The sequence below is a fragment of the Streptomyces chartreusis genome (assembly GCF_008704715.1).
GTDB classification, from domain to species: Bacteria; Actinomycetota; Actinomycetes; order Streptomycetales; family Streptomycetaceae; genus Streptomyces; species Streptomyces chartreusis.
In genome coordinates, this window is record NZ_CP023689.1 from 8,115,358 (window position 1) to 8,230,700 (window position 115,343).

Below are 115,343 nucleotides of genomic sequence, written 5' to 3' on the forward strand. Positions count from 1 at the left end.
GGCCCTCATACCGCTGGGCAAGCTCGTCGACGCCACCAGCATCGGCACGCTGTTCGCCTTCGCGCTGGTCAACATCGCGGTGATCGTGCTGCGCGTGAAGCGGCCGGAGCTCGAGCGCACGTTCAGGGTGCCGTTCGGGCCGGTGCTGCCGGTGCTGGGCTTCCTGTTCTGCGCGTACAACATGTTCAGCCTCGACACCGTCACCTGGGTGGTCTTCGGGTGCTGGATGGCCGCCGGTCTCGTGTTCTACTTCCTGTACGGCTACCGCCGTTCCCGTCTTGCCACGTCAGAAGTGAAGTGAACCACCCGCAGTGCTGAACGATCTCGACGAACGCATCGTGCACGCCCTCGCCGAGGACGCCCGCCGCTCCTACGCGGACATCGGGCAACTCGTCGGCCTGTCCGCGCCCGCCGTGAAACGGCGCGTGGACCGGCTGCGTGCCACCGGAGCCATCACCGGATTCACCGTGCGGGTGGATCCGTCGGCCCTCGGCTGGGAGACCGAAGGGTTCGTCGAGATCTACTGCCGGCACAACACCTCGCCGGAGACGATTCGGCGGGGACTCGAGCGGTATCAGGAGGTCGTGGCCGCGTCCACCGTCACCGGTGAGGCGGATGCGGTGGTGCAGGTCTTCGCCTCTGACATGCGGCATTTCGAGCGGGTGCTCGAGCGGATCGCCGGGGAGCCGTTCGTGGAGCGGACCAAGTCCGTGCTGGTGCTGTCGCCGTTGTTGCGGCGGTTCTCTTCCGGGTCGCCGACCTAGTTTTTCGGGTGCGGCTGGGTGGGGGCTTGTCGCGCAGTTCCCCGCGCCCCTAAAGAAGGGCGTCGTTGCGGAGCTTTCTCAGAATGCGCCGGACGATCAGAGCGTGGGCGCCCGTCCCTATGACGAGGCGTCGGTAGACGGCACCCGCCGGGCCCGGAAAGGTGGCCCTTGTCTCGGCCCGCAGGCGGGTGTGGCCCTGGTCCGTCTCGTCCAAGTGGAAGATCAGGGCGTATCGCGAGAAGGGGTGGTGGCCGACCAGGGCCAGCTCCTGGCCCGGCGTCGACACGGCCACCCGGAATCCTCGGGCGCCCTTCATCCGGGCGGTCAGTTCGTGCCAGACGGCGTCCGCGTTCGTCTCGACGGTCGTCGCGTGCTCGTCGACGAACGGCAGGGCGGGGATCTCGGTGGCGTCCATGGGGGAAGTCTCGCCCGCCCGCCACGCCGCTGCCTCCTCCCGCAGGCGGACCCGCACAGCCGAATGGCGGAGGGCGTCAGTCGGCCGTCTTCCTGGCCAGGGCGTTGTTGTCGATCGAGTTGTGGACGCTGAAGCTCACCGCGTCCGAGCGGTAGCGGTCGTCCGACCACTCCACCGGGCGGCCCTCGCGGGTCGTCGTCACGCGTCGTACCCGCAGCAGCGGACTCGTGCGGCGGATGCCCAGCAACTCGGCGTCCTGGGCGCCCGCCGACACCGCGTCGATGACGTGCTCGCCGTAGGCGAAGACCAACCCCGTGTCCTCGTACAGGCGTTGGGTGACCGACGCGCAGTCGGGCTCTATGGACTCGACGGCCGGCGAGATCCAGTCCGCGTAGACGGTGCGCTCCAGCAGGACCGGTTCGCCGTCCAGGCCGCGCATCCGCAGGACGTGCAACACCGGGGTGCCGGCGGACAGTTGGAGGCGTACCGCGTCCTCCTTCGTCGCCGGGTGGTACTCCTGCGAGACCACATGGCCGGTCGCCTCCCGGCCCATCGCGTTCGCCCACTGGGCGAAGCTGCGCAGCTCCGCGAAGCTCTGGCTGCGGCGGCTGGCCAGGACCACCCGGCGGGCGCCCTGGCGCGAACCGATGAGGCCCTCGGCGGTCAGTGCCGCGACGGCCTGGCGGACCGTGCCGCGCGAGACGCCGTACCGGGCCGCGAGGTCCGTCTCGGCGGGCAGCAGCGAGCCGACCGTGTACTCCTCGCGGTCGATCGCCTGACGCAGTTCGTCGGCGATCTCCTCGTGTCGCGCCGTCATGCTTCCCCTCTGAGTCCGTTGCTGTGCACAGCGTGACCAGCGTAATCGAGATCGTCCAGCACTCCGTTTCTGAGGGGAGTGTGCACAAATTCAGGGCAGAGGCTTTCGCCAGTGTTTACGAACGTGTCACCATCGGCGGGCCTACTGGGGCCAACTTGTTCAGACAAGTTTGAGATCTTTCCTGGGCAAGATCCTCCTGCACCCTCGCGCGTCCCCTGGAGAAACCGTGTCCACGTCCCTGTCGAGTACAGCCCTGCCGAGAAACGCCGCCCTCGGCGGTGCCCTCGCCGTCGTCGCCGCGCTCGCCCTGAGCGCCTGTGGCGCCGCCCCTGACAACGCGTCCACCGCCGCCGACGGCAAGAGCGCCGCCACCGCCACCTCCGCCGCCGACCTCGGCGGGATGGACAAGCTGGTCGCGGCGGCCAAGAAGGAGGGCACGCTGCACGCCATGGCGCTGCCCCGCGACTGGGCCAACTACGGTGCCCTCATCGACGGCTTCCAGAAGAAGTACGGCATCAAGATCGAGGTCGAGAACCCCGACGGGTCAAGCCAGGACGAGATCAACGCCGTGACCTCGCGCAAGGGGCAGGACCGCGCCCCCGACGTGCTCGACCTCGGCAGCTCCTTCGCGATCAGCGCCGCCCAGCAGGGGCTGCTCGCGCCGTACAAGGTCGAGGCCTTCGCCGACATCCCCGAGGGCCAGAAGGACACGCAGGCCCGTTGGTACAACGACTACGGCGGCTACATCTCCATCGGCTGCGACGCGAAGCGGGTCAAGGAGTGCCCGAAGACCTTCGCCGACCTGCTAAAGCCGCAGTACAAGGGCCAGGTCGCCCTCAACGGCAACCCCACCAAGTCCGGCTCCGCCTTCGGCGGCGTGTACGCGGCGGCGCTCGCGAGCGGCGGCTCCTTCGACGACATCCAGCCCGGCCTGGACTTCTTCGGCAAGCTGAAGAAGAACGGCAACTACACGCCCGTCGAGTCGACGCCGGCCACCGTCGAGAAGGGCGAGACGCCCATCAGCATCGACTGGGACTACCTCAACGCCGGCTACGCCGAGGAGTTCAAGTCCAAGGGCGTCGACTGGCAGGTGTCGGTGCCGAGCGACGGCAAGTTCTCGCAGTACTACTCCCAGGCCATCAACAAGGACGCCCCGCATCCCGCGGCCGCCCGCCTGTGGCAGGAGTACCTCTACAGCACCGAGGGCCAGAACCTGTGGCTCGAGGGCTTCGCCCGCCCGGTGCTGATGCCCGCCATGGACAAGGCCGGCACCCTCGACAAGACGGCCGCGGCCAAGCTGCCCGAGGTCTCCGGGACGCCCGCCTTCCCGACCGAGGACCAGCAGAACAAGGCCAAGACGGCTCTCGGTCAGGGCTGGGCGAAGGCCGTCTCCGGATGACGACCACCCCCACCCGGGTCGACACGGCGACCGCCGCTCCGCTGAAGCGGCGGCGCCGTGCCGTCGGCGGCTGGCTCGCCGTCCTCCCGCTCCTCGTCTTCACCGCACTGGCCTTCGGGCTCCCCGCCCTGGCCATGCTGAACGGCGCCTTCACCGTCAAGGACCCGGCCACCGGCGCGACCTCGTACACCGCCGACAACCTGACGAACTCGCTGCAGGGCGCCTACCTCACGGCCCTGCTCGGCAGCGTCAAGCTGTCCGCGGTCTCCGCCGCACTCGGCGCCCTCCTCGGGCTGCCGCTCGCCCAGGCCGTGGTGACCTCCCGCTTCCGCGCGCTGCGCGAGGCCGTGCTCACCGCGTCCGGGGTGCTCGCGAACTTCGGCGGCGTCCCGCTGGCCTTCGCCTTCGTCGCCACGCTCGGCAACGCCGGTGTGCTGACCCGGCACCTGGGCCTGAGCGACAAGGGCTGGGACCTGTACAGCTTCTGGGGCCTGGTCCTGGTCTACCTGTACTTCCTGATCCCGCTGATGGTCCTCACCATCACCCCCGCCCTGGAGGGCCTGCGCTCACAGTGGCGCGAGGCGGCGCAGAACAACGGCGCGACGACCGCGCAGTACTGGCGGCACGTGGCCCTGCCCGTACTGCTGCCCACGCTCCTCGGCGGCTTCGTCCTGCTCTTCGGCAGCGCCTTCGCCGCGTACGCCACGGCCGCCGCCATGGTGGGCAGCTCGATCCCGCTGGTCACCCTCCAGATCGCCGACGCGCTCTCCGGGAACGTCCTGGTCGGGCAGGAGAACGTGGCGCTCGCCCTCAGCCTCGACATGGTCCTGGTCGCCGGCCTGGTGATGGCCGTGTATCTGCCCCTGCAACGACGGAGCGCCCGATGGCTCGCCTGAACCTGTGGCGGTGGGGCGTGCTCGGCCTCGCCGGCCTGTACTTCCTGGTGCCGCTGGCCGCGTCCGTCGTCTTCACCGTCGACGTGCCCGGGCAGGGCATCACCTTCGACGCCTACGGACAGATCTTCTCCACCGAGGGCTTCGTCTCCAGCCTGCTGCTCTCGCTGGAGCTGGCCCTCGCCACCATCGTCGTCGTCCTGCTGCTGATGGTGCCCGCCATGGTCGCCCTGCGGCTCGGCGCGCCCCGGCTGCGGCCGGTCGTCGAGGTGGTGTGCTCGCTGCCGCTGGTCGTGCCGCCGATCGCGTTCGTCGCCGGCATCGGGACGGTGCTGAAGTGGGGGCCCGAGCACCTGTCGCGCACGCCGCTGTTCCAGACGTTCGTCGCGATCCAGAACCCGGACTTCCCCGTGGTGCTGGTGCTGGCCTACGTCGTGATGGCGCTGCCGTTCGTGTACCGGGCCCTGGACGCCGGACTGCGCGCCATCGACGTACGCACCCTCGTGGAGGCCGCCCGCAGCTGCGGTGCCGGCTGGCCGCAGGCGCTGGTCCGGGCCGTGCTGCCCAACCTCCGCGGCGCCCTGCTCAACGCCTCCTTCCTCACCCTCGCCCTCGTGCTCGGCGAGTTCACGGTCGCGCAGCTGCTGGGCTTCCAGCCCTTCGCAGTGTGGATCGTGAACGTCAGCGGCTCGCAGGCCCAGCTGTCGGTCGCCGTGTCCGTGCTGAGCCTGCTCGTGACCTGGGTGCTCCTTCTCGTGATGGCCGGCTTCGGCGGCCGTACCCGTTCCGACTCCCGGGGATGATCATGACCGTGCTCGAAAAGACAGCCGAAGCGACGGCCGTGCAGGCCGCCACCGTCGAATTCCGCGGCCTGCGCCGGGAGTTCGGGTCCACCGTCGCCCTCGACGGACTCGACCTGACCGTCCAGCCGGGCGAACTTCTCGCCCTGCTCGGCCCGTCCGGCTGCGGCAAGACCACCGCCCTGCGCATGCTCGCCGGCTTCGAACACCCCGACTCCGGGCAGGTGCTGGTGGACGGCGAGGACGTCACCGCCATCCCCGCGCACCGCCGGGACGCCGGCATGGTCTTCCAGTCGTACAGCCTCTTCCCGCATCTGAGCGCCCTCGACAACGTGGCCTTCGGGCTGCGCATGCGCAAGGTGCGCACCGCCGAACGGCGGGCCCGCGCGGCCGAGTTGCTGGAGCTGGTCGGCCTCGCCGACAAGGGCGAGCGCTACCCGCACGAGCTCTCCGGCGGCCAGCAGCAGCGCATCGCCCTGGCCCGGGCGCTCGCCCTGCGCCCGCGCGTCCTGCTCCTCGACGAGCCGCTCTCCGCGCTGGACGCCAAGGTGCGCCTGACGCTGCGCGAGGAGATCCGGCGGCTCCAGCGGGAGCTCGGCATCACCACCCTGTTCGTCACCCACGACCAGGAGGAGGCCCTGTCCATGGCCGACCGGGTCGCGGTCATGCGCTCCGGCCGGCTCGAACAGTGCGCCGAGCCCGCCGAGTTGTACGGCCGGCCCGCCACCGCCTTCGTCGCCGAGTTCGTCGGCACCATGAGCCGGATCCCGGGCACGCTCGTCGACGGCGATGTCGAGGTGCTGGGCCGGCGGCTGCCCGTCGACGGCGACGCACCCCAGGTGTCCGAGGTCGACGTGCTGGTGCGGCCGGAGGCCGTGACCGTGCGCGCCGACGACGCCTCCGACGCGCGCGTGGTCGCCACCGCGTTCCTCGGCGCCACCACCCGGCTGACCGTACGGCTCGCCGACGGCACCGAGGTGAAGGCCGACCTGCCCGCCCACGAGACGGCCGCGCTCGGCGCGGGCGCCGCGGTGAGCGTGTCGCTGCCCGAGCGGCCCGTACTGGTGGCCGAACGCAGCCGCTGACCCCGTACGACCCACCTGCCCCCCACGCAAGAAAGAGACAACCGTGACTCGACTCCCCCTCCAGGCCGTCCTGTTCGACATGGACGGCACGCTCGTCGACACCGAGCGACTGTGGTGGGAGGCGGTGGAGCAGGTCGCCGGCCGGGCCCTGACCGAGGCGGACGAGGCGGAGGTGCTCGGCCGGCCCGTCGAGCACACCGCCGACTGGCTGGCCGCGGCCACCGGCGCGCCGGCCGCCGATCTCGCCGACGCGCTGCACCGCGAGTTCGCCGACCGGGTCCGCGCCGGCATCGTCCCGCGCCCCGGCGCCCTCGACCTGCTCGACGCGCTCGCCCGCGACGGCGTCCCCACAGCCCTGGTCACGGCCTCGCCCCGGGCCGTCGCCGACACCGTCCTCGAAGCCCTCGGCGCGAGCCGCTTCGCGGTCTCCGTCACCGCCGACGACACCGACCGCACCAAGCCCGCCCCCGACCCCTACCTCGCCGCCTGCCGCGCCCTCGGCGTCGACCCGGCGGCCTGCGTCGCCGTCGAGGACACCCGCACCGGCGTCAGCTCCGCCGAGGCGGCCGGCTGCACTGTGCTCGCGGTGCCCTCGCTCGCCCCGATCGAGCCGGCCCCCGGCCGCACCGTCCTGCCCAGCCTGGAGGGCGTCACCACGGAGCGGCTGCGCACCCTGCCGACCGCCGCCGCGCCCTCGCACGAGCTGCGCGTGATGAGCTGGAACCTCTGGCACGGCGGCACCAAGGTCCACGACCACCTCGCCAAGCAGCTCAAGGTCATCGCCGAGACCGGCGTCGACGTGGTCGGCCTCCAGGAGACCGACGGCACCGCGGCCGAGGACCTCGCCGACGCCCTCGGCTGGTACCACCACCGGGCCGGCGAGAACCTCGGCGTCATCAGCCGCCACCCGATCACGGCCCGATTCGGCGACCCGGCCGTCGGCTTCTACGGCGCGGCCGGCGTCCGCGTCAGGGCGGGCGAGCGGGAGGTCGACATCTGGACGGCCCACCTCGACTACACGCCCTACGGCCCCTACGAGTCCGCCTTCGACGGGCTCCCGGCCGCCGAGCTCGTCGCCCACGAGCAGGTCCGGCTCGCACAGATGCGGGACGCCCTGCACCGGATCGAGGAGGCCGCCGCTCCCGGCGTGCCCGTCGTCCTCGTCGGCGACTTCAACAGCCCCTCCCACCTGGACAGCCCGGACGTCGAGTGGCCGGTGACGAAGGCGGCCGAGGCGGCGGGCCTGCGCGACTCCTACCGTGAGGCCCACCCGGACCCGGCCGCCCAGCCCGGCCACACCTGGTCGCCGATCCACGCCCTGCACGAGGACGGCAGCGGCCGCCCGGAGCCGCAGGACCGGATCGACTTCGTGCTGCACCGGGGCCTGCGCGTGCTGCACTCCCAGACCTGTGTCAGCGGCACACCGCGCCCCTGGCCGGACGTGGAGCACAACGAGTGGCCCTCCGACCACGCCGCCGTGATCACCACATTCTCCCTGCGCGAGTGAGCCGGACCGGCCTACCATCGGTGCCATGACCTGGCGACATTGATCCACCAGCCGTGCCTCCCGAGGGCCGCCTCGGACGCCGTACCCCCGGTGTCCGAAACGTCCCTGCGGGAAGGCCTCATGACACTCTCACCTGCGCGTGTGCCCGCCACCGGTGTCCGGCGGCTGACGGCCACGCTGTACGGCTACTCGTTCCTCGACGACTTCGTCCTGCTCTACCCGGTGTACGCGCTGCTGTTCGCCGACACCGGCATGTCGCTCTGGCAGATCTCCTCCCTGTTCGCCCTGTGGTCGATCACCGGTGTGCTGCTGGAGGTGCCCTCCGGTGCCTGGGCCGACGCCGTGTCGCGGCGCCGGCTGTTGTGGATCGGCCCGCTGCTCACCGCCGCCGGCTTCGCGCTGTGGGTGGCCGTCCCGTCGTACTGGGCCTTCGCGGCCGGCTTCGTCCTGTGGGGCGCCGGCGGGGCGCTCGGCTCCGGTGCCCTGGAGGCGCTGGTCTACGACGAACTGCACCGGCTGGGCGCGGCCGACCGGTACGCCGGTGTCATGGGCCGGTCCCGGGCCGCACGGCTGCTGGGCACCGTGTCCTCCATCGGCCTCGCCGGGCCCGTCTTCGCCCGCGGAGGCTACGCGGCGGTGGGTGCCGCCAGCTTCGTCGCCTGTGTGCTGACCGCCGCCGTCGCGACCCGCTTCCCCGAGCACCGGGTGCGGGTCGGGACCGACGACGACGGCTGGGCGAAGACCCTGCGGACCGGACTCGCCGAGGTCCGCGGCGATCGTGCGGTGCGCGGCGCCCTGCTGCTGGTCCCCGCCGTCGCCGCGGTGTGGGGCGCCCTCGACGAGTACACCCCGCTGCTGGTCCGCGACATCGGCGTCGCCGAGGCGACCGTGCCCTACCTGATCATGCTGATCTGGGCCGGTGTCACCCTCGGCAGCCTCCTGACCGGACCGGCCGAACGCCTCGGCACGGCCGGGCTCGCGGCGCTCCTCGCGGCCAGTGCCCTCGCCCTGGCCGTCGGCGCCGCGGCCCGGTCCCTGGCCGGTATCGCGCTGGTCGGCCTAGCCTTCGCCGGGTTCCAGCTGGCCGAGGTGCTCGCCGACGTCAGGCTCCAGCACCGCATCGACGAGTCGCGCCGGGCCACGCTCACCTCCGTGGCGAGCCTGGGCACCGAGCTCGCCACGGTCGTCACCTTCGGCGTGTACGCGCTGCTCGGCACGGAGGTGGCGCACAGCACGGTCTTCGCGGTGCTCGCGGTGCCCTACCTGGTGACGGCGGCGGCGCTCGCTAGAAGTCGGGCCGCCACGGCACGACGGTGAAGTCGCCCGTCCCCTTCCTGACCTTCTCGAAGGGGGCGGAGCCCACGCACTTGGGCAGCTCCTTCGTCTCGACGGGGCTGCCCGTGGAGGCCCAGCTGTAGCCGAGCCGGTCGCGGCGGCCGATGTCATGGACGGTGATGCCGACCCGCTTGCCCTCGGCGCCCGGCAGGTCGGAGTCGGTGATCACACCGGATACGACGGCCACCTTCCCGCCGGTGACCAGGCAGTCGACCTTCGCCTTCGCCCGGGCACCCTCCCCGTCGAGGTAGTGGCTGAACTCGAAGGTGCCGGTGGCCTTCGTCGGATCGGCGTCGTCCTTCGCCGCCAGATGGGCGTCGAAGGAGAACGTGATGTCGTCCCCGGCCGAGCGGTACAGCTTTGCGGTGCCGGTGAGCGCGGCTGCCTCCCGCTGCCGCGGTGCCTCTTCGGACGCCGTGGCGGCGGAGGCCGCCGTGGCGCCGAGCAGCAGTGCGGAGCCGAGCACGACGATCTTCGTACGGCGGTTCATCGCGGTCCTTTCCCCAGGTCAAACGGTCGGTCCCCACTCTCCCGGCGTCGCGCTCGAGCCACATCGCACCGGGGGCGGGACCCCGTCTCCGCCGCTCGGCGGGGGCGCCGCCGGGCCCTGCGCCCCGGGGACGAGCGGAACTACGCCCGAGGTCGCGCAACGAATCGCCGCCGACCCCCAGGCGCACGCAACAAACCGCTCACCGGCGCGCAACGGCTCCTTCTTGTCCGGCCTGGTCAGCCGCCCGTACCGTCTACATGGCCCCCACAATCACCCTTTCGCCCCGGTGAGGACACGCATGCGCACCGCCCTGCTCCAGAGCTCCGGTCGTCCCGGCTCGACCGTCGAGAACCTCAAGGTCCTCGACGACGCCGCGGACCGTGCCGCCGCCGCGGGCGCCGGGCTGCTGGTCGCGCCGGAGATGTTCCTCACCGGCTACGCGATCGGCGACGACATCGCCCGTCTCGCCGAGCCCGCCGACGGCGACTGCGCGGACGCGGTCGCCGAGATCGCCGGCCGGCACGGCCTGGCCGTCGTCTACGGCTACCCGGAGCGCGAGGGCGACGTCGTCTTCAACTCCGCCCAGCTGATCTCCGCCGACGGCACCCGACTGGCGAACTACCGCAAGACGCACCTCTTCGGCTGCTTCGAGCGCGACCACTTCACGCCGGGCGAGCAGCAGATCGTCCAGGCCGAACTCCATGGCGTCCGGGTCGGCATCCTGATCTGCTACGACGTCGAGTTCCCGGAGAACGTCCGGGCCCACGCCCTCGCCGGCACCGACCTGCTCGTCGTCCCGACGGCGCAGATGCACCCGTTCCAGTTCGTCGCCGAGTCGATGATCCCGGTGCGGGCCTTCGAGAACCAGATGTACGTCGCCTACGTCAACCGGGTCGGCCAGGAAGGGGAGTTCGAGTTCGTCGGCCTCTCCACGCTCGCCGGCCCCGACGGAGTCGCCCGCACCCGGGCCGGCCACGCCGAGGAACTCGTCCTCGCCGACGTCGACCCCGCCTTCGTCGCCGCTTCCCGCGAGGCGAACCCGTATCTGAAGGACCGCCGCCCCGGCCTCTACGGGTCGCTCGTCTGAATTCCCCCGCTTCCCCAGCTTCCCCCCTGACGCAGTCGCAAGGAGTCCGTACCCCATGACGTCCATGGTGCCCAACGCCGTCGAGCACACCGACGAGCAGCAGCAGCCGCCGATCACCATGTTCGGCCCGGACTTCCCCTACGCCTACGACGACTTCCTCGCCCACCCGGCGGGGCTCGGCCAGATACCTGCGACCGGGCACGGCACCGAGATCGCGGTCATCGGCGGCGGCCTGTCCGGCATCATCGCCGCCTACGAGCTGATGAAGATGGGCCTGAAGCCGGTCGTGTACGAGGCCGACGAGATCGGCGGCCGGCTGCGTACCGTCGGCTTCGACGGCCCCAGCACCGAGGGCCTGACGGCCGAGATGGGCGCGATGCGCTTCCCGCCGTCCTCCACGGCGCTCCAGCACTACATCGACCTGGTCGGCCTGAAGACCAGCCCGTTCCCCAACCCCCTCGCCGAGGCGACGCCGTCGACCGTCGTCGACCTCAAGGGCGAGTCGCACTACGCCGAGACGATCGAGGACCTGCCGCAGGTCTACCGCGACGTCGCCACCGCCTGGAACAAGTGCCTCGAAGAGGGCGCCGACTTCTCCGACATGAACCGGGCCATGCGCGAGCGGGACGTGCCGCGCATCCGCGAGATCTGGGCGAAGCTCGTCGAGAAGCTCGACAACCAGACCTTCTACGGCTTCCTCTGCGACTCCGAGGCCTTCAAGTCCTTCCGGCACCGCGAGATCTTCGGCCAGGTCGGCTTCGGCACCGGCGGCTGGGACACCGACTTCCCGAACTCCATCCTGGAGATCCTGCGCGTCGTCTACACCGAGGCCGACGACCACCACCGCGGCATCGTCGGCGGCTCCCAGCAGCTGCCGGTGCGCCTGTGGGAGCGCGAGCCGGAGAAGATCGTCCACTGGTCCTACGGCACCTCGCTCGCGTCCCTGCACGAGAACGGCGCGCCCCGCCCGGCCGTGACCCGGCTGCACCGCGCCGCCGGCAACCGGATCACCGTGACCGATGCCGACGGCGACATCCGCACCTACCCGGCGGCGATCTTCACCGCCCAGTCCTGGATGCTGCTGTCGAAGATCGCCTGCGACGACTCGCTCTTCCCGATCGACCACTGGACGGCGATCGAGCGCACCCACTACATGGAGTCCTCGAAGCTGTTCGTCCCCGTGGACCGGCCGTTCTGGCTGGACAAGGACGAGGAGACGGGGCGTGACGTCATGTCGATGACGCTCACCGACCGTATGACGCGCGGTACTTACCTCCTGGACGACGGCCCGGACAAGCCCGCCGTCATCTGCCTGTCGTACACCTGGTGCGACGACAGCCTGAAGTGGCTGCCGCTGTCCGCGAACGAGCGGATGGAGGTCATGCTGAAGTCGCTCGGCGAGATCTACCCGAAGGTCGACATCAGGAAGCACATCATCGGCAACCCGGTGACGGTCTCCTGGGAGAACGAGCCCTACTTCATGGGCGCGTTCAAGGCCAACCTGCCCGGCCACTACCGCTACCAGCGCCGTCTGTTCACGCACTTCATGCAGGACCGGCTGCCCGAGGACAAGCGGGGCATCTTCCTCGCAGGCGACGACATCTCCTGGACGGCCGGCTGGGCCGAGGGCGCCGTCCAGACCGCGCTGAACGCGGTCTGGGGCGTCATGCACCACCTCGGCGGGTCGACGGACGCGGTCAACCCGGGTCCGGGCGACGTCTACGACGAGATCGCGCCGGTCGAGCTGCCCGAGGACTGACCCCGGGCGGGGTCGTCAGAGTCCGGCGGCCCGCACCGCCTCGTACACCTCGGCGGCGACGTCCTTGAGTTCCTGGGCGTCGCGCGCGAGGCCCTGGAGCTCGAAGAAGAACTCGTCGAGCCCGTCCGCGGCGTGCGCGGCCAGGTCCTCCACGATCTGGTCGGCACTGCCCTGGAACGCGGCGCGGTCGGAGCCGTCGTACGCCTTCGCGCTGTACTGCGCGTTGATCCGGACCACGGCCTGGATCGGCTCGGTGCGTCCGCGCTCGGCCGCGAGGTCCTGCAACTGCCGCCACTGCGAGGTGAGTTGCTCGGCGCCCATGGCGATCGGCATCCAGCCGTCGAGGCGGTCGACGAGCCGGGTCATCGCCTTCTTGCTGTTGGTGGGCACCAGGATCGGGATCGGCCGGGCGGGCTTGGGCGCCACCACGGCCGAGGCGACCTTGGAGTGCGGGCCGTCGTAGGACACCGGGTCCGGTCCCCACACGGCCCGGCACACCTCGATCATCTCGTCGAGGACCTTGCCGCGCTCCTCGAACGGCGCCACGCCCGCCGCCGCGTACTCGTCGAGCGACCAGCCGGTGCCGAAGCCCGCCACGACCCGGCCGCCGCTCGCCGCATCCAGCGTGGCGAGCGCCTTGGCCAGCTGGAACGGGTTGTGCAGGGGTGCCACCAGGATGCTGGTGCCGAGCCGGGCCCGCTCGGTCGCCGACACCGCCAGGGTCAGCGTGACCAGGGGGTCCGGGACGCCCCGGTACATGTCGGGCCACGCCAGCCCCTCGATGCCGTACAGGCCCTGGGTCTGGGGCTCGGGGAACAGGGCCCGCTCGTAGACCCAGAAGCTCTCGTAGCCGATCCGCTCGGCGGTGCGCGCGACGTCCGGTACGTCACGGCCGATGTCGTACTGCTGTGCTTGAGGGAGGCTGAGCCCCAGCCGAAGGGCCATCCGTACGCTCCTTTGCGTCGGTCCGTCACAGATCGGTTCGGGTCCGTCACTGACGGTTCAATCATCAACTTAACCCGGGTACCCGCGTGGGTCAGGTGTACCGCGCGGTGTGGCCGAGATCAGTCCGCCAGTGGCGTGAGCAGCATGCGTCCCGCGAACCCCACCGCCGCGTCGAGCCGCTCGGTGAACTCCTCGGCGAGCTCCGGGTACCCGCGCAGCGCCCACAGCGCCCGGGCCGACGACCAGGTGGCGTCCCGCGCGCGCTCAAGGCTCCAGGAGCCGAGCAGATGAGTGATCGGGTCGGCGATCTGGAGCAGATCGGGACCCGGCATCAGATCTTCGCGGATGCGCTCCTCCAGCGAGACGAGGAGATCACCCACGCGATCGAACTCGTCCTCCAGCTCGACGGGTTCGCAGCCGAGGCTACGACAGGCGTCCACCACCGCGAGCGCCAGATCGTGGCCGATGTGCGCATTGATGCCCGCGAGCGCGAACTGCAACGGCCGTACGCCCGGATGGTGCCGCATCTGGAACAGGGGCCGCCAGCACGCGGGCGGGCGCCGCTCGTCCTCGGCCTTCTCCACCGCCGCGAGATACCGCTCCGCGAACCGCACGTCCAGCGTGATCGCCGCCCCCCGGTCCGGGAACCGGCCGCCGTCGATGTGCCGGTCGACCTCCTCCGTGACGGCGAGGTAGACGCGGTTGAAGACGGCGACACCGTCGCGTTCGGGGAGCATCGCTGCAAGGGAGCGCATACGGGAGATGACCGCGTCCACGGCCGTGGTGAATTGTTCGCATTGCGCCATGGGGGCAATGTCCCAGCTTTAGGGTGGCCGCAGTGTCGGCGGGCCCGGCGCTTCCCCAGAACGGGGGATGCGCTCGCTGTGGGGGAGGGGGAGCAGGACCGTGCCAGGCTCACGCGCCCAGCGACTGGCCGCACGCCGGGCCGAGCGCCGCAGGGGCGTCAGGCGGAGCGTCATGGCGGTGGCGGCCTCGGTCGTGGTCGCCGTCGGCGCGGTCACCGGAATGGTCTCCGCGCTCGACGACCGCGGGGGCTCCGACGAGGCCGGGCCGCCCCGGGTGACGCGCTCGCCGGGCCTTGATTCCCTGCCGCTCCTGCCGTCCGCCTCGCCGTCGGTCACGAGGTCCCCCTCGCCGACGTCCGCCTCGCCCACCCGGACCCGGGAGAAGGCCACCCCCGCGCCCTCGGCCACACGGGCCGAGAGGAAGCAGAGCACGGCCGTGGTCTCCAGCCGCCTGTACCGCCACCCCGACTCCCAGGTCCTGGAGTGGGTCCGCGACAACCCCGCCGACCCGCGCCACGCCGTCATCGAGTCCCGGATCGCCGCCCAGCCGGCCGCGGTGTGGTTCGCGGACTTCACGCCGGACACCATCACCGCCCGGGTCCGCGCGGTCACCTCGGGCGGTTCGGCGCTCGGGCGCGTCCCGGTGGTCGTGCCGTACGCGATACCGGACCGCGACTGTGGCGGGTACTCCGAGGGCGGGGCGCCCGGCCTCGACGCCTACGACGCCTGGATCGACCGGTTCGCCGCCGGGCTCGGCTCCGGCGACGTCATCGTCGTCCTGGAGCCCGACTCCGTCGCCCAGGCCGACTGCCTCTCCGAGCGCGCCCGCGCCGACCGCTTCGCCTCCCTCGCCCGCGCGGGCCGCGTGATGAAGGCCGCCAACCCCAGGGCCCGCGTCTACTACGACGCCGGGCACTCCGGCTGGAACGCGCCCGCCCGGCAGGCGGACTGGCTGCGGCAGGCCGGCGCCGCCTCGACCGCCTCCTCCGACGGCGTCTTCAGCAACGTCTCCAACTTCCGCACCACGTCCGCCGAGGCCGCCTACGACCGGCAGGTCCTCGACGCCCTCGACGGTCCCGCGAGTCTGGGTGCCGTCGTCGACACCAGCCGCAACGGCGCCGGTGCCCCGGCGGACGGGGAGTGGTGCGACCCCTCGGGCCGCAAGCTGGGCCGGGCGCCGACCCTCGCGACGGGCGAGTCCCGGATCGACGCCTACCTGTGGGTGAAGCTCCCGGGGGAGTCGGACGGGTGCAAGGGCAGGCCGGGCACGTTCACCGCGTCGTACGCCTACGAGCTGGCGCGCTGAGTGCCCTCGCCGGTGCCGTGCTCCTCGTCGTAGGACGACATCCCCTCGTCGAGGAGCGGCTCCTGGGTCTTGAGGTGGGCCGGGGCGAACGCCCGCAGCGTGTGGTAGCCCGTGATGACCACCAGCGTGCCCAGCGCGATGCCGCTCAGCTCGAAGGTGTCGGTGAACTCCAAGGTGACGTTGCCGACGCCGATGATGATGCCCGCGGCGGCCGGCACCAGGTTCAGCGGATTGCGCAGGTCCACCTTGGCGTTGATCCAGATCTGCGCGCCGAGCAGGCCGATCATGCCGTAGAGGATGACGGTGATGCCGCCGAGGACGCCGCCCGGGATCGCGGCCACGATCGCGCCGAACTTGGGGCAGACGCCGAAGAGCAGCGCGAAGCCTGCGGCGGCCCAGTAGGCGGCGGTGGAGTAGACGCGGGTCGCCGCCATCACGCCGATGTTCTCGGAGTACGTGGTGTTGGGCGGGCCGCCCACCGCGGTGGAGAGCACCGAGGCGGCGCCGTCCGCAGAGATCGCGGTGCCCAGCTTGCTGTCGAGGTTGTCGCCGGTCATCTCGCCGACCGCCTTGACGTGTCCGGCGTTCTCGGCGACCAGGGCGATGACGACGGGCAGCGCGACGAGGATCGCCGACCATTGGAAGGACGGGCCGTGCAGATCGGGCAGGCCGATCCAGTCGGCGTTGCCGACGCCGGAGAGGTCCAGGCGCCAGTGGTCGGTGACCTTGCCGCTCGCGTCGGCCGAGTGGATCCGGCCGAAGATCCGGTCGAAGGCCCAGGAGATGCCGTAGCCGAAGAGCAGGCCCAGGAAGATCGCGATCCGGGACCAGAAACCGCGCAGGCAGACCACCGCCAGACCGGTGAACAGCATCACCAGCAGCGCCGTCCACTGGTCCTGCGGCCAGTACGTGGAGGCCGTCACCGGGGCGAGGTTGAAGCCGATCAGCATGACCACCGCGCCGGTGACGATCGGCGGCATCGTGGCGTGGATGATGCGCGCCCCGAACCGCTGCACCGCGAGGCCCACCAGGAACAGCACGGCGCCGACGACCAGGACCGCGCCGGTCACGACCGCGCTGGAGCCGCCGTCGGCCCGGATGACCGCCGCGACGCCGACGAAGGACAGCGAGCAGCCGAGGTAGCTGGGCACCCGGCCGCGCGTGGCCAGCAGGAAGATCACCGTCGCGACGCCCGACATCATGATCGCCAGGTTGGGGTCGAGCCCCATCAGGACCGGCGCCACGAACGACGCGCCGAACATCGCCACCACGTGCTGGGCGCCGAGTCCGACCGTGCGGGGCCAGGTCAGGCGTTCGTCGGGCCGGACGACCGCTCCGGGCGCCGGGGTGCGTCCGTCGCCGCCGTGCAGTTTCCAGCGGACGCCGAGATCCATGGTGCGGTTTCGCTTTCGTCGTGCGGGTGGGTCCGGACCATTGTCAGGGACACCCGAGGCGGCGCCGACCCGGGCCCATCAGGGATGCTGAGCGTCCGCTTAGGATGGTGGGAGTCAACTCGTACGTCCCAGGAGTCCCGCACGTGACCGCCGAAGCCCCGACAGCGCCCGCTCTTTCCTACGGCCGGCTCATCCCCGTGACCGTCCACTTCGACGACCTGGACGCGCTCGGGCTGCTGCACAACGCCCGCTACCCGCTGATGGTCGAGCGGGCCTGGACCGAGCTGTGGCAGGAGCACGGCTTCCGCTTCGAGGGTGACTGGGTCGCCGCCGGCGACGCCTGCAACGCGGTCAAGGAACTGCGCATCGGCTACGAGGCACCGGTCACCAAGCCCGGCGTCTACGCCGTCCACCTCTGGCTGGAGCGGCTCGGCAACACCGGGCTGACGTACGGCTTCCGGTTCTGCTCGGCCGACGGCTCGGTGACGTACGCCCACGGCACCAGGGTCCTGGTCCGGCTGGACGCCGGGACGCTGCGCCCGGCGCCGTGGAGCGAGGGATTCAGGGCCGCGGGTCGGGAACTGCTGCGTCCGGCCGGCTGACCTTCGGGCGCTCACGGTCACCCGCGCGCAGGACGCGCGCGAACACCACGAGCCCGAAGGACAGCACCGTGACCAGGCAGAACGACACCACCAGGCTGGTGGCCTGGGCGATCCCGCCGATCGCGCTCGGGGCGACGAGCCCCGAGGTGTAGGTGATCGTCGCGACACCGGCGATGGCCAGCGAGGGGTTCGGGCCGCTGCGGCCCGCCGCCGCGAAGCACAGCGGCACGACCACCGCGATGCCGAGGCCCAGCAGCGCAAACCCGGCCATCGCCAGGACCGGCTGGTCCGACACGATGATGAGCAGTCCGCCGAGCGTGGCGAGGACGCCGCTGAACCGGACCGTGCGCACGGAGCCGTAGCGGTCCACCACCTTGTCGCCGACGAGCCGGGCGATCGCCATGGTGAGCGTGAACCCGGTCGTGCAGGCCGCCGCGAGACCCGCCGAGGTGTCCAGCTGGTCCCGCAGATAGACCGCCGACCAGTCCAGGCTCGCGCCCTCCGCGAACACCGCGCAGAACCCGACCGCGCCGATGAGCAGCGCCGACTTGGGCGGCAGCGCGAACCGGGGCGGCGGCTCCTCGTCCTCGGCGGGCTGGAGGTCGAGCACCCACTGGCAGGCCGCCACGCCGAGAAGCGTGAGCGTCACCGCCGCGAGCGCGTGGTGCAGCCGGGCGTCCGAGCCGAGGTGCGCCGCGAGCGTGCCGGCCGCCGAGCCGATCAGGGCGCCCGCGCTCCACATGCCGTGCAGGCCCGACATGATCGACCGGCCCAGCCGGGTCTCGACCTCGACGCCGAGCGCGTTCATCGCCACGTCCGCCATGCCCGCCGTGGCGCCGTAGACGAACAGCGCCAGACACAGGGTCAGCAGATTGGGGGCGAGGGAGGGCAGGATGAGCGCCAGCGTCCACAGGGCGATCAGCCCGCGCAGGGCGTTCCGGGCGCCGAAGCGGTGCGAGATGCTCCCCGCCAGCGGCATCGCGACGGAGGCGCCGAGCGCGGGGAAGGCGAGCGCGATGCCCAACTGGCCGGCGCTGACGCCGGCATGGTCCTGGATCCACGGCACGCGCGTCGCGAACGAGCCGGTGACGGCGCCGTGCACGGCGAAGACGGCGGCCACGGCGTACCGGGCGCGCCTCACTTCGCGCAGGTCGTAGACCATCCCACCCATTGTGCGACCCCTCCCGGTCTTCGTTTCGTGCTGAGCCCGGCGTAAACTATCAGGAACCCTGCCTGATAGATAGAGTGCCTTCGCGACCACCCACCAGCCTTTCCCGGCCACTCGCTGCCGTGCCCCGCACGGCCCAGCCGATCTGGAAGGATCCCGGCATGCCCGCATCCCCGAGCACCGCCCGGGCCATCAACGACCGGCTCGCCCTCCGACTGCTCCAGCAGCAGGGCTCGTTGACGGCAGGACAGCTCAAGCAGCTGACCGGACTGTCCCGGCCGACCGTCGCCGACCTCGTCGAGCGCCTCACCGACGCCGGCCTGATAGCGGTCGTCGGCGAGGCCGGCGAGCAGCGCCGCGGCCCGAACGCCAAGCTGTACGGCATCGTCGCCGGCCGCGCCCACCTCGCGGCCCTGGACGTCCGTACCGAAGGCGTCTCGGTGATCGTGTCCGACCTGGTCGGGTCCGTGCTCGCCGAGGCGTCGGCGCCGATCGGCGGTGACGCCGGGACCGGGCCCGCGGTGGAGCAGGCGGTGGCGCTGGTGGAGCGGGTCGTGAAGGAGGCCGGGGCGGACCGGCTCCATACGGTGGGGATAGGCGCCCCGGGCCTGATCGACCCGGCGAGCGGCGAACTGCGCGACTCCACCGGCCTGCCCGAATGGCACCGCAGCCTGGTCGCGGCCCTCCAGGAACGGCTGCCCGAGGCCCGCGTCATCGTGGAGAACGAGACCAACCTCGCCGCCCTCGCCGAGCAGCGCGACGGAGTCGCCGCCGACCGGGACACCTTCGTCCTGCTGTGGCTCGGCCACGGCACCGGCGCGGCCGTGGTCCTCGACGGGGCGCTGCGCCGCGGTGCCTCCGGCGGCACCGGCGAGATCGGCTTCCTGCCGGTGCCCGGGACGACCGGGCTGCCGTCGGCGGTGGACTGCGAGGGCGGGTTCCACTCGCTCGCGGGGTCGGCGGCGATCGTGGAACTGGCGAGGTCGTTCGGCCTGCCGGTCGAGGACATGTCCGCGCCCGAGCCACTGGCCGCGGGGGTGGTGGGGAGGGCCGTCGCGCTGGTGGCCGGCGACACGGAGGCCGCGGACCGCGACGCGCAGGCGGCCTCCGCCGACCGCTTCCTGGACACCCTCGCCGACCACCTGGCCGTGGGCGCCGCCTCGGTCGTCGCCATCCTCGACCCCGGGTGTGTGGTCCTCGGCGGCGAGGTCGGGCAGGCCGGGGGAGAGGCGCTCGCCGCGCGGGTGGAGGATCGGGTCCGGCGGATGTCACCGCTCGCGACCGTCGTCCGGCCCAGCGGCCTGGGCGGCGCCGCCGTCCTGCGCGGCGCACTGCTCACCGCCCGCGACGCGGCACAGGACGAACTCTTCGCACCGCGGGACCGCTGACGAGCCCGAGGGAACCCGGCCGGTCAGCGGCCGAGGGACCTGGGCCGGTCGACGGCCCGAGCCGGTCGATGGCCGAGGGCTCCGGGCCGGTCGGTGGCCGAGGGCTCTGGGCCGGTCGGTGGCCGAGAGGCCGGGCCGGTGAGCGCGGTTGAAGGATCCGGGCCGGTCAGCGGTTCCCGGAGGGTGTCCCTGGCGTCGCTCAGAGCCTCACCTGCCCTCGACCCGTTGCCGCTCAGAGGCCTCGCCCGCCCCCGACCCGTCCCGCTCAGACGCCCCGCCCGCCCCCGACCCGTCGCCCCAGGTACTCCTCGAACGTCCCCTTGCCCACCGCGTGCTTCGGTGCCAGGAGGCCGCCCGCTCGCATGCCCCGGTACGCCTTTCCCCACAGCGGCACCTTCACGACGAGGCGCTTGCGGCCCGTGGCCCGGAGGTATGCCCGGGCCAGCGAGTCGAAGGTCCGCACCTCGGGTCCGCCCATGTCCGCGACCCGCCCGGCGGGAGCAGCCACGGCCAGCTCGGCCAGCCGGTCCGCGACCTCCGCGACCTCGACGGGCTGGTCCTTCACCCTGGCCGGGACCAGCATCACCGGCACCTTGGCCAGGCCCGCGAGCACCCGCAGCACCAGGTCGTGGAACTGGGTCGCGCGCAGCACGGTCCAGCCCAGCCCCGACGCCTCGACCATCCGCTCCACGGCGAGCTTGGACTTGTAGTAGCCGAGCGGCACCAGGTCCACGCCGACGATCGAGATGTACACCAGATGCCGTACCCCGGCCTTCTTCGCGGCCTCGATCAGCCGCGCCGCCGCCTCCTGGTCGCCGCCGCTCTGCGAACTCGCGCAGTGGACGACCGTGTCCACGCCCGCCATCGCGGTGTCCAGGCCTGGCCCGCCCTTGCGCAGGTCGACGGCGTACGGCTGGGTGCTCCGGCTGAGCACCCGCACCTCGTGCCCGTCCGCGCGCAGCCGCTCGGTGACGTGCCGGCCGAGCGTTCCGGTCCCGCCGGTCACCAGGATCGTGGTCATCGTGTTCAGCCCTCTCGGACGGCGGGCGCTCCCGAGCGGAGCACCCCTCGTCAGCTGGGACCGAATGACCCCCGCGAGATGTGACAGTCGCTATGCCCGCGCCAGCTGACGGCGTACGAAATCCAGCTTGTCCGGATTCATCATGGCCCAGGCATGCCCGACCAGCTCGTCGCGCATTTCGAGCACCACCACCGACATGAGTGAACCGTCCGCCCACGCGGCGAGCGCGGGCGAGCCGTTGATCTCGATCGCCGTCAGCTCCACACCGGCCATGAAGGTCCGCGTCGCGCCCGCCAGGAAGCGGAACACCTTGTCGCGGCCCTCGATCGGCCGCAGCGCCGCCCTGACCCTGCCGCCCCCGTCGCTCTCCCAGACGACGTCGGCCGCCAGCAGCTTCTCCAGCCCGCCGAGGTCTCCGTCGCGGGCCGCCGTGAGGAACGACCTGACCAGCTCCTCCCGCCGCTCGGGAGTCGACTCGAACCGCGGCCGCCGCTCGTCCACCCGCTGCACCGCCCGCCGGTACAGCTGCCGGCAATTGGCCTCGGTCAGCTCCAGCGCCTCGGCGATCTCCCGGTGGCCGTACGCGAAGGCCTCCCGCAGCACATAGACCGCCCGCTCGGTCGGCGTGAGCCGCTCCAGGAGCACGAGCATCGCCAGCGACACGGCGTCCCGCTGCTCGGCGGACTCCAGCGGCCCCAGCGTGCCGTCGGAGGTGATCACGGGTTCCGGCAGCCAGGGCCCGACGTACTCCTCACGCCGGGCCCGCGCCGAAGTCAGCCGGGTGAGACAGAGATTGGTGACGACCTTGGCGAGCCAGGCCGCCGGATGCTCGATGGCGCCACGGTCGGCGCCGCTGAAGCGCAGATACGCGTCCTGGACGGTGTCCTCGGCCTCGTGGGCGGAGCCGAGCAGGCGATACGCCAGACCGAACAGCCGGGGACGGTGGGTCTCGAACTCGTCGGCGAGAGCGGTCGTCATGGCCTCACCCTGTCAGAGCCGCCGAGGGGCACATTGGGAGACCCGGCGGCGGGCAAGGGCCGTCGACACCGCCGCCGGGCCGTCTGCGGGGGCTCCACTGGAAGAGGGGTCCGAGGACGGGGAGGTTCCCGCACAGTAAAGAGGACTAGACCACAGCGTCAATAGGTATGGACCAATCGCAAGAGCATTTCCTCGCAAGGGAGTTGAGGCCCTGGCCGGACGCCGTGGAAGTCCAGCGAAGGTGCCTGTGAGCCACCCCACACCCTTCGCCCGTATGGACACCGATCAGGCGTGGCACACTGGCCCTGTACCAGAAGCAGCGCACTCCGGGGTCGGTGAAAGTCCGAACCGGCGGTTACAGTCCGCGACCCGGTCGCCTCCAGCGGCCGGTTGACCAGGTGAAATTCCTGGACCGACGGTTAAAGTCCGGATGGGAGGCAGTGCGCGGCGGGCGGGCATTCGTGCGCGCCGCCGTACCGGTTCGTCCATGAGGCGAGCCCTGTCCGGCGTCGCCCCCGGTGTCCCTGCTCGTACATTCTGTCGTCATCGACAGCCCCGGAGTCCGTGCCCCTATGTGGCAGGAGGACCCGGGAAGTGTTCACCGGAATCGTCGAAGAGCTGGGCGAGATCACCGCCGTCGAGACCCTCGACGACGCCTGTCGCTTCCGACTGCGAGGCCCCGTCGTCACCGACGGCGCGAAGCACGGCGACTCCATCGCCGTCAACGGCGTGTGCCTGACGGTCGTCGACCACGAAGGCGACGAATTCACCGCCGACGTCATGGCCGAGACCCTCGACCGCTCCAGCCTGGGCGTCCTCGCCGTCGGCTCCCGCGTCAACCTGGAGCGCCCCACCGCCGTGGGCGCCCGCCTCGGCGGACACATCGTGCAGGGCCACGTCGACGGCACCGCCGAGGTGCTGGAGCGCAAGCCCTCCGAGAACTGGGAGATCGTCAAGATCTCGCTCCCCGCGGACCTCTCCCGCTACGTGGTCGAGAAGGGCTCCATCACGGTCGACGGCATCAGCCTCACCGTCGTCGACGCCGGAACCGACCACTTCACCGTGAGCCTCATCCCCACCACCCTCGCGCTGACCACGCTCGGCCTCAAGCAGCCCGGCGACCCGGTCAACCTGGAGGTCGACGTCATCGCCAAGTACGTCGAGCGGATGCTGGGCGACCGGGCCTCCTCCGAAGGGGCGACGGCGAAGTGAACTCGCTGAACTCCGAGGCCTTCGTCCTGTTCGGCCAGCACATCCTCTGGTCGGACATGATCGGCAACCTCTTCGGCCTCGCCGCCCTCGCCCTCGGCTGGCGGCGCTCCATATGGACCTGGCCCGTGCAGTTCCTCGCCGGCCTGATCCTGTTCGGGGCGTTCTTCGGCCATCTGACCGGCAGCGCCGGCAAGCAGGCGGTCGTGATGGTGGTCGCCCTCTACGGCTGGTGGCAGTGGCAGCGCAGCAAGGGACGGACCGAGGACGGCGGCGACGGCCACATCAGCGTCCGGTTCGCCACCTGGCGCGAGCGCGCGGCCATGGTTGCGGCGGCCGCCGCCGGCACCGTCGCGGTGGCGCTGCTCTTCAAGGCGTACCCGACCCTGTCCTGGGACCCCTGGCCCGACGCCTACATCTTCGTCGGCACCATCGTCGCCATGTACGCCCAGGCGCGCGGCATGGTCGAGTTCTGGTTCGCCTGGCTGCTCGTCGACCTCGTCGGCGTCCCCCTGAACTTCGCCAACGGCTACGCGTTCTCCGGCTTCGTCTACGTCATCTACGGCGCACTCGTCCTGTGGGGCATGCGCGACTGGTGGCTGCGCTCCCGCAACGACGCGCGGCCCGTCCTGGAAGGAGCGCCGGCATGACCACGGCACCGACCCTGTACCGCACCGAGGACATCGAGGACCTGACCCTCGACCCGGTCGAGCGGGCCATCGCCGACATCGCGGCCGGCCGCCCGGTCGTGGTCGTCGACGACGAGGACCGGGAGAACGAGGGCGACCTCGTCATCGCCGCCGAGCACGCGACCCCCGAGATCGTCGCCTTCATGATGAGCGAGTGCCGCGGCCTGATCTGCGCTCCCATGGAGCCGGACGAGCTGGAGCGGCTGGAGCTCCCGCAGATGGTCCAGGACAACACCGAGTCGATGAAGACCGCGTTCACCGTCTCCGTGGACGCCTCCGCCGCGCACGGCGTGACCACCGGCATCTCCGCCTCCGACCGATCGACCACGCTCCAGCTCCTGGCGAGCGGCAAGGCGCAGCCGTCGGACCTCGTCCGCCCCGGCCACATCTTCCCGCTGCGCGCCCGCCCCGGCGGCGTCCTCGTGCGCAACGGCCACACCGAGGCCGCCGTCGACCTCGCCCGCCTCGCGGGCCTGCGCCCGGCCGGCGCCATCGTCGAGATCGCCGGCGAGGACGGCGAGATGCTGCGACTGCCCGAGCTGATCCCGTTCGCCCGCAAGCACGGCCTGACGATCATCTCCATCGAGGACCTGATCACGTACCTGCGCGACGCCGAGCGCCCGAAGCAGGTGGAGCAGGTGCAGGCCGAGCGCGAGTCGTTCCCGGCCGAGTCCACCGTCCGCCGCGAGGCCGAGGTCCATCTCCCCACCGCCCACGGCACCTTCACCGCGTACGGCTACCGCTCCACCGTCGACGGCGTCGAGCACGTCGCCCTCGTCCACGGCGAGCTCGGCGACGGCGAGGACGTCGTGGTCCGCATCCACTCCGAATGCCTCACCGGCGACGTCTTCCACTCCCTGCGCTGCGACTGCGGCCCCCAGCTGGAGTCGGCGCTGGAACGCATCCAGGACGAGGGCCGCGGAGTCGTCGTCTACCTGCGCGGACACGAGGGCCGGGGAATCGGGCTGATGTCCAAGCTGCGCGCCTACGAACTCCAGGAGCGCGGCCGCGACACCCTCGACGCCAACCTCGAACTCGGCCTGCCCGCGGACGCCCGTGACTACGGCGCCGGCGCGCGGATCCTGGCCGACCTGGGCGTGCACAGCGTGCGCCTGCTGACCAACAACCCCGACAAGTCCGACGCGCTGCGCGGCCACGGCATCGAGGTCACCGAGCGCGAGCCGATGCCCGTGCAGGCGGGCGAGCACAACCTGACCTACCTGCGCACCAAGCGGGACCGGATGGGCCACGACCTGCCCTGGCTGGACACGGCCCCCGTGGCCGCGGCCCCCCTGTCCACCTGCACCAACCAGTAACAGCACACCGAGGAGACTCAAGAACGTGAGCGGCAAGGGCGCACCGGAGCTGTCCGTACGCAATGTGGGCGACCTGCGGGTCGCGGTCATCGCGGCACAGTGGCACGAGAAGGTGATGGACGGACTGGTGGACGGCGCGCTGCGCGCCCTGCACGACCTGGGCATCGACGAGCCGACCCTCCTGCGGGTCCCCGGCAGCTGGGAGCTCCCGGTGGTCGCCAAGGTCCTCGCGGGCCGCGGCTACGACGCGATCGTCGCCCTCGGGGTCGTCATCCGCGGCGGCACCCCCCACTTCGAGTACGTGTGCCAGGGCGTGACCCAGGGCCTCACCCAGGTCTCCGTCGAGACCGGCGTCCCCGTCGGCTTCGGCGTCCTGACCTGCGACACCGAGGAGCAGGCCCTGGACCGGGCCGGCATCGAGGGCTCCAACGAGGACAAGGGACACGAGGCGGTGACCGCGGCCGTGGCCACGGCGGCGACCCTCCGCTCAGTATCTGAACCCTGGCGCTGACGAAAGGCGTATGTGGCATAGGCTGAGCGTCACCATGTCCAAGAAGACGTTCGAGGAGCTCTTCACCGAGCTCCAGCACAAGGCCGCCCACGGCGATCCCGCCACCTCCCGTACCGCCGAACTCGTCGACAAGGGCGTCCACGCCATCGGCAAGAAGGTCGTCGAGGAAGCCGCCGAGGTCTGGATGGCCGCCGAGTACGAGGGCAAGGAAGCCGCCGCCGAGGAGATCTCGCAGCTGCTGTACCACGTCCAGGTGATGATGGTCGCCCGCGGCATCTCCCTGGACGACGTGTACGCCCACCTCTGAGCACCAGCAACCCAGCACACCGTAAGAGCGAACGAAGGAAGCCGACCTCATGCTGCGCATCGCCGTCCCCAACAAGGGTTCCCTGTCCGGCCCTGCGGCGGAGATGCTGCATGAGGCCGGCTACCAGCAGCGGCGCGAGTCCAAGGAACTGCGGATCGTCGACCCGGTCAACGACGTCGAGTTCTTCTACCTCCGCCCCCGCGACATCGCCATCTACGTCGCCTCCGGCCAGCTCGACATCGGCATCACCGGCCGTGACCTGCTGATCGACTCCGACGCCTACGCCGAGGAGATCCTGCCGCTCGGCTTCGCCCGCTCCACCTTCCGCTTCGCCACCAAGCCCGGCACCGTCGGCGACGACCTGGCGGACCTCAAGGGCAAGACGGTCGCCACCTCCTACGAGGGCATCGTCGCCAAGCACCTCTCCGACAACGGCATCGACGCCTCCGTCGTCCACCTCGACGGCGCCGTCGAGACCGCGATCCAGCTCGGTGTCGCCCAGGTCATCGCGGACGTCGTCGAGACCGGCACCTCGCTGCGCAACGCCGGCCTGGAGGTCGTCGGCGAGCCGATCATGAAGTCCGAGGCCGTCGTCATCCGCCGCACCGGCGCGGACGCCGAGGAACCCAAGGTCCAGCAGTTCCTGCGCCGCCTCCAGGGCGTCCTGGTGGCCCGGACCTACGTGATGATGGACTACGACTGCCGCGTCGAGCAGTTGGAGAAGGCCGTCGCCCTCACCCCGGGCCTGGAGTCGCCGACCGTGTCCCCGCTGCACAACGAGGGCTGGGTCGCCGTCCGCGCGATGGTCCCGGCCAAGGAAGCCCAGCGCATCATGGACGACCTGTACGACATCGGCGCCCGGGCCATCCTGACCACGGCCATCCACGCCTGCCGCCTGTAGAACGCCGCCCGTAGAGAACTCAGAGATGTCCGAACTGCCTGTTCTTCCCGTCACCTTCCGACCCGGCCGCACCCGGGCCGTCCTGCTCACCGCGGGTGTCGCGATCTTCGTCGTCATCACGGCCGTCGCGCTGCTCCTGGAGAAGCTCGGCCCGGGGGAGCGCCTCAGCTTCGTCCTCACCGGCGCGCTCATGTTCGGTGTGCTGGCGATGCTGGCGCGCGTGAAGGTCGTCGCCGACGAGTCCGGTGTCACCGTGGTGAACATCGCCACCCGGCGCCGGCTGGACTGGGCCGAGATCCTTCAGGTGAACCTCCGTCCGGGCGACCCCTGGGTGTTCCTCAACCTCAGCGACGGCACCAGCCTGCCCGTGCTCGGCATCCAGCCGGGCATCGCCAAGCAGCACGCCATCGCCGACGCGCGCGCCCTGCGGGCGCTCGCCGAGGCCCATGGCATCAAGGAGCCCGAGGACCGTGAGGGCTGACTCGGCGGCGTTCACCCTGCCGTAAACCGCGATGTCTTGATTAATCTGTTGGCGGAGGCGTTTTCGTGACGCCTCCGCCACTGATGTGCCCGACGGTCTTCAGAGGCCCCCTGCTACCCGAGGAGTGATTCCCTCCAGCGATGGACGGATCGTCCTGTAGTACCTGCGCCGCCCCCAGCCGACATACCGGGGCGGCCGCGTCATGAGCATCCCCCTGCTGCTTCTCGCAGCCGCGTTCCTCCTGATCCTCGCCAACGGCTTCTTCGTGGCCGCCGAGTTCGGCCTGGTCACGGTCGAGGCGACGGACGCCGAGAAGGCCGCCGCCGAGGGCGACCGCCGGGCCCACCGGGTCGTCGAGTCGCTCAAGGAACTGTCCTTCCAGCTCTCCGGCACCCAGCTCGGCATCACCATCACCTCCCTCGTCGTCGGCATGCTGGCCGAACCGGCGCTCGCCGAGCTGCTGGGCGGCCCGTTCACCGCGATCGGCATCCCCGAGGGCGCGGTGTCCGGTGTGGCCGTGGTCGTCGGCATGCTGCTGGCCTCGGCCGTGCAGATGGTGATCGGCGAGCTCGTGCCCAAGAACTGGGCCGTGTCCCGGCCGATGCAGGTCGCGCGTTTCGTCGCCGGCCCGCAGCACGTCTTCGCACGCCTGTTCCGCCCGGTGATCGCCGGGCTGAACGCCGTCGCGAACCGTCTCGTGCGCGCGCTGGGCATCGAGCCCGCCGAGGAACTGGCCTCCGCCCGCACCCCCGGCGAACTCGTATCGCTGGCCCGGCACTCCGCCCAGGCCGGCGCCCTGGAACAGGACACGGCGGACCTCTTCGTACGAACCCTGTCGCTCGCCGAGCTCACCGCGCAGCACGTCATGACCCCGCGTGTGAAGGTCAGCGCGCTCCAGTCGTCGGCGACCGCCGAGGACGTGGTCAACCTCACCCGCGCCACCGGTCTGTCCCGCTTCCCGGTCTACCGGGAGAGGATCGACGAGATCGTCGGCATGGTCCATCTGAAGGACGCGCTCGCGATCCGTTCGAGTGAGCGGCTGCGCACCCCCGTCGGCCGCATCGCCCGCCCGGCGCTGCTCGTCCCCGAGACCCTGCCCGTTCAGCCCCTGCTGGCCCAGCTGCGCAGCGAGCAGCCCATCGCCGTCGTCGTCGATGAGTACGGCGGCACGGCCGGCGTGGTCACGCTGGAGGACATCGTCGAGGAGATCGTCGGCGAGGTCCGCGACGAGCACGACGGCCAGGACCTGCCCGAACTCGCCGCCGCCCCGGCGGAGGACGGCCGTCCCGCCTGGGACGCCGACGGCAGCTGCCGGGTCGACATCCTGCAGCGCATAGGCCTCGACGTGCCCGAGGGGCCGTACGAGACCGTCGCCGGGCTCGTCGCCGACCTGCTCGGACGCATCCCGGCCGTCGGCGACCGGGCGGAGCTGCCGGGCTGGCGGCTGTCGGTGCGCCGGGTCGGCCACTTCCGCGCCGAGCGCGTGCGCCTGGTGCGGACCGGGTCCGTGGTGGAGGTCGCCCGATGAGCGTCCTCCAACTCGTCTTCGCCGGGCTGCTGGTGCTCGCCAACGGCTTCTTCGTCGGCGCCGAGTTCGCCCTGGTCTCGGTGCGCCGCAGCCAGATCGAACCGCTGGGCACGGCACGCGCCCGCCAGGTCCTGTACGGCCTGGAGCGGCTGCCGCAGATGATGGCGGCGGCCCAGTTCGGCATCACCGTCTGCTCGCTGACGCTCGGCGCGGTCGCCGAGCCGACCGTGGCGCATCTGCTGGAGCCGGTGTTCGAGTGGGCTCATCTGCCGGACGGCATGATCCACCCGCTCACCTATGTCATCGCGCTCGCCGCGGTGGTCTTCTTCCACCTGGTCATCGGCGAGATGGTGCCGAAGAACCTGGCCATGGCGGCGCCCGAGAAGGTCGCGCTGTGGCTCAGCCCCGGCCTGGTGTGGTTCGCCCGCTTCTGCAAGCCGATCACCGTCGCCCTCGGCGCGGTCGCGCAGGCCATCCTGCGGCTGTTCCGCGTCGAGCCGAAGGACGAGATCGAGGCGGTCTTCACCAGCGAGCAGCTCAACCGGCTCGTCGAGGACTCCGGCCAGGCGGGCCTGCTCGCCCCCGAGGAGCAGGAGCGCCTGGAGGACGCCCTGGAGCTGGGCTCCCGCCCGGTGACGGACGTCCTCCTCGGGCGCGAGTCCCTGGTGACCGTCAGCCCGTCGGTCACCCCGGGCCAGATCGTCGCGCTCACCGCCCGCACCGGGTACTCCCGTTTCCCGATCGCGGCGGAGAACGGCGCCTTCATGGGCTATCTGCATGTGAAGGACGTACTGGACCTGGAGGAGTCGGAGCGCGCGGTGCCGCAGCAGGTGTGGCGCCCGATGACGACCCTGCGCTCGGAACTGCCGCTGGACGACGCCCTGACGGTGATGCGCCGTGCCGCGACGCACCTCGCCCAGGTGGCCGACGCCTCCGGCCGGGTGCTCGGCCTGGTCGCGCTGGAGGACGTACTGGAGCTCCTGGTGGGCGAGGTACGCGACCCGGCACATCGCGAGCTGCCCGAGGTGCGGGTCACGGGGCCGCGGGTGAGCAGCGGGGAGCCGGAAGAGGCACTGGCCGGCTGACCCGGACACGGGCCCGCGGGATCCGTCACATGGCCGACGGATCCTGCGGGCCCCTGCCCGACAGCACTTCGCCGTACGCCTGCATCAGATCCGGCAGCCGGAGCGTGGACAGCTCGTCGCGGGTCAGAGCCCCCGGGTAGGTCGTCAGCCGCAGATCCCGGTAGGCACAGCTCTTCTCGTACAGCGTCCGCAGGAACCGTCCGTTGCCCAGCTCGTCGATCCACCCCTGGTCGACCACGTGCCCGGCGATCGACCGCAGCTCCTCCAGCGCCCCCTCGTCCCACACGTCGCCGTTCTCGGCGGCGAGGACCTCACCGATCGAGGTGAGTTCGAGGGGGCGGTAGGAGGGGAAGTCGACGCGGGTCGTGAAGCGGGAGGACAGGCCGGGGTTCGCGGCCAGCAGCCGGTCCATGCCCTCGGGGTAGCCGGCGAGGATCACGACCAGGTGGTCCCGGTTGTCCTCCGCCCGCTTCAGTAGCACCTGCAGGGCCTCGTCGCCGTAGGCGTCGCCCTTGCCGTAGCCGGTGTTGGAGAGGGAGTAGGCCTCGTCCACGAAGAGGACCCCGCCGAGCGCGGAGTCGATGAGTTCATTGGCCTTCACGGCCGTCTGGCCCAGGTACTCGCCGACCAGGTCGGCCCGCTGGGCCTCCACGAGATGGTCGCCGCCGAGCAGTCCGAGGGCGTAGAAGACGCGGCCCAGGATGCGCGCGACCGTGGTCTTGCCGGTGCCCGAGGGACCGGAGAAGACGAAGTGCCGTTTCGGCGGCTGCACCGGCAGCCCCTGCCCGGTGCGCAGCCGGGCCATGTTCAATTGGGCGGACAGCGCCTTGACCTGTCGCTTGACGGGCTCCAGCCCCACCATGCGCTCGAGTTCGGCGAGCGCCTCCTCGAGTAACCCGGGGTCGGTCGGCCCGGCCGGCAGCGGCTGCGAGGACACCGCGGTCTTCTCGCGCACCGCCGGATCCACCACCGACGGCAGCGGGCCCGTCGGCAGGTCGGGGTCCGACAGCTTCAGGTCCCGTCCCTCCGTGCCGAAGAGCGGGTCGAGGCCGTCGGCCATGTCCTGCCCGAAGCCGGTGAGCGTGATCGCCGCGAGGTCGGTGGGGTCGTCGAACCCGTCGCCCTCGGCGATGGCCGCGAGCCGGGCCGAGGTGTCCATGAAGGCGGGGTCCACGCGGTGCACGGCGCGATAGAGGGGGAGGGAGGCGGCGGAGCGGCCCGTGCCCTCGTGCGCCCGGGCCAGCCAGTAGCGCAGTTCCTTGCGCTGCGGCTGCTCGCTGCGGCACCGCATCAGCGCGGCCGACAGCAGCGGTTCGGCCTGCCCGTACATCTCCAGGCGCACCCGGGCCATGCCGCCGAACAGGCCGGCCTCGATGCCGAGCATCGGATCGTCGAGCAACGGTTCGGTGTGCCGGACGAGTTGCTCCCAGTCCTTCACCAGATAGGCGCGGCAGGCGTGCAGGAAACGGACGTGGTGATCGGTGTCCACGGGCGGGAGCCCGGCGAGCGCCCGGTCCAGTTCCGGGACGTGCCGGCCGTCCAGCCAGTGCGAGGCGTGCGCCAGCAGCAGGTCCCGCGGGCTCTCCAGCACCGGCTGCACCCACCAGCCCAGCCAGTACCAGGAGTTGAGCGTGCGGCGGTGCCGGGCGCGCTGCTCCCCGAAGCGGTCCCGGTGCCGGAACATCCGCAGCAGCGCGGTCGTCGTGTCGACGCGCAGCGCGTGCAGCCCGAGCCAGCCGTCGGCCATCCCGGGATCGATCCGCACCGCGGTGCGGAACTCCTCCTCCGCCTGTGGATACGCCCCCATGGTGTAGGCATCCACACCTCGCAGCCAGGCGAGGTCGGCCGGGGCCTCGGGGCCCTGCGTGCCGAAGTCCATCACGTCCCCCACAAACCGTGCCCCCGTCGGTTGGCAGGCCGCCGGCCGTCGGCCGCCTTGATCAGGTTGATCGAACCGCCTTACCGCGGACCGGAGTTGCAACGGTGCGCAGAGCGGCCGTCCGAAGGTCGCACCGAGGGCATCGTACCTGCGAGGGCATGGCGCGCCCCAGGGTGCCGCACCGGCCGTTTGGCGAGGTGGGAGCAGAGCGGGGGGAGTACGGGTGGTGACCGAGGGTGAGCAAATCACGCCGCTCGGCGCCCGAAAAATGGAGTCAGGGCAGAACGAAGCCCCCGATCACGGGGGAACAACCGGGGGCTTCGCGACTGCGGGCGGTCTCGATTGACCGCACATTCAGAACGTAAGTCCTGTACGGCCCCCGGGTCAAGCCGAGTTGAAGCACTCCGGGAACTTGTCCGGCGGCGCTCTTCACAAGTTCAGCACATTGCCGATGGGTCGTCACCGTGCGTGATGAACTGGTCCGGTCCAACGGTCCCGGCAGGCCCAGGAATCACCTCATATCCCTTCCCGCACTGCCGAATCAGAGCGTCGGCGAACGGCCGCGAAGGGTCCTCGGCGAAGTGACTCAGCTCCGCCCTGACCCACCCTTCCCAGAACTCCCGCTGCTCCTCCCCGTCCCGTGAACGGCCCCGCGTCCACGACTCCTCGTGCGGCACTTCCATCCACAGCAGCCGGGCGAGGTACGGGCGCAGGGCGCGGCGGCCCGCGCCGACGCCCTCGACGACGATCACCGGCGCGGGCGGCAGCGCGACCGGTGCGCCGAAGCGGCGGGCCCGCCAGTCGTAGGGCGTGTAGTGGGCGGTCCGGCCCTCGGCGAGCGGTGCGATCACCTGGGCCAGCAGGCGCTCCGTCCACGCGAACAGTTCGTCGTGGCTGGCGATGTCGTCGAGATGCAGCACCGGGGCGTCGTCCAGTTCCCGGGCCAACTGCCCGGCGAACGTGGACTTTCCGGAGCCGGCGTGCCCGTCGACGCCGACGAGGCGGACGGGTCCGCAGGACGGGGGGAGGCGGCGCAGCCGCGCGGCGAGCTCGTGAATCGTTTTTCCTGAAAGCTGGTCGGGTTGGGCATATTTCGTTGGAACATTCTAGTAGTGGGTGAAAGCGGATGCTGCGGCGGGATGAGAAAACGTGTCGCTTTGAACTAGACGGCCGCTGCCCGCAATGCCGCCGAAAAACTCCGGCCACCACAGTGAAATCCGCGTTCCGCTTGAGGTCCACGCTGAGTAAGGTGCCAGGTGCGCAACTGTGAGGTGACGTAACGGGGATGGGCTGGGACACATGGCCGCGGGGTTATTCGAAGGGCAGTATGTCTGGCATCCGGCGGCCGACGACCGTGTGCTGGCCAGCGTATGCGTCGATGTCCGGGCCGGCCGTTATCTCAGCTCCCGCGACGCCCTGGCCGAAACCCGCGGTGACTTCGCCCTGCGGGCCCACCGCTCCCTCGTGCTCGCCTCGGAGGCCGCCGACTCCGACCTCGTCGAGCGCTGGCTGACCGAGGAGCCGGGCCCCGAGGCCGCCCTGATGTGGGCGCGGGTCGCCGTGCTGCGGGCGTTGCGCGCGGCCGACGCCCGCGACCCGCGCACCGAGGCGCTGGAGCGGATAGCGCTGGCCGCCTGCGAGCGGGCCACGACGGGCGACCCGGGCGATCCCACGCCCTGGGTGGCCAAGCTCGCCATGGCCCGGCTGCACCGGCTGCGCGACCAGGCGCCGCGCGGGCTGCTCACCGCCCCGCCCGGGCCGTGGCGGCTGTTCGCGCACGTGCTGTCCCTCGACCCCTGGCACCGCGAGGCCCACCACCGCTTTCTGGCCTGCTTCTTCCCCCGCTACGGCGGCTCCGTGACGGGCGCCTGGGACGTCGCCGCCTTCCTCGGCCAGCGAGCACCCGTCGACTCACCGCTGCGGCTGCTCCCGCTGGTCGCGCTGGTCGAGTGCTACGACCCCACCCAGCTGCTCGCCGACCGCGTCTGGGAACAGCCGCAGTGGCGTTCGACCGCGCTGGAGATCCACCAGAGCTGGCTGCCCGTGGTGGCCGGCTACCCCTTCACTCCGGTCCTCGACCTGGCCTACCTCGCGCATGCCCTGGTCATGGCCCGGTGCGAGGCGCAGGCCCGTCTCGTCTTCACGGCGATGGGTCCCTACGCCTCGCGCATGCCCTGGTCCGTCTTCGGAGACCCGGCCGAGCAGCTGTCCCGGGCGCGCCGCGCCTGCGGGCTGCCGGTGCCGGCCGTCTGACGTGCCATCACCCCCCACCGAGAGAAAGGTCCGGCCCGTGTCACACCGGATATCCGCCCCGCGCGCCCGAGCGCGCGGTGGAGCGGATCCGCACGCGCTCGACGACGACGCCACACTGCATGCGATGGGTTATCCGAGAAAACTCACGCGACGCTTTCAGGCATTCGACAATTTCGCCATCTCGTTCACCATCATCAACATCATCTCGGGTATCTTCTCGGGCTTCGGATTCGGTCTGAACGCGGGCGGCCCGAGCATTCTCGTCTTCGGCTGGATAGGCGTCTCCGTCATGGTGCTCTTCGTGGGAGCAGCGATGGCGGAGGTGGCTTCCGCCTATCCAACGAGCGGCGCGCTGTATTTCTCCGCCGGGAAACTCGCCAAACGCCACAAGGGCGCCTGGTCCTGGTACACCGGATGGCTGAACTTCGTGGGCCAGGTCGGCGGTACGGCCGCCACCGGGTATGCCGCCGCCACCTTCGTCCAGGCCTTCATCACCCTCCAGTGGCCCGCGTACGAGCCGACCGGCCACCGCACGGTGCTGATCACGGCCCTGATCATCGTGCTCCAGGGGCTCGCGAACACCTACACCGTGCAGCTGGTCGCCGTACTGAACAGGATCTCCGTCTGGTGGCTGCTGTGCGGACTCGTGGTCATCGTGACGGCACTCATAGTCATTCCGGATCACCATCAACCGGCCTCGTATGTCACGCATTTCGCGAACAACACCGGTTTCACTAGCGGCCTTTACGGCGGCATGCTCGGACTGCTCGTCACCAGCTGGACCTTCACCGGCTTCGACGGCAGCTTCCACATGTCCGAGGAAACGGTCCGTGCCACCGTCAACGCACCGAGGGGGATCACGCGCGCGATCGCATACTCGGCAATCGCCGGACTGCTGCTGATGCTGGCACTGGTCTACAGCATTCGTGACTACGACCGGGTCGCGGGCGCCGACGCGCCGCCCGTGCAGATTCTGATCGACGGCCTCGGACTCGGCGGCGCGAAGGCACTGCTGTTGATCGTGATCGGCGCCATGCTCTTCTGCGGCCTCGCGAATCTCACCAGCAACACCCGGCAGATCTTCGCCTTCTCCCGGGACGGGGCGATGCCGGGCTCGCGCTGGTGGCACTCGGTCTCGCCGCGCACCCGCACCCCCGTCAAGGCGGTGTGGCTGGCGGTCGGCTGCTCGCTGACGCTGGTGGTGCCGGGCTGGTGGTCGCACACGGCGTTCACGGCCATCGTCAGCGTCAACGTCGTCGGGCTCTTCCTCGCCTACGCCGTGCCGATCCTGCTCAGGCTGCGGCTCGGCGACGAGTTCCAGCCGGGGCCCTGGCACCTCGGCCGCTGGGGCCGCCCGGTCGGGATCGTCGCGGTGACCTGGATCCTGGTCAGCAGCGTCCTGTTCATGCTGCCGCAGGCCTCACCGGTCACCGTCGACTCGTTCAATTACGCGCCGGTCGCCCTGGCCGCGGTCCTGGCCGTGGCCACGGTCTGGTGGTTCACCAGCGCCCGCCGCCGCTTCCACGGCCCGGTCAGCTACGGCCGGCCCGACGAGGTGGCGGCGATGGACCTGGTCTGACGAAACGTCATTGGCCCCCGGTACGCACTGCCACGGCGGTGTGCGCCGGGGGCCGTCTCGCTCATCTCGCCCTGCCGGCAAGGGGGTTGGGGCTTGCGGCCTTGCCCCGTTCACGCCAATGGTCGATACCAATATTCGTAGCCACGCCAGGGACCGAAGTGCTGGCAGAGGCTGCCTCCTGCGTTCATAGTTGGCGGACAGCCGTGCACAGGATCCGCCCGACTCGGACACCTGGGGGTCTTCCGCCCATGAGCAGAGCCGAACAGCCGTCCCGCAGAGCCGTCCTCGCCGCCGCCGTCGCCGCAGCCGTCGCAGGCGGCACGGGCCCGGCCGCCGCCGACAGCAGCGCCGAGGCCGCCGCCGACGCCCCGCCTCCCACCGACGCCCGGGCCCGCACCGTCGACAACCGCGCCTGGACCACGTACCGAGACTGGCGCTGCGGCACCGCCCAGGGCACCCGGGCCCTGTCCGGCCGCCGCCCCGGCATCGTGATCACCGCGCCCGCCGGCACCGTCGACTACACCGACCCCCACACCGGCCGGACCGCGAGCTGGGAGTACGCGACCTGGACCTCCCCGGTCCACCGGCTCGGCGTGCCCGCGACCGAGGCGATCGCCTCCTGGAACGCGCACACCCCCGAGGGCACCTGGCTCCAGATCGAACTGGAGGGCACGTACTCCGACGGCACGGCCACCCCCTGGTACGTCCTCGGCCGCTGGGCCGCCGGCGACCAGGACATCCGCCGGACCTCGGTCGACGACCAGAGCGACGGCAGGAGCAGCATCTGGACGGACACGTTCGCGATCGACGACCCGGCGACCGGGCTGCGGCTGACCGCGTACCGGCTGCGGCTGACCCTCTACCGCAGGCCCGGCACCCGGCTCACGCCCAAGGTCTGGCGGGTCGGCGCGATGGCCTCCGACGTCCCCGACCGCTTCACCGTCCCGGCCTCCACCCCCGGCCTCGCCCAGGAACTGCTGGTCCCGCGGTACTCGCAGGAGACCCACGTCGGCCAGTACCCGGAGTACGACAACGGCGGCGAGGCCTGGTGCAGCCCCACCTCCTCGCAGATGATCGTCGAGTACTGGGGCGGCCGGCTCACCCCGGAGCAGACGTCCTGGGTCGACCCGGCCTTCGCCGACCCGCAGGTCTGCCACGCGGCCCGGTTCACCTACGACTACCAGTACGAGGGCTGTGGGAACTGGCCCTTCAACGCCGCCTACGCCGCCACCTTCGACGACCTCCAGGGCGTGGTCACCCGGCTCGGCTCGCTCACCGAGCTGGAGACGCTGATCGCGGCCGGCATCCCGGCCATAACGTCCCAGTCCTTCCTGAAGGAGGAGCTGACCGGGGCGGGGTACGGCACCGCTGGCCATCTGATGACGGTCGTCGGCTTCACCGCGGACGGCGACGTGATCGCCAACGACCCGAACTCGGCGAGCAACGAGGCGGTGCGGCGCGTCTACAAGAGGCGCGAGTGGGAGAATATCTGGCTGCGGACCAAGCGGTACAACGCCAGCGGCAAGGTCGTCTCCGGCACCGGCGGCGTCTGCTACCTCTACTTCCCCGCGTGCCCGAACCCGCGCCAGCGCGCGGCGCTCGCGGCGGTGGGCGTCCTGTGAGCAAGGTCTCCGCCGCATAAGCCGTTTCCGATGGCAAGGTGGCCATATGACCGCACACTCAGCCACCGCCACCCGGGCCCGCACCGGCGGCCCCCAGGGGGACGGCCCGAAGATCCTCGAGCACGTCCTGGGCTGGACCCTCGTCGTGGTCGTCGCGATGCTCGTCACTCAGCTCGGCCTGTTGTGAGCTGACCCACACAGAAACGTTTGTGTGGACATATCCCGACCCTGTTGTTCACGTGCCGGTCGGAGTCGTTCAGACTCGAACGGGCGGCTGGTGGAGGTCTGGCATACTGCCGATGTCCCGCAGCCCGTTGAACAACAGGGTCTAAATTGAATATTAGTCAACAGCGCGACGCGGCCCGTCCCCGGGCACGCGGCACCGAACGCTCGGTGGCGCGCCGTGCCGAACTCATCGCCATCGGGCGGAAGCTGTTCGCCGACACGTCGTACGACGCGCTCTCCATGGACGACATCGCACGCCAGGCCCATGTCGCCAAGGGGCTCATCTACTACTACTTCCAGTCCAAGCGCGGCTACTACCTGGCCATCATCCAGGACTCCGTCGCCGACCTGGTCACCTACGCGGCGAGCGGCGTCGAGCTGAACGCGGTGGACCGGGTCCACCGCACCATCGACAGCTATCTGCGCTACGCCGAGCACAACCAGGCCGCCTACCGCACCATCGTCAGCGGCGGCGTCGGCTTCGACACCGAGGTGCACGCCATCCGGGACGGCGTGCGCGAGGCGATCGTCGCGACCCTCGCCGAGGGGGCGTACGGCCGGACCGACATCGCCCCGATCGCCCGTATGGGCCTGCTCGCCTGGGTGTGCAGTGTGGAGGGCGCCACCCTCGACTGGATAGACCGTCCCGAGCTGCCCCGGGACACCATGCGCGAGCTGCTGGTGAAGATGCTCGGCGGCGCCATGCGCTCCGTCGAGGAGCTCGACCCGGACTACCGGGCCCCGGAGCCGGCCCGCCGGGAGGACTGACACCGGGCGTGCGCATGGGGCGGAGGTCTCGTGGTCCCCCGCCCCAAGCCCCCCGTGGGACCGGCTAGTTGATCGCCTTGATCAGCTCACCGTTCGCCGTGTCCCCGCTCAGCTCCCAGAAGAAGGTCCCGCCCAGCCCCTGCTGGTTCTTGTAGGTCATCTTGCTCGCGATGGTCCCCGGAGTGTCGTAACTCCACCAGTTGCTGCCGCACTTGGCGTATGCGGTGCCGCCCACCGTCCCGGTCGCCGGGCACTTGGTCTTGAGGACCTTGTAGTCCTCGATGCCCGCCTCGTAGGTGCCGGCCGCCGCCCCGGTCGCCGTGCCGCCGGGTGCCGACTGCGTGACGCCGGTCCAGCCGCGGCCGTAGAAGCCGATGCCGAGCAGCAGCTTGGACGACGGGACGCCGAGGCCCTTGAGCTTGGCGATGGTCGCCGAGGTGTGGAAGTCCGCCTTCGGGATGCCGGAGTAGGAGTTCAGCGCCGAGTGCGGAGCCGTGGGACCGGTCGCGTCCCAGGCGCCGAAGAAGTCGTACGTCATCGGGTTGTACCAGTCGACGTACTGCGCCGCGCCCGCGTAGTTAGCCGCGTCGATCTTGCCGCCGCTGGTCGCGTCGGCCGTGATCGCCGCGGTGACGAGGTTGCCCGAGCCGAACTTGGCACGCACCGCCGACATCAGGTTCTTGAAGGCCTCGCGGCCGCTGGTGTCACAGGTGGCGCCGCAGGCGTTCGGGTACTCCCAGTCGATGTCGATGCCGTCGAAGACATCCGCCCACTTGGAGTTCTCGACCAGGTCGTAGCAGGACTGGGCGAACGCGGCCGGGTTGCGGGCCGCCTCGCCGAAGCCGGTCGACCAGGTCCAGCCGCCGAAGGACCACAGGACCTTCAGGCCCGGGTGCTTCTTCTTCAGCTCGCGCAGCTGGTTGAAGTTGCCGCGCAGCGGCTGGTCCCAGGTGTCGGCGACGCCGTCCACCGACTCGGCGGCGGTGTAGGTGCGTTCGGTGGCGGCATAGGAGTCGCCCATCGCGCACTTGCCGCCGGTGACGTTGCCGAAGGCGTAGTTGATGTGGGTCAGCTTGGCCGCCGAGCCCGAGGTCTCGATGTTCTTGACGTAGTACTTGCGGTCGTAGGTGCCCCATTCCGTGAAGTAGCCGACGACCTTGGAGCCGGCGGCCAGTTTCGGTGCGGAGTCGGGTTCGGCGGTGGCCGTGCCGGCGCCGGCGAGCAGTCCGACGCCGAGGACGGCCGCGCATGCGGCGGACACGAGCGCCCGAAGCCGGGTGCGCGGGCGGTGCGAAAGGTGCATCGGGTGTCTCCTCGTGGGGGAGAGGGGAGCAAGTGCCGATTGGCATGAACGCGATGATGCGTTGATCCGTCACGGTAGGAGGACTAGACCAGTACGTCAATGGTTCGGACCAATTTTGGAAGCGTTGATGACGTGTCGGACACTTCTTGAAGTGAGCGGTCGTTAACTGGTGACTCGATGCCTCCGATCGGGCATACTCACAGCGCACAGCCGCTGGTCAGCAGCTTCCGAGACCCGGGAATGCGAGCATCGGCCCGGCACCAGTGAGACCCGGCGGAGCCGCCCCACCCAAGGCGTACGTCCGCCGACGTGCCCGACAGGGAGGATCGTCGACATGCCCGACCGCGCCCCGCAGCCGGTGGACCGTCAACTGCCCACGGACGAGGCCCGGGATGTGATCTCGCTCGTCCGCGACATCGCGCAGCGCGAGATCGCCCCGAAGGCGGCCGAGGAGGAGGACGCCGGACGCTTCCCGCGCGAGGTCTTCACCCTGCTCTCCGAATCCGGACTGCTCGGCCTGCCGTACGACTCCGAGTACGGCGGCGGCGAGCAGCCGTACGAGGTCTACCTCCAGGTCCTCGAAGAGCTCGCCGCGGTCCGCCTCACCGTCGGCCTCGGCGTCAGCGTGCACACCCTGGCCTCCTACGCGCTCGCCACCTACGGCAGCAAGCAGCAGCAGGTCGAGCACCTCCCCGCGATGCTCGGCGGCGGGCTCCTCGGCGCGTACTGCCTCTCCGAGCCGGCCTCCGGATCCGACGCGGCCTCGCTGCGGACGAAGGCCGTGCGCGAGGGCGACGACTGGGTCATCACCGGCACCAAGGCGTGGATCACCCACGGCGGCATCGCCGACTTCTACACCGTCATGGCCCGCACCGGCGAGGACGGCCCGCGCGGGATCAGCGCGTTCCTGGTGCCCGCCGACGCCGCAGGGCTGAGCGCCGCGGCGCCCGAGAAGAAGATGGGCATGAAGGGGTCGCCCACCGCCCAGGTCCACTTCGACGGCGTCCGGGTCGGCGACGAGCGGCGCATCGGCGAGGAGGGCCAGGGCTTCGCCATCGCCCTGTCCGCACTCGACTCCGGCCGGCTCGGCATCGCGGCCTGCGCGATCGGCGTCGCCCAGGCGGCGCTCGACGAAGCGGTGACCTACGCGACCGAGCGCCGGCAGTTCGGCAAGCCGATCGCCGACTTCCAGGGTCTGCGCTTCATGCTCGCCGACATGGCCACCCAGATCGAGGCGGGCCGGGCGCTGTACCTGGCGGCGGCGCGGCTGCGGGACGCGGGCCGGCCGTTCGCCAAGCAGGCGGCGATGGCCAAGCTGCACTGCACCGACGCGGCGATGAAGGTCACCACCGACGCCGTCCAGATCCTCGGCGGGTACGGCTACACCGCGGACTTCCCGGCCGAGCGCTACATGCGCGAGGCCAAGGTCCTCCAGATCGTCGAGGGCACCAATCAGATTCAGCGGATGGTCATCGCCCGTCACCTAGCTGGTCCCGAGGGACGCTGAACTGGCCGTGCTTGACCGTGGGCGCCGCGAGCCGGATCCACTCCGGGTCGTGGTGCCCGGGCAGGGTGCGGCCCCGGTCCGCCCACATCCGCATCATGTCGCGGTAGATCGGCGGATCCTGCTGCTGCGGGGGCGCCGGCGGCTGAAGCGTTCCTGCGGGCCGGGGAACGAAGACGCGGCGCTGGGGCCCGGTCCCGTAGTAGGTGTGGGGCATACCCGGGCAACGCGGAGGTGGCGGGACAAGTCACCGCCGGTCGGAATCGGGCGTGAGTTCACCCCCGTCCGGTTCCCTCTCTGGTCACCCGAGGTTGTCTGACGTACCGTCAGCGCAGCCCGCGTCCAGGGAGGTTCGCCATGACCGAGGACGACCGCCCGGTACCGCTCGACGAGTACCCGGTGCACCAGGTGCCGCTGTCCATGAAGCACGTCGCGACCGGCGACCGGAACGCCTACGACCGCTGCATCTTCCACGTCCTCGACCATCAGGGACGTGCGCTGCTGATCCTCGGGCTCGGGGTGTACCCGAACGCCGGGGTGATCGACGCCTACGCCACCCTGCGGGTGGGGGACACCCTGCACGCCGTACGCGCCTCGGACGCGCTCGGCGACGACCGGATGCGGCTCGCCGTCGGTCCGCTGCGGATCGAGGTCGAGGAGCCGCTGCGCCGGCTGCGGCTCGTCGGGGACGACGACTCCCTGTCGTACGACCTGACCTGGACCGCCGGCTTCCCGGCCCTGTGGGAACCCCATCACGTCCAGCGCCGCGGCGACCGGCTCACCCTCGAAGGGCGCCGGTTCGTGCAGGCGGGGGGCGTGTCGGGAGTGATCCGCGCAGGGGGTGAGGAGTTCCGGGTCACCGAGGTCGGGTGGACCGGCACCCGGGACCGCAGCTGGGGTGTGAGGCCCATACCGGGGGAGGACGGCGGGCGTCTCGCCGAGGAGCACCCGACGGAGGGCTTCCACTGGATCTGGTGCCCGGTCCGCTTCGAGGACAGGTTCCTGATGGTGATCCTCCAGGAGGACGCCGACGGGCACCGCTCGCTGAACGAGGCGACACTGGTCCGCCCCGGCCGGCGCGACACCCAACTCGGCTGGCCCCAGGCCGAGATCACCTACCGCCCGGGCACCCGCCACCCCGAACGCGCCGTCGTCCACCTCGGCGACCTGCGCAAGCCGCAGGAGCTGGAGGTGGAGATCCTCACCTCCTCCCCGCTCGCCGTCGGCGCCGGCTACCCGCCCGCCGACGACTGGCAGCACGGCACCTGGCGCGGCCGCGGCTGGACCGACCGGCGCACCTACGACCTCACCCAGCCCCACCCACTGGCGGCGTACGGCGTCACCGACCACGCCGCGCGCTTCCGGCTGGACGGCCTGACCGGACACGGCATCTTCGAGCACGGCTCGTTCGGGCGGCACGACCCGAGCGGCTTCGCGGACTTCAAGTCGGTCGCACCCTAGGGGGGTTTGCGTCATGGCAGCCACGGCACCGCGCCCGCGCACCAGCACCCGCGACCCGGAGGAGATCACCCGCCGCCTCAACGCCTGGCTCCGCACCCGGCTGCCCGGCGCCGAGGCGGTCGGCGTCACCGTCCCCGAGTCGAACGGCCTGTCGAGCGAGACCCTGCTCTTCGAGATCCGGCACCCTCAGGCGCCCGTGCACGCGTGCGCGTTGCGGCTCGCGGCCGACCCGGCGGCGTACACCGTCTTCCCGGTGTACGACATGCCGCGCCAGTACCGGACCATGCGCGTCGTCGCCGAGCATACGGACCTGCCCGTGCCCAGGGTGCTGTGGCTGGAGGAGGACCCCGGTCCGCTGGGGGCGCCCTTCTTCGTCATGGAGCGCGTCGCGGGACGCGTGCCACCGGACGTCATGCCGTACACCTACGAGGGCAACTGGCTGCACGCGGCGAGCGACGAGGAGCGCGAGCGGCTGGAGGCGGCATCGATCGGCCTGCTGGCCCGGCTGCACGACCAAGTGCCGCGGCGGGAGGCCGAGTTCCTCGCCCTGCCGGGTGAGGGGGACGCCCTGCGACGGCACGTGAGGGCCCAACGCGCCTACTACGAATGGGTGGTTGACGGACTCGCCCGCTCACCGCTGATCGAGGACGCGTTCGCACGCCTGGAGGACCTCTGGCCGCGCGATCCGGGCACACCCGTGCTCAACTGGGGCGACGCGCGCATCGGCAACGTCGTCTACGACGGGTTCGCCCCGGCGGCCGTACTGGACTGGGAGATGGCGGCCCTGGCCCCGCGCGAGGTCGACCTCGGCTGGACCGTCTATCTGCACCGCTTCTTCCAGGACCTCACGGTCGCCTTCGGACAGCCCGGACTGCCGGACTTCCTGCGCCGCGACCGCGTCGAGGCCCGCTACGCGGACCTCACCGGCCACACCCCCCGCGACATGGAGTTCTACACGCTGTACGCCGCCCTGCGGCACGGCGTCGTCATGCTGCGCATCGCCTACCGCCAGGCCCACTTCGGCGAAGTGGCCGTCCCGGCGGACCCGGACACACTGATCCTGCACCACGGTAGCCTGCGAGCCATGGTGCAGGGCAGCTACTGGAATTGAGCGAGGCGCGAACGAACGACGAACGCGCTCAGGCGGCCTGGCGCCGCATGACCGGGACCCTGATGGGGCGTGAGCCCGGGCCGCCGACGTGCGAGAAGGGCTGCGTCCGCCAGTCCAGCCCCTGAGGGAGCGTCAACAGCAGGGCGGTGTCCTGCTCCTGCGGCTCGTCCGACTCGTCGGCGGAGCGGGCCTCGGCGGCCCGGCGGCCCGTACCGGCGCAGACCGTGAGGCCGAAGGGGTTCCACGGCGAGGCACACAGCGCGTGCTCCGGCAGGACCTCCTCGTCCGCCAGCAGGGCGATGGGCTGCGCGCAGTCCGGGCAGATCACCCGGTACATCTCGAAGGTGTCGTACGCGTCGAGTTCGTCGTCGTCCTCCAGGGCGTCGGGTTCGACGCCCTCCGGAGCGGGCTCGACGACCAGCTGCTGCCGCTTGGGCGTGGTGCGACCAGGGCGCTTAAGACTCTGCATGGGATTCTCCCCCTCGGGCTGGGCCGTGACGGCACTGCGGCCTCGACCACAGCAAGCACTTCCCGCCTCGTCTCGGCATTAATCACGGGGGCATCACGGAGCCTGTTCGGGGCCTGTGGCCTTCGTCACATGCCGCTCGCAGGTGCCCGAGGCGGCCGGTTTGTCCCTCAGGCGGCTCACAGTCGGCCGCGCACCACATCACAAACCGGGCATGACCTGGTCTGCTGAGGTATCCGAGGAGATCAGCCGCACTGTAGGTTCTTGCGCCATGGAGGAGCTGGACCGACAAATCGTGCAGCTGCTCGTCAAGGACGGGCGGATGAGCTACACCGACCTGGGCAAGGCCACCGGCCTGTCCACGTCGGCCGTGCACCAGCGGGTGCGCCGGCTGGAACAGCGTGGCGTCATCCGCGGCTATGCCGCGGTCGTCGACCCGGAGGCCGTGGGGCTGCCCATGACGGCCTTCATCTCGGTGAAACCGTTCGATCCCAGCGCCCCCGACGACATAGCGGACCGGCTCGCCGGCGTGCCCGAGATCGAGGCGTGCCACAGCGTGGCGGGCGACGAGAACTACATCCTCAAGGTCCGGGTGGCCACGCCGCACGAGCTGGAGGAGCTGCTGGCCCGGGTGCGTTCGCTGGCGGGGGTCTCCACGCGGACGACAGTCGTCCTGTCGACGCCGTACGAGGCGAGGCCGCCGAAGGTCTGATCGCCGTTCCGGTGGTGGTTGTTCTTCGGCTGCGGGCTGTCCTGGGCTGGTCGCGCAGTTCCGCGCGCCCCTGCCGGCGTTGCAGGAGACCCCAGGCGAGAGGCTGCCGGCGGAGGGGCGAGACTGTTCCCCATGAGTGACACCGCCGACCGGCCCAAGACCGTTCTCCTGCGCCGGGGAGAAGTCCACAGTCCCGCCGACCCCTTCGCCACCGCGATGGTCGTGGAGCGTGGACAGGTCGCCTGGGTCGGGTCCGAGGGGGCCGCCGACGCCTTCGCGGGCGGCGTGGACGAGGTCGTCGACCTGGACGGCGCGCTGGTCGCCCCCGCGTTCACCGACGCCCATGTGCACACCACCGCCACGGGCCTCGCCCTGACCGGCCTCGACCTGTCCGCCGCTCCGTCCCTGGAGGCCGCGCTCGCCCTCGTACGGGACTTCGCAGCCGCCCGCCCGGACGACCGCGTGCTGCTCGGCCACGGCTGGGACGCCGCCCGCTGGCCCGGTGGCCGCCCGCCGGCGCGCGCCGAGCTCGACGCGGCCACCGGCGGCCGTCCGCTGTACCTGTCCCGCATCGACGTCCACTCCGCCGTCGTCACCACGGCCCTGCTGGACATGACGCCCGGGGACCTCGGCGCCGTGGACGGCCCGCTCGTCGCCGACGCCCACCACGCGGTCCGCGCGACCGCGCTGGCCTCCATCACCCCGGCCCAGCGCGTCGAGGCCCAGCGGGCCGCCCTGGCGCACGCCGCCTCCCTCGGGATCGGCACGGTCCACGAGTGCGGCGGCCCGGACATCTCCTCCGAGGACGACTTCACCGGCCTGCTCCGGCTGGCCGCCGAGGAACCGGGGCCGCGGGTCGTCGGCTACTGGGCCGAGCAGGACCTCGCCAAGGCGCGCGAGCTGGGCGCGCTCGGCGCGGCCGGTGACCTCTTCGTCGACGGCGCCCTCGGCTCGCACACCGCCTGTCTGCACCAGCCGTACGCCGACGCCGGCCACACCGGGACCGCCTACCTGGACGCGGCCGCCGTCGCCGCCCATGTCGCCGCCTGCACCGAGGCGGGCCTCCAGGCGGGCTTCCACGCCATCGGCGACGCCGCCGTGACCGCCGTCGTGGAGGGCGTGCGCGCGGCCGCCGAGAAGGTCGGTCTCGCCCGCGTCCGCGCCGCCCGGCACCGGGTCGAGCACGCCGAGATGCTCACCCCCGAGACGATCGCCGCCTTCGCCGAACTGGGCCTGACGGCCTCGGTGCAGCCCGCCTTCGACGCGCTGTGGGGCGGCGAGGAGGGCATGTACGTCCAGCGCCTCGGCGCCGAGCGCGCCCGCTCCCTGAACCCCTTCGCGGCCCTGCTGCGCGCAGGCGTCCCGCTCGCCTTCGGCTCCGACAGCCCCGTCACGCCGCTCGACCCCTGGGGCACGGTCCGCGCGGCCGCCTTCCATCACACGCCGGAGCACCGGGTGTCGGTGCGCGCCGCGTTCACGGCGCACACGCGCGGCGGCTGGCGGGCGATCGGACGCGACGACGCGGGAGTCCTGATGCCGGGCGCACCCGCCGACTACGCCGTGTGGCGCACCGACGAACTGGTGGTCCAGGCCCCCGACGACCGGGTCGCGCGCTGGTCCACCGACCCCCGCTCCGGCACCCCCGGCCTGCCCGACCTCACCCCGGGCCGTGACCTGCCGGTCTGCCTGAGCACGGTGGTGGGCGGACGAACGGTCTTCGTACGGCCGGGCGAGTGATCTCCCGGGGTGGCGCGAACCCGATCACCGCGCGCCGCCCCGTCGCGCGACCTGCGTATCCTCTGCGCTGACCAGCGAAGGGGGCGAAAAACCGCAGGTCAAACGACTGTTGACAGGCGGAGGCCCGAGGCCGGTAGGTTCGGCGGAGTCCACCACCGGACGCCCGACCGGGCAACCGCGGAACTTCCGGGAGCCCGTCGCAACGCCGCTGGGTCAGGGACGGTGCCGCACCGGGCACCGCCACTGGGAGCCAGGCTCAGCGCTCGCGCGGCGACGACGGAACTTTCCGGCCGGTCGGGGAGGTGTGACCCGGATGGGGCCCGGGCGCTCAGTAGACAACGGCTTTCGGTCGACCCGCAGCCAGCGGGTCCCAGGTCGGCCCGAAGGGCGCCGGGCCCCCATCCGCAGTGTGCGTGCACCGAAGCGCGGGCCGCACCAAACCCGCACTTACCCGGCTCTTGCGGAATCGGCACCGCCGTACGACCGTGCTGTTCACGTCAGCGCAGGCCGCGACCACTATGGTTGTCCTCTGCGTAGAGATGAAGGGGCAGCAGTGAACGACGGCGACGGGACCCTCGCGGCACAGGACCGGGGGAAGCGGTTCGGTCCGCTCGGCACGGCGTTGGTGATCATTCCGACCTACAACGAGGCGGAGAACATCAAGAGCATCGTCGGCCGGGTCCGCAAGGCGGTGCCGGACGCGCATGTCCTGGTGGCCGACGACAACAGCCCCGACGGCACCGGCAAGCTCGCGGACGAGCTGGCCGCCGAGGACGACCACGTCCAGGTCCTGCACCGCAAGGGCAAGGAGGGCCTCGGCGCGGCCTACCTCGCGGGCTTCCGCTGGGGCATCGAGCACGACTACGGCGTCCTGATCGAGATGGACGCCGACGGCTCCCACCAGCCCGAGGAACTGCCCCGCCTGCTGACCGCCCTGAAGGGCGCCGACCTTGTGCTCGGCTCCCGCTGGGTGCCCGGCGGCCGGGTCGTGAACTGGCCCAAGTCCCGGGAGTTCATCTCCCGCGGCGGCAGCCTGTACTCCCGTGTCGCCCTGGACCTGCCGCTGCGCGACATCACCGGCGGCTACCGCGCCTTCCGCGGCGAGACGCTTCAGGGCCTCGGCCTGGACGACGTGGCCTCCCAGGGCTACTGCTTCCAGGTCGACCTCGCCCGCCGCGCGGTCAAGGCCGGCTACCACGTGGTCGAGGTGCCGATCACCTTCGTCGAGCGGGAGCTCGGTGACTCCAAGATGAGCCGAGACATCCTTGTCGAGGCGCTGTGGCGGGTCACCACGTGGGGAGCGCAGGAGCGGGTCGGCAAACTGCTGGGCCGCGCCAAGCCGGCCTCGTCGTCGCAGCCGGAGGCTCGGCCGCAGTCGCAGCCCGAGCAGCCTCCGCAGTCACAGTCGTAGGGCCCAACCACGGGCCGGTGTCCCGTGTCGCTGAAAGCCACGCCGGGCGGCGTCCCGTGACCGCTCGGCAAGCGCTCGACGTCCGTTTATCCCGCTCTGAGCCGTGCCCAGGCACACTGGACGCATGACGACTGGCGCACCGACCCCGACGTACCCCGCCCGTCCGCGGCGCTCCCGGCTGCGCAGCTTCCTGCCGCTGGGCATCGCCGCGTGGCTGGTGCTGGAGATCTGGCTGCTGACCGTGGTCGCCGACGCGATCGGCGGGCTCGCGGTGTTCCTGCTGCTGGTCGCGGGTCTGGCGCTCGGCTCGGTGGTGATCAAGCGGGCGGGCCGGCGCGCGTTCCAGGCGCTGAACGAGGCGCTCCAGCGCGGCGGCACCCCGGCCGGCGGCGGTGGCAACGGTCTGATGATGCTGGGCGGCCTGCTGATCATGCTGCCGGGTCTGATCTCGGACGCGCTGGGCCTGATCCTGCTGATACCGCCGGTCCAGAAGGTGCTGAGCGCCTACGCCGAGCGGACCTTCGACCGGAAGCTCCGTGAGGCGACCGCCGGTTCGTTCGGTGACGCCTACCAGCAGGCCCGCATTCACCGCCCCGACGGCAAGGTCGTGCAGGGTGAGGTCATCCGGGACGAGCCCGGGGATGCCCCGCAGGAGCCGCGGCCGCCGCTGACCGGCTGAACCACCGACGACGGGACCGGCCCGGGCGCTCAGCGCTCGGGCCTTTCGCCTGTACCCGGCACGGGCACACGCCCTCACCACACGGCACGGGCACACGCTCCCGCCCGAAAACGGGCACACGAAACCGCGGGCGCCGTACGTCTTGAAGACGTACGGCGCCCGCGGTTGTACGCGTTACCTGGTAAGTCCAAGCCGCGTTGGGACTACGCGGACTTGCGGCTGTCCCGGGGGTGAACCGCGATGTTCATCGCCCCGGAGCGCAGCACCGCAAGACGTTCCTCGAGGACCTCTTCGAGTTCCTCGCGGGTACGCCGCTCCATCAGCATGTCCCAATGTGTACGCGCGGGCTTGGCCTTCTTCTCTTCAGGGCCATCGCCGTCCACGAGGAGTGCCTGGGCCCCGCAGACCTTGCACTCCCACTCCGGCGGGATCTCCGCCTCGACCGAGAAGGGCATCTCGAACCGGTGCCCCTTCTCGCATGCGTACTCCACGGCCTGGCGCGGGGCCAGGTCGATGCCGCGGTCCGTCTCGTAGCTGGTCACCACGAGGCGCGTGCCGCGAAGAGCTCGCTCACTCATGAATCGTGCCTCCCGGGCTTGTCGCCCACAGGACAGGTGTCGCTGTCGTCGTCATCCGGTCAACGTCCGGTCGGCGGTAAAGATTCCCGTTCCGCGTCGCGTTCCGAGTCCTGCGTCGCCGTCGTAGCCGCAGCCTTGCTGACCAATGTCGTACCCACCGGCGCCCGGTTTGTCACATCTGCTAGCAGATGTAACCCAGCGTTTCGGCATCTTTGACGCGCAGTAACGGTACGCCTGGCAGGCCAAACGCGTACACTACCGCCCTTTCACTCGGAACGCTAAATCGTTGTCGGCACCGGGTTGCCCGCGTCGCCGATGGCCCTGCGTACCGGCACCCTCGCCAGCAGGGCGAACCCGATGATGAAGAAGGCCACCAGGGAGATGATCGCGTCCCGGTAGCTTCCGGTCAGCTGGTAGGTGAGCCCGAACAGCAGGGGGCCCAGCCAGCTCATACCGCGGTCGCTGAGTTCGTATGCCGAGAAGTACTCGGCTTCCTTCCCCGGCGGGACGAGATGCGAGAACAGGGAGCGGGACAGCGCCTGGCTGCCGCCGAGGACCAGCCCGATGCCGGCTGCGAGGACGAAGAACCAGACCGGCGCCCCGGCCGGCAGGAAGTATCCGGCCGCCAGCGTCACCGTCCACGCGACCAGCGAACCGAGGATCGTCCGCTTGGCTCCGTAGATCCGGGCCAGCCGTCCCATCCCCAGTGCGCCCGCCACCGCCAGCAGCTGGACCAGCAGGACGGCGCCGATGAGCGTGGACTGTCCGAGGCCCAGTTCCTCGGAGCCGTAGATCGACGCCTGGGAGATCACGGTCTGGATGCCGTCGTTGTAGATCAGATAGGCCAGCAGGAAGGCGAGGGTCAGCGGGTGGCGGCGCATGTCGCGGATCGTCGCCGCGAGCTGCCGGAAGCCCATCGCGCCGCCCGCCCGCCTGGCCCCCTGATCGCTGCCGGAGCGGCGGTCGCGCAGTCGCCGTAGCGGGATGAGCGCCCACGCGCCCCACCACAGGCCGGCCGAGGCCAGGCAGATGCGGACGGCGGTGCTCTCCGAGACGCCGAAGGAGTCGTGTGCCAGGTACAGGACCAGGTTCACGATCAGCATCAGTGAGCCCGACGCGTAGCCGAAGGCCCAGCCCCGGGAGGAGACCGCGTCGCGTTCCTCGGGCGGGGCGATCTGCGGGAGGTAGGCGTTGTAGAGCATCATCGCGACCGACTGCGCCGCGTTCGCCACGACCAGCAGGAATCCGCCGAGCAGATAGCGGTCGCCGTCCAGGAGGAACATGGCCGTGGTGGCGGCCGCCCCCGTGTAGGCGGCGGCCGCGAGCAGGGGCTTCTTTCGGCCGGTGCGGTCGGCGGCCGCACCCACCAGCGGCATCACCAGGACGGCCACGATGACCGACAGGGACACCGAATAGGCGAAGAAGGAGCCCGCGCGCACGGGTATGCCCAGGGGGTGGACGAACCCGTCGGCGTCCGCCGCCTCCTCGGCGACCGACGTCAGGTAGGGGCCCAGGAAGACGGTGAGCACGCTCGTCGAGTAGACGGAGCACGCCCAGTCGTAGAAGTACCAGCCGCGCTGCTCGCGCCGCCGTCCCGCGGCCTCGTCGGCCGTGTCGGTTCGCACGGTGTCGGTGCCCACCCGTGCCCTCGCTTCCCCGTGATGATCCCGCGCGAGGGCGGAGCCGCGGACCGGGTCAGACCCAGACGCCCCGGTCCTCCATGACCTTGCGCAACGTGTCGATGTGATCGGTCATGATGCCATCGACTCCCAGGTCCAGGAGCCGGTGCATCGCATCGGGATCATTGATGGTCCACACGTGCACCTGGAGCCCGCGGGCGTGGGCGGCCCGCACGAAGCGGTGGTCCACCACCTGGATGCCGGACTGCGTCTCGGGCACCTGGGCGGCGACCGCCGAACCGCGCAGCGCGGCCGGCACGCCCCAGGAGCGCAGCCGCAGGTTGAGGACGCCCCGGGTGCCGTACGAGGTGGCGAGGCGGGGGCCCGCCAGGCGCTGGGCGCGGACGACGCGGGCCTCGGAGAAGGAGCCGACGCAGATGCGGTCCCAGGCGTTGGTGCGCTCGATGAGCTCCAGGAAGGGGTGAAGGGTCGGCTCCGCCTTGAGGTCGACGTTCCAGCGGACCTCGGGGAAGGTCTCCAGCAGCTCCTCGAACAGCGGCACCGGCTCCTTGCCTGCCACGCGCGCCTGCCGTACGTCGTCCCAGAGCAGGTCGGAGATCCGGCCCGCCCCGTCCGTCACCCGGTCCAGGGTCGAGTCGTGGAAGGCGACGAGCCGGCCGTCGCGCGTGGTGTGGACGTCGGTCTCGATGTACCGGTAGCCAGCTTCCACCGCGCGCCGGAACTGGAACTCGGTGTTCTCCAGGCCGTCTGCCGCTCCGCCCCGATGGGCGAAGGGGATCGGGCCGGGGTGGTCGAGGTAGGGGTGGCGTATCCGCGTGGTGCTCACGGACGCAGTATCGCTCCCCGGGGTTGCCCGGTGGCAACGACCGTGCTGCCGTCGGATGCCGCGGGGACGGCGAACACCCGCAGGAAGAGCTGGGCGAGCGGACCGATCGACAGCGCGTACAGGAGGGTGCCGATGCCGACGGTGCCGCCCAGGGCGAAGCCGGTCACCACGACCGCGATCTCCACGGCGGTGCGCATCAGGCGGATCGAGCGGCCGGTGCGCCGGTGCAGGCCGGTCATCAGGCCGTCCCGGGGGCCGGGGCCGAAGCGGGCGGCGATGTACAGGCCGGTGGCCGCGCCGTTGAGCACGATGCCGGCCACGAGGAGCGGGATCCGCACGGCCAGGGAGTGCGCCTCGGGGAGCAGGGCGAGGGCGCCGTCCATGGCGACGCCGACCACGAAGACATTGGAGACGGTGCCCAGGCCCGGCCGCTGGCGCAGCGGGATCCACAAGAGCAGCACCGCCGCGCCGACGATGATCGAGAGGACGCCGATCGTGAGGCCGGTGAGCTCGGCGAGGCCCTGGTGCAGCACGTTCCAGGGTTCCAGGCCGAGACCCGCCTCGACCAGCATGGCCGAGCTCACGCCGTACAGCGTGAGCCCGATGTAGAGCTGTGACAGCCGTCGTACGAGATGCCCCTGCGTGAGCCGCTGTGTGACATGCCCCTGCGTGGACAAGACGTGCCCCCTTGAGTGGTGGTAGTGGCCTGATGCATGACACCCTGTGGCTTGGGATGCAACGCCATCCATGGCCAATTCGGAGAAGGTGGACTGGAAATCATGGCGCAGTGGACTTCCGCGGTGGGCCCCGCGCAGCTCGCCCGGCTCCTCACCTCCCAGCAGGATCGCCCCGCGGGGCCGGGCAGCAAACGTCCGCCCGCGTATCGGGCTCTGGCCGACGGCATCCGGCTGCTCGTCCTGGAAGGCCGTGTCCCGGTCGCCGCGCGGCTGCCCGCCGAGCGGGAACTGGCCCTCGCGCTGTCCGTGAGCCGTACGACCGTCGCCGCCGCCTACGAGGCGCTGCGCAGCGAGGGGTTCCTGGAGTCGCGGCGCGGGGCCGGCAGCTGGACCGCCGTACCGGCCGGGAACCCGCTGCCCGCGCGGGGCCTCGAACCGCTGCCGCCCGAGGCGCTCGGCTCGATCATCGACCTGGGCTGCGCGGCGCTCCCCGCGCCCGAGCCGTGGCTGACCCGTGCCGTCCAGGGCGCCCTGGAGGAGCTGCCGCCGTACGCCCACACTCACGGCGACTACCCGGCCGGGCTGCCCGCGCTGCGGTCGATGATCGCCGAGCGGTACACCGAACGCGGCATCCCGACCATGCCCGAGCAGATTATGGTGACGACCGGGGCGATGGGCGCGATCGACGCCATCTGCCATCTGTTCGCCGGTCGCGGTGAGCGGATCGCGGTCGAGTCGCCGTCGTACGCGAACATCCTCCAGCTGATGCGGGAGGCGGGGGCGCGGCTGGTGCCCGTGGCCATGGCCGAGGGGCTGTCCGGCTGGGACATGGACCGCTGGCGGCAGGTGCTGCGGGAGGCCGCGCCGCGGATCGCCTATGTCGTCGCCGACTTCCACAACCCGACCGGAGCGCTGGCCGACGAGGACCAGCGGCGCCGCCTGGTCGACACGGCCCGCTCGGCCGGGACGGTGCTGGTCGCCGACGAGACGATGAGCGAGCTGTGGCTCGACCCCGGCCTCGAAATGCCGCGCCCCGTCTGCGCCTTCGACCCCGCCGGGTCGACCGTGATCACCGTCGGGTCGGCCAGCAAGGCCTTCTGGGCGGGCATGCGGATCGGCTGGGTGCGGGCGGCTCCGGACGTGATCCGCAGTCTCGTGGCCGCGCGCGCCTACGCCGACCTGGGCACGCCCGTCCTCGAGCAGCTCGCCGTGAACTGGCTGTTCGGCACCGGGGGTTGGGAGCAGGCCGTGGACGTGCGGCGCGGGCAGGCCCGGGAGAACCGGGACGCGCTGGTCGCCGCGGTCCGCCGTGAGCTGCCCGAGTGGGAGTTCGAGGTGCCCGGCGGCGGGCTCACGCTGTGGGTCCGCACCGGGGGCCTGTCCGGTTCGCGGCTCGCGGAGGTGGGGGAGCGGGTCGGGGTACGGGTGCCGTCCGGGCCCCGGTTCGGGGTGGACGGCGCCTTCGAGGGGTATGTGCGGCTGCCGTTCACCGTCGGGGGCGCGGTGGCCGAGGAGGCCGCGGTCAGGCTGGCCGCGGCGGCCCGGCTGGTGGAGAGCGGCGCCAGCGGGGTGAGCGGAGCGGCGGAGTCGGCGCGGCCGTTCGTCGCCTGAGCGAGGAGCGGGTCCACGCCTGCCGGTGCGGTCCTGCTTCAGGACCGGCCTCGCCGGAGGCCGGTCAGGTCGTCTCCGCCACCACGGCCTCCACGGGGACCGGCTCCGGCTCCGGTTCGGCCTTCTCCAGGTTCGTCAGCCGCTCCGCCTCCACCGGCGCCGTCCGCTCCGGCAGCAGCTCCAGCACCGCCTGACGGTGGGCGTCGCTCGTCGCGTCGTCATAGGGGTCAGGGGTCGCCGGGACCTGGAGACGGTGTACGGGGCCGGTGCCCAGTCGGGCGTAGCCGCGGCCGGGCGGGACGTCGGCGACCGGCGTGGTGTGCGGAGGGGCGCCCAGGACCGACTCCAGTTGCCCGGCCGTCGCGGGGCCGAGCACGACACGCGCGCGTGTGTGCTGCCGTACCGCGTCGGACAGGGCGTCCACGGTGTCCCACTGCTCGGCCACCACCACCGTGACGTTCGCCGCGCGGCCGTGCCGCAGGGGCACCTGGAGCAGGGACAGCGGGTCCTTGCGATCGTCCGCCGCGGCGAGGTGGGTGAACGCCGTCGGTCGGTCCAGCAGCAGCCACAGCGGGCGCTTGGTGTCCTCCGGCGGCGGGTTCCCGGCCTGCCGGGCCCGGTTCACGGCGATCAGGCGCCGCTCCGTCTCCGTCGCGGCCCACTCCATGCTGGCCAGCGCCCCGGCCAGCCCGCACTCGACGGCCAGGACGCCGTCCCGTCCGGTCAGGCAGGCGTACTCGCCGGTGCTGCCGCCCTCCACGATGACGACGTCGCCGTACTGCAGGGCCTGGAGCGCGATGGAGCGCAGCAGGGTCGAGGTGCCGGTGCCCGGCTGGCCGACGACCAGCAGGTGCGGCTCCGTCGAGCGGATGCCGGTGCGCCAGACGACCGGCGGCACGTCGAGCTGCCGGGCGCCATGGGTCAGGGGGAGCGTGCGCTGGACGCCGCTCGGGTCGGTGAAGCCGAGGACGGTCTCGCCCGGGGTCGTGACGAACCGCTGGGCGGCGATGTCGGTGGGCAGCGGGGCGAGGACGGTGACCGTGAGTTCGTTGCCCTCCTCGTCCCAGTCGAAGTGGTACTCCCGGCCGCGGCCGGACTTCGTCGTCAGCAGATGCTCGATCCGCGCGCGGGCCCGCGCCTCGCCGTCGGTGAAGTAGGCCGGGTAGCGCACGAGGAGCCGTCCCACGCGCCCGGTGCCGTCGAACTCGAACTCGGGGAAGGCCTTCTCCCACTCGCCGCCGTGGGTGTACAGCGGGGCCGGGTCGTCGGCCGCGGAGAAGTACGGGACCAGAGCCTCGTACAGCGCCCGCAGGCGTTCCAGCTGGGACTCGTCGGGGCCGTCGGGCTCCGTCGGCTTACGGTCCCGGCCCTGCCAGGCTGCCGCCGCCATCACGGTGATGACGGCGAGCAGCGGGCCGTACGGCACGAGTGCCACGACCAGGATCACCGAGGCCACCAGGAACAGCAGCGGTCCGCGCTTGTCCTTGGGGGTCTCGGCCCATCTGCGCCGCCCGGCCGTGGCCAGCCGGCGCAGACCACGGGTGATCGTGATCAGTGGATGGAGGACGTCAGAGGCACTGTCGCCGGCCGTCCGGGCCAGCTCCCGGCTTCGGGCGAACTGCGCGCGGGCCAGATCGCGGCTCCGGGCGATCTGCGCGCTGCCTGTGCTCAGGATGCGGGGGAGGGGGCGGCGGGCCACTGCTGTCTCCTACAGGTGCGTACGGGCGGGGGTGGGCGGCGTCAGAACTGGATGCCGCCCAGGAGGCTCGCGAGACTCTCGCCGCCGGCCTTGATGCTCGGGGCGATCGCCGTGCTTGCCAGATAGAAGCCGAACAGGGCCGAGATCAGGGCGTGCGACGCCTTCAGCCCGTCCTTGCGGAAGAAGATGAAGACGACGATGCCCAGCAGAACGACGCCTGAGATGGAGAGGATCATGTGAGTGCTCCTGGTTTGGTGGGGACAGTCACCATGAGTACTTCCAGGCTCACAGGATGTATCCATACGATAAAAGGTGCAACTGGGTGAAATTCGGCAGATTTCCCCCTGTTGGCGGAGTGTCCTTGTGCGGATGAGCTTGGGTGATGCGTCCGGCTGTGTCTGCGATGATCTTTGCCTCGGGCGTATCGGGTCATGTGCCGCGCTAGCCAGTACGCTGGCGAATCACTCGTACGGCCGAGCACCGCTCGCCGGCCGTACCGCTGCTCCCCGCGGCGGCGAGCAGTTCCCCGCAGTCCCCGTGCACGTAGTGAGAGGCGGTCCGGCCGATGACTGATGCCCCCGACCCCGAGGTCGTGGAGCTGGCGACCAAGATCTTCGATCTGGCCCGGCAGGGGCAGACCGAGGCGCTCGTGGCGTACGTCGACGCCGGCGTTCCGGCCAACCTCACCAACGACCGCGGCGACTCCCTGGTGATGCTCGCCGCCTATCACGGCCACGCGGACGCGGTGCGCGCCCTGCTCGCCCGGGGCGCCGAGGCGAACCGCGTCAACGACCGAGGCCAGACGCCACTCGCCGGTGCCGTCTTCAAGGGCGAGACGGAAGTGATCAAGGCCCTTCTGGAGGGCGGCGCCGACCCGGCCGAGGGCACTCCCTCGGCCGTGGACACCGCCCGCATGTTCGCCAAGGCGGAGTTGCTCGAGCTGTTCGGCGCTCACTGAGCGGAACGCTCTGAGCAGCCAAGACACGGAAAACGGGGGAGGCGGTACAGGGCCGCCGAAATTTCGGTCGCGGCAGATGTAAGTGCCGAGTCATCATGACGTCGTGATTCACGGACGCGATGGCTGGGCAGGTGTTGCCGCACCGCGCGGACCGTGATCGGTCCGCATGGGCCACCGACGAGAGGCAGAGGAAGATGGTCTACAGCAAGCAGGAAACGGCGGGCGCCCCGACGTGTTGTCACGCGGCCAGGTGAAGCAAGAACCCCGGTTGCGTCGACGCTTGATGTGAGGCTGTTTCCCATGTTCGAACCGGTCATAGCGCCCAGCGGAACGCTGCTCGGCCTGCTCCAGCGGGGCCGCGGCGACGGCACGCTGCACGCGCTCACCGCCCCGCGGGCCGAGGCGCTCGCGGCTCTGAACCACTGTGTGCTGCGGGACCCCCGCCACGACTGGCAGGTGGAGAACCGCTCCCTGTACTACGCCCGTCTCTACCTCGACCTCAGCGGCGAGCTCGACGAGATCGAGGCCCACCTCTTCGACGTCGAGGACGTCCTCGACACCGAGGAGTCACGCACGGGCCTGGCCCTCGCCGTCCTCGGCCACCTCGCGTCCTACGGCAGGCGGGACGCCCTGGAACTGCTGCGCAGGTACGCCGCCTCGGGCTCCAACTGGGCCTGGGCGCTGGACGAACTCGCGCTCAGGGACGACGACACCGGGCTGCGCGCCCTCGCCGCGCCCGTGCTCGCGCGCTTCTCCGCCGACCCCGAGGGCGAGGCCGAGCTGGCCGTCGCTGTACGGGACGCCTTCGAGCCACGGCCGTGGCGGCTGTGGGCCGAGGATCCGCGCGAGTCCATCGCCACGCGTGTGCGGGCCGCTCAGGAGGCCGGCTGTTTCGACCGCTGGCAACGCCAGATGCGACCTACCGGGCCCCGTCCGGGGTGGAGCGTGCAGGCGGTCTTCGAGTGGGCCCAGCAGGGCATGGAGCGCGGTGCCGCACTCCATGTGCCCGCCGCGCGGTGCCTCATGGCCGTCGCCGGACCCGAGGACCGGCCCGAGATCGTCGCCGCCGCCGAGGACGGCACCGACGGGGCCCGCTGCACCGCCCTGCGCTACCTCGCCGACAGCAACGACCCGGACGCCCTCGACCTGATCGAGGCGGCCGTCGTCACCGGTACCTCCGCCGTGGTGGACGCCGCCGTCGACGCCTTCGAGCGGATGCGCAGCGTCGCCGCCGTCGACCGGGCGCGCGGCTGGGCCCGACGGCCCGATCCGCTCGGTGCCGCCGCCGGACGCATGCTCGCCTGCCGGGGCGGAGCCGAGGACAAGGACCTCGTGCTCGCCGCCCTGCGCGAGGCCGTACGCGGCGAAGGCCCCGACGCCCCGACGCTGTGGACCCTCGTCGACGGCACCGGACGGCTCGGCATCGCCTGCGCCGCCCCCGTGCTGCGCCACATCTACCGCGAGACCGCCTCGTCCCATCTGCGCGGCCGCACCGCCCGTGCCCTCGCCGCCACCGATCCCTCCTTCCCGTCCGGGTTCGCCGTCGAATGCCTGTGGGACTGCGAGGAGACCACCCGCGAGATCGCCGCCCGGCACGCCGAGACCGGGGACACCCGCGTCGTCGAGCGACTGCGCCGGCTCGCCGCCGACCCGGCCGAGGAGGCCGAGGTCCAGACCGCCGTACGCAGCCGGATCGGGCCGGACACGAGCACCGGCTGACATGTGTTCACCCTGTGAATCTCGCGGAGATCCGCCCGCCGGGTGAACGCGGGATGACCGGCGGGTCAGACGCGCATGGCCGTGATCTGACCCGCTCGGGTGCGCAGCGGAACGCTCATGGGACGTTTGTCGTTCGGAAAGATCCACTTTGACGCGGCCACGTCCAGCACGGCGACAACACCGGTATGCGTGTCGTCATCGTGACCGAATCCTTTCCCCCCGATGTGAACGGCGTGGCCCACTGCGCGCTCCAGACCGCCCGACACCTCGTCGATCGCGGTCACGCGCCCCTCGTCGTCGCTCCGGCTCCCGCTCCCGGGAACAAGGCAGCCGCCTCCATGGCGCCCTGCCCCGTCGTCCATGTCCCCTCCCTCCCGCTCCCCGGCTATCCCCAGGTCAGGGTCGCGCTCCCCAGCCGGCGCCTCGCCGCCGCGCTGATCCAGCACCGGCCCGACGTCGTGCACCTGGCCAGCCCCTTCGTCCTCGGCGTGCGCGGCATGGCCGCCGCCGCCCGGCTCGGCATCCCCGCCGTCGCCGTCTACCAGACCGACCTGGCCGGATACGCCCGCACCTACATGGGCGCCGGCGAGGCCGCCGCCTGGCGGCGCATACGGTCCGTCCACTCCGCCGCCGACCTCACCCTCGTCCCCTCCAGCGCATCCATGAACGACCTGGAGGCCCACGGAGTGCCCCGGCTCAAGCTGTGGGCACGCGGCGTGGACACCGCCCGCTTCCGCCCCGAGCTCCGCGACGAGAAGCTGCGCCGCGAACTCGCCCCGAACGGCGAGGTCATCGTCGGCTACGTCGGGCGGCTCGCCCCTGAGAAGCACATCGAGCTGCTGTCCGGCGTGTGCGGCCTGAACGGCGTCAAGGTCGTCATCGTCGGCGACGGGCCGAGCCAGCCCGCGCTCGCCGAGGCGCTGCCCGGCGCGGTCTTCCTGGGCCGCCGCGGCGGCGACGACCTCGCCCGGATCTTCGCCTCGTTCGACATCTTCGCCCACACGGGGCCCTTCGAGACCTTCTGCCAGACCGTGCAGGAGGCCATGGCCAGCGGAGTGCCGGTCGTCGCGCCCGCCGCGGGCGGTCCGCTCGACCTGGTCGACCACGGCCGCACCGGCCTGCTGGTGCCGCCGCGGGACGCCGACGCCGTACGCGACGCCGTGCGGAGCCTCGTCGCCGACCCGGCGTTGCGGGCCGCTTACGGCGCCGCCGGACACGCCACGGTCGACGGCCGCACCTGGGCCGCCATCGGCGACCAGCTGATCGGCCACTACGGCGACGTGCTCGCCGCGCGCCGGGCGGTGGTGGCGGCATGAGCGGCCTGCGGATCGTCCGGCTCGCGAACTTCGTCGCACCCGCCTCCGGGGGGCTGCGCACCGCGCTGCGCGAGCTCGGCAAGGGCTTCAAGCTGGCGGGCCACGACCCCGTCCTGATCGTGCCCGGTGACAAGTACAGCGACTGCGAGACCGAGCAGGGCCGCGTGATCACCCTGCCCGGTCCGATGCTGCCCGGCACCGGCGGCTACCGCGTGCTCATCGACAAGCGGCGGGTCGCGTCCCTCCTGGAGGAACTCGCCCCCGACCGCCTGGAGGTCTCCGACCGCACCACGCTGCGCTGGACCGGCAAGTGGGCCCGCCGCGCCCGGGTGCCCGCCGTGATGGTCTCCCACGAGACCGCCGACGGCGTGCTGCGGACCTGGGGCCTGTCGGAGACCATGTCCCGGCGGGCCGCCGACCACCTCAACGTCCGTACCGCCCACACGTACTCGAGGGTCGTGTGCACCACCGAGTTCGCCGAGCGGGAGTTCGTGCGGATCGGCGCCCGCAACGTCGTCCGGGCCCCGCTGGGCGTCGACCTGATGAACCGGCGCCCCACCCTGCGCGACGCCGCGCTGCGCGCCACCCACGCGCGGGCGGACGAGACGCTGCTGGTGATGTGCTCCCGGCTCTCCGTGGAGAAGCGGCCCGGCACCGCCCTCGACGCCCTGGAGTCGCTGCGCCGGCGCGGAGTGCGCGCCGTGCTCGTGGTGGCGGGCAACGGCCCGCTGCGGGCGGGGCTGGAGAAGCGGGCGCAGGAGCGCGACCTGCCGGTCACCTTCCTCGGCCACGTCGCCGACCGCAGTCTGCTGGGCGCGCTCCAGGCCTCCGCCGACGTGGCCATGGCCCCCGGGCCCGCCGAGACCTTCGGGCTCGCCGCGCTGGAGGCCATGGCCTGCGGCACGCCCGTCGTGGCGAGCGCGTCGTCCGCGCTGCCGGAGGTGATCGGTTCCGCCGGGGCCACCGCCGCGGACAACGGGGACGCCTTCGCGGACGCCGTCGAGATGATCCTCGACCGTCCCGAGCGCGAGCGCCGGGAGGCGGCACGAGCGCGTGCGGAGTGCTTCGGCTGGGGCACGGCGGTGGACGCCTTCCTCAACGCGCACGACGCGGCCCTGCCGGCGCGTCCCTTCGTGCGTGCGGAGGGCGCGGCATGAGACCGCTCCGTTACGTCGCTCTCGGGGACTCCCTGACCGAGGGGGTGGGCGATCCCGCGGGAAACGGGTGGCGCGGCTGGGCCGCGCTGCTCGCCGGCGGGCTGTCCGAACCGTCCGCCGAGTTCACCAACCTCGCGGTCAGCGGGGCCCAGACGCGGGACGTGCTGGAGACCCAACTGCCGGCCGCGCTGGAGCTGCGTCCGGACGTCGCGTCCGTCCTGGTGGGCGTCAACGACACCCTGCGCAGCACCTTCGACATCGAGAAGATCGCCCAGCGCCTCGACAAGGTCTACGAGTCCTTCACCCGTCAGGGCACGGCCGTGCTCACCGCCTGCCTTCCCGACCCGGGCACGATGCTGGGTCTGCCGGGAGTCCTGGGCAATCCGCTGGCCCGCAGGCAGCGAGCCGTCAACACGGTGGTCCACACGCTGTCCGAGCGGTACGGGGCGGTGCATCTGCACGCCGTCGACGACCCCTGGATCATGGACCGCGCGATGTGGAGCTCGGACCGGCTGCACCCAGGGGAGCGCGGGCACCGGCAGATCGCCCTGCGCTTCCACGCGATGCTGAGGCACCGGGGCATCGGGACGGAGGCGGCGCCCGCGGCCGAGCCCGAGTTCCCGCCGCCCACCAAGTCGGCGAGCCTGCTGTGGCTGGCGACCGCGGGTACCGCCTGGGTGATCCGGCGCTGCAACGACCTGCTGCCGCAGCTGGTGCGCCTCGCCGCCGTCGAGATGCGCCACCGCGCGAGGGGCACGAGCGACCGGCTCGATGTGCGGGCGGCGCTGTCGGTGTCGCGGGCGCTGGCGGCGTTGTCGGCGCCGGGGCCCATGGGGTTGGCCGAGCAGCGGCTGGTGGCGGAGCCTATGGGGTTGGCCGAGCAGCGGCTGATGGCGGAGCCTATGGGGTTGGCCGAGCAGCGGCTGGTGACCGAGCCCATGGGGCTGCCCGAGCACCTGCCTCTGCCGGAGGGGCTGTCCGTGTCCGATCCTCGGCTGGTCCCCGAGCGCCGGCCCGTGTCCGACGGGCTGACCGTGCCCGTGCCCGGACAGCGGTCGGTCCCGGAACCGCAGCCCGCACCGGAGGCGGCATAGCGGGGTGCGGGCAGGGAGAGGCGGACCCCGGCCGTCAGCGGCGGCGTACGGACACGAACCGGACCGGTGTGCCCGGTACGGCCTGTGCGGCGGCCGGGAGGTCGGCCGTGCGGACGACGGCGATCACCGGGTAGCCGCCGGTCGTCGGGTGGTCGGCCAGGAACACCACCGGCCTGCCGTCGGGCGGGACCTGGACCGCGCCCAGGACCACGCCCTCGCTGGGGAGTTCACGCGTGAGCGCCCGTTCCAGGGCGGGCCCCTCGGTGCGCAGCCCGATGCGGTTGCTGGCGGCTGAGACGCGGTACACGCGGGAGGTGAAGGCGCGCACTGCCGCCTCCGTGAACCAGTCCTCGCGAGGGCCCGGCGTCACGCGCAGCACCAGCTCGGCCGGGGGCGCCGGCTGCGGGGCGACGTCCACGCGTGCGTGCGGCCGCGTCGGTGAGCCCAGCGGCAGTACCGCGCCGTCCGTGAGCGGCGGTGGGCCGAGGCCGGACAGCAGGTCGGTGGAGCGGCTGCCGAGGACCGGCTCGACGGCGACCCCGCCGGAGACGCCCACATAGCCGCGTACGCCCGAAAGGGCCGCGCCGACGTCCAGGAGCGCACCCGCGGGCACGTGCACCGGGGCGCCCCAGGCGACCGGGCGTCCGTCCACCGTGACCCGGCAGGGCGCGCCGGCGACCGCCACGGTGACCGCCGAACGGGGCCGCAGCGTGCAGCCGTTGAGCGTGGTCTCCAGGACCGCCGCCTCGGGCGGATTGCCGACGAGCCGGTTGACCAGCGCCGCCGCGGGGGCGTCCAGCGCCCCGGAGCGCGGCACGCCGAGATGGGCGTGCCCCGGACGGCCGAGGTCCTGCACGGTGGTGAGCGCCCCGGCGCGTACGACGGACAGCGCGTGGTCGCTCATGAGCTCCCCACGGGAACGAAGCGCACGCGCGTGCCCGGCGACAGCAGCGCGGCCGGCACCCGCGTGTGGTCCCACAGCACGGTGTCGGTGCTGCCGATCAGCTGCCAGCCGCCCGGCGACGAACGCGGGTACACGCCCGTGTACGGCCCCGCGAGCGCCACCGCACCGGCGGGCACGGACGTGCGCGGAGTGGCCCGGCGCGGCACGTCGTAGCGCTGCGGCAGGCCGGTGAGATAGCCGAAGCCGGGGGCGAAACCGCAGAAGGCGACGCTGAATTCGGTGTCCGCGTGGATCCGCGCAACCTCCTCGGGGGACACACCCCAGTGCGCGGCGACGTCGGCGAGGTCCGGGCCGTCGTAGCGCACCGGCAGTTCGACCGACTCACGCGCGCGTGGGGGAGCGGGCGGTACTTCGGAGGTGGTCAGTTCGGTGGCGAGGCGGGCCGGGTCGGTGAGGCCGTCGAGCAGGACCGTCCGGGCCGCGGGGACGATCTCGCGGACCGACAGCGCGCCCTCGGCGCGGCGCCGCAGCAGCTCCGCGTGCAGCGCCCGGGCCTCCTCGCCCGAGGGCACCTCGACGAGCAGGGCGTCGTCACCGACGGGCAGCACCCTCATACGAAGGCCTCCACCCGGATCCCCGACTCCTCCAGCCGCGCCCGCACCCGGCGGGCCAGCTCGACGGCGCCGGGGGTGTCCCCGTGCAGGCACAGTGAACGCGCGCGTACCTCCACCGGGACCCCGGACCGGGCGGTGACCGTGCCCGAGCGGGCCAGGCCCACCGAGCGCTCCACGACGGCCTCGGGGTCGGTGACCACGGCACCGTCCTGGCCGCGCGGCACGAGCGTGCCCCGCTCGGTGTACGCGCGGTCCGCGAACGCCTCCGTGACCGCCGGGAGCCCGGCCTTGGCGGCCAGCTCCAGCACCCGGGAGCCGGGCAGGCCGAGCACGGGCAGCGTGGCGTCCGCCAGGAGCACGCCGTCGACGACCGCGCCGGCCTGCTCCTCGTCGTGCACGACGCGGTTGTAGAGCGCGCCGTGCGGCTTGACGTACGACACGCGCGTGCCCGCCGCTCGCGCGAAGACCTCCAGGGCGCCGATCTGGTAGGCCACTTCGGCCGTCAGCTCGGCGGGCGGCACGTCCATCGCGCGCCGCCCGAACCCCGCCAGGTCCCGGTAGGAGACCTGGGCGCCGATCCGCACCCCGCGCTCGGCGGCCTGCTCGCACACCCGCCGCATGGTGGCCGCGTCCCCGGCGTGGAAGCCGCAGGCCACGTTGGCGCTGGTGACGACGGACAGCAGCCGTTCGTCGTCGGTGAGCTGCCAGCGGCCGAAGCCCTCGCCGAGGTCGGCGTTCAGATCGATCGAGGTCATGAGTTCCGTCGTTTCCCCAGTCGGTGGTCAGGCGACGATGCGGTACTGCTCGTCGCGGGCATCGGTCAGGAACATCTGGCCCGGTGCGTGGGTGATGGCGAACGGCGGGCGCGAGGCCATCACGGCGGCCTGCGGGGTCACCCCGCAGGCCCAGAACATCGGGATGTCGTCCGGCTCCGGGACCACCGGGTCGCCGAAGTCGGGCCCGCCGAGGTCCGCGATGCCGAGCGCCGAGGGATCGCCGCAGTGCACGGGGCCGCCGTGCACCGCGGGCAGGAGACCCGTCTCGCGCAGGGCCGCCGCCACGTGCTGCGGCGGCACCGGGCGCATGGACACCACCATCGGGCCGTGCAGCCGTCCCGCCGGCCGGCACTGCCGACTGGTCACGTACATCGGGACGTTGCGGCCCTGCTCGACATGGCGGATGGGGACGCCCGCCCCGGCCAGCGCCGACTCGAAGGTGAAGCTGCACCCGATCAGGAACGACACCAGATCGCCCCGCCAGTGCGCCCGCACGTCCGTCGGCTCGTCCACCAACTCGCCGTCCCGCCACACCCGGTAACGCGGCAGATCGGTGCGCAGGTCGGCGCCGTTCGCGAGGACGGTCGTCCAGGAACCGGCGTCGGTGACGTCGAGCACCGGGCAGGGCTTGGGGTTGCGCTGGCAGAACAGCAGCATGTCGTACGCCCAGTCGGCGGGCACCGAGATCAGATTGACCTGGGTGTGCCCCGCCGCGACCCCGGCCGTGGGGCCCGCGAGCCCGTCCCGGAAGCGTGCGCGGGCGGTCGCGGGGCTCCACGCGTGCGCGTGCTCGTCGACAGCGGTGACGGGCTGGTCCGCCGTGCCGACGGTGAGCGGACGGTCCTCCGTGCGGTTCACGCCAGCTCCTTCCCGCGCGTCTCCGGCAGTCCGAGCAGAGCCAGCGCCGCGATGCCGTAGCCGATCGCGCCGAAGACCAGCGCACCGCCCACTCCCCAGCTGTCGGCGAGAAAGCCGACCGTGGTGGGGAAGACGGCGCCCACCGCGCGGCCGGTGTTGTACGTGAAGCCCTGCCCCGTGCCGCGCACCGCCGTCGGGTACAGCTCGCTCAGGTACGAGCCGAAGCCGCTGAAGATCGCCGACATGCAGAACCCGAGCGGGAAACCGAGTATCAGGAGCAGGGTGTTGGCGCCGCTCGGGATGTTCGCGTACGCCAGGATGCAGACCGCGGACAGCAGCGCGAAGAGCCAGATGTTGCGCCGGCGGCCCAGCCGGTCGGTGAGGTAACCGCCGGTCAGATAGCCGAGGAAGGCGCCCGAGATCAGGAACGTCAGATAGCCGCCGGTGCCGACGACCGACAGCTCGCGCTCGGTCTTCAGATAGGTCGGCACCCAGGTCGCCAGGGTGTAGTAGCCGCCCTGCACACCGGTCGAGAGCAGCCCCGCGAAGATCGTCGTACGCAGCAGACCGGGCTTGAAGATCGCCGTGAAGTTGCCCTTGTCGGTGCTCCGTTCACGCACGGCCACGGCCTCGGGGGCGTCGTGCACCCGGCGCCGCATCCAGATGACGAGCAGCGCGGGGAGGGCGCCGGTCCAGAACATCACGCGCCAGGCCAGGTCGTCGTCGGCGAAGGTGAAGACGACGGTGTACATGATCGCGGCCAGCGCCCAGCCGACGGCCCACGAGCTCTGGATCGCGCCGAGGGTGCGGCCGCGGTGCTTGGCGCTCGCGTACTCGGCGACCAGGATCGCGCCGACCGCCCACTCGCCTCCGAAACCGAGGCCCTGGAGGGCCCGGAAGACCAGCAGGGTCTCGTAGTTGGGTGCGAAACCGCAGGCGACGGTGAAGACCGCGTAGGTGATCACGGTGATCATCAGCGCCTTGACCCGGCCGATCCGGTCGGCCAGCACCCCGGCGAGGGCACCGCCGATCGCGGAGACGACGAGCGTGACCGTGGTGAAGAGACCGGTCTGGCCGCTGTCCAGGCCGAAGTACGCCGCCAGCGCCACCATGCTCAGCGGCAGCGTGAAGTAGTCGTAGGAATCCAGGGCATACCCGCCGAAAGCGCCTGCGAAGGCGCGGCGGCCGCGCGGCCCGAGAGCGCGCAGCCAGCCGAACGCGCCGTCGTCGTCGGCGCGTTCGGCAGCGGTGGGGTGGGTCAGGGCCTGCGGTGGAGGGGTCGTGCTCATGGGCACCTCGCAGAGAGGGGACGGAGGGTGCATGGGGGGTGAGCCGTGCCGGTGCGAAGTACCGTAGGGGATTGTTCAACGATCCCTCAATACCCATGTTGGTTCGTTCTTCTGGTCTGCGATTGAATTCCGGCATGGATGAGCACCTGACCTCACTGTCCGAGGACCGCGCGCTCCTTGGCCGTACGAGCACCGCGGAGCGGGTCTCCGACATCCTCAGGAGCCGTATCGCCGAAGGGTTCTTCCCACCCGGCACCCGGCTGTCGGAGGACAGCATCGGCGGCGCGCTCGGCGTCTCCCGCAACACCCTGCGCGAGGCGTTCCGGCTGCTCACCCATGAACGGCTGCTCGTGCACGAGCTGAACCGCGGGGTCTTCGTCCGCGTCCTGACCGTCGAGGACGTCGAGGACATCTACCGCACCCGCGGCCTTGTCGAGTGCGCCGTCGTACGGGGTCTCGGCGCACCCCCGCACCACCTGGACGCCCTGTCCGAGGCCGTCGAGGAGGGGCAGCGCGCGGCGCGCGAAGGTGACTGGAAATCGGTGGGTACCGCCAACATCCACTTCCACCGCGAACTGGTCGCCCTCGCCGGCAGCGCCCGCACCGACGAGCTGATGCGCAGCGTCTTCGCCGAGCTGCGGCTCGCCTTCCACGTCGTGGACGACCCGAAGCGCCTGCACGAGCCCTACCTCGCACGCAACCGGCAGATCCTCCAGGCCCTTCAGGAGGGCGACAAGAACGAGGCCGAGAAGCTGCTCGCGGTCTATCTGCAGGACTCGTTGGGACGGGTCGTGGAGGTCTACCGACGCAGGGTGTCGAGCGCCTCGTAAGGGGCGCGGGGAACTGCGCGAGCAACCACGGCCGCCCCGCACACGACAAACGAACCGATTCTCGGCGCAACCGGCGGAGTGCCGTCGTTTGGTTCGTTGTCAGACCGAGGACCTAGTCTGTGCACCGTGACTTCGCCTGCATCGACGGACCGTGTTCCGCCCCAGCTCAGCGCGGGGCCGCGCCCTGCTCAGGGCCCGGCCGCCGACGAGGGGCTGGCGCGGCGGCTGCGCGCGCTCGCCTGCACCGCGCCGCTGCACGACCTCGACACGCGCAAGGCCAACCTCGCCGGCGAGTACTCGGTGTACGGCATGGCCGAGGTGGCACTCGCCGCCATCGACCTGGTCACCCTCAACATGGACTTCGACACCGGCGCCGACCACGACCAGATAGTCGCCCGCCTCATCCCCCGCATCGCCGCCCAGGCCCCGCGCCGCCCCGTCGCCGAGCACGAGCGGGTGGCCCGCTGGGTCCTGGAGAACCTGATCAACGTCGGCAGCGTGGACCGCGGCTTCCGGGCCGTGTACGGCACGTTCGCGCCCGACGGCAGTTATGTCCGCCGCGACTACGACTTCAAGCTGATCGAGGAGGTCCCGGGGCCCGGCGGCACCGTGTACCTCCGGACGACCGACGAGGCGGTCAACGTCCTCGTCGGCGCCCTCGACACCGACGTCACCAGCGCGCAGATCGCCGCCGAGGTCAAGCTCGAGGTGCTGATCAACCGCGGCCGCCTCGCCGACGCCCAGCTCGCCGCCGAGCAGGCCCGCTACCGCACCGTGCAGTACTCCGAGACGCTCCGCCGTGCCCTGGACGCGACCCGGCGTAACGTCCGGGCGGTCGACTGGCTGAACTCCGTGCCCGACATGATCGCCGAGGCCCTCGACCACGTCGCCGACCGGTACCGCCACGAGAACGCGATCCTCACCAACATCCGCAAGGCACGCGACGAGACCGAGGACGCGGAGAACAAGCGCCGCGCGGCCGAGCTCGTCGACATCGTCAAGGACTGCATCCGACGGCACACCCAGTTGCAGTCCCGCCTGCTGGAGGCCGGCCCCCTCTTCCGCGCCGAACAGGACCGGCAGGCCTTCGCTACGCCCATGACCACGTCGGGGATCGACCTCTACGGCCACCTGGTCTCGCCGGTGCTCCCGCTGCCGCTGGAGCAGGCGGTCCGCGTCACGGACGCCTACTTCGCGCGCGGGACGGGGCTGCGTACGCCGGTGTCGGTCCGTGTGGCCGATCTCGTCGACATACTGCTGACGCCGCCCGTGGAGCGGGAGCATCTGGGTGCCGAGATGCCCGAGCCCGACCTCATCGCGACGCCGGACGACAGCCGGTTCAGCGAGGAGCAGCTGGCCGCCGCCATGGAGCTGCTCGACCTGCCGTCCGACGCGCCGCGCCGGCTGTCGGGACTGCTGGCCCAGGCCCGTCGTCAGGACCCCGACCTGCCGTATCTCGTCGCCCTGCTGGCGGTTCACGCCGCCAGTCCGCCGGTCGGCACGGCCTATCGGCAAGGCGAGGAGAAGCTGCTGTTCGCCGTGGACGACGGGACCGAGCTGGACGACCCCGAGTTCGGCGGCGCCGACCTCATCGTCGGCACTGCCCTGCTGGACGCCGTGGGGATGGCGGCCGGCAGAACGGAAGCAGCATGAGCCGCGTCGAGTACCGCACGAACGACCAGCACCACCACACCGAGGAGCCGAAACCGTGACCGAGCACGTCGATCGGAGTGAACCGGAGGCCGCCGTCCCGTCGGCGACCGCCGCCGTCACCCCCGCCGACGCCGCCGACGCGGCGCGGCTCGTCGCCTTCGGGCTCCAGCCCAAGCTGCAGCCCGCGCGCGACCAGGAGTACACCGATCTGCTGCGCCGGTACCGCGAGGACCCGCCGTTCGCGCGGCTCGCGGACGCCGTGGCCGCGGGGCTCGGGCTGGTCGTGCTGGAGGTGTCCCCACGCGCGGGGATGGCGGTGACCGCCGCGGAGGACTCCGTGTTCGCCGTCCGCATGGGCGACTACGCGCGTCGTACGTCCGCCGACGGCAGCGACCGCTTCCTGCACGGGCTGGCCCATCTCGCCGTGGCCGCCATGGCGTTCCCGCGGCCCGAGGACCTCGCCGACGACGGCTACATCGGACGCGTCACCGTCAACGGCGTCGACGCCTTCGTCCGCCAGGCCTGCCGCCGGCTGGAGGAGCGCGCCGACGAGCAGGGCGAGAACACCGACCCCGCCACGGACGCGCCCGGCCTGGAGGCCGCCTGGCGGATCTGGGTGAGACGCAGCGCGACCGGCGCCACCAAGGACGCGCGCCGGCTCGCCGGCTCCACCACCGGCATCGTCGGCAAGGCCGCGGCCTTCCTCACCGACTCCGGGTTCCTCCAGCGGACCGGCGACGACAACGGCGGCACCTATCGGACCACCGCTCGTTACCAGCTCCAGGTGCGGGACATGGCCGGCAGCGCCGCCATGGCCGAGCTGCTGGAGCTGGGCGTGGTCCCGGTCACCGACGGCACCGCGACCCTGCTGCCCGCGGAGGAGACGGACGACCTGGAGCTGGTGGCCGACGCCGGGCTGCCGTTCCACTCGGCCGGAGCCTCCTGAGGCCCACTGAAGCCGCTGGGCTTCCCCGAACTTCCCCGATCTGCCGAAGACTTACGAGAGTCCGCCATGTACGAGCTGTCCCGGGTCCGTCTCTACTCCATCGGACCGGCCGGTGCACGCTATGCCGACACCGTGCTTGACCTGCGCGGCGTGGGCGAGCCGGTGCCCGACCCCGCGCCCACGCAGGCGGAGTTCTTCGAGGAGGAGCCCGTCGGCCCGCCGCGCCGGCCCGCCCCGGCAGGCGTGCTCTTCCTGGAGAACGGCGGCGGCAAGTCGGTCCTGCTCAAGCTGATCTTCTCCGTGATGCTGCCGGGCCACCGCAACACCCTGGGCGGCGCCAGCTCCGGCGTGCTGCGGAAGTTCCTGCTCGCCGACGACTGCGGGCATGTCGCGCTGGAGTGGCAGCACACGCTCACCGGCGAGTGCGTCGTGGTCGGCAAGGTGAGCGAGTGGCGCGGACGCCAGGTCTCCAACGACCCGCGGAAGTTCGCCGAGGCCTGGTACTCCTTCCGGCCCGGCCCCGGGCTGTCCCTGGACAACCTGCCCGTCGCCGAGTCCACCGCCGTACGGGCGCCCGTCGAGGGCCAGTCCGGCGCACAGGGCCGCCGCCGCACCATGAAGGGCTTCCGGGACGCGATCACGGAGGCGGGCAAGGCGTATCCGCATCTGGAGGTGCACTGGGAGGAGATCCACGACCGCTGGATCGAGCACCTCGGCGACCTCGGTCTCGACCCCGAACTCTTCCGCTACCAGCGCGAGATGAACGCCGACGAGGGTGAGGCGGCCGGCCTCTTCGCGGTCAAGAAGGACTCCGACTTCACCGACCTGCTGCTGCGGGCCGTGACGGACACGCGCGACACCGACGGCCTCGCCGACCTGGTCGGCGGCTTCGGCAACAAGCTGGGCCGGCGCGCCGAGCTGATCGCCGAGCGGGACTTCACCGCCGGGTCCGTCGACCTGCTCGGGCGGATCGTCGAGGCCGCCGAGACACGCTCACGCGCGCGTGACATCCACGCCGGTGCCGAGCGGCGCACCCGGACCCTGGCCCGGCGGCTGTCCGCGCGGGGGGTCCAGGAGCGGGTGCGGGCCGCCGACCTCGCCCAGCGGGTCACCGCCACCGCGTACGCCGTCACCCACGCCGAGGCGGCCCGCGAGCGCAGCGCGCTGATCGCCGCCGAACTCGCCTACCGGCACGCCTCGTTGGCGCTTGCCGCAGCCGAGAAGTCCGCGGCCGCCCAGAAGCGCGAGCTTGCCGACGCCCGCACCCTGCACTCCGCATGGCAGGCCGCCGAGGCCGTCCTGCGGCACCGCGCCGCCTCCGACCGGGTCGCACGCGTCGCCGCCGCCATCCAGGAGGCCGAGCGGGACGCGGCCCCCGCGCTGGCCGCCCGCGCCAAGGCCGCCGTCGATCTCGTACGGGCCCTGCACGCCGCGGCGGAGAGCGCCGAGGCCCTCGCCAACGAGGGGGAGGAGCGCTCCGCCGCCCTCCAGGAGGTCGGCGAGTCCGCCTACGCGGACTCCACCGCCGCCGCCACCGACGCGCAGCGCGCCCGCAGCGAGGTCGGGCATCTCCGGCAGCGCCTGAGCGAGGTCGAGCAGGAGACCGCCGAGGCCGTCCGCGCGGGCTGGCTCGACGACAGCGCGCCCGACGCCGACCCGGCCCGCGCCGCCCTCGCGGCGAGCGACGCCGAGAAGAGCGCCGTCGCCGCCTGGGACACCGCCCGCGAGGCCTCCCGGCGTGCTTCGGAGCATGCGCGCGAAGCGGCCTCGACCGAGTCCCGCGCTGAACTGACAGCGGCCCGCGCGGCGGACGCCGCGACGGCGGCGGACCGTGCCTACGACGCCGAGCGGCGGCTCGCCGAAGGGCTGGCGGCCGAGGAACGGCTGGCCGAACTGCTCAGCCTGACCGGTGAGCCGGGCGTGCAGCGCGGTCAGGTTCCCGCACCTCGCAACGGTGACGGCGGCAACGACGGCCCGGCCGCCGTCGGTGCCCTCACCCCGGAAGAGCTGGACCGGTTCGCCGGCGAACTGCGTGAGCTGCTCGACGACGCCGTCTCCGCCGCCGAGCGCCAGCTCTTCGAACTGCGTACGGCAGCCGCGGACGACGCCCGGATCCTGGGCGCCCTCGGCGACGGCGGGCTGCTGCCGCCCGGCCCGGACGTGCTGGCGACCGTGGAGTTCCTCGGCGAGCAGGGCATCCCGGCGCTGCCCGGCTGGCGCTACCTCGCCCAGGCCGTCGACCCCACCGACCACGCACGCGTGCTGGCCGCCCGGCCCGAACTGGTCGACGGCGTGATCATCACCGACCCCGCCACGCACGCGCGTGCCCGCGAGGTGCTCGGCGACGCGGCCCTGCTGCCCCGGTCCGCCGTCGCGGTGGGCACGGCCGCCGCCCTGCTCGCCCCGACTCCGGCCACCGACGCCGCGGACGGCGACGTCTTCCTCGTACCTCCGAACCCGGCCATGCACGACGAGTTCGCCGCCGACGAGGAGCGCCAGGCGCTGCGCGCACGGGCGACCGAGCGGGACGAGGAGATCCGCGGCCTCGCCGCACGGCTCGGCAAGGACCGTGAACTCGCGGCCCGGCTCGCCTCGTGGCGGACCGGCTGCCCGGACGGACGGCTGGTGGAGCTGGCGCAGACGGCCGGGGAGGCGCGCGCGTTCGCCGAGGAGTCCGAGGCCGAACTCGCCGAGGCACGGACCGTGCGGGCCGAGGCCGACGAAGCCGCCGCCGAGGCGGCCCAGGTCCGCGACGAGCGGCAGGAGACAGCGCAGAAGGCCCGGCGCTCCGCCGACGCCCTGGCGGGGCTGGCGTTCCGGCTGCGCGAGCGGGCGGGCTGGCAGGTCAAGGTGCGCGAACTCGCCGACGAGGCAGTCGAGTCCGAGGCCCGCGCCCAGACCTGCCTGGAGCGTGCCCGCGCCGCCGACGAGGACCGCCGCGCCGCCCAGCGCGCGGCCGACGACGCGCGCCGCACCGCACGTGCCCTGCGCGCCGAGCGCTCGGAGATCGCGGGCGCCCCCGACGACGTACCCGACACGGACACGGACGCGCCGAGGACGTCCCTGCCCGCGCTGCGCGAGGCGTACCGGGCCGCGTCCCAGGTGTACGAGAAGGTCGGCGTCGGCGCCGACCTGCGTGCCGAGCAGGCCCGCGCGGAGAGCGACGAGAGCGCGGCGCGCGCGGAGCTGGACCGGCTGAGCAACAAGGTCCGCAACCGGGCCGAGCAGCTCCTGCAGTCGCCGGACGGCTCCGACGGACCCTCCCGGCAGGCTGCTTCCGCGCGCGCCGAGGAGCTGGTCCAGCTCCTGGAGACCCGCATGTCCAGCGCCAGCGAACAGCTCGGCCGGCTGCGCGGCGAGGCCGAGCGGCACGCCCCCGAGGAAGGTGAGGCGCACACCGAGCTGTCCGAGGAACTCCAGCCGCGCGACGCCGACCACGCACAGGCCCTGCTGCGCACCGCGACGACCGAACTCGCCTCCCGCACCGAGGCGTTGACGCAGGCCCGTGACGCGCACGCCGAGCTCCTCGAAGCCCACCGCGGCGCCGAAGACGCGGCCGGCGGCTTCGACGAGATCGCCGCGATGCTGCGCGACCTCCTGCGCGAGCACACCTCGGACGAGGAGCAGGACGAGCCGGAGGCCTACCCCGGCAGCCCCGAGGAGGCCCGGCACTCCGCCGCCGAGGCCCGCCGGTCGCTGCGCGGCTGCGCCGCCGACCTGTCCGCCGCCGAGGCCGCCGTGCGCGAGGCGAGCGACGTGCTCGTACGGCATGCCAACTCCACCCGCTACGAGCAGGTCCGCACCCCCGCCCGCCAGCAGATCCGTGAACTGCCCGCCGCAGCGCTGCCCGAGCACGCGCAGAAGTGGGCGGACGCCTTCGCGCCCCGACTCCGTGTGCTCACCGACGAGTTGGCGCAGCTGGAGCGCAACCGCGACTCGATCGTGGACCGGCTGCGCGGCCTGGTGGAGTCGGCGCTGGCCACCCTGCGGTCCGCGCAGCGTCTGTCCCGGCTGCCCGAAGGGCTCGGCGAGTGGTCCGGGCAGGAGTTCCTGCGCATCCGCTTCGAGGAGCCGGACCAGGCCACCCTCACCGAACGGCTGGGCGAGGTCGTCGACGAGGCGACCCGTGCGGCCGTGAAGAAGAACTCCGACCTGCGACGCGACGGAATGTCGCTGCTCCTGAGGGGAGTTGCCGCGGCGCTCCAGCCCAAGGGCATCGCCGTCGAGATCCTCAAGCCGGACGCAGTACTGCGCGCCGAGCGCGTGCCCGTCGGGCAGATGGGCGACGTGTTCTCGGGAGGCCAGCTGCTCACGGCCGCCATCGCCTTGTACTGCACGATGGCCGCGCTCCGCAGCAACGACCGGGGCCGGGACAAGCACCGGCACGCGGGCACGCTCTTCCTCGACAACCCCATCGGGCGCGCCAACGCGACCTACCTGCTGGAGCTGCAGCGCGCCGTGTCCGACGCGCTGGGCGTCCAGCTCCTCTACACCACAGGCCTGTTCGACACGACCGCGCTCGCCGAGTTCCCGCTGGTCATCCGCCTGCGCAACGACGCCGACCTGCGGGCGGGCCTGAAGTACATCAGCGTCGAGGAGCACCTTCGCCCCGGGCTTCCCCAGCAGCCCCAGGCGGGGGAGGCGGTGCACAGCGAGATCACGGCGACCCGGATGTTCAAGCGCCCGGCGGCACCGGCGACACCATCGTGAGTGGACGGTGAACTGAGCGGCGAGGCCGCTCAGTCCGCCGCCGACGAGACGACGGGACCGTCGCCGGGTGCGGCCTGCTTCGCCGTGCCCTCCAGGCTGTGCTCGGCGAGGACGCCCGTCCGGTGGCGCTGGACGAACCAGTAGTAGGCGAAGCCGCCGCCCGCGATGACGGCGACGAACAGCACCGCGCCCCAGCGCAGGTACCAGTGGTACGGAGCCGCCGCGTTGTAGACCGCGGCGCGCGGCCAGATCAGGTTCAACGTCATGCCCGCGCCCCACACCACGGCGACGATGTTGACCAGCAGCCCCCAACGCCCCAGCGAGAACTTCCCGTCGCCCGCCGGCTGCCACCTGCCCCGCAGCCGCGCCACCAGCATCGGCGTCGTCACACCGAGGTACGCGAGGTAGATCATGATGATGCCGATGCTGGTGACGACGGTGAAGATCTGCGGCTGGCGGATGTTCACCACCAGGATCGACAACGCCAGGATCCCGATGATCACTGTCGGCAGCACCGGCGTCTGGAACCGCGGGCTGACCTTCGCCAGGCGCGAGGACGCCGGCAGGTTGTTGTCCCGGGCCATCGCGAACGCCAGCCGGATCGCCGCCGTGTGGACCGCCAGCGCGCACACCGTGACCGCGATCAGCACGCACCACAGCATCGCCTTGCCGGCCGTGGGACCGAGCACGTCGAGCACGACGTACTGAAGCCCGTCCGTCGACAGCTTCTCGCCCTTCAGGCTGGAGACGCTCATCAGCGCCAGCAGCAGGATCAGACCGCCCAGGACGAACGAGGCCACGATGGCGCGGATGATGGCCCGCGGCGCGTTGCGGGACGGGTCCAGGCACTCCTCACCGAGGGAGGACGCCGTGTCGAAGCCGTACATCACATACGCCGACGCCAGCGAGGCGACCAGGAACGCCCCCAGATACCCCGTGCCGTAGTCCGCCCCGGTCCCGTTCGTCTCCAGCACGACCTGAGGGCCACGCGTGATGTGCACGGCGAACAGCACGATCAGTACGACGGTGGCGATCAACTCGATGAACACGCCCGCCGTGTTGATCCTCGCCATCAGCTTCACACCGAAGGCGTTCACCAGCGTGGTGAAAAGAATCAGCACCGCTGCCAGGACGACCGCGTTGGTGGCCACGTCGTACTTGCCGGTGCCGTCCCCGACGATCTGGAACGCCGAGGAGATCTGGGGGAGCGTCAGCTGGTAGGCCAGCGCCACGGCCGAGATCGACACGATGGACGCGACCAGCATCATCCAGCCGGCGAGCCAGCCCAGATGCGGGTTGCCTATCTTCTTCGACCAGTTGTAGACCGAGCCCGCCACGGGGTAGCGGGCGGCCAGCTCCGCGAAGCACAGGGCGACCATGAACTGGCCGATGAACACCATCGGCCACGACCACCAGTAGGCGGGACCGCCGCTGCCGTATCCGAAGTAGAACAGCTGGAACGTGCCGGTCAGGATCGAGATGTAGCTGATCCCGGCGGCGAAGGTGTGGAAGTTGCCCAGGGTGCGCTTGAGTTCGGGTTTGTAGCCGAACTCGGCGAGCTCGGTGTCGTCATGACCGTGGGCACCGGCTGGTTGCTCCGTTGTCGACATGAGCGGACTCCTCATGGGCCGAAGTGGGGGAGGGAGCGGCTCGGGCGGCTGCGTGGATCAAGGACAGTGTCAGTGAGGCAGGACAGTGTCAATGAGGCGAGCCGGATCGAACAGTCCGATGGGATGCCTGGTGGCACCGGTCAGTGCGAGGTCGGCGAGGATCTCCCCGACGACGGGCACGAACTTGAATCCGTGCCCGGAGAACCCACAGGCCACCGTCACCGACTCCGGGTGCGCCGGGTGCCGTGCGATCACGAAGTGCTCGTCGGCCGTGTTGGAGAACATGCAGGTCACGCCCTTGAGAAGGGTGCCGGGCAAGTCCGGGACACAGCCGGACAGATGGTCCGCCATGGCCTGGATCTCGTTCTCGTGGACGGTCCGGTCGATCGTCTCCGGCGTTGTGACCTCCCCCTTGTGGAAGAAGGCGACCTTGGCTCCGCCGTCCGGTCCGTCGATGGCCGGGAAGCCGTAGACATGAACTCCGGCCGGGTTCTCCCAGATGTAGACGGGGTGGTGGGCGGGGAGGAACGGATCCGTGCCCCGCTTCGGCTGGAACCAGTACATGACCTGCCGCTCGATGGAGAGCGGCACCCGTAGATCGGCCAGCAGCTGAGGTGCCCACGCGCCCGGACAGAACACCAACTGCCCGGCGGTGTAGGTGTTCTCGGCCGTGTGCACCCGCACGCCGTCACGGAACGGCTCCCAGCGCGTCATCGGTTCGTCGAAGTGCAGGTCGGCACCCTGCTGTGTGGCCAACTGGAGATGCGCGGCGACCGTGTTCTCCGGCCGCAGGAAACCGGCCCTCCTCTCGTACAGCGCCACCTCTCCGTCCTTCGGCGCGAGCGTCGGGAAGCGGCGGCGGATCTCCTTCGCGTCGAGCATCTCGTGCGGCAGATCCCATTCCCGCGCCGAACTCAGAGAGCCGGCGACGGTGCGCGAATCGGGCAGGCCGAGCATCACACCGCCGCAGAGGGTGGCGATGTCCCTTCCCGTGGCCCGCTCCAGGTCGTCGTACAGCTCGTAGGCGCGCAGCAGCAGCGGGACGTATGCCGAGCCCTCGAAGTACGACTGCCGGGTGATCCGTGAGCCGCCATGGCTGGAGCCGCGGTTGTGCACGGGGCCGAACTTCTCCAGCCCCAGCACCCGGGCGCCGCGCGCGGACAGATGGTGGGCGGCCGCGCTGCCCATGCCGCCGAGGCCGATGACGATCACGTCGTAGGTGGGTGACACGAGAGGCTCCTGTCGGCGGATGCGGATCATCTCCGGACCGACCTGGAGCCGAGAAGTGCCACTTCGGCTAGTGCCTCTTCCCTCTCTTCGACGACGGTGACCGGGGCCTTGCGGCCATGAGTAACCGTACGACTTGCCCCAACACGTGGGAGCGGGCGCCGGCTGTCCTGGCGGGTACCGGCTACCAGGGGGCCGCGTGCCGGCCGCGCGTACTCGCTGTCTGCCGACGGGTACCGGCTGTCCGGCTGTGTGTCGGCTGTTCGCCCGCGGGCACCGGCCGTCCGACCGCGTGCCGGCTCTGCGACCCGCGGTCCGATCCGACCGTACTCAGGAGTGCGACAACCGCCCGGTCCCGCCCCGCCGGCCTATTCGCTCCTGCGCGCGCTGGGCCTCACGCGCCAGCTGCCGGGCTCGGCGCCGCTCGCGTCGCAGGGAGCGCGCCGTGCTGCTCGGAGCCGAGACCACGCCGTTGCGCTGGTTCCATACCTGGCGGGTCACCCAGACGTCCAGGGCGCCCCAGGTGGCCAACACCGTGCTGACGACGCTGCTGATCACCATGGGGAACGCCAGCCACGACCCCGCCAGCGTGCACAGGAAGGCCACCATCGCCTGTATCAGCGTCAACGCGATGATCAGTACGGCCCGCACCGCCGACCTGCGTACGGGATCCGGCATGCGGCGCCGTGGCGCGGGCTCCTCCACCCACAACGGCCGGTACCCCGACCACCCCTGGGGCGTCCGGTCACCGTCGGCCGCCACGTCAGCGTCGTCCTCGTCCGCCGTCACCACGCGTGTGCCCTCCGGAATCTCACGGCTCACCGTCTCCGTGCGCCCGCTCGCCGGAATGTCGCGATCCGGCGCTTCGGGGCCACGCCGCGCCCTCTCGTGCGTCGTGGTGCCGTCCTCAAGCGCCTCACGCCGCTCCGCCGTGCCCATCACCGTGTCACTCCCCACCGCCAGCAGACCCGTTGCCCGTGTCCGAAGACCCGGCTCCCCAGTGGCTGCCCGGCTTGCGCTGTTTTACGCCGCCCAGGGGCAGGATGCGGCTCCTGTGGCCCATTCCGCCCCCATTTCCCGTACAGAAGGACGAACGACGCGGCGCGAAGATTCCCGGGAATGATAAAAATCCGGCCAACTGGCCAGAGAAACCGGCTGGTTCCCTCCCCCGGGGTGCCACGGGATGGCGGTAGGCAATCTCCCGTAATGAACGGACAACTCCACATGTCTCGTCGCCGGTACGGAAGTTCAGGTTCCGGACCGCTCTTCGAGTTACCTGTGCGTCGGTAGTAGGCTCGCGCCGACTGTTGACGCACAGGTGTGCCCCCTACCCGGTGGGGGGTTTGAGCTGGGGGAGGCCATGCGCTTTCGCGGGAAGTCGATCCGCCGGAAGATGGTGGCGCTGCTTCTCGTGCCGCTGGTGTCCCTGACCGCTATCTGGGGTTTCGCCACGGTACTCACGGGGCGAGGTGTGGCCCAGCTGTTCACGGTGTCGTCCCTCGTCGAGAAGATCGGTTACTCCACCGAGGACGCCGTGCGCGTCCTCCAGCAGGAGCGTCGTCAGGCGCTCGTCTATCTCGCCGACCCACGGGCCTCGGACGCACTGACGGCGCTGCGCGTCACCCGGCGCTCCACCGACACCGCCGTGTCCGAGATCCGCAAGAACGCCAAGGACCCCGACGTCCGCGACGGGATGGACGAGGGCGACGAGGAACGCCTCACCGCGGTCCTGGACGCCTTCGACGGCATCAACGCCCTGCGCCGCAGCGTCGAGGACGGCACGGTGACCCGCGCCCAGGCCCTGTATCTCTACAACCGCCTCGTCGACCCCTGCTACGCACTGCTTGGTGCCCTCGACGGCATCGACAGCGTCGCGATGGACAAGCAGGCACGCGCCCTGCTCAACGTCACCCGCGCCCGCGAGCTCCTCTCGCGCGAGGACGCGCTGCTCAGCTCCGCCCTCGTGGTCGGCAAGCTCACCCGCGAGGAGATCCGCGACGTCTCCGACCTCGTGGCCCAGCGCACCCTCATGTACGACGTCAGCCTCACCGACCTGCCGTCGTCGGAGCGCGAGCGCTTCGAACGCTTCTGGAAGAACGCCTCCACCGCCCCGCTGCGCGTCGCCGAACAGGCCGTCATCTTCGGCCAGCCGGGCCGGCCCAGCATCGTCGAGGCCAAGAGCTGGGACACCGCCGCGGGCAGCGTCCTCGAAGAGCTCAGCAAGCTCAACGACGAGGCGGGCACCCGCTATCAGGAGCGCGTCCAGCCGGTGGCGATGGGCGTCATCGTCAAGGCCGCCATCGCCGGCGTCCTCGGACTGCTCGCCCTGCTGTTCTCGCTCGTCCTGTCCGTACGGATCGGCCGCAGCCTCATCCGCGACCTGCGACAGCTGCGCCTGGAGGCCCACGAGGCGTCCGGCGTGCGCCTGCCCAGCGTGATGCGCCGCCTCTCCGCCGGCGAACAGGTCGACGTCGAGACCGAGGTCCCGCGCCTGGAGTACGACAAGAACGAGATCGGCGAGGTCGGGCAGGCCCTCAACACCCTCCAGCGCGCCGCCGTCGAGGCCGCCGTCAAGCAGGCCGAACTGCGCGCCGGCGTCTCCGAGGTCTTCGTCAACCTCGCCCGCCGCAGCCAGGTCCTCCTGCACAAGCAGCTCACCCTCCTCGACACCATGGAACGCCGGACCGAGGACACCGACGAACTCGCCGACCTGTTCCGCCTGGACCACCTCACCACCCGTATGCGCCGCCACGCCGAGGGCCTGGTGATCCTCTCCGGCGCCGCCCCCTCCCGGCAGTGGCGCAAGCCCGTCCAGCTCATGGACGTCGTGCGCGCCGCGGTCGCCGAGGTCGAGGACTACGAGCGCATCGAGGTGCGCCGTCTGCCCCGTGTCGCCGTCACCGGCCCGGCCGTCGCGGACATCACCCACCTCGTCGCCGAACTCCTCGAGAACGCCACGGTGTTCTCCCCGCCGCACACCGCCGTCCAGGTCCTGGGCGAGCGCGTCGCCAACGGCTTCACCCTGGAGATCCACGACCGTGGCCTGGGCATGGCCGCCGAGGCCCTCCTCGACGCCAACCTCCGGCTCGCCGAGACGCCCGAGTTCGAACTGTCCGACACCGACCGGCTCGGTCTCTTCGTGGTCAGCCGTCTCGCCCAGCGCCAGAACGTCCGCGTCTCCCTCCAGCCGTCGCCGTACGGCGGCACCACCGCGGTCGTCTTCATTCCCGACGCGCTCCTCACCGACGACGTGCCCGACACCAACGGCATCGGCTTCCGTCTCGACCGGCCCACCCCGTCGAAGGAAGCGGAGCTGGAGGAGGCGCGCCGCGCGGCCCTCTCCCAGGTACCGGTCCGGGTGCCCGGCCTGCCCACCTCGCTCCTGGACGGTCCGGTCGAGCTGGAAGCCCCCGTCGACCTCGACGCGCTCGGCGGCTTCCCGGACCACCTCGCCGACGAGGACGGCGATCGCGGCGGCCTGTTCCGCCCGCGTCGAGCCCTCGGCCCCACCGAGACCGAGACGACCGGCCCGCTCGGCGAGCAGCACCCGGTCTCCGGCATCCCCGGCGGCCCGGAGCAGAGTCCCGAAGCCGACATGAGCGCGCCGGTGCCGCTGCCGCGCCGCAGCACACCCAAGCTGGTCAGCTCGCACGGGCGCCCCGTCACGGAGCAGCGCTCCCGGCGCGAGAAGCCCGACCCGGAGCCCTCGGCGAGCACGAGCCGACCGCAGCCGAACGGCCTCGCACCTCTGCCGACCCGGCGCCGCGGCACAGGCCCCCAGGGCGGCGCGGCCGACGGGCACGACCACGGCCAGGAGCGCCCCGGCATCCCGTCCGCCGACGCGCGGGATCGCGGCGAGCCGTCGGCGCGGGACCGCGGTGAGCAGCCGGAGCCACCGGCACTGCCCAGGCGCACCCATCGCCCCGCCATCGCGTCCAGCAGCGCCGACGACTCGGCACCGAACCCGGCCGGCGCGCAACCGCCGACCGGCTCCGGAACGGGCGCGCTGCCCCGCCGCGTACGGCAGGCCAACCTGGCTCCCCAGCTCAGGCAGGGCCCCGCGCGGCGCACCGAGGACAAGCCGGAGCCCGTGGAACGGGACGCGGACGAGGTACGCAGCCGAATGGCCTCACTCCAACGCGGCTGGCAGCGCGGCCGCACGGAGAACGCCGCGGGCGACGACGCCCACAGCGGCACAGCACCACAACGAACGACTAAGGGGGACGGTCGATGACCGCACCAGAGGCGACCGGCCACACCGCGACGAACCAGTCGGGGGAGCTCAACTGGCTCCTCGACGACCTGGTGGACCGAGTCGCCAGCATCCGCAAGGCCCTCGTGCTCTCCGGCGACGGCCTGCCCACGGGTGTGTCCAAGGACCTGACCCGTGAGGACAGCGAGCACCTGGCCGCCGTCGCGTCCGGGTTCCACAGCCTCGCCAAGGGCGTGGGCCGGCACTTCGAGGCGGGCAGCGTCCGGCAGACGGTCGTCGAGCTGGACGAAGCCTTCCTGTTCGTGACGGCGGCCGGTGACGGCAGCTGCCTCGCCGTGCTCTCGGACGCCGACTCCGACGTCGGCCAGGTCGCGTACGAGATGACGCTCCTCGTCAAGCGGGTCGGCGTACATCTGGCCTCCACTCCGCGCACCGATCTGACCTCGGGCGGGTAGTGGGATGGCATGAGCGCTGACGGTCAGGGAAGAAGCCACTGGTTCGACGACGAGGCCGGACCGGTCGTCCGTCCGTACGCCATGACGCGTGGCCGCACCACCAGTGCGGCCCAGCACCGCCTCGACCTGATCGCGGTGGTCGTCGCGGAAGCGCACGCGGACGACCCGGACGCCGACTCGACACTGTCCCCGGAACACGTGGACATCGTCGAGCTGTGCCGTGACGCCCCGCAGTCCGTCGCGGAACTCTCCGCCGAACTTGATCTGCCCATCGGAGTCGTGCGGGTCCTTGTCGGAGACCTCGTGGATGGGGAATTCGTCCATGTGAACCGGCCCGTACCGCCTGCTGAGCTGGTGGACGAGAGTATTCTGCGCGACGTGATCAACGGCCTGCGGGCGCTGTGAGCGGCGCGGAAGCGGGGTAGTGACGTGACAGGCTGGCAGTTCTGGGTCGACCGTGGCGGCACCTTCACGGACATCGTCGCGCGACGCCCGGACGGCCGCCTGCTGACGCACAAGCTCCTGTCGGAGAACCCGGCGCGCTACTCCGACGCCGCCGTGGCGGGCGTACGCGAACTGCTGAACGGCTCCCCGGACCCCATCGAGGCCGTCCGCATGGGCACGACGGTCGCCACGAACGCCCTCCTGGAGCGCAAGGGCGGGCGGACCCTGCTGGTGATCACCCGCGGTTTCCGCGACGCCCTGCGCATCGCCTACCAGAACCGCCCCCGCATCTTCGCCCGCCGCATCAAGCTGCCCGAGCTGCTGTACGAGCGGGTCGTCGAGGTCGACGAGCGCATCGCCGCCGACGGCACCGTCCTGCGCACCCCCGACCTGAACGCCCTCGCCGGTCCTCTCCAGGAGGCGTACGACGACGGGATCCGCGCCGTCGCCGTGGTCTGCATGCACAGCCACCTCCACCCGGCCCACGAGCAGGCCGTCGGCCGACTCGCCGACCGCTTCGGCTTCCCGCAGATCTCGCTCTCCAGCGAGGTCAGCCCCCTGATGAAACTCGTCCCGCGCGGGGACACCGCCGTCGTCGACGCCTACCTCTCGCCCGTGCTGCGCCGCTACGTCCAGCACGTCGCCGACCAGCTCGAAGACGTGCGGCTGATGTTCATGCAGTCGAACGGCGGTCTCGCCGAAGCCGGGCAGTTCCGAGGCAAGGACGCCATCCTCTCCGGCCCCGCCGGCGGCATCGTCGGCATGGCCCGCATGTCGCAGCTCGCCGGGTTCGACCGGGTCATCGGCTTCGACATGGGCGGCACCTCCACCGACGTCTCGCACTTCGCGGGCGACTACGAACGCGTCTTCACCACCCAGATCGCCGGAGTGCGGCTGCGCGCCCCCATGCTGGACATCCACACCGTCGCGGCCGGCGGCGGCTCGGTGCTCCACTTCGACGGCTCCCGCTACCGCGTAGGGCCGGACTCGGCGGGCGCGGACCCGGGGCCCGCCTGCTACCGGGGCGGCGGACCGCTCGCCGTGACCGACGCCAACGTCATGCTCGGCCGCATCCAACCCGCGCACTTCCCGCACGTGTTCGGCCCCGACGGCGACCAGCCCCTCGACGACGCCCTCGTCCGCGACCGCTTCACCGCCCTCGCGCGCGACATCCGCGAACAGACCGGGGACGACCGCACCCCCGAGCAGGTGGCCGAGGGCTTCCTTCAGATCGCCGTCGCCAACATCGCCAACGCCGTGAAGCGGATCTCCGTCCAGAAGGGCCACGACGTCACCCGCTACGCCCTCACCACCTTCGGTGGCGCGGGCGGACAGCACGCGTGCATGGTCGCCGACTCGCTCGGCATCCGCACCGTCCTCGTGCCGCCCATGGCCGGCGTGCTCTCCGCACTCGGCATCGGACTCGCCGACACTACGGCCATGCGCGAACAGTCCGTGGAAGTCCCCCTCGACACCGCGTCGATGCCCGGCGTCCTGAAGACCGCGGATGACCTCGAATCCGCCGCCCGCGCCGAAATCCTCGACGAGGACGTCCCCGAGGACCGCGTCAGGATCACCCGACGCGCCCAACTCCGCTACGACGGCACCGACACCACCCTCACCGTCGAACTCACCGAGCCCGACACGATGCGGCGCGCCTTCGAAGAACGTCATCGCGCCACGTACTCCTTCACGCTCGACCGCCCGATCGTCGTCGAAGCCCTCTCCGTCGAAGCCACCGGCATCACCGAACCCCCCGATCTCTCCGCTCTCGCCCCTTACGAGGCCGCCCCCGAGGACAGCCCGGCCGCACCGCACACCGTCCTCCTCCACACCGGCGGCACCCGGCGCGAAGTGCCCCTCCACCGCCGGGAGTTCCTCCCTCCCGGCGAGACCGTCACCGGCCCCGCGATCATCACCGAGGCCAGCGCGACGACCGTCGTGGACGACGGCTGGCAAGCCGTGGCGACCGACGACGGGCATCTGGTCATGGAACGCGTGGCGATTACGGAGAGTTCCGATCTCGGCACGAAAGCCGACCCGGTTCTACTCGAGGTCTTCAACAACCTCTTCATGTCCATCGCCGAACAGATGGGCGCCCGCCTCGAATCCACGGCCCAGTCCGTCAACATCAAAGAACGCCTGGACTTCTCGTGCGCGCTCTTCGACCCGGACGGAAACCTGGTGGCCAACGCCCCGCACATCCCCGTCCACCTGGGTTCCATGGGCACGAGCGTCAAGGAGGTCATCCGGCGCCGCGGCTCCGGAATGCGCCCGGGCGACACCTACGCGGTCAACGACCCGTACCACGGCGGCACCCATCTCCCCGACGTCACCGTGATCACCCCGGTCTTCGACACGGACGGCACGGAGAACACGGAGAGTGAGCCGCGGATCCTCTTCTACGTCGCCTCACGCGGCCATCACGCCGAGATCGGCGGCATCGCGCCCGGCTCCATGCCCGCGAACAGCAGCACCATCGAGGAGGAGGGAATCCTCTTCGACAACTGGCTGCTCGCCGAGAACGGCCGCTTCCGCGAGGAGGAGACCCTCGCTCTGCTCACCGAGGCGCGGTACCCCTCGCGCAACCCAAGGACCAACCTCGCCGACCTGCGCGCCCAGATCGCGGCCAACCAGAAGGGCGTCGACGAAGTCGCCCGCATGATCGAGAACTTCGGCCTCGACGTCGTCCAGGCCTACATGCGGCACGTCCAGGACAACGCTGAGGAAGCGGTCCGCCGCGTCATCGACGCCCTCGACGACGGCGAGTACGCCTACGAGACCGACTCCGGCGCCGTCATCCGGGTACGCGTGCGCGTGGACCGCGCCGCCCGCACCGCCACCGTCGACTTCACCGGCACCTCCCCGCAACTCGCCACCAACTTCAACGCGCCCTTCTCGGTCGTCAACGCGGCGGTCCTGTACGTCTTCCGCACCCTGGTCGCCGACGACATCCCCCTCAACGACGGCTGTCTGCGCCCCCTCGACATCATCGTGCCGCCCGGTTCCATGCTTGCTCCCGAACCTCCGGCCGCGGTCGTCGCGGGCAACGTGGAGACCTCCCAGGCCATCACCGGCGCCCTCTATGCGGCCCTCGGCGTCCAGGCCGAAGGCTCCGGCACCATGAACAACGTCACCTTCGGCAACGAACGCCACCAGTACTACGAGACCGTGGCCTCCGGGTCAGGCGCGGGCGACGGCTTCCCCGGCGCGTCCGTCGTCCAGACCCACATGACCAACTCACGGCTCACCGATCCCGAAGTGCTGGAATGGCGACTGCCCGTCCAGCTCGACGAGTTCGCGCTCCGGCACGGCAGCGGCGGCGCCGGTCGGTGGCACGGCGGGGACGGCGCCGTACGCCGCCTCCGGTTCCACGAGCCCATGACCGTCTCCACGCTGTCCCAGCACCGCCGCGTCCCGCCCTACGGCATGGCCGGCGGCGAGCCCGGCGCACTGGGGGCCAACCGCGTCGAGCACGCGGACGGCACGGTCACCGCGCTCGCCGGCAGCGACTCGGCGGACGTCGGCCCCGGCGACGTACTCGTCATCGAAACCCCCGGCGGCGGAGGCTACGGCCCACCGTCGCGCGACCCCCATCAAGCAGGAGAAGAGATCGATGATCTTCGGGCGTTCTGAGCGCGGGAAGCCTCCGGTCGAGCCCGTCACGCTCAAGATCCTGGTGGCCGGCGGCTTCGGTGTGGGCAAGACCACCCTCGTCGGCGCGGTCAGCGAGATCAGGCCGCTGCGCACTGAGGAACTGCTCACCGAGGCCGGACGTCCGGTCGACGACACGAGCGGTGTCGAGGCCAAGCGCACCACCACCGTGGCCATGGACTTCGGCCGCATCACCCTGCGCGAGGACCTGGTCCTGTACCTCTTCGGCACGCCCGGCCAGGAGCGGTTCTGGTTCATGTGGGACGAGCTGTCGGAGGGTGCCCTCGGCGCCATCGTCCTCGCCGACACGCGGCGTCTGGAGGACTCCTTCGCCGGCATCGACTACTTCGAGCGGCGCGGCATACCCTTCCTCGTCGGCGTCAACTGCTTCGAGGGCGCAGACCGTTACCCCGCCGACGACATCCGGCAGGCCCTCGATCTGGACCCCGATGTACCGCTGGTGCTGTGCGACGCCCGTGACCGGGAGTCCGTCAAGGAGATCCTCATCGGCGTCGTCCAGCACGCGATGGCCTTCCAGGCGAGCCACCGACAGACCGTGACGACCTGAGCCCCGCTCACGGACACGGCCCGTACCCCCGCCGACCGGGGTACGGGCCGTGGGCCAGGGGCACACCGCGCGTGGCTCACGTCGGACGCACGCACGCGTGGGCCGCTCTCGGCGCCTGCCTCAGCTCTGGCCGTCCTCCTCCCAGCCGAAGCTCTTCTCCACCGCCTTGCGCCAGTTGTGGTACTCGCGGTCACGCACCTCGGCGGTCATCGTGGGCGTCCACTCGGCGTCCTTCGCCCAGTGCGCCTTGAGCTCGTCCAGGTCGTTCCACACGCCCGTGGCCAGCCCGGCCGCGTACGCGGCGCCCAGACACGTCGTCTCGGAGATCTTGGGCCGGATCACCGGCACGCCGAGTACGTCGGCCTGGTGCTGCATGAGGAGGTTGTTCTTCGTCATGCCACCGTCGACCTTCAGGGTCGTGATCTCGACGCCGGAGTCCTGGTACATGGCGTCCACGACCTCGCGCGTCTGCCAGCTCGTCGCCTCCAGCACCGCGCGGGCGAGGTGCGCCTTGGTGACGTAGCGCGTCAGACCGGTGACGACGCCGCGCGCGTCCGAGCGCCAGTACGGAGCGAACAGGCCGGAGAAGGCGGGCACGATGTACGCGCCGCCGTTGTCCTCGACGCTTTCCGCGAGGGACTCGATCTCGTCGGCGGTGCGGATGATGCCGAGCTGGTCGCGGAACCATTGGACGAGCGCGCCCGTTATGGCTATCGCACCCTCCAGGCAGTACACCGGCGCCTCGTCGCCGATCTTGTAGCCCATCGTCGTCAGCAGCCCGCTCTTCGACGGCACCGGCCGGTTGCCCGTGTTGAGCAGCAGGAAGCTACCGGTGCCGTAGGTGTTCTTCGCGGTGCCGACGTCGTAGCAGGCCTGACCGAATATGGCCGCCTGCTGGTCGCCCAGGGCCGAGGCGACCGGGACCCCGGCCAGCTGGCCGACGGCGGTGCCGTACACCTCGGCGGAGGACCTGATCTCCGGCAGGATGGCCTCGGGCACGTTCATGGCGGACAGGATCGAGGAGTCCCACTGGAGGGTCCCCAGGTTCATCAGCATGGTGCGCCCGGCGTTCGTCACATCGGTGACGTGCCGCCCGCCGTCCGTGCCGCCGGTGAGGTTCCAGATGAGCCAGGAGTCGATGGTGCCGAAGGCGATCTCGCCGCGTTCGGCGCGATCCCGCAGGCCGGGCACGTTGTCCAGCAGCCAGGCGGCCTTGGGGCCGGAGAAGTAGCTGGCCAGCGGCAGACCGGTCTGCTCGCGGAACCGGTCCTGGCCGTCCGAGCCGCCGAGCTGGTTGCACAGTGCCGCGGTGCGCGTGTCCTGCCACACGATCGCGTTGTGCACCGGCTTGCCGGTCGCACGGTCCCACAGGACCGTCGTCTCGCGCTGGTTGGTGATGCCGAGCGCGCTGAGCTGGTCGGTGCGCAGTCCGGCCTTCGCGATCGCCCCGGCGACCACCGCCTGCACCTTGGACCAGATCTCCGTGGCGTCATGCTCCACCCAGCCGGGCTTGGGGAAGATTTGGCGGTGCTCGCGCTGGTCGACGGCCACGATCGCGCCGTCCTGGTTGAAGATGATGCAGCGGCTCGAGGTCGTGCCCTGGTCGATTGCGGCGACGAACTTGTCCGTCATGACGTCCCCTTCGTCGGATCCTTCAGAACGCTGCGTTGTAGATGACCCCGCCCAGCACCCCGCCGATCAGCGGTCCCGCGACCGGGATCCACGAGTAACTCCAGTCCGAGCCGCCCTTGTTGGGAATCGGGAGCAGGGCGTGGATGATGCGGGGGCCCAGGTCACGGGCCGGGTTGATGGCGTACCCCGTGGGACCGCCGAGCGACAGACCGATGCCGACCACCAGGAACGAGACGATCAGGATCCCCGTGCCCGACAGGGCGAGGCCCTTGGTCAGGCCGAACGCCAGGATCGGCAGCACCAGCGCGATCGTCGCGATGATCTCGGTGATCAGGTTCGCGACGGGATTTCGGATCGCGGGCGCGGTGGAGAAGATCCCGAGCGTCGGCTGGGCGATCTTCTCGTCGCGGTTGGCCTGGAACTGCGCGAAGTAGACAAGCCAGCACAGCACCGCGCCGAGCATCGCGCCGACCATCTGGCCGGCGATGTAGATGCCGACCTTGTCCCAGACCCCCGTGTCGATGGCGATCCCGATCGTCACGGCCGGGTTGAGGTGTCCGCCGGACAGCGGGGCCGCGGTGTACGCGCCGGCCATGACGCCGAAACCCCAGCCGAAGGCGATGACGATCCAGCCACCGTCCTTCGCCTTGGAGTAGTTCAGTAGGACTGCGGCTACGACGCCGGCCCCGAAGAGGATCAGGATCGCGGTGCCGATGACCTCACCGAGGAAAATGTCTCCGTTGCTCATGGCTGCTCCTAGGCCCTGGCCGGGACGATCGGCCCCGGTTCTTCGTGCGGGGTGCGTTTCCCATGGCGACTTCAGACGAAGGCAGGGAGGGTCCCGAGCCCCGCCCGGCGTCCGTGACGAGCGTGCCGTCGCAGCCGAATCGCCCGTGGGGGAGGGCCTTTGCACAGGCGGAACCGCGCGGCGCAGTGCGTGGATACGCCGAGAATGTACGGCGATGTCGGCTGACACCGGGAAGTGTTCACCGGTGTCAAAGGGGCGTCAAGGTCGCTGACGCCAACGGTTCGGGGTGTGCCGACGGCTCACGGGCCCACGCCTTCCGCGCTCCGGGCACGCCCACTCGGAAGTGAGACGGGACAGGGACGGGACTCTAGGCCCCGCCGGGGCCGGCAGGCGGGCCAGCTCCTGCTGGACTCGACAAGGGTCGAAGGCCATTGCTGTTGTCTTACTGTTGCCTTGCTGTGCTGAGGCCCACGGGTGCCTTTCGGCCACCGCTGACCTCGTGGGGAAAGCGTCTCACCCCCTGCCGGGCTCCGCCACCGCGCAACCGGCGGCAGGCGCCGCTTCCGCTCCACGCAGGATTTCGTGCCCCGGCAGTCCCGCGCGCCCCAGGACCCAGCTCGCCCCCCGCAGCGACTTCGCGGCCTTCTTGAGCGGCGCGAGACAGGAGGCCGCCTGGCGATGGTCCGTCACGCTCCCGGGTTCGCACAGGACCGTGGCCAGGGACAGAGTGATGACGCGCCCTCCCGCCGACCAGGGCGCGTCCAGCACCGAGGCAGCGAGTGGATTCAGCCCCTCCGGATCCGCGAGCACCAGGAAGTCGTCCCCGCCGATGTGGCCGACGCGGGTGCTGTCCGTCGCCACGTGCTGAAGCGCCCGTCCGACCGACCTGATCAGCTCGTCGCCGGCCGCGAACCCGGCCCCGTCGTTGACCTGCTTGAAGTGGTCCACGTCCAGCCAGCTCAGCGCGAATCTCCGGCCGTCCGCGATCCGCCGGTCCACCTCACCGGTGATCGCGTCTGATCCCGGCAGCCGAGTCAGCGGGTTGAGCCCGGCCGCCTCCTCCACCCGGTTCTCGGCGAGCGCCCGCACGAGGTCCGCGAGCCGTACGACGCCGACGCACCGCCCGAAGCGGTCGACCACGGCGACGTCGTCCGAGGTGCGAGCCCGCCCGCCGTCGGCGACCACGTCCAGTACCTCCCACGCCGTGGCGTCGACACCCACCGTGCGCGGCGGATCACCGAGCTTGGCCGCGGGCCGGTCGGCGTACAGGGCGTGGCCGTAGCGGCCCGACATGGACAACAGGAAGCGGGAGCGATGCACCGACCGCACCGGGACGCCGTACATGTCCACGAGCAGCACCCCGGACACGTCCGGGGACCCGGTCAGCAGCGCCCGCACCTGCCCGGCCGACGCCGTGGCGGGCAGCAGTGCCGCCGGCCGCACGAACTCGCGTACCGAGGGCCCGGAACGAGGCGTCACCGCCAGTCCGGTCGAGCGTGGCGGAACGTATACCTCCGCCGCGGGCAGCCGGGCCGGCGGGGCGAACAGCTCGCCCTGGGCCAGCTGCGCACCCGCATCTCGCGCCGCCGCGCACTGGAGCTCCGTCTCCACCCCCTCGACGCACACGAGCGCTCCCAGCTGCTCGCACAGCGCCCGCATCGAACCGATCGCCGCCGGCCGCCCCAGCAGGGACGCGTCCAGTTTCACCAGCTCCGGCGACATGTCGGTGAGCAGCCGCAGCGGGACGTCCCCGTCGCCGACGCCGTCCGCGCTGATCCTGAACCCCTGGTTCCGCAGCGCGCCGACCGCCTCCAGGAGCGCCTGCTGGGGCACGTGCGTGTACGGCGGACCGATGTCGATGGTCACCTCCCACGGCAGCCGCCCCGCGGCGCGGACGGCGTCGTGCAGCGGTGTCAGTCCACCGAGGTCGCCGAGGGTGCCGGCGAACACGTTGACGTACAGGGGGAGCAGAGTCTCCTTGCGAGCCGCCGCACGGAACGCCAACACGGCGAGCTGGCCGTCGAGTTCGGGATCGCGGCGCGCCTCGGCCAGGACGTCGCCGGTCTCCGGGCGGGCCAGTATCTCCAGCCCCGCGACCCCGCCCGTCGTCAGATTGACCACCGGCTGGAAGGCGAAGCGGAGAGTATCCGTCCAGGAGTGCACGGGAGCATGATTGCGCCGCTGGAGTCCGCCCGAGCCCAGTTCATGAGACGTTCACGCAGGATTCCGGCCCGCTCACGCTGCGTAGACAAATGCTGATCGTCATGGGCGTGAGCGAGGCAGATGCGCCGCCGGTACGACCACCCGCGCGGGCATGGTCCGCAGCCGCCGCACTCCGCTCTCAGCGCACCGCGACCACCGCCGACCCGTGTCCGAACAGCCCCTGATTCGCGGCGATGCCCACCCGCGCACCGGCGACCTGGCGGTCACCCGCAGCGCCCCTCAACTGCCAGGTCAGCTCGCAGACCTGGGCGATGGCCTGGGCCGGGACGGCCTCACCGAAGGAGGCCAGGCCGCCGCTCGCGTTCACGGGTATGCGTCCGCCCAGCGCCGTCGTGCCCTCTCTCAGCAGCTTCGCGGCCTCTCCTTCGCCGCACAGTCCGAGGTCCTCGTACCACTGCAACTCCAGTGCGGTGGACAGGTCGTAGACCTCGGCGAAGGACAGGTCCTCGGGTCCGACTCCGGCCTCCTCGTAGGCCGCGCGGGCGATCGACTCCCGGAACGTCTCGGCCGCCGGCTGCACCGCCGCCGCCGAGTCCGTCGCGATGTCGGGCAGGTCCAGGACGGTGTTGGGGTAGCGCGGCGTCACCGTGGAGACCGCCCTTATCCGCACCGGATCGGCGACCCCGTGCCGACGCGCGAAGTCCATCCCGGAGAGTACGAGCGCCGCACCTCCGTCCGATGTCGCGCAGATGTCGAGCAGCCGCAGTGGATCGGCGACCACGGCTGAGGCGGCGACCTCGTCGGCGGTGACCGCCTTGCGGTAGCGGGCGTTGGGATTGAGCGCGCCCAGGGCGGAGTTCTTCACCTTGACCTGCGCGAAGTCCTCAGGGGTGTCCCCGTGCACCGCCATCCGCCGACGCGCGTACAGCCCGAAGTAGGTCGGATTCGTCGCACCGAGGACTCGGAACCGCAGCCAGTCCGGATCGTCAGGTCGGTCGCCGCCCGCCGGCCGGAAGAAGCCCTTGGGCGCCGCGTCGGCGCCCACCACGAGTACCACGTCCGCGAGCCCCGAAAGTATCTGCGCCCGCGCGGTGTTGACCGCCTGAGCCCCTGATGCGCACGCCGCGTACACGCTTGCGACCCGGGCGCCCTGCCAGCCGAGCGCCTTCGCGAACGTCGCCCCGGCCACGTATCCCGGATAACCGCCCCGCACGGTGTCCGCGCCGACGATCGACCCGATGTCCCGCCACTCCAGGCCCGCGTCGGCCAGCGCCGCGCGTGCCGCTGCCACGCCGTACTCGACGAAGTTCCGCCCCCACTTGCCCCACGGATGCATGCCCGCGCCGAGCACCGCCACGTCGTCCGTCATTCCGTCACCCCCGTCGGCCGCCACTGCCAGGTCGTCCAGGTCGTCTCCGCGTCCTCATGGAGCACTCCGGGGACGACCTCCACCTCCATGCCCACCGTCAGATCGGCGACGGTGACCCCGGGAGCCGCCTGTCCCAGCACCACGAGGCGCTCGGATTCCAGCTCCACAGCGATCAACGTGTACGGCTCCCACGGAAGTTCCGGATTGGTCACATAGGGTGACGGAGGTCGGTACCGGCTGTCCGTGAAGGACCAGACGCGCCCGCGCCTCGACAGCGCGACTTCCTCCAGCTCACCGCCGGGGCAGCCCGGGTTGCGGCAACTGCCGTCCTCCCGAGGGAAGAACACCGACGTACACGCAGAGCAACGAGTACCGATCAGCCGGAAGTCCTCCCCGTCTCCGGCGAACCATCCGGCGACCACAGGCGTACGCGTGCGTGGCATTTCCCCTCCCGACAAGTCATCTGACGGATCGTCAGAAGTGTGTCACGGTCGACCGGATGGCGGCAGGGCGCAGGGTGCGTTCTTCGGAAGGAAGCGCACCCGATCGCTTCCCCGGCGGACCGCACAGCTGATAGATGCAGGAGACATGACACGACTCTCGACCTTGGCGCGGCGACTGACCGTCGCACTCGCCACGCTCCTCGCCGTGACCGCCGCACCCGCGACCGCCCAGGCGAAGACCGCGACCGACAAGGCCCCGAAGGACTTCGTGGCGCTGAGAACCGTGGACCCGACGATCATCCAGGAGATGCGGTACTTCACGCCGCACAACTTCGTCGGCGAGCGCATCGACGGCTACCGGCAGCCCCTGTGCATCCTCACCCGGCCCGCCGCCGAAGCGCTCCACAAGGCCCAGCTGCGGCTCCTGCGCCAGGGCTACTCGCTCAAGGTGTACGACTGCTACCGCCCGCAGCGCGCCGTGGACCACTTCGTGCGCTGGGCCGAGGACCTCGACGACCAGACCATGAAGGACGAGTTCTACCCGAACGTCGACAAGACCCGGCTGTTCCTCGACGGCTACATCGCGGAGAAGTCCGGCCACAGCCGCGGCTCCACCATGGACCTCACCATCGTCAGGCTGCCGACCAAGCCGACCCGGCCCTACCTACCCGGCGAGCCCCTGGTGCCCTGCTACGCGCCCAAGGCCGAGCGGTTCCCGGACAACTCCGTCGACATGGGCACCGGCTTCGACTGCTTCGACACCCTCTCCCACACCCTCGACCCGCGCATCCAGGGCGAACAGCACGCCAACCGGCTGCTCCTCAAGAGCACCCTCGAAGCCCTCGGATTCGTGAACCTCGCCGAGGAGTGGTGGCACTACACATACAAGCCCGAGCTCTACCCGGACACCTACTTCGACTTCCCCGTGTCCTCGAAATCCCTCACGACGCACAGGTGACCGGCCCCCGGAAGACGCCCTTCCGCCCATCGGATACAGTCCGCCGCGTGTCCGAAACTCAAGCCTCCGTTCCCAACTCCGCAGCGAACTCCCACTGTTCGACCTGCGGCGCGCCCTACGGAGAGGGCGTCTCCGGCTGGCCGCGCACCTGCCCGGTGTGCGGCGCCGTGGCCTACCGCAACCCACTGCCGGTGGCCATCGCCCTCCAGCCCGTGTACGACACGCAGGGCACTGCCCTGGTCGTCGTCACCCGCACCATCGCTCCCGCGCGCGGGGGCATCGCCCTGCCGGGCGGCTACATCGACGACCGCGAGGACTGGCGGCACGCCGTCGTCCGCGAACTCGGCGAGGAGACCGGCATCGACGCGGCCGGCCGCGACGTGCGCCTCGTCGACGCGATGAGCTCCCCGGACGGCCACCTGCTGCTGTTCGGCCTCCTCCCGGAGCGGCCCGCCGACCGTCTGCCGACGTCGGCCGCCACGGACGAGACCGAGGGCTGGCACCTTCTGCGCAGGCCGGAGGAGCTCGCCTTCCCACTGCACACGCTGGCCGTACGGGCCTTCTTCGAGGGCCGCTACATCTGAGCCGCACCCTCGCCGAGCCCGCGTACACGCACCGGACGGGGTGACGGGATCATGCCGTCCTCGTGCTCCAGATCGACGACCACACGGTCGCCGTCCCAGCGGGTGACGTAGCGCTCGATCTCCGGCTCGTCCCAGCCGTCACCCGCGTCCGGCACCACCAGCCCGCCCCCGGCCCGTCCGCGGGCGGGCGCCCACACCTCCAGTTCCAGCCCGCCGTCGTCCCCACGCACGGGGACGACGGCGCCCGAGCGCGCGAGCACCGGGATCCGTGACATGGGCGCGTCCACGAGAACCTGCCCCGGCCCTTCGTACGCCCGTCCTGTCGCCGTGTCGTACCAACGCCCCCGCGGCAACTGCACGGCACGCCGGTCCGCCCCCGGATCCAGCACCGGCGCCACCAGCAGATCGTCGCCGAGCAGAAACGCATCCTCGCAGCCGCGCAGCATGCGGTCCTCGGGCGCCGACCACCACACCGGCCGCACATAGGGCGCCCCCGTGCGCCGGGCCAGATGCGCCAGCGTCATGAAGTACGGCAGCAGCCTCCGACGCTCGACGAGCGCCACGCGCGCGTGCTCCAGAACCTCGGGGCCGAACTCCCACGGCTCCCTGCGCCCCGCCCGCAGACTCGCGTGCGTACGGAACAGCGGCAGATACGCCGCCAACTGGAACCACCGCAGATACAGCTCCGGCGACGGACTCCCGTCGAAGCCGCCCACGTCCGGCCCCGAGTACGGCACCCCGCACAGCCCGAGCCCCATGACCAGCGACAGTGATGCCCGCAGCCCGGGCCAACCCGTGGCCACGTCCCCGGACCAGCTGCCGCCGTACCGCTGCATGCCGGCCCAGCCGGAGCGCGAGAAGACGAAGGGGCGCTCCCCGGGAGCCAGCTCACGCAGCCCCTCGTAGCCCGCCCTGGCCATGCACAGGCCGTAGACGTTGTGAGCCTCCCGATGGTCACCGCCCCGCCCTTCCAGGGAATGCCTGGCCGAACGCGGCAGCGTCGACTCCCCGAACGCGGTGAACGAAGTCGGCTCGTTCATGTCATGCCAGAAACCCGCGAAACCCTGAGCCAGCCGCTCCTCGTACAGCCCGCCCCACCACTGCCGCACGTGCGCGTGCGTGAAGTCGGGGAAGACCGCATCCCCGGGCCACACCACACCTTGCGCGACCTCGCCCGAGGCGTCCCGCACGAACACGTCCAGGGCTGTCCCGCTGTCGTACACGGCGTTGCCCGGCTCGGCCTTGACCGCCGGGTCCACGATCGACACCAGACGGATCCCGTCCCGCCGCAAGTCCTCGGCGAGCTGGGGCAGCTTGGGAAAGCCCTCATGGTCGACGGTGAACACCTGGTGCTCGTCGTAGTGGTCGATGTCCAGATGGACCGCGTCCAGCGGCAGATCCCGCTCCTGGTAGCCCGAAACGATCCGCCGCACCTCATGCTCGCTGCCGAACCCCCACCGCGCGTGATGGTGCCCCAGCGCCCACGCGGGCGGCAGCGCCGCCGGGCCGGTCAGAGAGGCCCACACGAGCAGCACGCGCGCGGGAGTGCCCACCATCACCCAGCACCGCAGGGGACCGCCGTCCATCCGCAGCTCGCTGGTCCCCGCCCGGTCATGCCCGGAGCCGGCGCCCTCCTCGCCCTCCCGCAGCGTCACGGTGCCGTCCCACGAGGTGTCGTGGAACACCAGATGCGTGGCGGCGTCGGCCACCACCAGCTGCACCGGCATGGTGATGTACAGCGGGTCGTCACCGGGACCGAACGAACGCCCGGGATCGGTGTTCCACAGCGAGTACGTGCCGTCCCTGAGCCGAGGTCCCGAGGCCCGCCCCCCGAGCCCGAAGAACCGCGCGTCCGCCGCCACCTCGGACCGCTGCATCCAGCGCGCCGGCCCGCCGGCCACGGGCTCCCACCAGCGCGGCGGCACATCACGGCGCAGCGTCACACCACCGGGCGTCTGCACCTCCACGGCGCCGTGCCGCGAGATGACCACCGTCACCCGCTCGGCCACGACCCGCCAGCCACCGTCCTTGTCGGGCTCCAGGACCGCCCGGGGATCCGGTTCCGGACAGCGACCCGCCAGCGCGTACGACGGCTCCGGAGCCGACCCGTCCCAGCCCCAGAAGACAGCCCCGTTCACCGTCACGGTCACTTGCAGCTCGGACCGGCTGAACCGGATCACACCGCCCCCCGGACCGGGCCGCACCTCCTGCACGGGCCCGGGCACACGGGCGCGCTCGGCACCCCGGGGCGGCAGCCCCAGAGCGTCCGCGCGCTTCCTGCGCCACGCCGCTCGTACGGTACGCAACCCCTGGGCCGCCCCCACAGAACCGACCACCTTCATCGAACGCACCAGGTCACGACCGTCCATGCTGCTCAGCCTGCCATTCGCCGCCCCACACGCGTGCGGCGTTCAACTGCCGTTCACCCGTGCCGGGACCACATCTTCACGACACGGACTATGTGGGGCGGACCCTGGTGCAGAAGTCGATCACATGGCATCGTCCGTGTCATCCGCGTCACGCGCACACCCCCGCCGTGCGTGGAAGACGCACACGACGCGCACAGTTTCCGGGAGCCGCTCCATGTCGATCGTGAACCCCCAGCCGCTGTGGCAGCCAGACCCGCAGCGCATCGCCCGAGCACAGGTCACCCAGTTCCAGGCCTGGGCCGCCGAGAACCACGGCGCTCCCGCCGAGGGCGGCTACGCGGCGCTGCACTGCTGGTCGGTCGACGAACTGGAAACCTTCTGGACAGCCGTCACGGAGTGGTTCGACGTACGCTTCTCCACCCCCTACGCGCGCGTGCTCGGCGACCGCTCGATGCCCGGCGCCCAGTGGTTCCCCGGCGCGGCCCTCAACTACGCCGAGCACGCCCTGCGCGCGGCAGCGACCCGCGCGGACGAACCCGCACTCCTGCACGTCGACGAATCCCACGAGCCCCGCCCGGTGACCTGGTCCGAGCTGCGCCGCCAGGTCGGCTCCCTGGCCGCCGAGCTGCGCGCCCTCGGCGTACAGCCCGGAGACCGCGTCAGCGGCTACCTCCCCAACGTCCCGCAGGCCGTGGTCGCCCTCCTCGCCACGGCCGCCGTCGGCGGCGTATGGACCTCCTGCGCCCCCGACTTCGGCGCCCGCAGCGTCCTCGACCGCTTCCAGCAGGTCGAACCGGTCGTGCTGTTCACCGTCGACGGCTACCGCTACGGCGGCAAGGAACACGACCGCCGCGAGACCGTCGCCGAACTCCGCCGGGAACTGCCGACCCTGCGAGCGGTCGTGCACATTCCGATTCTCGGCACCGAGGCCCCCGAGGGCGCCCTGGAATGGTCGGCCCTCACGGCCGCCGACGTGGAACCCGTCTTCGAACAGGTCCCCTTCGACCACCCCCTCTGGGTGCTCTACTCCTCCGGCACGACCGGCCTCCCCAAAGCCATCGTCCAGTCCCAGGGCGGCATCCTCGTAGAGCACCTCAAACAACTCGGCCTGCACTGCGACCTGGGCCCCGAGGACCGTTTCTTCTGGTACACCTCGACCGGCTGGATGATGTGGAACTTCCTCGTCTCCGGCCTGCTCACCGGCACCACGATCGTTCTCTACGACGGCAGCCCCGGCTATCCCGACACAGGGGCCCAGTGGCGCATCGCCGAACGCACGGGAGCCACCCTCTACGGCACCTCGGCGGCCTACGTCATGGCCTGCCGCAAGGCCGACGTGCACCCCGCGCGCGACTTCGACCTCTCCAAGGTCCAGTGCGTCGCCACCACCGGCTCGCCACTGCCGCCCGACGGCTTCCGCTGGCTGCACGACGAAGTCCGCGACGACCTCTGGATCGCCTCCGTCAGCGGCGGCACGGACGTGTGCTCCTGCTTCGCGGGAGCCGTCCCCACCCTGCCCGTGAACGTCGGTGAGCTCCAGGCCGCCGGCCTCGGCACCGACCTCCAGTCCTGGGACCCCAGCGGCAAGCCCCTCATCGACGAGGTGGGCGAGCTGGTGGTCACCAACCCCATGCCCTCCATGCCGATCCACTTCTGGAACGACCCCGACGGCAGCCGGTACCACGACAGCTACTTCGACACCTACCCCGGCGTCTGGCGCCACGGCGACTGGATCACTATCACCTCACGCGGCTCCGTCGTCATCCACGGCCGCTCCGACTCCACCCTCAACCGCCAGGGCGTCCGCATGGGGTCCGCCGACATCTACGAAGCCGTGGAGCGACTCCCCGAGATCAAGGAGTCCCTCGTCATCGGCATCGAACAGCCCGACGGCGGCTACTGGATGCCCCTGTTCGTCCACCTGGTTCCGGGCGCCTCGCTCGACGAAGCGCTCCTCAAGCGCATCAAGCAGACCATCCGCGAACAGCTCTCACCGCGCCACGTCCCCGACGAGGTCATCGAGGTCCCCGGCGTCCCGCACACCCTCACCGGCAAGCGCATCGAGGTCCCGGTCAAGCGCCTCCTACAGGGCACCCCCCTGGACAAGGCGGTCAACCCCGGTTCCATCGACAACCTCGACCTCCTCCACTTCTACGAGGAACTCGCCCGCAAGCGCGCCTGACCGAACCGACACCCGGCCTCGGACCCACCCCACCCACGCGGAGTCCGAGGCCGCCCGCTTCCCCGCCCCCGTTGTCAGTGCCGCCGGTTACTGTGAGTGAGCATTGATCGACTGCGTATCAGGGGGAAACATGGCGCACACCGACCACCAGACGATGCGACGCGTCCTGCGCCGCGAGATCGCCGGCACGATCGGCTTGCTGACCGACGAGCACGACTTCCGAGCCATGCGGCGCTACCGCACCTTCACCTTCGACGACCACAAGATCTACCTGGAACAGGTTGAGGCCCTCCTCAGGACCCGGGCCTCCCAGGGCGGCCACACGACGATCGCCCTCTTCGACCCGCAGGAGTACGCCGAGTTCTGCGCCGACGCCGGCCTAGACCCCGACGCCCCGTCGAGCCGCACACGCTTCACCGCCGAACTCGCGACAACCGGACCCACGATCCCGTACGACGGCCGGCCGCTGTCGGACGTCGTCCCGGCCCTCGTCGACGAAGCCGTCCGACAAGCCACCTGGGAGTACGCGTCCATCCTCCTGGCACGCCTCGGCACCTGCGCCACGTGCGGCGAGGACATCGGCCGCGCCGCCTTCACACGCGCCTCCGACCTCGTCGTACGCATCCTCGACACGGCCCCGCCGGGCAGCCGGCACCTCGTATGCAGCGTCACCGGAACCCCGGAGACGCTCCTGTCCGTCCTGCACGCCGACGAGGACGACGAGGGCGCCACACACCTCGACGAGGCCGAAGCCCTGGAGTTCACCACCGTTCTCGCTCTCGGCCTCGCCACCCACAGCCCCGGCGGACTCGTGATGCGGACCAGCGCGCCCGGCACGACCGACCGCATCTACGGATGGCGCTTGCGCGGAGACCGGCTGGAGCCCCTCACCGCGGGCGAGGTCTTCGACGCCTACTGCACCGACGTCGAATCGGGCGACCTCATCTCACCGGAATCAGGCGTCGACTACTGCGTGCCCCCGGATCTCGGAGGCGGGAGCGACCAGACACCGCCCGGACATCACCACTGAGACATGGAAGGGGCGCCCCACCCGAAGGTGGGGCGCCCCGCACAACCAACATGCAGCCGTGCTGACCCGGACTACTCGCCCGACAGCACCGCCTGAGCGGCGCTGCGCGCCTCCTCGGCGCTGTCCGCCGCGCGCGCTGCCGCAGCCGCACGCTCACACTGCGCCAGCGTGTACTTCGCCAGCGTCGCCCGGACGTAAGGAATGGACGCCGAGCCCATGGACAGGGAGGTGACACCCAGACCGGTCAGCACACAGGCCAGCAGCGGGTCGGACGCGGCCTCACCGCAGACACCACAGCTCTTGCCCTCGGCCTTCGCCGCCTCCGCGGACAGCGCGACCAGGTCGAGCAGCGCGGGCTGCCACGGGTCCTGAAGGCGGGACACCGCACCCACCTGACGGTCCGCGGCGAAGGTGTACTGCGCGAGGTCGTTGGTCCCCAAGGACAGGAACTCGACCTCTTGAAGGACCGAGCGCGCCCGCAGCGCGGCGGAGGGGATCTCCACCATCGCCCCGAACTTCGCCCGCAGCCCGGCGTCACGGCACGCGTCCGCAAACGCCTTGGCGTCGGAGCGGTCCGCCACCATCGGGGCCATGACCTCGAGGTAGACGGGCAGCCCCTCCGCCGCCTTCGCGAGGGCGGTCAGCTGGGTCCGCAGCACGTCGGGGTGGTCCAGCAGCGTCCGCAGGCCACGCACGCCCAGCGCAGGGTTCGGCTCGTCGGCCGGCGTCAGGAAGTCCAGCGGCTTGTCGGCGCCCGCGTCCAGGACACGGACGACGACCCGGCCCTCGGGGAAGGCCTCGAGAACCTGCCGATAGGCCTCGACCTGCTTCTCCTCCGACGGCGCCTTCTTGCTGTCGTCGAGGAAGAGGAACTCGGTACGGAACAGACCGACGCCCTCGGCACCCGCCTCGACGGCGGCCGGAACGTCTGCCGGACCGCCGACGTTCGCCAGCAGCGGCACCTTGTGACCGTCGGCGGTGGCACCCGGCCCCGTCGACGCGGCGAGCGCGGCCTTGCGCGCGGCGGCAGCCGCCTCGAGCTCCGCCTTCTTCTCGGCGCTCGGGTTCACGAAGATGTCGCCGGTGCTGCCGTCGACCGCGATGACCGTGCCCTCGGCGAGCTCACCGGCACCCGGCAGCGCGACCACGGCCGGCACCCCGAGCGCCCGCGCCAGAATCGCGCTGTGACTGGTGGGCCCACCCTCCTCGGTGACAAAGCCGAGAACGAGAGTGGGGTCGAGCAGCGCTGTGTCCGCCGGCGCGAGGTCGCGCGCCACCAGGACATACGGCTCGTCACTGTCCGGGACACCCGGCATCGGAACCCCGAGCAACCGGGCGACGATACGATTCCGCACGTCGTCGAGGTCGGCCACGCGACCGGCAAGGTACTCACCGGCACCGGCCAGCAGCTCGCGGTACGCGGCGAAGGCGTCGTACACCGCCCGCTCGGCCGTGCTCCCGACGGCGATACGCCGGTCCACGTCCGCCATCAGCTCGGGGTCCTGGGCCATCATGGCCTGCGCCTCGAGCACCGCCTGGGCTTCGCCCCCCGCCAGGTTCCCACGCGCCATCAGGTCGGCTGCCACAGCCTCCACCGCCTTGCGGGCGCGCCCCTGTTCACGCTCCGCGTCCTCGGCCGGAATCTGCTTGGCAGGCGGTTCCAGGACCGCCGTTCCCATGTGCCGAACCTCGCCGATGGCCACACCGTGGCTCACGCCGACGCCTCGCAGCGTTGTCTCCATCTCACCCGTCTCCGATAGTGCGGCGGGTCCCGCCGCCGCGGTGGTTGTGGTCCCTACTCGCCGTCATACGACGGCATCGAAGTCACTTCCAGGTGAAGAGACTGTCGCCGGCCTTCACATCGCCGCTGTCACGCAGATCGGAGAGAGCCTCGGCGGTGGCCTCGAGGGCGACGATCGGGCACACCGGGGACTTGCCGGCCGCCTCGACGGCCGCCGGGTCCCAGCGCACGATGCTCTGGCCGCGGGTGACGGTGTCGCCCTTGTTCACGAGCAGTTCGAAACCCTCGCCGTTGAGCTGCACGGTGTCGATACCGAGGTGGGTGAGCACCCCGTGACCCTGGTCGTCCACGACGACGAAGGCATGGGGGTGGAGAGAGACGATGACCCCGTCCACGGGCGAGACGGCCTCGGAGGGCTCACGCACGGGGTCGATCGCGGTGCCCGGGCCGACCATGGCGCCGGAGAAGACGGGATCCGGTACGGACGCCAGTCCGACGGCGCGTCCTGCAAGTGGGGACGTCACTGTGGTCATGGGAAACCTCCCAGGGGTGGAGATCGTTATGGGCCGTCGCTGCCTGTGCCGGACGGCACACTGTTCAGCAGGGTATGTCACATGAAGTGCCGGTTCCGCGTGGGCACTCCAGAGTGGTCTAGACCATACCGCAAATCGATTTGCACGCGCTCCACGGCCACGTGTACAGTCGTACTCCTGCTTGGGACCGAGTGACGCAGCTAAGCGTTCTTGCCCGGCAGCACCCAAACTTGTCAGATCCTATCTCGGGGTCACTTTCTGCATGCCTGCAGGACGGTGGTCAGAGGGCCGGAAAAACACTGATAGAGTTTGGAACACCGAAGGGAAGCGCCTGGAGGAAAGCCCGAGAGGGTGAGTACAAAGGAAGCGTCCGTTCCTTGAGAACTCAACAGCGTGCCAAAAATCAACGCCAGATATGTTGATACCCCGTCTCCAACCGTTCGGTTGGGGCGAGGTTCCTTTGAAATAACACAGCGAGGACGCTGTGAACCGGGAGACTATTCCTCTCCTGGTTCCGCTCTCGTGTGTGTGCACCGGATGACCGGTAAACATTCACGGAGAGTTTGATCCTGGCTCAGGACGAACGCTGGCGGCGTGCTTAACACATGCAAGTCGAACGATGAACCACTTCGGTGGGGATTAGTGGCGAACGGGTGAGTAACACGTGGGCAATCTGCCCTTCACTCTGGGACAAGCCCTGGAAACGGGGTCTAATACCGGATAACACTCCTGTCCTCCTGGACGGGGGTTAAAAGCTCCGGCGGTGAAGGATGAGCCCGCGGCCTATCAGCTTGTTGGTGAGGTAATGGCTCACCAAGGCGACGACGGGTAGCCGGCCTGAGAGGGCGACCGGCCACACTGGGACTGAGACACGGCCCAGACTCCTACGGGAGGCAGCAGTGGGGAATATTGCACAATGGGCGAAAGCCTGATGCAGCGACGCCGCGTGAGGGATGACGGCCTTCGGGTTGTAAACCTCTTTCAGCAGGGAAGAAGCGAAAGTGACGGTACCTGCAGAAGAAGCGCCGGCTAACTACGTGCCAGCAGCCGCGGTAATACGTAGGGCGCAAGCGTTGTCCGGAATTATTGGGCGTAAAGAGCTCGTAGGCGGCTTGTCACGTCGGGTGTGAAAGCCCGGGGCTTAACCCCGGGTCTGCATTCGATACGGGCTAGCTAGAGTGTGGTAGGGGAGATCGGAATTCCTGGTGTAGCGGTGAAATGCGCAGATATCAGGAGGAACACCGGTGGCGAAGGCGGATCTCTGGGCCATTACTGACGCTGAGGAGCGAAAGCGTGGGGAGCGAACAGGATTAGATACCCTGGTAGTCCACGCCGTAAACGGTGGGAACTAGGTGTTGGCGACATTCCACGTCGTCGGTGCCGCAGCTAACGCATTAAGTTCCCCGCCTGGGGAGTACGGCCGCAAGGCTAAAACTCAAAGGAATTGACGGGGGCCCGCACAAGCAGCGGAGCATGTGGCTTAATTCGACGCAACGCGAAGAACCTTACCAAGGCTTGACATACACCGGAAAGCATTAGAGATAGTGCCCCCCTTGTGGTCGGTGTACAGGTGGTGCATGGCTGTCGTCAGCTCGTGTCGTGAGATGTTGGGTTAAGTCCCGCAACGAGCGCAACCCTTGTTCTGTGTTGCCAGCATGCCCTTCGGGGTGATGGGGACTCACAGGAGACCGCCGGGGTCAACTCGGAGGAAGGTGGGGACGACGTCAAGTCATCATGCCCCTTATGTCTTGGGCTGCACACGTGCTACAATGGCAGGTACAATGAGCTGCGATACCGTGAGGTGGAGCGAATCTCAAAAAGCCTGTCTCAGTTCGGATTGGGGTCTGCAACTCGACCCCATGAAGTCGGAGTTGCTAGTAATCGCAGATCAGCATTGCTGCGGTGAATACGTTCCCGGGCCTTGTACACACCGCCCGTCACGTCACGAAAGTCGGTAACACCCGAAGCCGGTGGCCCAACCCCTTGTGGGAGGGAGCTGTCGAAGGTGGGACTGGCGATTGGGACGAAGTCGTAACAAGGTAGCCGTACCGGAAGGTGCGGCTGGATCACCTCCTTTCTAAGGAGCACTTCTCACCAACTCCGGTTGGTCAGAGGCCAGTACATCGGCGAATGTCTGATGCTGGTTGCTCATGGGTGGAACGTTGATTATTCGGCCGATCTTCTGGGTCGGAGGCTTGCCAGTACTGCTCTTCGGAGCGTGGAACGCATGATCTCCGGACAGGGTCCGGCCTGGCACGCTGTTGGGTGTCTGAAGGTACGGCCGGTCAGGCTGCCTTCAGGTGCCGGCCCCAGTGAACTCGCTGATGACAGCGGGGTGATGGGTGGCTGGTCGTTGTTTGAGAACTGCACAGTGGACGCGAGCATCTGTGGCCAAGTTTTTAAGGGCGCACGGTGGATGCCTTGGCACCAGGAACCGATGAAGGACGTGGGAGGCCACGATAGTCCCCGGGGAGTCGTCAACCAGGCTTTGATCCGGGGGTTTCCGAATGGGGAAACCCGGCAGTCGTCATGGGCTGTCACCCTTGTCTGAACACATAGGGCAAGTGGAGGGAACGCGGGGAAGTGAAACATCTCAGTACCCGCAGGAAGAGAAAACAACCGTGATTCCGGGAGTAGTGGCGAGCGAAACTGGATGAGGCCAAACCGTATACGTGTGAGACCCGGCAGGGGTTGCGTATGCGGGTTGTGGGATCTCTCTTTCACAGTCTGCCGGCTGTGAGACGAGTCAGAAACCGTTGATGTAGGCGAAGGACATGCGAAAGGTCCGGCGTAGAGGGTAAGACCCCGTAGTCGAAACATCAGCGGCTCGTTTGAGAGACACCCAAGTAGCACGGGGCCCGAGAAATCCCGTGTGAATCTGGCGGGACCACCCGCTAAGCCTAAATATTCCCTGGTGACCGATAGCGGATAGTACCGTGAGGGAATGGTGAAAAGTACCCCGGGAGGGGAGTGAAATAGTACCTGAAACCGTGTGCCTACAAGCCGTGGGAGCGTCGGATATGTGCTTGCACATATCTCGTGACTGCGTGCCTTTTGAAGAATGAGCCTGCGAGTTTGCGGTGTGTTGCGAGGTTAACCCGTGTGGGGAAGCCGTAGCGAAAGCGAGTCCGAATAGGGCGGTATAGTAGCGCGCTCAAGACCCGAAGCGGAGTGATCTAGCCATGGGCAGGTTGAAGCGGAGGTAAGACTTCGTGGAGGACCGAACCCACCAGGGTTGAAAACCTGGGGGATGACCTGTGGTTAGGGGTGAAAGGCCAATCAAACTCCGTGATAGCTGGTTCTCCCCGAAATGCATTTAGGTGCAGCGTCGTGTGTTTCTTGCCGGAGGTAGAGCACTGGATAGGCGATGGGCCCTACCGGGTTACTGACCTTAGCCAAACTCCGAATGCCGGTAAGTGAGAGCGCGGCAGTGAGACTGTGGGGGATAAGCTCCATGGTCGAGAGGGAAACAGCCCAGAGCATCGACTAAGGCCCCTAAGCGTACGCTAAGTGGGAAAGGATGTGGAGTCGCAGAGACAACCAGGAGGTTGGCTTAGAAGCAGCCACCCTTGAAAGAGTGCGTAATAGCTCACTGGTCTAGTGATTCCGCGCCGACAATGTAGCGGGGCTCAAGCGTACCGCCGAAGTCGTGTCATTGCAGCAATACTCCCAACGGAGGCTGTGATGGGTAGGGGAGCGTCGTGTGCCGGGTGAAGCCGCGCCGGAAGGCAGTGGTGGACGGTTCACGAGTGAGAATGCAGGCATGAGTAGCGATTCACACGTGAGAAACGTGTGCGCCGATTGACTAAGGGTTCCTGGGTCAAGCTGATCTGCCCAGGGTAAGTCGGGACCTAAGGCGAGGCCGACAGGCGTAGTCGATGGATAACCGGTTGATATTCCGGTACCCGCTGTGAAGCGTCAAACATCGAACCCATTAATGCTAAGGCCGTGAAGCCGCCCTGGAGCCTTCGGGCAAAGGGGAGTGGTGGAGCCGCCGAACCAAGGTGGTAGTAGGTGAGTGATGGGGTGACGCAGGAAGGTAGTCCATCCCGGGCGGTGGTTGTCCCGGGGTAAGGGTGTAGGACGTCAGGTAGGCAAATCCGCCTGACATGTGTCTGAGACCTGATGCCGAGCCGATTGTGGTGAAGTGGATGATCCTATGCTGTCGAGAAAAGCCTCTAGCGAGTTTCATGGCGGCCCGTACCCTAAACCGACTCAGGTGGTCAGGTAGAGAATACCGAGGCGTTCGGGTGAACTATGGTTAAGGAACTCGGCAAAATGCCCCCGTAACTTCGGGAGAAGGGGGGCCATGTCCGGTGATTGGATTTACTCCATGAGCTGGGGGTGGCCGCAGAGACCAGCGAGAAGCGACTGTTTACTAAAAACACAGGTCCGTGCGAAGCCGTAAGGCGATGTATACGGACTGACGCCTGCCCGGTGCTGGAACGTTAAGGGGACCGGTTAGCTCCATTTCGGTGGGGCGAAGCTGAGAACTTAAGCGCCAGTAAACGGCGGTGGTAACTATAACCATCCTAAGGTAGCGAAATTCCTTGTCGGGTAAGTTCCGACCTGCACGAATGGCGTAACGACTTCTCGACTGTCTCAACCATAGGCCCGGTGAAATTGCACTACGAGTAAAGATGCTCGTTTCGCGCAGCAGGACGGAAAGACCCCGGGACCTTTACTACAGTTTGATATTGGTGTTCGGTTCGGCTTGTGTAGGATAGCTGGGAGACTGTGAACTCTGGACGCCAGTTCAGGGGGAGTCGTCGTTGAAATACCAGTCTGGTCGTGCTGGATGTCTAACCTGGGTCCGTGATCCGGATCAGGGACAGTGTCTGATGGGTAGTTTAACTGGGGCGGTTGCCTCCTAAAGAGTAACGGAGGCGCCCAAAGGTTCCCTCAGCCTGGTTGGCAATCAGGTGTTGAGTGTAAGTGCACAAGGGAGCTTGACTGTGAGACCGACGGGTCGAGCAGGGACGAAAGTCGGGACTAGTGATCCGGCGGTGGCTTGTGGAAGCGCCGTCGCTCAACGGATAAAAGGTACCCCGGGGATAACAGGCTGATCTTCCCCAAGAGTCCATATCGACGGGATGGTTTGGCACCTCGATGTCGGCTCGTCGCATCCTGGGGCTGGAGTCGGTCCCAAGGGTTGGGCTGTTCGCCCATTAAAGCGGTACGCGAGCTGGGTTTAGAACGTCGTGAGACAGTTCGGTCCCTATCCGCTGCGCGCGCAGGAATATTGAGAAGGGCTGTCCCTAGTACGAGAGGACCGGGACGGACGAACCTCTGGTGTGCCAGTTGTTCTGCCAAGGGCATGGCTGGTTGGCTACGTTCGGGAGGGATAACCGCTGAAAGCATCTAAGCGGGAAGCCTGCTTCGAGATGAGTATTCCCACCCACTTGATGGGGTAAGGCTCCCAGTAGACGACTGGGTTGATAGGCCGGATCTGGAAGCACGGTAACGTGTGGAGGTGACCGGTACTAATAGGCCGAGGGCTTGTCCTCAGTTGCTCGCGTCCACTGTGTTGGTTCTGAAACCACGAACAGCCCCGCATCCCGGGTTTCTGGGGTGTGGTGTGGCATGGTTCGACAGTTTCATAGTGTTTCGGTGGTTATAGCGTGAGGGAAACGCCCGGTTACATTCCGAACCCGGAAGCTAAGCCTTACAGCGCCGATGGTACTGCAGGGGGACCCTGTGGGAGAGTAGGACGCCGCCGAACTCCTTTTAGAGCTCTGGCTCTTGGGCACTCAGCCCAAGGGCCAGAGCTTTTTTGCGTTGAGGTAGGGTCAGGGGGCATCGTAGGTACGTTTCCCACAGGAGGCCCCCGGGTGGAGGTCCAGGAGACCCGTGTCCAGACAGACCGGGTCCTCACCATCCCCAACATCCTCAGCATGGCGCGGCTGCTTGGCGTGCCGCTGTTCCTGTGGCTGATTCTGAGGCCTGAGTTCGGCGGGCCGAAGAGTGACGGCTGGGCTCTTCTGGTGTTGGCTCTGAGCGGCGTCAGTGACTACCTGGACGGCAAGCTCGCGCGGCGCTGGAACCAGATCAGCAGCCTCGGCCGGCTTCTCGACCCGGCGGCCGACCGGCTCTACATTCTCTCGACTTTGGTCGGTCTCACGTGGCGCGAGATTCTGCCCATCTGGTTGACCGCTGCACTTCTGGCACGTGAGCTGGTTCTGCTGGTGATGGTGGGCATCCTCAGGCGGCACGGGTATCCGCCGCCGCAGGTGAACTTCCTTGGGAAGGCAGCTACGTTCAACCTGATGTATGCCTTCCCGTTGCTGTTGCTCAGTGACGGAAGTGGATGGATCCCGTCACTCGCTGCTATTTTCGGATGGGCGTTCGCCGGATGGGGTACAACGCTGTACTGGTGGGCAGGAGTTCTCTACGTGGTTCAGGTCCGCCGCCTGGTCCGAGCGGACGCCATGGCCGAGTGAACTCGCGGATTGAAGCGGGCGTAGTTGCCCGATGGCCCGCGGTGGAAAAGTGCGGGACAATCTGGACGGGTGAAGTCGGCTAGACCGTCGTCTCTTAGAGGAGGACGCTTCCGACATGAAGGCCGTCGTGATGGCCGGAGGCGAAGGCACGCGCCTTCGCCCCATGACCTCAAGCATGCCCAAGCCGCTCCTGCCGGTGGCCAACCGGCCGATCATGGAGCACGTTCTGAGGCTGCTCAAAAGGCATGGGCTGAATGAGACCGTCGTGACAGTTCAGTTCCTGGCTTCGCTGGTCAAGAACTATTTCGGTGACGGTGAAGAGCTCGGAATGGAGCTCACCTACGCCAACGAGGAGAAGCCACTCGGTACCGCCGGAAGCGTCAAGAACGCCGAAGAGGCGTTGAAGGACGATGCCTTCCTCGTCATTTCCGGCGATGCCCTGACCGACTTCGACCTCACCGAGCTGATCAACTTCCACAAGGAAAAAGGCGCGCTCGTCACCGTCTGTCTGACCAGGGTGCCCAATCCGCTGGAATTCGGTATCACGATCGTCGACGAGGAAGGCAAGGTCGAGCGCTTCCTCGAGAAGCCGACCTGGGGCCAGGTCTTCTCGGACACCGTGAACACCGGTATCTACGTGATGGAGCCAGAGGTTTTCGACTACGTCGAGGCCGACGTACCCGTGGACTGGTCCGGTGATGTCTTCCCGCAGCTGATGAAGGAAGGCAAGCCGATCTATGGCTATATCGCGGAGGGCTACTGGGAGGACGTCGGCACTCACGAGAGCTATGTGAAGGCGCAGGCCGACGTCCTGGAGGGCAAGGTCGACGTCGAGCTCGACGGCTTCGAGATCTCCCCGGGTGTCTGGGTGGCGGAAGGTGCCGAGGTGCATCCCGACGCCGAGCTCCGCGGACCGCTGTACATCGGTGACTACGCCAAGGTCGAGGCCGGCGTGGAAATCCGGGAGCACACCGTCGTCGGTTCGAACGTGGTCGTGAAGAGCGGTGCCTTCCTGCACAAGGCCGTCGTGCACGACAACGTGTACGTCGGGCAGCACAGCAATCTGCGTGGATGTGTCGTCGGAAAGAACACCGACATCATGCGGGCGGCCCGGATCGAGGACGGCGCGGTCATCGGTGATGAGTGCCTGATCGGTGAGGAATCGATTGTTCAGGGCAACGTCCGGGTCTATCCGTTCAAGACCATCGAGGCCGGCGCCTTCGTCAACACCTCGGTGATCTGGGAGTCGAGAGGTCAGGCGCATCTCTTCGGTGCCCGTGGCGTCTCCGGAATCCTGAACGTGGAGATCACGCCGGAGCTCGCCGTGCGCCTCGCCGGCGCGTATGCGACGACCCTGAAGAAGGGCTCCACCGTCACCACGGCCCGCGACCACTCCCGTGGTGCCCGGGCGCTCAAGCGGGCGGTCATCTCCGCGCTTCAGGCCAGTGCCATCGACGTACGAGACCTGGAGAACGTACCGCTGCCCGTGGCGCGGCAGCAGACCGCGCGGGGCAGTGCTGGCGGGATCATGATCCGGACGACACCTGGTGTGCCGGACTCCGTGGACATCATGTTCTTCGACGGGCAGGGGGCGGATCTGTCGCAGGCCAGTCAGCGGAAGCTGGACCGGGTCTTCGCAAGGCAGGAGTACCGGCGTGCGTTCCCTGGCGAGATCGGGGACCTGCACTTCCCGGCCAGTGTGTTCGACTCGTACACCGGGTCGCTGCTGCGGAACGTCGACACGACGGGGATCGCGGATTCGGGGCTCAAGGTCGTCGTCGACGCGTCGAACGGTAGCGCCGGGCTCGTGCTGCCCAGCCTGCTCGGCAAGCTGGGTGTGGATTCGCTGACCATTAACCCCGGTCTCGACGAGTCCAGGCCCACCGAGTCGGCGGACACGCGGCGGTCGGGGCTGGTGCGGCTGGGCGAGATCGTGGCGTCCGCGCGGGCCGCGTTCGGCGTGCGGTTCGACCCGGTCGGCGAGCGGCTTTCGCTGGTCGACGAGAAGGGGCGGATCGTCGAGGACGACCGTGCCCTGCTGGTCATGCTCGACCTGGTGGCCGCCGAGCGGCGCAGCGGGCGTGTGGCGCTGCCGGTGACCACCACGAGGATCGCCGAGCAGGTGGCGGCGTATCACGGCACTCAGGTGGAGTGGACGACCACGTCGCCCGACGACCTGACCCGGGTCGGCCGTGACGACACGACGATCTTCGGCGGGGACGGCAGGGGCGGGTTCATCGTCCCGGAGTTCAGCAGCGTCTTCGACGGCACGGCGGCCTTCGTACGGCTGATCGGGCTGGTGGCGCGGACGCAGCTCACGCTGAGCCAGATCGACGCGCGGATTCCGCGGGCGCATGTCATCAAGCGCGATCTTGCGACACCTTGGGCCGTCAAGGGGCTCGTCATGCGACGGGTCGTCGAGGAGGCCGGAGATCGCTTTGTCGACACGACCGACGGAGTGCGGGTCGTGGAGACCGACGGGCGGTGGGTGATGGTGCTGCCGGACCCGGCGGAGGCGGTCACCCATCTGTGGGCCGAGGGCCCGGACGACGCGTCTGCCCAGGAGCTGCTCGACGAGTGGTCCGCGGTCGTGGACAGCGCCGGCCGATAAAGCAAGACGCACACGCGCGTGCCGGACAGGTGTCCCCGAAAGGGGGCCTGTCCGGCACGCCGGTGGGGCCATTCGGAGGTAGCGGCCGCGACGTGCGACGATGTGCGGCATGCCGCAGCCGCCCCCCGTTCGGAGCACATCCACGCCCCCTGCGCGCCCGGACGCGTCCATGTCGCTGCTCAACAACGTCATGGATCACAGCCTCGATGACGGATACGCCGAGGCCGCTGCCCGCAAGAAGGCCGCGGGTGCCGGGGGACTGCCGAAGACGCTGAGGGCGAAGCTGGGGCTCGCCGCCGGTCTGGTGCTCGCGGCGCTCGTGGTGACAGTGGGAGCGGCGCAGGCGCGCGTGGCGGCTCCGGTGGTGGCCAAGGAGCGCGAGGAACTGATCGACCGCATCGACCGGGAGACGGCGACGGCGGACGAGCTGGAGGAGACCGTCGACGACCTGCGCGCCGACGTGAGCGCGCGGCAGCGCGAGGCCCTGAAGACGGTCGGCGGCGACCAGGCGGAGCTCGTGGGCATCCTCGCGGGCTCGGTCGAGGTGCACGGCCCTGGCGTGAAACTGGTCGTGAACGACGCCAAGGAAGCGGGCACGGACGGCGACGGCGACGCGCGGGGGTCGTCCGGGTTCTCCGACACCGGCCGCGTGCGCGACCGCGACATGCAGCGGGTGGTCAACGGGCTGTGGGAGTCGGGCGCGGAAGCCGTCTCGATCAACGGACAGCGGCTGACCGCCCTGTCGGCGATCAGGGCCGCGGGTGACGCAATACTGGTCGACAACAAGCCACTGGTACCGCCGTACACGGTGCTGGCGGTGGGGGACGGGGAGCGGCTGAGCACCAGGTTCCAGGACAGTGCCGACGGGCTGTACCTGCACGCCTTGCAGGAGAACTTCGGCATCCGGACCAGCATTTCCGTGCAGGGAGACCTGCGGCTGCCCGCCGCCCCGAGTGTGATCGTACGTACAGCACAGCCGAACACCGAGAAAACCGAGAAGGGCACATCGTGATCGCCGTACTGGGCCTCGTCGTCGGAGTCGTGGCCGGACTGTTGGTCCGGCCGGAGGTTCCGGCAGTCGTCGAGCCTTATCTGCCGATCGCCGTCGTGGCGGCTCTGGACGCCGTCTTCGGGGGTCTGCGGGCCATGCTCGACGGCATCTTCGACGACAAGGTCTTCGTCGTGTCGTTCCTGTCCAACGTGGTCGTGGCCGCGCTGATCGTGTTCCTAGGCGACAAGTTGGGCGTCGGCGCCCAGCTGTCCACGGGTGTCGTCGTGGTGCTCGGCATCCGGATCTTCTCCAACGCCGCGGCGATTCGCCGGCACGTGTTCCGGGCGTGAGGCCGATGAGCAACCAGGAACAGACCCCGGAGAACAGGCTGCGCAAGGAGCTGCCCGAAGAGGTGGCGGCCGGTGCGGGTGAGGCTCCCGAGGCCCCTGAGGGCCCGGAGGCGCCCGAGGAGCAGGGGAACCGGCAAGCCGGGCTGACCGGTCGGCAGCGGCTCGCGCAGGGGCTGTGGCCGCCCCGTGTGACCCGTGCCCAACTCATCGTCGCCCTGCTGTTGTTCGGCCTCGGGTTCGGTCTCGCCGTCCAGGTGGCGTCGAACAGTGACAGCGACAGTGCCCTGCGCGGCGCACGTCAGGAAGATCTCGTTCGCATTCTCGATGAACTGGACGACCGTACTCAGCGTCTAGAGGACGAGAAGCAAGGTCTCGAGAAGCAGCGTGACGAACTGGAGAACAGTTCGAACCAGGCCGAGGAGGCCCGCAGGCAGACCGTCGAGAAGGAGAGGCAACTCGGCATTCTGGCGGGCACGGTGGCCGCTCAGGGACCTGGCATCACGATGACCATCGACGACACGAAGGGGACGGTCGAGGCGGACATGCTGCTCGACGCGATCCAGGAGCTGCGCGCGGCCGGCGCGGAGGCGATCCAGGTGAACGGCGTACGCGTCGTCGCCGGGACCTACCTGACCGATGCCGGCAACAGCGTGAGCGTCGACGGGAACAAGATCAACGCGCCCTATCGTTTCAAGGTCATCGGCAAGCCGCAGGACCTCGAACCGGCGCTCAACATCCCTGGAGGCGTGGTGCAGACCCTCGAGAAGGAGCAGGCCACCGTGACGATCGAGCGGTCGGACAAGATCGTTGTGGACGCCTTGCGAGCGGCGAAGCGGCCTGACTACGCTCGGTCGTCCTCCCAGTGAACCGGGGGTGCATGGGGGACGTCGGCGGAGGGCATGAGGTTGCGGGGGGTCGGCGCACCGATTGGGTGGTGCGTGGTGGAAACTGTCTGGTGGAGACGGACGTTGTGAGGATGTCTGAGTCGGCCAGAGAGAGCAGTCAGGGTTCGTCCTGCCCCACGGGCGGGTCTGTTTCGGTCAAGGGGAATCGCCCGTGAAGTTGTTTGCGAAGTTGTTCGGCAAGAGCGCGCGAGAGGGCAGCGACAACGCGACCGCTCGTCACCGCGCACAAGGGGACGACGAGGGCCAGCGCCCGCTGTTCAGGGATCAGGTGCCTGGGCCGGGCGGTGACATTTCCGGAGGTCAGGGCGCGCCGTCAGTTGACCCTGGCCAGTCCGGCGACATAGGTTTCGGGCAACCGTCAACCTCAAGTACGGGTGGAGGGTTTTCCCCGATGTCGGCCCTGGTGTGTACGAGGTGCGGTAACCGCAACGCGGAGAACAGCCGCTTCTGTTCCAACTGCGGTGCTCCGCTGCGAAGCGGCGCGACGCCCGAGCGACCGTCCGAGACGACCTCCACGATCTCCATCTCCGGTATCGAGGCGTACGACGCCGAGACCACCGGTCAGACGCAGATCCCGGCGCTGTCGCCCGAGGCGCAGGCCGCTGTCGACGCGCTGCCGCTGGGCTCCGCGCTCCTGGTGGTGCGCCGCGGACCGAACTCCGGCAGCCGGTTCCTCCTGGACGGCGATCTGACCACGGCCGGTCGTCACCCGCAGAGCGACATCTTCCTGGACGACGTGACGGTCTCGCGTCGGCACGTGGAGTTCCGTCGCGCCCAGGACGGCTCGTTCACGGTGGCCGACGTCGGCAGCCTGAACGGCACGTATGTCAACCGCGAGCGGATCGACCAGGTCCCGCTGAACAACGGCGACGAGGTGCAGATCGGCAAGTACCGGCTGGTCTTCTACGCGAGCCAGCGGGGCTACTGACCCTCCCCCGGAGACCGTCCGGGGAGACCCAGGGAAGGTCCATGCTGAAATCACCGAGCGGCGGTGCCGGCCACGGCATCGCCGCCACGGACGGTCGGCTGATGAGCATCGGCACGGTGCTGAACGTGCTGCGTGACGAGTTCCCTGACATCACCATCTCCAAAATCCGTTTCCTGGAGTCGGAAGGGCTCGTCGAGCCGCAGCGAACCCCCTCGGGGTATCGCAAGTTCAGCGCGCAGGACGTCGAGCGGCTCGGTCACGTCCTGCGGATGCAGCGGGACCACTATCTGCCCCTCAAGGTGATCCGGGAGCACCTGGACGCCATGGAGCGCGGTGAGGCGGCACCGCTGCCGACCGTGTGCCGCCAGCGGGACGGAGAAACGGTCCTGGAGCCCGTGGAGGGGCCCACAGCGGCCCGCATCGGGCGGGCCGAGCTGCTGGCCGCCGCCGAGATCGACGAGCGCGAGCTGGCGGAGTGGGAGTCGTACGGCCTGATCGCTCCGCTGCCGGACGGGGTCTACGACGCGGAGGCCGTCACCGTGGCCGCGCTCGTGGCCGAGCTGGGGCGGTTCGGGATCGAGCCCCGGCATCTTCGGGTGATGAAGGCCGCCGCCGATCGTGAGGCCGGGCTCGTGGACCAGGTC

At 70.5% G+C, this 115,343-nt stretch carries 96 protein-coding genes, 3 rRNA genes, 1 pseudogene and 1 riboswitch (2 of these 101 only partly in view); of the genes and pseudogenes, 63 read left to right on the forward strand and 37 right to left on the reverse strand.

The window, feature by feature from the left end:
- Both CP983_RS35920 and CP983_RS35925 read left to right on the forward strand, forming a co-directional pair.
- On the forward strand, positions 1-301 hold the 3' end of the coding sequence (locus CP983_RS35920; RefSeq protein WP_107909394.1) for an amino acid permease. Its footprint begins 1,172 nt before the window's first position; only the last 301 of its 1,473 coding nucleotides appear in the window; its start codon lies beyond the left edge, outside the window; the stop codon is at positions 299-301.
- 10 nt (positions 302-311) lie between these two features.
- Positions 312-764: an Lrp/AsnC family transcriptional regulator gene (locus CP983_RS35925; RefSeq protein WP_030947984.1), complete on the forward strand. Its 453-nt coding sequence runs from the start codon at positions 312-314 to the stop codon at positions 762-764.
- Positions 765-813: 49 nt separating this feature from the next.
- Here the strand turns inward: CP983_RS35925 and CP983_RS35930 are convergent, their stop codons facing one another.
- Complete coding sequence (locus CP983_RS35930; protein ID WP_107909395.1) at positions 814-1,179, reverse strand: hypothetical protein; 366 nt, start codon at positions 1,177-1,179, stop codon at positions 814-816.
- 76 nt (positions 1,180-1,255) lie between these two features.
- On the reverse strand, positions 1,256-1,996 hold the full coding sequence (locus CP983_RS35935) for a GntR family transcriptional regulator (RefSeq protein ID WP_150504209.1): 741 nt from the start codon (positions 1,994-1,996) through the stop codon (positions 1,256-1,258).
- A 226-nt stretch (positions 1,997-2,222) separates the two neighbouring features.
- On the opposite strand from CP983_RS35935, the gene CP983_RS35940 reads away from it, so the two are divergent.
- From CP983_RS35940 to CP983_RS35965, 6 genes are all read left to right on the forward strand, one after another.
- Positions 2,223-3,395, forward strand: a complete 1,173-nt coding sequence (locus CP983_RS35940) for an ABC transporter substrate-binding protein (RefSeq protein ID WP_189749001.1) — start codon at positions 2,223-2,225, stop codon at positions 3,393-3,395.
- Entirely contained in the window at positions 3,392-4,291 is a 900-nt protein-coding gene (locus CP983_RS35945; RefSeq protein WP_150504211.1) for an ABC transporter permease, read from the forward strand. The genes CP983_RS35940 and CP983_RS35945 overlap by 4 nt, the downstream gene beginning before the upstream one ends.
- Positions 4,279-5,091, forward strand: coding sequence for an ABC transporter permease (locus CP983_RS35950; protein WP_107909398.1), 813 nt, complete (start codon positions 4,279-4,281; stop codon positions 5,089-5,091). The genes CP983_RS35945 and CP983_RS35950 overlap by 13 nt, the downstream gene beginning before the upstream one ends.
- Positions 5,092-5,093: 2 nt before the next feature.
- Positions 5,094-6,173, forward strand: a complete 1,080-nt coding sequence (locus CP983_RS35955) for an ABC transporter ATP-binding protein (protein WP_150504213.1) — start codon at positions 5,094-5,096, stop codon at positions 6,171-6,173.
- Positions 6,174-6,216: 43 nt separating this feature from the next.
- A complete protein-coding gene (locus CP983_RS35960) occupies positions 6,217-7,680 on the forward strand; it encodes an HAD-IA family hydrolase (protein ID WP_150504215.1) in 1,464 nt (487 codons plus the stop codon).
- Between the two features lie 120 nt (positions 7,681-7,800).
- Positions 7,801-8,997: an MFS transporter gene (locus tag CP983_RS35965; protein WP_150504217.1), complete on the forward strand. Its 1,197-nt coding sequence runs from the start codon at positions 7,801-7,803 to the stop codon at positions 8,995-8,997.
- Here CP983_RS35965 and CP983_RS35970 read toward each other — a convergent pair.
- On the reverse strand, positions 8,966-9,505 hold the full coding sequence (locus CP983_RS35970) for a Repetin (RefSeq protein ID WP_150504219.1): 540 nt from the start codon (positions 9,503-9,505) through the stop codon (positions 8,966-8,968). The two genes, CP983_RS35965 and CP983_RS35970, sit on opposite strands and share 32 nt — an antisense overlap.
- A gap of 298 nt (positions 9,506-9,803) precedes the next feature.
- Here CP983_RS35970 and CP983_RS35975 point away from each other — a divergent pair, with 298 nt between their 5' ends.
- Together CP983_RS35975 and CP983_RS35980 are read left to right on the forward strand one after the other, a co-directional pair.
- Positions 9,804-10,592: a carbon-nitrogen hydrolase family protein gene (locus CP983_RS35975; RefSeq protein ID WP_107909402.1), complete on the forward strand. Its 789-nt coding sequence runs from the start codon at positions 9,804-9,806 to the stop codon at positions 10,590-10,592.
- Positions 10,593-10,647: 55 nt separating this feature from the next.
- Positions 10,648-12,351: a flavin monoamine oxidase family protein gene (locus CP983_RS35980; RefSeq protein ID WP_107909403.1), complete on the forward strand. Its 1,704-nt coding sequence runs from the start codon at positions 10,648-10,650 to the stop codon at positions 12,349-12,351.
- Between the two features lie 15 nt (positions 12,352-12,366).
- On the opposite strand, the gene CP983_RS35985 is transcribed toward CP983_RS35980, so the two are convergent.
- Positions 12,367-13,296 carry an LLM class F420-dependent oxidoreductase gene (locus CP983_RS35985; protein WP_107909404.1) on the reverse strand — a complete coding sequence of 310 codons (930 nt, stop codon included), beginning with the start codon at positions 13,294-13,296 and terminating at the stop codon, positions 12,367-12,369.
- 119 nt (positions 13,297-13,415) lie between these two features.
- Positions 13,416-14,102, reverse strand: a complete 687-nt coding sequence (locus CP983_RS35990) for a DUF5995 family protein (RefSeq protein WP_150504221.1) — start codon at positions 14,100-14,102, stop codon at positions 13,416-13,418.
- Positions 14,103-14,274: 172 nt separating this feature from the next.
- Between CP983_RS35990 and CP983_RS35995 the strand changes: the two genes are divergently transcribed.
- Entirely contained in the window at positions 14,275-15,408 is a 1,134-nt protein-coding gene (locus CP983_RS35995; protein ID WP_150507062.1) for a glycoside hydrolase family 6 protein, read from the forward strand.
- On the opposite strand, the gene CP983_RS36000 is transcribed toward CP983_RS35995, so the two are convergent.
- Positions 15,390-16,802 carry a uracil-xanthine permease family protein gene (locus tag CP983_RS36000; RefSeq protein WP_150504223.1) on the reverse strand — a complete coding sequence of 471 codons (1,413 nt, stop codon included), beginning with the start codon at positions 16,800-16,802 and terminating at the stop codon, positions 15,390-15,392. The genes CP983_RS35995 and CP983_RS36000 overlap by 19 nt on opposite strands.
- A 143-nt stretch (positions 16,803-16,945) precedes the next feature.
- Between CP983_RS36000 and CP983_RS36005 the strand changes: the two genes are divergently transcribed.
- Positions 16,946-17,404: an acyl-CoA thioesterase gene (locus CP983_RS36005; protein WP_107909407.1), complete on the forward strand. Its 459-nt coding sequence runs from the start codon at positions 16,946-16,948 to the stop codon at positions 17,402-17,404.
- Here CP983_RS36005 and CP983_RS36010 read toward each other — a convergent pair.
- Complete coding sequence (locus CP983_RS36010; protein ID WP_150504225.1) at positions 17,364-18,575, reverse strand: MFS transporter; 1,212 nt, start codon at positions 18,573-18,575, stop codon at positions 17,364-17,366. The genes CP983_RS36005 and CP983_RS36010 overlap by 41 nt on opposite strands.
- A 158-nt stretch (positions 18,576-18,733) precedes the next feature.
- On the opposite strand from CP983_RS36010, the gene CP983_RS36015 reads away from it, so the two are divergent.
- Entirely contained in the window at positions 18,734-19,960 is a 1,227-nt protein-coding gene (locus CP983_RS36015) for an ROK family transcriptional regulator (protein ID WP_150504227.1), read from the forward strand.
- 265 nt (positions 19,961-20,225) lie between these two features.
- Here the strand turns inward: CP983_RS36015 and CP983_RS36020 are convergent, their stop codons facing one another.
- Positions 20,226-20,981 (reverse strand): SDR family oxidoreductase, encoded by a 756-nt coding sequence (locus CP983_RS36020; RefSeq protein WP_150504229.1) that lies wholly within the window; start codon positions 20,979-20,981, stop codon positions 20,226-20,228.
- 90 nt (positions 20,982-21,071) lie between these two features.
- Positions 21,072-21,959: an RNA polymerase sigma-70 factor gene (locus tag CP983_RS36025; protein ID WP_150504231.1), complete on the reverse strand. Its 888-nt coding sequence runs from the start codon at positions 21,957-21,959 to the stop codon at positions 21,072-21,074.
- A gap of 317 nt (positions 21,960-22,276) precedes the next feature.
- A riboswitch (FMN riboswitch) is annotated at positions 22,277-22,407 on the forward strand.
- Positions 22,408-22,553: 146 nt separating this feature from the next.
- Between CP983_RS36025 and CP983_RS36030 the strand changes: the two genes are divergently transcribed.
- The 9 genes from CP983_RS36030 (at position 22,554) to CP983_RS36070 (ending at position 29,986) form a co-directional block, all read left to right on the forward strand.
- A complete protein-coding gene (locus tag CP983_RS36030) occupies positions 22,554-23,171 on the forward strand; it encodes a riboflavin synthase (RefSeq protein ID WP_150504233.1) in 618 nt (205 codons plus the stop codon).
- On the forward strand, positions 23,168-23,818 hold the full coding sequence (locus CP983_RS36035) for a nicotinamide mononucleotide transporter family protein (protein WP_107909412.1): 651 nt from the start codon (positions 23,168-23,170) through the stop codon (positions 23,816-23,818). The genes CP983_RS36030 and CP983_RS36035 overlap by 4 nt, the downstream gene beginning before the upstream one ends.
- Entirely contained in the window at positions 23,815-25,173 is a 1,359-nt protein-coding gene (locus CP983_RS36040; RefSeq protein ID WP_107909413.1) for a bifunctional 3,4-dihydroxy-2-butanone-4-phosphate synthase/GTP cyclohydrolase II, read from the forward strand. Before CP983_RS36035 ends, CP983_RS36040 begins: the two co-directional genes overlap by 4 nt.
- A 25-nt stretch (positions 25,174-25,198) precedes the next feature.
- The gene (gene ribH / locus CP983_RS36045; RefSeq protein WP_003988915.1) at positions 25,199-25,684 is read left to right on the forward strand and encodes a 6,7-dimethyl-8-ribityllumazine synthase; all 486 of its coding nucleotides are present in this window, start codon (positions 25,199-25,201) and stop codon (positions 25,682-25,684) included.
- Between the two features lie 34 nt (positions 25,685-25,718).
- Positions 25,719-25,991: a phosphoribosyl-ATP diphosphatase gene (locus tag CP983_RS36050; RefSeq protein ID WP_004990764.1), complete on the forward strand. Its 273-nt coding sequence runs from the start codon at positions 25,719-25,721 to the stop codon at positions 25,989-25,991.
- Positions 25,992-26,040: 49 nt separating this feature from the next.
- On the forward strand, positions 26,041-26,892 hold the full coding sequence (hisG, locus tag CP983_RS36055; protein ID WP_107909414.1) for an ATP phosphoribosyltransferase: 852 nt from the start codon (positions 26,041-26,043) through the stop codon (positions 26,890-26,892).
- Positions 26,893-26,917: 25 nt separating this feature from the next.
- Positions 26,918-27,373 carry a PH domain-containing protein gene (locus CP983_RS36060; RefSeq protein WP_107909415.1) on the forward strand — a complete coding sequence of 152 codons (456 nt, stop codon included), beginning with the start codon at positions 26,918-26,920 and terminating at the stop codon, positions 27,371-27,373.
- Between the two features lie 202 nt (positions 27,374-27,575).
- The gene (locus CP983_RS36065) at positions 27,576-28,901 is read left to right on the forward strand and encodes a hemolysin family protein (protein WP_107909416.1); all 1,326 of its coding nucleotides are present in this window, start codon (positions 27,576-27,578) and stop codon (positions 28,899-28,901) included.
- Positions 28,898-29,986 (forward strand): hemolysin family protein, encoded by a 1,089-nt coding sequence (locus CP983_RS36070; RefSeq protein ID WP_107909417.1) that lies wholly within the window; start codon positions 28,898-28,900, stop codon positions 29,984-29,986. Before CP983_RS36065 ends, CP983_RS36070 begins: the two co-directional genes overlap by 4 nt.
- 25 nt (positions 29,987-30,011) lie before the next feature.
- Here the strand turns inward: CP983_RS36070 and CP983_RS36075 are convergent, their stop codons facing one another.
- Positions 30,012-31,865, reverse strand: a complete 1,854-nt coding sequence (locus CP983_RS36075) for an AAA family ATPase (RefSeq protein ID WP_150504235.1) — start codon at positions 31,863-31,865, stop codon at positions 30,012-30,014.
- A 437-nt stretch (positions 31,866-32,302) separates the two neighbouring features.
- Positions 32,303-32,923 (reverse strand): uridine kinase family protein, encoded by a 621-nt coding sequence (locus CP983_RS36080; protein WP_150504237.1) that lies wholly within the window; start codon positions 32,921-32,923, stop codon positions 32,303-32,305.
- Positions 32,924-33,164: 241 nt separating this feature from the next.
- On the opposite strand from CP983_RS36080, the gene CP983_RS36085 reads away from it, so the two are divergent.
- The 5 genes from CP983_RS36085 (at position 33,165) to CP983_RS36105 (ending at position 38,312) form a co-directional block, all read left to right on the forward strand.
- Positions 33,165-34,118: a hypothetical protein gene (locus tag CP983_RS36085; protein WP_107909419.1), complete on the forward strand. Its 954-nt coding sequence runs from the start codon at positions 33,165-33,167 to the stop codon at positions 34,116-34,118.
- Between the two features lie 37 nt (positions 34,119-34,155).
- The gene (locus tag CP983_RS36090) at positions 34,156-35,697 is read left to right on the forward strand and encodes an amino acid permease (RefSeq protein ID WP_150504239.1); all 1,542 of its coding nucleotides are present in this window, start codon (positions 34,156-34,158) and stop codon (positions 35,695-35,697) included.
- A 248-nt stretch (positions 35,698-35,945) separates the two neighbouring features.
- A complete protein-coding gene (locus CP983_RS36095) occupies positions 35,946-37,319 on the forward strand; it encodes a peptidase C39 family protein (RefSeq protein WP_150504241.1) in 1,374 nt (457 codons plus the stop codon).
- Between the two features lie 46 nt (positions 37,320-37,365).
- The gene (locus CP983_RS36100; RefSeq protein ID WP_107909421.1) at positions 37,366-37,506 is read left to right on the forward strand and encodes an SCO1431 family membrane protein; all 141 of its coding nucleotides are present in this window, start codon (positions 37,366-37,368) and stop codon (positions 37,504-37,506) included.
- Positions 37,507-37,652: 146 nt separating this feature from the next.
- The gene (locus CP983_RS36105; protein WP_107909422.1) at positions 37,653-38,312 is read left to right on the forward strand and encodes a TetR/AcrR family transcriptional regulator; all 660 of its coding nucleotides are present in this window, start codon (positions 37,653-37,655) and stop codon (positions 38,310-38,312) included.
- 64 nt (positions 38,313-38,376) lie between these two features.
- Here the strand turns inward: CP983_RS36105 and CP983_RS36110 are convergent, their stop codons facing one another.
- A complete protein-coding gene (locus CP983_RS36110; protein ID WP_125527362.1) occupies positions 38,377-39,615 on the reverse strand; it encodes a glycoside hydrolase family 18 protein in 1,239 nt (412 codons plus the stop codon).
- A 334-nt stretch (positions 39,616-39,949) separates the two neighbouring features.
- Between CP983_RS36110 and CP983_RS36115 the strand changes: the two genes are divergently transcribed.
- Positions 39,950-41,122: an acyl-CoA dehydrogenase family protein gene (locus CP983_RS36115; RefSeq protein WP_150504243.1), complete on the forward strand. Its 1,173-nt coding sequence runs from the start codon at positions 39,950-39,952 to the stop codon at positions 41,120-41,122.
- Here CP983_RS36115 and CP983_RS36120 read toward each other — a convergent pair.
- The gene (locus CP983_RS36120; protein WP_150504244.1) at positions 41,085-41,336 is read right to left on the reverse strand and encodes a hypothetical protein; all 252 of its coding nucleotides are present in this window, start codon (positions 41,334-41,336) and stop codon (positions 41,085-41,087) included. The genes CP983_RS36115 and CP983_RS36120 overlap by 38 nt on opposite strands.
- A 140-nt stretch (positions 41,337-41,476) precedes the next feature.
- Between CP983_RS36120 and CP983_RS36125 the strand changes: the two genes are divergently transcribed.
- Complete coding sequence (locus CP983_RS36125) at positions 41,477-42,580, forward strand: Rv3169 family protein (protein ID WP_150504246.1); 1,104 nt, start codon at positions 41,477-41,479, stop codon at positions 42,578-42,580.
- A 13-nt stretch (positions 42,581-42,593) separates the two neighbouring features.
- The gene (locus CP983_RS36130; protein ID WP_150504248.1) at positions 42,594-43,691 is read left to right on the forward strand and encodes a phosphotransferase family protein; all 1,098 of its coding nucleotides are present in this window, start codon (positions 42,594-42,596) and stop codon (positions 43,689-43,691) included.
- A gap of 28 nt (positions 43,692-43,719) precedes the next feature.
- Here the strand turns inward: CP983_RS36130 and CP983_RS36135 are convergent, their stop codons facing one another.
- Positions 43,720-44,160, reverse strand: coding sequence for a hypothetical protein (locus tag CP983_RS36135; protein WP_030951017.1), 441 nt, complete (start codon positions 44,158-44,160; stop codon positions 43,720-43,722).
- 268 nt (positions 44,161-44,428) lie between these two features.
- On the opposite strand from CP983_RS36135, the gene CP983_RS36140 reads away from it, so the two are divergent.
- The 4 genes from CP983_RS36140 (at position 44,429) to fxsA (ending at position 48,696) form a co-directional block, all read left to right on the forward strand.
- A complete protein-coding gene (locus tag CP983_RS36140) occupies positions 44,429-44,869 on the forward strand; it encodes an Lrp/AsnC family transcriptional regulator (RefSeq protein WP_030951019.1) in 441 nt (146 codons plus the stop codon).
- Between the two features lie 132 nt (positions 44,870-45,001).
- A complete protein-coding gene (locus tag CP983_RS36145; RefSeq protein ID WP_150504250.1) occupies positions 45,002-46,606 on the forward strand; it encodes an amidohydrolase in 1,605 nt (534 codons plus the stop codon).
- A 553-nt stretch (positions 46,607-47,159) separates the two neighbouring features.
- The gene (locus tag CP983_RS36150; RefSeq protein WP_150504252.1) at positions 47,160-48,017 is read left to right on the forward strand and encodes a polyprenol monophosphomannose synthase; all 858 of its coding nucleotides are present in this window, start codon (positions 47,160-47,162) and stop codon (positions 48,015-48,017) included.
- A 124-nt stretch (positions 48,018-48,141) separates the two neighbouring features.
- On the forward strand, positions 48,142-48,696 hold the full coding sequence (gene fxsA / locus CP983_RS36155) for an FxsA family membrane protein (RefSeq protein ID WP_107909427.1): 555 nt from the start codon (positions 48,142-48,144) through the stop codon (positions 48,694-48,696).
- Between the two features lie 203 nt (positions 48,697-48,899).
- Here the strand turns inward: fxsA and CP983_RS36160 are convergent, their stop codons facing one another.
- From CP983_RS36160 to yczE, 4 genes are all read right to left on the reverse strand, one after another.
- Positions 48,900-49,274, reverse strand: coding sequence for an RNA polymerase-binding protein RbpA (locus CP983_RS36160; protein WP_003977404.1), 375 nt, complete (start codon positions 49,272-49,274; stop codon positions 48,900-48,902).
- 278 nt (positions 49,275-49,552) lie between these two features.
- Positions 49,553-50,914, reverse strand: coding sequence for an MFS transporter (locus tag CP983_RS36165; protein WP_150504254.1), 1,362 nt, complete (start codon positions 50,912-50,914; stop codon positions 49,553-49,555).
- A 55-nt stretch (positions 50,915-50,969) separates the two neighbouring features.
- Positions 50,970-51,740 (reverse strand): glycerophosphodiester phosphodiesterase family protein, encoded by a 771-nt coding sequence (locus tag CP983_RS36170; protein WP_125527356.1) that lies wholly within the window; start codon positions 51,738-51,740, stop codon positions 50,970-50,972.
- Complete coding sequence (gene yczE, locus CP983_RS36175) at positions 51,737-52,489, reverse strand: membrane protein YczE (protein WP_229914963.1); 753 nt, start codon at positions 52,487-52,489, stop codon at positions 51,737-51,739. The genes CP983_RS36170 and yczE overlap by 4 nt, the downstream gene beginning before the upstream one ends.
- Positions 52,490-52,519: 30 nt before the next feature.
- Between yczE and CP983_RS36180 the strand changes: the two genes are divergently transcribed.
- Entirely contained in the window at positions 52,520-54,028 is a 1,509-nt protein-coding gene (locus CP983_RS36180) for an SCO1417 family PLP biosynthesis transcription factor (protein ID WP_150504258.1), read from the forward strand.
- A gap of 64 nt (positions 54,029-54,092) precedes the next feature.
- Here CP983_RS36180 and CP983_RS36185 read toward each other — a convergent pair whose 3' ends face one another.
- Both CP983_RS36185 and CP983_RS36190 read right to left on the reverse strand, forming a co-directional pair.
- Complete coding sequence (locus CP983_RS36185; RefSeq protein WP_150504260.1) at positions 54,093-55,727, reverse strand: ATP-binding protein; 1,635 nt, start codon at positions 55,725-55,727, stop codon at positions 54,093-54,095.
- A gap of 41 nt (positions 55,728-55,768) precedes the next feature.
- Positions 55,769-55,963, reverse strand: a complete 195-nt coding sequence (locus CP983_RS36190; RefSeq protein ID WP_004002760.1) for a hypothetical protein — start codon at positions 55,961-55,963, stop codon at positions 55,769-55,771.
- A gap of 329 nt (positions 55,964-56,292) precedes the next feature.
- On the opposite strand from CP983_RS36190, the gene CP983_RS36195 reads away from it, so the two are divergent.
- Together CP983_RS36195 and CP983_RS36200 are read left to right on the forward strand one after the other, a co-directional pair.
- On the forward strand, positions 56,293-56,685 hold the full coding sequence (locus CP983_RS36195; protein WP_030949694.1) for an ankyrin repeat domain-containing protein: 393 nt from the start codon (positions 56,293-56,295) through the stop codon (positions 56,683-56,685).
- A gap of 300 nt (positions 56,686-56,985) precedes the next feature.
- Entirely contained in the window at positions 56,986-58,404 is a 1,419-nt protein-coding gene (locus CP983_RS36200) for a HEAT repeat domain-containing protein (protein WP_125528711.1), read from the forward strand.
- A 65-nt stretch (positions 58,405-58,469) separates the two neighbouring features.
- Here CP983_RS36200 and CP983_RS44165 read toward each other — a convergent pair whose 3' ends face one another.
- Positions 58,470-58,688, reverse strand: coding sequence for a hypothetical protein (locus tag CP983_RS44165; RefSeq protein ID WP_167537617.1), 219 nt, complete (start codon positions 58,686-58,688; stop codon positions 58,470-58,472).
- Here CP983_RS44165 and CP983_RS36205 point away from each other — a divergent pair.
- The 3 genes and pseudogenes from CP983_RS36205 to CP983_RS36215 all read left to right on the forward strand — a co-directional run.
- A complete protein-coding gene (locus tag CP983_RS36205) occupies positions 58,590-59,720 on the forward strand; it encodes a glycosyltransferase family 4 protein (protein WP_150504262.1) in 1,131 nt (376 codons plus the stop codon). The two genes, CP983_RS44165 and CP983_RS36205, sit on opposite strands and share 99 nt — an antisense overlap.
- Positions 59,717-60,877: a glycosyltransferase gene (locus tag CP983_RS36210; RefSeq protein ID WP_150504264.1), complete on the forward strand. Its 1,161-nt coding sequence runs from the start codon at positions 59,717-59,719 to the stop codon at positions 60,875-60,877. Before CP983_RS36205 ends, CP983_RS36210 begins: the two co-directional genes overlap by 4 nt.
- Positions 60,874-61,695 (forward strand): annotated as a pseudogene (locus CP983_RS36215) (SGNH/GDSL hydrolase family protein); the annotation flags it as partial. The gene CP983_RS36210 and the pseudogene CP983_RS36215, both read left to right, overlap by 4 nt.
- 310 nt (positions 61,696-62,005) lie before the next feature.
- Here CP983_RS36215 and CP983_RS36220 read toward each other — a convergent pair.
- From CP983_RS36220 to CP983_RS36240, 5 genes are read right to left on the reverse strand one after another with little or no spacing between them, the layout of a single operon-like run.
- Positions 62,006-62,875 carry a 5-oxoprolinase subunit C family protein gene (locus CP983_RS36220; RefSeq protein ID WP_125528708.1) on the reverse strand — a complete coding sequence of 290 codons (870 nt, stop codon included), beginning with the start codon at positions 62,873-62,875 and terminating at the stop codon, positions 62,006-62,008.
- Positions 62,872-63,489 carry a 5-oxoprolinase subunit PxpB gene (pxpB, locus tag CP983_RS36225; RefSeq protein WP_150504268.1) on the reverse strand — a complete coding sequence of 206 codons (618 nt, stop codon included), beginning with the start codon at positions 63,487-63,489 and terminating at the stop codon, positions 62,872-62,874. The genes CP983_RS36220 and pxpB overlap by 4 nt, the downstream gene beginning before the upstream one ends.
- A complete protein-coding gene (locus CP983_RS36230) occupies positions 63,486-64,244 on the reverse strand; it encodes a LamB/YcsF family protein (protein WP_125528706.1) in 759 nt (252 codons plus the stop codon). The genes pxpB and CP983_RS36230 overlap by 4 nt, the downstream gene beginning before the upstream one ends.
- 27 nt (positions 64,245-64,271) lie before the next feature.
- Entirely contained in the window at positions 64,272-65,123 is an 852-nt protein-coding gene (locus CP983_RS36235) for a putative hydro-lyase (protein ID WP_150504270.1), read from the reverse strand.
- Entirely contained in the window at positions 65,120-66,412 is a 1,293-nt protein-coding gene (locus tag CP983_RS36240) for an MFS transporter (RefSeq protein ID WP_150504272.1), read from the reverse strand. The genes CP983_RS36235 and CP983_RS36240 overlap by 4 nt, the downstream gene beginning before the upstream one ends.
- Positions 66,413-66,546: 134 nt before the next feature.
- Between CP983_RS36240 and CP983_RS36245 the strand changes: the two genes are divergently transcribed.
- The 4 genes from CP983_RS36245 to CP983_RS36260 all read left to right on the forward strand — a co-directional run bounded on the left by CP983_RS36245 (position 66,547) and on the right by CP983_RS36260 (position 74,551).
- Positions 66,547-67,242 carry a GntR family transcriptional regulator gene (locus CP983_RS36245; protein ID WP_107909442.1) on the forward strand — a complete coding sequence of 232 codons (696 nt, stop codon included), beginning with the start codon at positions 66,547-66,549 and terminating at the stop codon, positions 67,240-67,242.
- A gap of 126 nt (positions 67,243-67,368) precedes the next feature.
- Positions 67,369-68,895 (forward strand): hypothetical protein, encoded by a 1,527-nt coding sequence (locus tag CP983_RS36250; protein ID WP_150504274.1) that lies wholly within the window; start codon positions 67,369-67,371, stop codon positions 68,893-68,895.
- A 55-nt stretch (positions 68,896-68,950) separates the two neighbouring features.
- A complete protein-coding gene (locus CP983_RS36255) occupies positions 68,951-69,841 on the forward strand; it encodes a hypothetical protein (RefSeq protein ID WP_150504276.1) in 891 nt (296 codons plus the stop codon).
- Positions 69,842-69,907: 66 nt separating this feature from the next.
- Complete coding sequence (locus tag CP983_RS36260; RefSeq protein WP_150504278.1) at positions 69,908-74,551, forward strand: hypothetical protein; 4,644 nt, start codon at positions 69,908-69,910, stop codon at positions 74,549-74,551.
- A gap of 29 nt (positions 74,552-74,580) precedes the next feature.
- Here the strand turns inward: CP983_RS36260 and CP983_RS36265 are convergent, their stop codons facing one another.
- From CP983_RS36265 to CP983_RS36275, 3 genes are all read right to left on the reverse strand, one after another.
- Positions 74,581-76,161, reverse strand: a complete 1,581-nt coding sequence (locus tag CP983_RS36265; RefSeq protein ID WP_125525401.1) for an APC family permease — start codon at positions 76,159-76,161, stop codon at positions 74,581-74,583.
- Positions 76,162-76,230: 69 nt separating this feature from the next.
- On the reverse strand, positions 76,231-77,391 hold the full coding sequence (gene solA, locus CP983_RS36270) for an N-methyl-L-tryptophan oxidase (RefSeq protein WP_150504279.1): 1,161 nt from the start codon (positions 77,389-77,391) through the stop codon (positions 76,231-76,233).
- Positions 77,392-77,718: 327 nt separating this feature from the next.
- Positions 77,719-78,327 carry a hypothetical protein gene (locus CP983_RS36275; protein ID WP_150504281.1) on the reverse strand — a complete coding sequence of 203 codons (609 nt, stop codon included), beginning with the start codon at positions 78,325-78,327 and terminating at the stop codon, positions 77,719-77,721.
- A gap of 421 nt (positions 78,328-78,748) precedes the next feature.
- On the opposite strand from CP983_RS36275, the gene CP983_RS36280 reads away from it, so the two are divergent.
- Genes CP983_RS36280 through CP983_RS36300 form a run of 5 tightly spaced genes read left to right on the forward strand, consistent with a single transcriptional unit; the run spans position 78,749 to position 86,722 of the window.
- On the forward strand, positions 78,749-81,622 hold the full coding sequence (locus tag CP983_RS36280) for a nitrate- and nitrite sensing domain-containing protein (protein ID WP_150504283.1): 2,874 nt from the start codon (positions 78,749-78,751) through the stop codon (positions 81,620-81,622).
- Positions 81,619-82,056 (forward strand): roadblock/LC7 domain-containing protein, encoded by a 438-nt coding sequence (locus CP983_RS36285; protein WP_107909449.1) that lies wholly within the window; start codon positions 81,619-81,621, stop codon positions 82,054-82,056. Before CP983_RS36280 ends, CP983_RS36285 begins: the two co-directional genes overlap by 4 nt.
- Positions 82,057-82,065: 9 nt before the next feature.
- On the forward strand, positions 82,066-82,461 hold the full coding sequence (locus tag CP983_RS36290; protein ID WP_107909450.1) for a DUF742 domain-containing protein: 396 nt from the start codon (positions 82,066-82,068) through the stop codon (positions 82,459-82,461).
- Between the two features lie 24 nt (positions 82,462-82,485).
- Complete coding sequence (locus CP983_RS36295; RefSeq protein ID WP_150504285.1) at positions 82,486-86,136, forward strand: hydantoinase B/oxoprolinase family protein; 3,651 nt, start codon at positions 82,486-82,488, stop codon at positions 86,134-86,136.
- Entirely contained in the window at positions 86,117-86,722 is a 606-nt protein-coding gene (locus CP983_RS36300) for a GTP-binding protein (protein WP_030947268.1), read from the forward strand. Before CP983_RS36295 ends, CP983_RS36300 begins: the two co-directional genes overlap by 20 nt.
- Before the next feature lie 120 nt (positions 86,723-86,842).
- Here the strand turns inward: CP983_RS36300 and glpK are convergent, their stop codons facing one another.
- From glpK to CP983_RS36325, 5 genes are all read right to left on the reverse strand, one after another.
- Positions 86,843-88,354 carry a glycerol kinase GlpK gene (gene glpK / locus CP983_RS36305; RefSeq protein WP_150504287.1) on the reverse strand — a complete coding sequence of 504 codons (1,512 nt, stop codon included), beginning with the start codon at positions 88,352-88,354 and terminating at the stop codon, positions 86,843-86,845.
- Positions 88,355-88,376: 22 nt separating this feature from the next.
- Positions 88,377-89,102 carry an MIP/aquaporin family protein gene (locus CP983_RS36310; RefSeq protein ID WP_150504289.1) on the reverse strand — a complete coding sequence of 242 codons (726 nt, stop codon included), beginning with the start codon at positions 89,100-89,102 and terminating at the stop codon, positions 88,377-88,379.
- A gap of 513 nt (positions 89,103-89,615) precedes the next feature.
- Positions 89,616-91,265: a GGDEF domain-containing protein gene (locus CP983_RS36315; RefSeq protein ID WP_150504290.1), complete on the reverse strand. Its 1,650-nt coding sequence runs from the start codon at positions 91,263-91,265 to the stop codon at positions 89,616-89,618.
- Positions 91,266-91,443: 178 nt separating this feature from the next.
- The gene (locus tag CP983_RS36320; protein WP_150504292.1) at positions 91,444-92,634 is read right to left on the reverse strand and encodes a lipid-transfer protein; all 1,191 of its coding nucleotides are present in this window, start codon (positions 92,632-92,634) and stop codon (positions 91,444-91,446) included.
- Entirely contained in the window at positions 92,631-93,056 is a 426-nt protein-coding gene (locus tag CP983_RS36325; RefSeq protein ID WP_150507064.1) for a Zn-ribbon domain-containing OB-fold protein, read from the reverse strand. Before CP983_RS36325 ends, CP983_RS36320 begins: the two co-directional genes overlap by 4 nt.
- Before the next feature lie 166 nt (positions 93,057-93,222).
- On the opposite strand from CP983_RS36325, the gene CP983_RS36330 reads away from it, so the two are divergent.
- Positions 93,223-94,035 (forward strand): M15 family metallopeptidase, encoded by an 813-nt coding sequence (locus tag CP983_RS36330; RefSeq protein WP_150504294.1) that lies wholly within the window; start codon positions 93,223-93,225, stop codon positions 94,033-94,035.
- A gap of 47 nt (positions 94,036-94,082) precedes the next feature.
- Positions 94,083-94,619, forward strand: a complete 537-nt coding sequence (locus CP983_RS36335; RefSeq protein ID WP_125525392.1) for an NUDIX domain-containing protein — start codon at positions 94,083-94,085, stop codon at positions 94,617-94,619.
- Here CP983_RS36335 and CP983_RS36340 read toward each other — a convergent pair.
- A complete protein-coding gene (locus CP983_RS36340; RefSeq protein ID WP_150504296.1) occupies positions 94,610-96,988 on the reverse strand; it encodes a glycoside hydrolase family 31 protein in 2,379 nt (792 codons plus the stop codon). The two genes, CP983_RS36335 and CP983_RS36340, sit on opposite strands and share 10 nt — an antisense overlap.
- A gap of 214 nt (positions 96,989-97,202) precedes the next feature.
- On the opposite strand from CP983_RS36340, the gene CP983_RS36345 reads away from it, so the two are divergent.
- Positions 97,203-99,170, forward strand: a complete 1,968-nt coding sequence (locus tag CP983_RS36345; RefSeq protein ID WP_150504298.1) for an acetoacetate--CoA ligase — start codon at positions 97,203-97,205, stop codon at positions 99,168-99,170.
- A 130-nt stretch (positions 99,171-99,300) separates the two neighbouring features.
- Entirely contained in the window at positions 99,301-100,200 is a 900-nt protein-coding gene (locus CP983_RS36350) for a hypothetical protein (RefSeq protein ID WP_150504300.1), read from the forward strand.
- A 71-nt stretch (positions 100,201-100,271) separates the two neighbouring features.
- On the opposite strand, the gene ptsP is transcribed toward CP983_RS36350, so the two are convergent.
- Positions 100,272-101,942, reverse strand: coding sequence for a phosphoenolpyruvate--protein phosphotransferase (gene ptsP, locus CP983_RS36355; protein WP_150504302.1), 1,671 nt, complete (start codon positions 101,940-101,942; stop codon positions 100,272-100,274).
- An 82-nt stretch (positions 101,943-102,024) separates the two neighbouring features.
- Positions 102,025-102,474, reverse strand: coding sequence for a PTS sugar transporter subunit IIA (locus tag CP983_RS36360; RefSeq protein WP_093745277.1), 450 nt, complete (start codon positions 102,472-102,474; stop codon positions 102,025-102,027).
- Positions 102,475-103,025: 551 nt separating this feature from the next.
- Here CP983_RS36360 and CP983_RS36365 point away from each other — a divergent pair.
- From CP983_RS36365 to ftsR, 10 genes are all read left to right on the forward strand, one after another.
- Positions 103,026-104,551 (forward strand): 16S ribosomal RNA (locus tag CP983_RS36365).
- A 312-nt stretch (positions 104,552-104,863) separates the two neighbouring features.
- Positions 104,864-107,981 (forward strand): 23S ribosomal RNA (locus CP983_RS36370).
- 99 nt (positions 107,982-108,080) lie between these two features.
- A 5S ribosomal RNA gene (gene rrf / locus CP983_RS36375) occupies positions 108,081-108,196 on the forward strand.
- Together the 16S, 23S and 5S rRNA genes form the textbook arrangement of a ribosomal RNA operon.
- Before the next feature lie 109 nt (positions 108,197-108,305).
- The gene (clsA, locus tag CP983_RS36380) at positions 108,306-108,914 is read left to right on the forward strand and encodes a cardiolipin synthase ClsA (protein ID WP_030966866.1); all 609 of its coding nucleotides are present in this window, start codon (positions 108,306-108,308) and stop codon (positions 108,912-108,914) included.
- Between the two features lie 115 nt (positions 108,915-109,029).
- Entirely contained in the window at positions 109,030-111,525 is a 2,496-nt protein-coding gene (locus CP983_RS36385; RefSeq protein WP_107912201.1) for a mannose-1-phosphate guanyltransferase, read from the forward strand.
- Between the two features lie 109 nt (positions 111,526-111,634).
- Complete coding sequence (locus tag CP983_RS36390; RefSeq protein ID WP_373309840.1) at positions 111,635-112,537, forward strand: DUF881 domain-containing protein; 903 nt, start codon at positions 111,635-111,637, stop codon at positions 112,535-112,537.
- Entirely contained in the window at positions 112,534-112,866 is a 333-nt protein-coding gene (locus CP983_RS36395; protein WP_003988855.1) for a small basic family protein, read from the forward strand. The genes CP983_RS36390 and CP983_RS36395 overlap by 4 nt, the downstream gene beginning before the upstream one ends.
- A 5-nt stretch (positions 112,867-112,871) precedes the next feature.
- The gene (locus tag CP983_RS36400) at positions 112,872-113,732 is read left to right on the forward strand and encodes a DUF881 domain-containing protein (protein ID WP_150504306.1); all 861 of its coding nucleotides are present in this window, start codon (positions 112,872-112,874) and stop codon (positions 113,730-113,732) included.
- Positions 113,733-113,880: 148 nt separating this feature from the next.
- Positions 113,881-114,699 carry an FHA domain-containing protein gene (locus CP983_RS36405; RefSeq protein ID WP_229914867.1) on the forward strand — a complete coding sequence of 273 codons (819 nt, stop codon included), beginning with the start codon at positions 113,881-113,883 and terminating at the stop codon, positions 114,697-114,699.
- A gap of 41 nt (positions 114,700-114,740) precedes the next feature.
- Positions 114,741-115,343, forward strand: partial view of a transcriptional regulator FtsR gene (gene ftsR, locus CP983_RS36410; RefSeq protein ID WP_107912200.1) — the 5' portion only. Its footprint extends 135 nt past the window's final position; 603 of the gene's 738 nt are visible here — the first part of the coding sequence; the start codon lies at positions 114,741-114,743; its stop codon lies beyond the right edge, outside the window.

Coding starts and splice junctions, on each gene's coding strand:
- CP983_RS35930 (WP_107909395.1), bottom strand. CDS start 1,179: ATGGACGCCACCGAGATCCCCGCCCTGCCGTTCGTCGACGAGCACGCG.
- CP983_RS35935 (WP_150504209.1), bottom strand. CDS start 1,996: ATGACGGCGCGACACGAGGAGATCGCCGACGAACTGCGTCAGGCGATC.
- CP983_RS35945 (WP_150504211.1), top strand. CDS start 3,392: ATGACGACCACCCCCACCCGGGTCGACACGGCGACCGCCGCTCCGCTG.
- CP983_RS35950 (WP_107909398.1), top strand. CDS start 4,279: ATGGCTCGCCTGAACCTGTGGCGGTGGGGCGTGCTCGGCCTCGCCGGC.
- CP983_RS35955 (WP_150504213.1), top strand. CDS start 5,094: ATGACCGTGCTCGAAAAGACAGCCGAAGCGACGGCCGTGCAGGCCGCC.
- CP983_RS35965 (WP_150504217.1), top strand. CDS start 7,801: ATGACACTCTCACCTGCGCGTGTGCCCGCCACCGGTGTCCGGCGGCTG.
- CP983_RS35970 (WP_150504219.1), bottom strand. CDS start 9,505: ATGAACCGCCGTACGAAGATCGTCGTGCTCGGCTCCGCACTGCTGCTC.
- CP983_RS35975 (WP_107909402.1), top strand. CDS start 9,804: ATGCGCACCGCCCTGCTCCAGAGCTCCGGTCGTCCCGGCTCGACCGTC.
- CP983_RS35980 (WP_107909403.1), top strand. CDS start 10,648: ATGACGTCCATGGTGCCCAACGCCGTCGAGCACACCGACGAGCAGCAG.
- CP983_RS35985 (WP_107909404.1), bottom strand. CDS start 13,296: ATGGCCCTTCGGCTGGGGCTCAGCCTCCCTCAAGCACAGCAGTACGAC.
- CP983_RS35990 (WP_150504221.1), bottom strand. CDS start 14,102: ATGGCGCAATGCGAACAATTCACCACGGCCGTGGACGCGGTCATCTCC.
- CP983_RS35995 (WP_150507062.1), top strand. CDS start 14,275: ATGGCGGTGGCGGCCTCGGTCGTGGTCGCCGTCGGCGCGGTCACCGGA.
- CP983_RS36000 (WP_150504223.1), bottom strand. CDS start 16,802: ATGGATCTCGGCGTCCGCTGGAAACTGCACGGCGGCGACGGACGCACC.
- CP983_RS36010 (WP_150504225.1), bottom strand. CDS start 18,575: ATGGGTGGGATGGTCTACGACCTGCGCGAAGTGAGGCGCGCCCGGTAC.
- CP983_RS36015 (WP_150504227.1), top strand. CDS start 18,734: ATGCCCGCATCCCCGAGCACCGCCCGGGCCATCAACGACCGGCTCGCC.
- CP983_RS36020 (WP_150504229.1), bottom strand. CDS start 20,981: ATGACCACGATCCTGGTGACCGGCGGGACCGGAACGCTCGGCCGGCAC.
- CP983_RS36025 (WP_150504231.1), bottom strand. CDS start 21,959: ATGACGACCGCTCTCGCCGACGAGTTCGAGACCCACCGTCCCCGGCTG.
- CP983_RS36040 (WP_107909413.1), top strand. CDS start 23,815: ATGACCACGGCACCGACCCTGTACCGCACCGAGGACATCGAGGACCTG.
- CP983_RS36050 (WP_004990764.1), top strand. CDS start 25,719: ATGTCCAAGAAGACGTTCGAGGAGCTCTTCACCGAGCTCCAGCACAAG.
- hisG (WP_107909414.1), top strand. CDS start 26,041: ATGCTGCGCATCGCCGTCCCCAACAAGGGTTCCCTGTCCGGCCCTGCG.
- CP983_RS36060 (WP_107909415.1), top strand. CDS start 26,918: ATGTCCGAACTGCCTGTTCTTCCCGTCACCTTCCGACCCGGCCGCACC.
- CP983_RS36065 (WP_107909416.1), top strand. CDS start 27,576: ATGAGCATCCCCCTGCTGCTTCTCGCAGCCGCGTTCCTCCTGATCCTC.
- CP983_RS36070 (WP_107909417.1), top strand. CDS start 28,898: ATGAGCGTCCTCCAACTCGTCTTCGCCGGGCTGCTGGTGCTCGCCAAC.
- CP983_RS36075 (WP_150504235.1), bottom strand. CDS start 31,865: ATGGACTTCGGCACGCAGGGCCCCGAGGCCCCGGCCGACCTCGCCTGG.
- CP983_RS36085 (WP_107909419.1), top strand. CDS start 33,165: ATGGCCGCGGGGTTATTCGAAGGGCAGTATGTCTGGCATCCGGCGGCC.
- CP983_RS36095 (WP_150504241.1), top strand. CDS start 35,946: ATGAGCAGAGCCGAACAGCCGTCCCGCAGAGCCGTCCTCGCCGCCGCC.
- CP983_RS36100 (WP_107909421.1), top strand. CDS start 37,366: ATGACCGCACACTCAGCCACCGCCACCCGGGCCCGCACCGGCGGCCCC.
- CP983_RS36110 (WP_125527362.1), bottom strand. CDS start 39,615: ATGCACCTTTCGCACCGCCCGCGCACCCGGCTTCGGGCGCTCGTGTCC.
- CP983_RS36115 (WP_150504243.1), top strand. CDS start 39,950: ATGCCCGACCGCGCCCCGCAGCCGGTGGACCGTCAACTGCCCACGGAC.
- CP983_RS36120 (WP_150504244.1), bottom strand. CDS start 41,336: ATGCCCCACACCTACTACGGGACCGGGCCCCAGCGCCGCGTCTTCGTT.
- CP983_RS36125 (WP_150504246.1), top strand. CDS start 41,477: ATGACCGAGGACGACCGCCCGGTACCGCTCGACGAGTACCCGGTGCAC.
- CP983_RS36130 (WP_150504248.1), top strand. CDS start 42,594: ATGGCAGCCACGGCACCGCGCCCGCGCACCAGCACCCGCGACCCGGAG.
- CP983_RS36135 (WP_030951017.1), bottom strand. CDS start 44,160: ATGCAGAGTCTTAAGCGCCCTGGTCGCACCACGCCCAAGCGGCAGCAG.
- CP983_RS36140 (WP_030951019.1), top strand. CDS start 44,429: ATGGAGGAGCTGGACCGACAAATCGTGCAGCTGCTCGTCAAGGACGGG.
- CP983_RS36145 (WP_150504250.1), top strand. CDS start 45,002: ATGAGTGACACCGCCGACCGGCCCAAGACCGTTCTCCTGCGCCGGGGA.
- fxsA (WP_107909427.1), top strand. CDS start 48,142: ATGACGACTGGCGCACCGACCCCGACGTACCCCGCCCGTCCGCGGCGC.
- CP983_RS36160 (WP_003977404.1), bottom strand. CDS start 49,274: ATGAGTGAGCGAGCTCTTCGCGGCACGCGCCTCGTGGTGACCAGCTAC.
- yczE (WP_229914963.1), bottom strand. CDS start 52,489: ATGGATGGCGTTGCATCCCAAGCCACAGGGTGTCATGCATCAGGCCAC.
- CP983_RS36180 (WP_150504258.1), top strand. CDS start 52,520: ATGGCGCAGTGGACTTCCGCGGTGGGCCCCGCGCAGCTCGCCCGGCTC.
- CP983_RS36190 (WP_004002760.1), bottom strand. CDS start 55,963: ATGATCCTCTCCATCTCAGGCGTCGTTCTGCTGGGCATCGTCGTCTTC.
- CP983_RS36195 (WP_030949694.1), top strand. CDS start 56,293: ATGACTGATGCCCCCGACCCCGAGGTCGTGGAGCTGGCGACCAAGATC.
- CP983_RS36200 (WP_125528711.1), top strand. CDS start 56,986: ATGTTCGAACCGGTCATAGCGCCCAGCGGAACGCTGCTCGGCCTGCTC.
- CP983_RS36205 (WP_150504262.1), top strand. CDS start 58,590: ATGCGTGTCGTCATCGTGACCGAATCCTTTCCCCCCGATGTGAACGGC.
- CP983_RS36210 (WP_150504264.1), top strand. CDS start 59,717: ATGAGCGGCCTGCGGATCGTCCGGCTCGCGAACTTCGTCGCACCCGCC.
- CP983_RS36220 (WP_125528708.1), bottom strand. CDS start 62,875: ATGAGCGACCACGCGCTGTCCGTCGTACGCGCCGGGGCGCTCACCACC.
- pxpB (WP_150504268.1), bottom strand. CDS start 63,489: ATGAGGGTGCTGCCCGTCGGTGACGACGCCCTGCTCGTCGAGGTGCCC.
- CP983_RS36230 (WP_125528706.1), bottom strand. CDS start 64,244: ATGACCTCGATCGATCTGAACGCCGACCTCGGCGAGGGCTTCGGCCGC.
- CP983_RS36240 (WP_150504272.1), bottom strand. CDS start 66,412: ATGAGCACGACCCCTCCACCGCAGGCCCTGACCCACCCCACCGCTGCC.
- CP983_RS36245 (WP_107909442.1), top strand. CDS start 66,547: ATGGATGAGCACCTGACCTCACTGTCCGAGGACCGCGCGCTCCTTGGC.
- CP983_RS36260 (WP_150504278.1), top strand. CDS start 69,908: ATGTACGAGCTGTCCCGGGTCCGTCTCTACTCCATCGGACCGGCCGGT.
- CP983_RS36265 (WP_125525401.1), bottom strand. CDS start 76,161: ATGTCGACAACGGAGCAACCAGCCGGTGCCCACGGTCATGACGACACC.
- CP983_RS36275 (WP_150504281.1), bottom strand. CDS start 78,327: ATGGGCACGGCGGAGCGGCGTGAGGCGCTTGAGGACGGCACCACGACG.
- CP983_RS36280 (WP_150504283.1), top strand. CDS start 78,749: ATGCGCTTTCGCGGGAAGTCGATCCGCCGGAAGATGGTGGCGCTGCTT.
- CP983_RS36285 (WP_107909449.1), top strand. CDS start 81,619: ATGACCGCACCAGAGGCGACCGGCCACACCGCGACGAACCAGTCGGGG.
- CP983_RS36290 (WP_107909450.1), top strand. CDS start 82,066: ATGAGCGCTGACGGTCAGGGAAGAAGCCACTGGTTCGACGACGAGGCC.
- CP983_RS36300 (WP_030947268.1), top strand. CDS start 86,117: ATGATCTTCGGGCGTTCTGAGCGCGGGAAGCCTCCGGTCGAGCCCGTC.
- glpK (WP_150504287.1), bottom strand. CDS start 88,354: ATGACGGACAAGTTCGTCGCCGCAATCGACCAGGGCACGACCTCGAGC.
- CP983_RS36310 (WP_150504289.1), bottom strand. CDS start 89,102: ATGAGCAACGGAGACATTTTCCTCGGTGAGGTCATCGGCACCGCGATC.
- CP983_RS36320 (WP_150504292.1), bottom strand. CDS start 92,634: ATGACGGACGACGTGGCGGTGCTCGGCGCGGGCATGCATCCGTGGGGC.
- CP983_RS36330 (WP_150504294.1), top strand. CDS start 93,223: ATGACACGACTCTCGACCTTGGCGCGGCGACTGACCGTCGCACTCGCC.
- CP983_RS36340 (WP_150504296.1), bottom strand. CDS start 96,988: ATGGACGGTCGTGACCTGGTGCGTTCGATGAAGGTGGTCGGTTCTGTG.
- CP983_RS36345 (WP_150504298.1), top strand. CDS start 97,203: ATGTCGATCGTGAACCCCCAGCCGCTGTGGCAGCCAGACCCGCAGCGC.
- CP983_RS36350 (WP_150504300.1), top strand. CDS start 99,301: ATGGCGCACACCGACCACCAGACGATGCGACGCGTCCTGCGCCGCGAG.
- ptsP (WP_150504302.1), bottom strand. CDS start 101,942: ATGGAGACAACGCTGCGAGGCGTCGGCGTGAGCCACGGTGTGGCCATC.
- CP983_RS36360 (WP_093745277.1), bottom strand. CDS start 102,474: ATGACCACAGTGACGTCCCCACTTGCAGGACGCGCCGTCGGACTGGCG.
- CP983_RS36385 (WP_107912201.1), top strand. CDS start 109,030: ATGAAGGCCGTCGTGATGGCCGGAGGCGAAGGCACGCGCCTTCGCCCC.
- CP983_RS36390 (WP_373309840.1), top strand. CDS start 111,635: ATGCCGCAGCCGCCCCCCGTTCGGAGCACATCCACGCCCCCTGCGCGC.
- CP983_RS36400 (WP_150504306.1), top strand. CDS start 112,872: ATGAGCAACCAGGAACAGACCCCGGAGAACAGGCTGCGCAAGGAGCTG.